Below are 115343 nucleotides of genomic sequence, written 5' to 3'. Positions count from 1 at the left end.
GGAATCCATCCGGCTTCTCGCGAACACGATGCGCGTGTTGGCGGACAAGACGATCGACGGCCTCGAGGCGAACCTCGACCGTGCCGCCGCGTTCGCCGGAATGTCGCCGTCGATTGTGACGCCCCTCAACAAGCTCATCGGATACGAGGCCGCGGCGAAGATCGCCAAGCACTCGGTCGCGAAGGGCATCACGGTTCGCGAGGCGGTCGTCGACCTCGGCTACGTGTCGCGCGGCGAGATCACGGAAGAGCAGCTGGACGAGAAGCTCGACCTGCTCTCCATGACCCACCCCGGATGAGAGCTTCCTTCCCTGCGCACACCGGAGTGCCGCGGGGCCGGATAATGAGCGCATGACACGCGAGCGGCGGCCGATTCCGGCGAGGGCGCTGATCGTCGGCGCCATCCTGGCCGTCGCGGCTCTGGGCCTCACCATCGTCGGTGGGGTGACATTCCTCGCGCAGAGAGATCGCACCCTCACCGACATCGATGAACGACTCATCTCGCAGATCGATGTGCTCGACCAGGTCGACGAGCTGCGCGTCGTGGTCGAAAGCGGTGCCGTCGCGAGCGCGCAGGACACCCCCGACAACTTCACCGACCTCGAGGCCTACCTGCGCGCCGCCGTCTCCCGATTGATCCCGGGCCGGAACGAAGCATCCATCGCCGTCATCGACGGCAGGATCGCGTTCCGGAGCGCCAACACCCTCAGCCAGCAGATCGCCGACGACCCGGACTTCGTCGCCGAGGCCGTGGTGACCGCGAAGCCTGCCGATCAGGCCGTCATCGCCAGTGCGAGCATCGGCTCGACCGATCTACGCTACGTCGCCGTCCCGGTCAGCCAGCCGGGCGACGAGCGGACCGGTGTCTACATCCGTGCCGTGGACGTCACGCGCGAACTCGAGCCCGTGACCCTGTCGCTCCTGACGTACACGGCCGCCGCGCTCGCCACGCTGGCCGCGATCGGCATCGTCGGATGGTTCGTCGCCGGACGCATCCTCTCCCCCATCCGCCGCATGCGCGAGACCGCCGATTCCATCACGCCGACCGACCTGCGAGCGCGCATCCCCGCCGACGGCAACGACGACATCTCCGACCTCAGCCGCACGGTCAACTCGATGCTGGACCGTCTCGAGGGGTCGATGGACAACCAGCGCCAGCTGCTCGATGACGTGCGCCACGAGCTCAAGACACCGATCACGATCGTGCGCGGACACCTCGAGATGATGGATGTCGCAAACCCGGCGGATGTCGCGAGCACCCGTGACATCGGCATTGCCGAGCTCGATCGCATGACACGCCTGGTCGAGGACATCGACCTGCTCTCGTCCGCCGAGGGCGACCAGTTCGAAATTTCGCTGGTCGATGTCCGCGAGCTGACGGAGCGGATGGGTGACCTCGTGGGAGGTTTCCCCGGACATAGCTGGAGCGTCGCGGGCATCGCCCGGGGCGTCATAGAGGGCGACTACGACCGCCTGCTGCAGGCCTGGCTCCAGCTCGCCGACAACGCCACGAAGTACACGCCGCAAGGCTCTCCGATCGAAATCGGCAGCACCCTCGACATCGACTCGGTGCATCTGTGGGTGCGGGATCACGGACCGGGAATCCCGCCGGCGGCCCGACGCAGGATCTTTCATCGCTTCGCGCGCGCAGATCACCGTACAGTGGGGGGATCGGGGTTGGGCCTGGCGATCGTCGATGCGATCGCGAAGGCACATCTGGGGACGTGCGCCGTTACTGACACCGATGGGGGCGGCGCGACTTTCACGATCACTCTGCCGATCACGCAGGGGCGCAGCGAGCTGCTGCCGTCTCCCGTTCGCGCCGGTGACGTGGTGTTGCAGAGGGAGGCAACGGGGTGACGCACATTCTGATCGCGGAGGACGAACCGCGCATTTCCGCATTCGTCAGTCGCGGGCTCGAGGCGGCCGGCTACACGACGACGATCGTCGAGAGCGGTGATTCGGCGCTCGAATTCGCCCTCGGCGGAGATGTCGACCTCGTCTTGCTCGACGTCGGACTCCCCGGCATGGACGGGTTCGAGGTCCTCCGTCACCTGCGCGGCCAGGGTGCGAACGTACCGGTCGTGATGCTGACGGCCCGCAGCAGCACCCGCGACACTGTCGATGGCCTGGATGCCGGGGCCAACGACTACGTCGCCAAGCCCTTCAAGTTCGACGAGCTCCTCGCCCGCGTACGCTCCCGGCTGCGCGAGAGCGTCAACACCGGTTCGATCGGCGTCGTTCACGGCGACATCAGCCTGGACCCCCTCACCCGCCGCGCGCGCGCCGGAGGGCGGGAGTTCGACCTGTCCGCTCGTGAGTTCGCCCTCGCCGAGCAGTTCCTGCGGCACCCGGGCCAGGTCCTCAGCCGCGAGCAGCTACTCAGCCGCGTGTGGGGGCTCGACTTCGATCCGGGCTCCAACGTCGTCGACGTGTACGTGCGGTATCTGCGCAGCAAGTTCGGCCCGGAGCACATCGCAACCGTGCGCGGCGCCGGCTACCGCTGGGAGTAGGGTTTCGGGCTCTCCACGATCGAAGCTGTAGCGGTTGTCGGGAATCGCGGGAGTCGAGCCAGGATCCCCGGAGGCGTTGAGCGAGCCACGGACGAGTCGGATCGACTACCCAGAACCGGTCGTTGAGCGAGCCGCAGGCGAGTCGAAACGACTACCCCAAGACGCCCCGAAACATGAGAACTATTTCATACCTGACCTGCCCAAAACCCCCTCTCAATGTCGGTGGCCCTCGGCAGAATTGAGGTATGGAAAACCTCGTCGACACGCTGCGCGAACTGGTCGCGCACGTCGGCGAGGTCGTCGATTCGGTGCATCGCGAGGGACTCGTGGCCGCGGCATCCGATGCCGATCAGGCCGTCGCGCTCGAGTTGTTGGGTCGGCTCGGCCGCCGCGTCGACGCCGTGACGATCGAGGCCGTTTCTGAGGTCACGGCGCGGTCCGAATCGGCGGTGCGGGAGGAGCGACTGACGTCGCGGCTCGGATGCCGGAGCGTGAGCGAGCTCGTGCAGCGGACGACACGCCTCGGTCCACACACCGCCGGTCGCCTGGAGCGCGCGGCGCGGGCCACGCGGCAGGGGCGCTCGTTGTTCTCGGGTGAGCTCGAGCCCGCGGCGCTTCCCGCGATGCGCGCGGCGCTCTTGGATGGCGAGGTCGGGCTCGATGGAGTTCTCGCCGTGGCCGAGCCGCTCTCGTCGCTGGTGTCAGGGGTGTCGCGAGAGGCGCTGTTGGTGGCCGATCAGGTGCTCGCCGCCGAAGCGCGCGGTAATGGCCCCGACGGTGCCCCGCCCCTCTGCGCCGACCTGCTCAAGGTGCAGGCCCGGGTCTGGGCTGTCGTGCTCGACCAGGACGGCGCCGAACCCCGCGAACGCCAGGCGCTCCTCAAGCGCGCGGTGATGCTGGGACCTGCGCGGGACGGGCTTGTCCCGATCCAGGGTCGCCTGCTGCCCGAGGTCGCGGCGCAACTGCAGCGCATCTTCGACGCCTCGTTGTCGCCGAAGGTCGCGGGCGACGGCGTGCGGTTCGTTGAAGCGGATGCGTCGAACACTTCGGCACCGTATGACGACCGCCGCCGCCCGCAGCAACAGCACGACGCCTTCGCCGGCGCGCTCGCGGCCGCAGCCGTGAGCGGAGAGCTGCCGACGATCGGCGGCGCGGCCCCCACCCTCGTAGTCTCGGTGCGTTCAGAAGACCTCGTCGAGGGTCGCGGCTGGGCACACACCGAGGCAACCGACGAGCCCCTCTCGCTCACCGCGGCACGGCACATCGGCTGCGCCGGCGTCGTGCAGCGCGTGACCCTCGGCGACAACGGTCGGATCCTGCGCCTCGGCACCGAGGAGCGTGTCTTCAACCGCTACCAGCGCCGCGCGATCGCACTGCGCGACGGCGGATGCATCATTCCCGGCTGCGGCGTCCCCGCCGGCTGGTGCGAAATCCATCACGTCACCGGCCACGCCGAGGGCGGCCCGACCCACACCGACAACGGAGTCCTCCTCTGTTGGTACCACCACAGATTCGTCGACCGAAACGGCTGGTCGATCCGCATGAACCGGGGCGTCCCCGAAGTCCGCGCACCCTCCTGGATCGATGCCCGGATGCTATGGCGCCCGGTCACCCGCTCCCCCACCCGCCTGCGCGATCGGGTCGTCCGGCAGACGTGAAGCGAGCCGACGCGGGCGCTCCCGACAAGCGCAGACAAGCTCCCGCGGTGGCGGACGCGATCACGTCCCCCGTCATCCCCACGTCTTGGGGTTCTCAGGCTCGCCGTGGAGCCCGAGCCGATGCACGAATAGGTCCCCTGAGCAGCGGCACAGAACAGCGCCGGGAAAAAGTGAAGCCCCCGGCGCTTGGGGGGATGCACCGGGGGCTGAGGCGCGTTATCTGGGGGACGTGCGCCTCGTTCGTCAGCCGCACCCGTCGGGATGGGTTTGGGCTGGCACTCCGATGATCAGCCACGAACTGGGGGGATCTTTTGGCCGATCATCGTCCCGCTCTCGCGGGCATATTCAGATTTCTCTTCCACAAATATGACAAGCGGGAATGAGAGGAGGCGAGGAAGGCGATGAGAGTTCTCTCATGACATTGAATACATCCGCCTTCCCCGCCCGTCACATCTGGCTCGTCCCGTTACGCCAATTCGCCCGCTTCCAGAAGGTCCGTCACCAGCGCTGCGATCTCTGAGCGCTCGGACCTCGACAGGGTGACGTGGCCGAACAGCCCGTGTCCCTTGAGCGTCTCGATGACCGAGGCGACCCCGTCGTGGCGGCCGACGCGGAGATTGTCGCGCTGCCCGACGTCGTGCGTCAGCACCACCCGCGAGTTCTGACCCATGCGGCTGAGCACCGTCAGCAGAACGTTGCGTTCGAGGGACTGCGCCTCATCCACGATCACGAACGCGTCGTGCAGCGACCGCCCGCGGATGTGGGTCAGCGGCATGACCTCGAGCAGGCCGCGCTCGACGACCTCTTCCAGGACATTGCCCGAAACGACCGAACCGAGGGTGTCGAACACCGCCTGACCCCAGGGGTTCATCTTCTCCGCCTGGTCGCCCGGTAGGTACCCGAGTTCCTGGCCACCGACGGCGAACAGCGGTCGAAAGACGATGATCTTCTTCTGCTGCTGTCGCTCGAGCACAGCTTCCAGGCCCGCGCAGAGCGCGAGCGCCGACTTTCCGGTGCCGGCCCGGCCACCGAGCGAGACGATGCCCACCTCGGGGTCCAGCAGCAGGTCGATCGCGATGCGCTGCTCGGCCGAGCGTCCGTGCAGACCGAAGACGTCACGGTCACCGCGCACGAGACGAAACTCGGACGGCCCGGTCATGCGCCCGAGTGCCGATCCCCGCTCGGAGTGGATGACCAGGCCGGTGTTGACCGGCAGCCCCGTGACCGTCTCGTGGCTACCGACCTCGCTCTCGTAGAGGTCGCTCAGTTCGTCGCCCGACAGGTCGATCGCGGCGATTCCGGTCCACCCCGAGTCGACGGCCTGCTCGGCGAGGTACTCCTCCGCCTGGATGCCGAGCGATGCGGCCTTGACGCGCATGGGCAGGTCCTTCGAGACGACCGTGACGTGCTGGCCGTCCTGCGCGAGATGCATCGCGATGGCGAGGATCCGGCTGTCGTTATCGGCGAGCCGCATGCCCGAGGGCAGGACGCTCGGGTCGGTGTTGTTGAGTTCGACACGCAACGTGCCGTCCGCTCCGACCGGCACCGGGAAGTCCAGGCGTCCGTGCTCGATACGGAGTTCGTCGAGGTGACGAAGCGCCTGACGAGCGAAGTATCCGATCTCGGGGTCGTGCCGCTTGCCCTCGAGCTCGGTGATGACGACGACGGGAATCACGACGTTGTGTTCGGCGAATCGGAAGTACGCCCGTGGATCGGACAGCAGGACGGATGTATCGAGCACATACGTACGGAGCGCGGAATCCGACCCGATCGAGTCGGCACGCTCGTAGCTCGTGTCGTGTGTGATTGCCGCGCTGCTGGAAAGCGTGTCCTGCTGGCGTGCTGCCCCTGTGGTCACAACCTGCTCCCGACCCGGGTTTGTACCCGGCATCCGCAAAGTCGACCACCGTGAGGTAGCGAGTCGCACTCTGGTGGCCGACTCGACCGGGCTACTTGCCCGATGAGATGAACGTACGACCGCGACTCTCCCGGCCGCGAATCGACACGCCCCGCCGGAGGTTACGCCTGCGTTAATTCCGCGCGGCTACCAGGTGCGCGCGTGCGCGAAATCGGCGAGCGCGTCGCCGAGCATGACCATGCTGTCGGCGGCGGTGCCGACGTGCGGGGCGATGCGCACGGCACCGCTGCGCGTCGTGCACGTGACGCCGTGGTTCGCGAGGGAGGCGGCCAGAGCTGCGACATCCTGCGCGGGCGGCGCCAGCGTGACGATTCCGGCGCGGTGCACCGCTTCGCGAGGAGTCAGGGTCGGGATGTCGTAGCGCTCCGCGAGGAACAGGACCTCACGCGTGCGGGCGGCGAGCGCCTCTTCGATCTGCTCGACGCCGGTGTCCAGCACCTCCCGCAGCGATGCGGAGAGGCGTGCGGCGGCGATGTGGTCGGGAACGCTGACGGTGAACGCGTTCGCCCCGGCCGATGCGGGCGGCACGTCGTCGATCGGGAGTGCGACATCCGTTCCCGTCGCACCCGAGAAGACGGGCGTGAGTTCGGCGAGCGCTCGATCGCTGAACCATGCGAAGCCCGTGCCGCGACCGGCACGCAGCCACTTGTAGCCGTTGCCACACACGACGTCGGCCGCCTGGTAGTCCGCGGCGACCATGCCGAAACCCTGCACCGCGTCGACGATCAGGAGTCGATCGCCGATGACGTCGCGGATCCCGGCGAGGTCGGCACGGTAACCCGTCCGGAAGTCGACGAGGCTCACCGCGACTGCGGCCGTGGATGAGGTGATCGTGTCGCGCACGACTTCGGGGGTGACATAGCCGGCCGGCGGATCGATCCACTGCGGCTCGACGACGTGCAGAGCCTCGTGGGCGCGGGTCGCGGCGACGGTGAGGCTGGGGTACTCGCCTCGCGAGACCAGCAGCCCTCCCGTGACGCCGAAGACCGCCTGCATGATCCCCTGTGTCGTGGACGGTTGCAGGGTGACGTTGGCTTCGTTACCACCCAGCAGCTCGGCGACCAGGGAGCGAGCGGATGCCGCGTGCTCTACGACATTGTCGATGCTCGAACGACGGCCCGTCGCAAGCAGCTCGAGGTCGGCGGTGTTCTCCTGGCGAACGGCGGGCGACAACGGGCCGAACGATGCCCAGTCCAGATAGCCGGGCTCGAGGTCAAACGACGCCGCGTAATCCTCGATGGTTGCCACCGGCCTATTCTGCCACGCCCACAGCGGCGCAGGTCAGCTACCGAATCGGCGCTCTCGCCGCGCGTAGTCGCGGATTGCGCGCAAGAAGTCCACCTCGCGCAGATCGGGCCCCAGCGCCTCGACGAAGTAAAACTCGCTGTGAGCGCTCTGCCAGAGCAGGAAATCGCTGAGGCGCTGCTCGCCCGAGGTGCGGATCACGAGATCAGGGTCGGGCTGACCGCCGGTGTACAGGTGCTCGCCGATCTGCTCGGGAGTGAGGCTGGCGGCCAGCTCCTCCAGCGATCCCCCGCCCTCGTCGTGTTTGGCGATGATGCTCCGCACGGCATCCACGATCTCACTGCGCCCGCCGTACCCGACGGCGAGGTTGACGTGCATCCCGGTGTTGTCACGGGTGCGCTCGCTCGCCTCGTGCAACACACGGGCAAGATCCGGCGGCAGGTTCTCGGAGCGCCCCACGTGTTGCACTCGCCAGTCACGCTCGCGCGAGAGCTCATCTGCCAGCTCGGCGATGATGTCGAGCAGGTCGGCGAGTTCACGCGACTCGCGCTTGGCGAGGTTGTCGTGCGAGAGCAGGTACAACGACACCACCCGCACCCCGACGTCGTCGCACCAGGTCAGGAATTCGCGCATCTTCGCCGCGCCGGCGCGATGTCCGTGAGCGGCCGAGTCGTAGCCCAGCTGACGCGCCCACCGACGGTTTCCATCGATCATCATCGCCACGTGGTGCGGCACCGGGTCGTCACGCAGGCTCCGGCGCAGACGGCCCGTGTAGAGACGGTAGAGCGGCCCTCGCCCCTGGTTCGACCCACCCGTGCTCACCCCCCTACGGTAACGCTTACGCTGGATGCGTGAGCCGTCGCCCGCGTTCCCACTCCCCCGAGGTCCCGTCGCTCCCCCTGATGGAGGCCGCCGCCGTCGACGCGCACGTCGACATCCGACCCACGTGGCGCGGCTGGATCCACGCGGCCACCTTCCCCATCGCGATCGTCGCGGGCATCGTCCTGATCGTCCTCGCCGATGGCACCGCCGCGAAGTGGTCGTCGGCGATCTTCCTCGCCACATCGATGCTGTTGTTCGGCACATCGGCGCTCTATCACCGCTTCGACTGGAGCACCCGCGCGAAGGCTGTGCTGAAGCGGATCGACCACGCCAACATCTTCCTGCTGATCGCCGGAACGTACACGCCGATCGCGGTGCTCGCACTTCCCCCCGAGAAAGCGACTCTGCTGCTGTCGTTGGTATGGGGTGGAGCGCTGCTCGGCATCCTGTTCCGGGTGTTCTGGGTCGGTGCGCCTCGCTGGCTCTACGTCGCCCTCTACATCGTGCTCGGCTGGGCCGCAGTGATGTACATCGGCGACCTCTTCGCGGCCAACGCCGTCATGATGACGCTCGTCGTCGTCGGAGGCCTGCTCTACACGTTCGGCGCGCTCGTTTACGCGTTGAAGCGTCCGAACCCGTGGCCCGGGCACTTCGGGTTCCACGAGATCTTCCACGTGTGCACGGTGCTCGCGTTCCTCTGTCACTGGACCGCGGCGCTGATCATCGCACTGAACCCCGTCTACGGCTGACGTCCGGCAGCAGCCGTCCCGTCACACGCGGGGCGGCGTGTCCCCGTCGGCGCGATTCTGCTCATCGTCTGCGCCATCGACGAACTGGTCGTCCGTGTCCGACGCCTCGACGGCCGCTGCGGCCTGCTGCTCGGCATCGAGTTCGGCGTCGATTTCGGCGCGGTAGCGGGCACGACGGATGCGGCGCTGCATGTCCCACACCAGCAACACCACGGCGACGACGAGGATCGCGACTATCGCGAAGCCCAGGAATCCGGGTGTGACGAGCTCAGGATCCGGCTCGACGACCGGTGTCGGTGACGGCGTAGCGATCGAGACGATCCACGAGAACGCGAGCATGGGGTCCTTCCGCACGGCGACCGATCCCGAGATGGCACGGGCGGCACCCGGCAACGCATAGCCTGGTATCACCAGCCTAACCAGTCCATGAGCCAGTCGCCGAGCCGGCACAGAAGGGGCCAGACGATGACCATCCAAGCCCGTCTCGACGAGCGGTACGGTCGCGGCCGGAGCGGTCGGCGTCGGTTGCTCGCCTGGATCACGGTCGGGGTGCTCGCCGTCGCTGCGACGGGCGCGCTCGCGTGGTCGACGGTGTCGACGGCGGCATCGGATGTCGACGCGGATGTCCTGGGATTCTCGCTCGTCGATCAGCACACCGCGACCGTGACCTTCCAGGTCACCGGTCACGCGGATCGCGAGGTCGCGTGTGCGATCGAAGCCCTCGACGAGGACTTCGGAATCGTCGGGTGGAAGGTCGTCGTGTACCCCCCGAGCGGCGAGGAGACGCGGGCTTACGAGGTATCCGTTCCGACCGTCAGCCTCGCCACGACCGGTTTGGTGAACTCCTGCTGGCTCCCCTAGGCTGACCGGATCACAGTGTGCGCCCCGGCTCGATGCCGGGGCGTTCGGCATATGGGCGACGAGTCGCCCTGACCCCTCACACCGCCGCATGAACACGAACCACAGAAGGAGAACGCCGTGTCTACTGACGCACCCGTGACCTTCCTCACGCAGGACGCCTACGACCGCCTCGCGGCAGAACTCGAGACGCTCGCGACGGACGGCCGCGAAGAGATCGCCAAGCGCATCGAGGTTGCCCGCGAAGAGGGCGACCTGAAAGAGAACGGCGGATACCATGCCGCCAAGGACGAGCAGGGACGCATCGAGGCGCGCATCCGCAACCTGCAGCAGCTGCTGAAGACCGCGGTCGTCGGCGATGCCCCGACCTCGACAGGCAAGGTCGTGCCGGGAACCGTCGTGACGGCAAAGGTCGCCGGGCGTGAACTGCGCTTCCTCCTCGCCAACCGCGAGCTTGCCTCGGACTCGTCGCTCGACGTCTACAGCGAGGCGAGCCCCATCGGCGCCGCGATCCTCGGCAAGAACGAGGGCGACACGACGAGCTACGCGACGCCGAACGGCCGCGAGATGGCCGTCGAGATCATCAAGGTCGAGACCTACACCGGCCAGTAGGGGTGATCAGTCGGGGACGACGACCGGGTGGAAACCCGCATCCTTCAATGTCTGCAAGGTCAGCGCCTTGTGCTCTTCGCCCCGCGTCTCGACGCTGATCTGCAGCACAACTTCGCTGATCTGAAGCCCCTGGCCGTGGCGCGTGTGCAGAACCTCGATGACGTTGGCGCCCGCCTGTGCGATCAGGTCCGACACGCGCGACAGCTGTCCCGGACGGTCGGGTAGAGGAATCCGCATGCTCATGTAGCGTCCGGATGCCGCGAGCCCGTGTGCGACGACCCGCTGGAGCAGCAGGGGGTCGATGTTGCCCCCCGACAAGACCGCGACGGTCGGTCCGTGCGCCTCGACCTTGCCCGCGAGGATCGCGGCGACACCGACGGCGCCGGCCGGCTCGACGACGACCTTGGCCCGCTCGAGCAGCACGAGCATCGCGCGGGCGATGTCGTCATCCGTCACCGTCACGACGTCATCGACGAGTTCCTGGATCATCGCGAACGGGATGTCGCCGGGGCGGCTGACCAGGATGCCATCGGCGATCGTCGGGCGCGTCACGACCTCGATCGGATAGCCGGCCCGCAGGGACTCCGGGTACGGGGCCGAGTTCTCGGCCTGCACCCCGATGATCCGCACGGTGCGGCCGGCAGCCGCTGCCATCGCTTTGACGGCGCCGGCGACACCGGCGATGAGGCCTCCCCCGCCGACGGCGAGCAGGATCGTGTCGACGTCGGGCATGTCCTGGACGATCTCGAGCCCGAGCGTGCCCTGGCCGACGATGATGTCCCGGTGATTGAACGGCGGGATGAGGACGGCGCCCGTGCGCTCGGCGAACTCCGCCGCAAGTCGCAACGACGTATCGACGGTCGGGCCGTCGAGGATCACGTCGGCTCCGTACCCGCGCGTCGCGAGCAGTTTGGGCACGGGGACGCCGAGCGGCATGAAGATCGTGGCCGGGATGCCGAGGGCCTGGGCGGCGAGCGCGACGCCCTGCGCGTGGTTGCCGGCAGACGCGGCGACGACACCGCGGGTACGCTCCTCGGGCGTGAGGCGGGACAGCCGGTAGACGGCACCGCGGATCTTGAAGGAGCCGGTGCGCTGCAGGTTCTCGAGCTTGAGGTGAACGGGAACCCCGAGGACCTCGCTGAGGTGCTGCGAGTACTCGAGCGGGGTGTGGCTGACGACGCCCCGTAGCCCCTCGGCGGCATCTTCGTATTCCGAGAGCAGCGGCATGGTCAGCTCGCGTGGTTCGACGGAGGTCATGCCTGGGTCCCCTCGGGTCGGGTAGTCGGACGAGTTCTGGGTCGCGTGTTCCTCGTTCGTGGCACGGTACTCCAAATCAGTTCGCCGGCCACCGCGCTATCCGGTCTCTCCCACCCTCGGGACCCGATGTACACGGCGAAGACATTGACGAACGCGGCGAGCGGCACGGCGAAAAGCGCCCCGGGAATGCCTCCGACGAGCGCGCCGCCGGCGACCACGAGCACAACGCCGAGCGGGTGCACCTTGACCGCCGCGCCCATGAGGATCGGCTGCAGGACGTGGCCCTCGAGTTGCTGCACGCCCAGCACGACGATCAACATCAGCACGGCGATGAACGGGCCGTTGTAGACCAGCGCCAGGAAGACGGCGACGGCTCCCGTGACGACGGCTCCCACAATGGGGATGAACGCGCCGAGGAACACCAGAACAGCAACGGGAATCGCGAGCGGAACGCCGAGGAGTGCTGCACCCAGCCCGATACCCACCGCATCGATCGAGGCGACGAGCAGCTGCGTGCGGGCGTAGTTGACGACCGTCACCCAGCCCGCGCGTGCGGCACCGTCGACGGGCTGACGCGCGGCACGCGGGAACAAACGCACGGTCCACCGCCAGATTCCGCCGCCGTCGGCGAGCGTGCAGAGCAGGATGAAGATCGCGAGAAGCGCCCCGACGGCGACGTGCCCGAGCGTGGAGCCGACCGCGAGCGCGCCCGAGAGCAGCAGCTGCGCCTGCTCCTGGGCGAACGTCCACGCCTGCGCGAGCGCGTCGTCGATCTGCCCGGATGTCAGGTGCAGGGGCCCATCGATGAGGTACTGGCGGAACTGCTCGATCGCCTCGACGGTGCGATCTTGCACGCTTCCCCACTGCAGGCCGACCTGCCAGACGACCAGCCAGATGAGCCCCGAAACGATCGCGAGTGTGCCCACCAGCGAGATCACGATGGCGAGCCAGCGGGGTACGCCGTGGCGCAGCAACCAGGTGAAGGCGGGCCAGAGCAGTGCGGTGACGAGGATCGCGATCAACAGCGGGATGACGATGACCTTGAGCTGTATGACCACCCACACGACAACCGCGACCGCGGCGGCGATGACGATCATGCGCCAGGCGTATGCCGCGGCCAGGCGCAGCCCACGCGGGACGGCGGGGCTGAGGTCGCTCGAAACGGTGCGCTCCCGAATCACGTCGACGAGTCGTCGGCGCGGAGATTCGGGGGTTTCGTTCACTCGGCAAGTCTAGGAGTCGTATCGGGCTCCGGCATCCGCATCGGTGAGCGTCGGAGATCCGCGGAAACTCGGTGGCTAAGCACTCGACCGGTCCGACGCTGCCCCGATCTCCGACGCCCGACGAGCGCCGAGAGGGATGTCGTAGGCCGGGGATAGGCTGGCGCCGATGAAACAGTCGCTGAGCGCGCTCGAGGCGCGGCGGATGGCGCTCGCCGCTCAGGCGTTCGGGCGCCGCGTCCCGGCGACCCCCGGCACGCGCCAACTCAACGCGACCCTGCGACGGATGCACACGCTGCAGATCGACTCGGTCAACGTCTATGCGCGCTCGCACTACATGCCCCTGTTTTCGCGCCTGGGTCCGTACGACACGGCCCTGCTCGACCGTCTGCTCTTCGCCCGGCGAGCCCCGTACGTGGAGTTCTGGGCGCATGTCGCGGCGTTCATTCCGGCAAGCGACTGGCAGCTCTTCCGGTTCCGGATGGATGACCACCGCGCGCGTTTCACGGCGCCGGGGACCTGGTTCGCAGAGAACCTGCCGATCGTGGAGTGGGTGCGCGCCGAGCTCGGTGCGCGCGGCCCCCTGCGGCCCGCCGAGATCGAGCACGATTCGCGGCGCGGCGGTCGCGGACCATGGTGGGACTGGGACGGGGTCAAACGGGCGCTCGAGTATCTGTGGCTCATCGGCGAGGTGGCGGTGGCGGGGCGCCGCGGCTTCGAGCGCCGTTACGCCCTGGCCGCGGGCGTCATTCCTGCGGCAGCGCTCGGGCGCGAGATCGCGCGTCCCGACGCGATCCGCGAGCTCGTCGTGCGCGCAGCGGCGGCGTACGGCGTTGCGACCGAGGCAGATCTGGACGACTACTGGCGGCTGCGCGACCGCAAGGCGGTCAAGCGCGCGACGGCTGAGCTGGTGGAGGAGGGTGAACTCGTGCCGGTCACCGTCGAGGGCTGGGACCGCGGCGGCAAGCCGCTGCCCGCGTGGGCCCATCGCGACGCCGCGCTTCCCCGTCGCGTCGACGCCGCGACCGTCCTGACGCCATTCGATCCCATGGTGTGGTTCCGTGATCGCGCGCAGCGGATGTTCGGCTTCGACTACCGGATCGAGATCTACACACCCGCTCCTCAACGCCGCTACGGCTACTACTCCCTGCCGATTCTGCTCGACGACGAGCTCGTGGGGCGCGTCGATCTGAAGGCCGACCGCGCGGGATCACGGTTGCTCGTGCAGTCGGCGTGGTGGGAGGACGGTCCGGTCCGTCCCGATGCCGCTCCCCGTGTCGCCGAGGTCCTGCGCGACGCGGCGAGATGGCAGGGTCTCGACGGGATCTCGGTGGCGAACTGGGGTGATGCGACGGGCGCATTGGCCGATGTGCTCGGAGCACCCCGGCACGAGGCGGGCCCGGAATCGATCGCACTCGCGCCGGACGAGCCTCAGACGGATGAGCCGGATGCCTCGTCGGCCCTCGAGCAGGGATCAGACTCGTGAGCCCCCAACAACGCCTGGGTCGCGGGTTGATCATTGCGATCACGGCGGCGGTGCTCGTCGTGATCGGCGCGGGGATCGCTCTCGTCGTGTGGTTGACTGCCCGCGCTGACTCCCCCGAGGCCGGCGCACAGCGGTACCTCGACGCGCTCGCCTCGGGGGACGCGGACGACGTCCGTGCGACTCTCACCTCGTCCACGGGTCTTGAGGACACGACGCTGGCGGCGTTCGAAGCGGCGACAGCGTACCCCTCTGACCCCGAGGTCGCCGGGGCCGAGACATCCGGGAACGACACGGCAACGGTCACGGCGGCCTACTTCCTCTCGGGTGGAATGCGCGAGGTGACGTTCACCATGCGGCTGGAGGACGGGCAGTGGTTGGCCGCTGCGGACGCACTCGGCACCATCTCGGCGACGACGACGATCGGCGACGCGGTGACGATCGGTGATGTCGTGCTCGAAGCATCCGCTCCCCTGCCCGCCCTCCCCGCGGCGTACGACGTCGCTGCGGCACCGGCGGGGATCGTGACGGGCACGGCCGAGGTCGTCGTGGATCCCGGGGCGACGGCGGACGTCGCCGTCGAGGCGGCGCTCGCACCGGACGCGAGTGTGACGGCGCAAGCCGCGGTGGATGCCTACCTCGAGGCGTGCACGGCATCGTCGGCGGAGTCACCAGCCGTGGCGAGCCCCCCGTCGTGCGGCATCAGCATCCCGTGGGGCGCCGATCTGGCGAGCGCCGACGGTTTCGTGTTTCGGATCGAGACGCTCCCCATCCTCGCCCTTGACGCCACCGGCGGGTTCATCGCGAGCGGCGGCTCGTACGTGGCGACGGTGTCGGGTCAGACCCGCGCGGGCACACCCGCTGCTTTCACGTACCGGGACGATGCATGGACGCTCCGAGGTGCCTTCACCTTCGAGGCCGGCGAGTTCGTCCTGCAGGCTTGGTGACGGTCAGAAGCTGCCGCCCATGGTGTGCAGGCGTTCGATCCGGTCCGGGATCGGCGGATGCGTCGAGAAGAGCCGCGTGAGGGCGTTCGGACGCAGCGGATCCGCCAGCCACAGGTGCGCCATCGAGGTGTTCGCCTTTTTCAACGGTTGAGCGTGTGCCTGAAGTTTCGCGAGCGCCGACGCCAGGCCGTCGGGGTTTCGCGTCGTGAGCGCGGCCGTCGCATCCGCCAGGTATTCGCGTTGGCGAGAGATTGCGGCCTGAACAGCACCGGCGAGGAGCGGCGCGATCACGGCGGCGACGATCCCGAAGATCAGGAAAACGATCTGGGCCTGTCCGTTGCCGCCTCGACGCGCGCCCCCGAACAGCGTCAGCCGCAGGAAGACATCGGCGAGCAGGCCGATCGCGACGACCAAACCGAAGACAATCAACGAGACCCGGATGTCGTAGTTGCGCACGTGGCCGAGCTCATGCGCGAGCACTCCCTCGAGCTCCTGATCGGTCATGATGTCGAGCAGGCCGGTCGTGACCGCGATCGCCGCCCGCTCGGGAGTCCGACCCGTCGCAAAAGCGTTCGGCGCAGCATCCTGCACGAGATGGACCTTCGGCATGGGCGTGCCCGTCGCGATGCACAGGTTCTCGACCATGTTCCAGAGGCGCGGGTTATCCGCCTTCTGAATCTCGACCGCGCCGGCCAGCGCGAGGGCCTCGCGGTCGGCGACGAAGTACTGCAGAGTGGCGTAGCCGACCGCACCGATCACGACGAACGCGGTGATCCACCAGTTGTTCGACGCCAACCATCCCGCGAGCACACCGAGCGCGCCGATGATCAGCACGAACGCGATCATGATGAACCATGTGTTGCGCTTGTTGCGCGCAATCGCGGAGTACACAGCTGCGCCGCCCGATCAGGCCGCGATGGCTGTCACGTCAGAACTGAACGCGCGGCGGCTCGGAGATCGCGGCGCCGTTCTCGACCTCGAAGAACTCGCGTTCCTGAAAACCGAGGTTCCGAGCGAACAGGTTGTTCGGGAAGATCTTGATCTTGGTGTTCAGCTCACGCACGCCGCCGTTGTAGAAGCGACGGGATGCCTGGATCTTGTCTTCTGTGTCGACGATCGACTGCTGCAGCTGCAGGAAGTTCTGACTCGCCTGCAGTTGCGGGTACGCCTCAGCGACGGCGAACAGGGACTTCAGGGCCTGCTGCATGTGCCCCTCGGCGACTCCCGCGTCCGCCGGGCCCTGCGCCTGCAGAGTCTCGGCTCGCGCCCGGGTGACGCTCTCGAATACGCCTCGCTCGTGCGCGGCGTACCCCTTGACCGTGTCGATCAGGTTGGGCAGCAGATCAGCACGCCTCTTGAGCTGCACGGTGATGTCGCTCCACGCCTCGTCGACGCGCACGTTCAGCTGCACCAGCGAGTTGTACGTGGCCCAGAGGTAGATGCCGACGATGGCGACCAGGGCGACGACGATCAGGACCGGAATGAGCCATTCCCACATGGGTGTCTCCAGAAAGCGAGGTAGTCAGACGCGAGTTGTCGTACGTTCGCCCATCCTACCGACGCATCCCGGCGAACCCCTGGGAACTATTCGCCTAAAACCCGTTCCAGGTAGACGTTCGTGAAGCGCCTGTTGGGGTCGAGTCGGTCCCGCAGCGCCACGAAATCCGTGAAGCGCGGGTAACGCTCGGCGAAGTCGGCGGCACCGAGAGTGTGCATCTTTCCCCAGTGCGGCCGCCCGCCGTGCGCGAGCATGATCGGTTCGATCGCCGCGAAGTACTCCGTCGGGTCTTCCCGCCAATAGCGGTGCACGGCGATGTATCCGCTCGCGCGTCCGTGGGCTGTGGACATCCAGAGGTCGTCCGCCGCCGCCGCGCGCACCTCGATCGGAAACGACACGCGCAGATCGGATGCATCGATCGCGGCCTGCACGTCCCGAAACGCCGCGGCGAGGTTCTCGAGGGGGACGGCGTACTCCATCTCGCGGAAGCGCACGGTCCGGTCTTGCGTGAACACGCGCGTCGATAGATCGGTGTACTCGCGATCACCCGTCAGGCGCGTCGCGAGCCGGTTGATCGGGGGTGCCATCGCGGGAACGAGAGACGCCGACCCGCACGTCATGCGGTAGAGACCGTTGGCCAGCAGTGTCTCATCCAGCCAACGCGAGGCGCGCGGGAGCGGCGCGCGGGGCGCACTCTCGGGCAGGCGTGTATTCGTCTTGGTGAGCGCGACGTCGGTGTGCGGAAACCAGTAGAACTCGAAGTGATCGGATGCCTCGAGCCGGGCGGGCAGCTCCGCCACCACATCCTCGACCGGTTCGGGACGTTCCACCGCGCGCAGCACGAACGCGGGCACGCATTGCAGCGTGACGTCGACCAGGATGCCCAGGGCCCCGAGCCCGAGCGCTACCGCGGGCAGCATCTCCGTGTTCTCGTCGTCGCTCACGGTGAGCAGCTCGCCCGTGCCGGTCACGAGGGTTGCCCCGACCACTTGCGTCGAGATGCCCCCGAAGCGCAGGCCCGTGCCGTGCGTCCCGGTCGAGATCGCCCCCGCGATGGACTGGCGATCGATGTCGCCGAGGTTCGCCATCGCGAGTCCGAAGGGGGCGAGCAGCCGTGGCATCTGATGCAGCCGAGTGCCCGCGAGGACGCGAACGCGCGCCCGCTCGCGATCGACCTCGACGATGCCGCTCAGCTCATCGAGATCGAGCAGAACGCCTGGCGCAACGGCGATCCCGGTGAAGCTGTGGCCGGCGCCGACCGCCTTGATGCGCAGTCCCCGCGCGATCGCAGCCTGCACCGAGCGGACGACGGCGGCGGTATCGGCGGGACGCTCGACCCGTTGCGGCCGCACCTGCGCGGTTCTGGCCCAGTTACGCCAGGTGCCGCCGATCCGGGTCACAGGAACGCTCGCCCTTCGCCGCGATAGGTCGGAAGCGCCCGCGCAATCGAGTCGCCGCCCACGAGCTGGACCTCATCGATCCGTTCCAACTGCTCGCCGCTCTTGGAGGGTCGAAACCACACCCGGTCGCCGACGGCGAGCGCTCGCGCATTCTCGCCCTGAAGCGGTGTCTGCACCTCACCCGCACCCTCACGATCGAGCGCGCGGAGGCCCGTCGGCCAGACAGGGAGCGGCTGGCGGGAGGCGAGCGGCGGCCCGGAGGCGATCCACCCGCCGCCGAGGATCGTTGCGATGTCGGGCGTCGGACGCCGCACCACGTCGTACGCAAAGGCGAGGGCCGGAGCCGGTGCGAACGCGCGGTAGCGGTCGAAGAGGTGGCCGGCGAAGAGCCCGCTGCCCGCGGTCACCTCTGTCACGGCGGCGTCGGCGGCCGTGAGTTCGAGCGATCCCGTGCCGCCCCCGTTCACGAACTCGAGGGGTGTGATGTCGCGGAGCGCGGCGACGATCGCGCCGCGTCGCTCCCGCAACTCCGCGATCGACCGACCCTGCATCCACCGGATGACCCCGTCGCCGCGGCCGTCGTGGTCGGGCTGCCCGGCGATCTGGGCTTCGTACATCATGAGCCCGACGAGGTCGAAGCCGGGCCGCATCGCGATCGTGCGAGCGAACTCCCGCACCTCGGCGACGGTGTGCAGGGGCGACCGGCGCACACCGATGTGCCCGAGCGCGGGTGCTCGCCACGAGGCATCCGCATCGATCGCAACCCGGATCCGCGGGCGCTTTCCGGCGGGGGCGACGGCATCGACCAGATCGAGCTGCGCGGGATCGTCGACCATGAGGGTCACACGGGACGTCAGCTGGTCATCGGACGCGAGTCGAGCAAGGCTCGCACGGTCGGCGCTCGGGTACCCCATCACGACGTCGTCGTGCGTCTCCGCGAGCCAGAGTGCTTCGGCGAGGGTGAACGCCAGGATGCCTCGGTAACCCGGCAGGCGTAGCACCGCGTCGATGACCTCGCGAACGCGCACAGACTTGCTCGCCACGCGGATCGGGGCGCCGCCTGCACGCACGAGCATGTCGAGGGCGTTGTAGCGCAACGCGCCAAGATCGAGGGCGGCGACCGGCGCCGGCAGGTGTGCGGTGGCTGTCGTGAGCCGGGGCCAATACGCCGCCGGCCTGGTCCAGGGCGTGGGATCGCCGACCGGGTCAGGGGGCGTGGGCGCCGTCAGATCGAGCACGCCCCCAGCCTAGGGCCGGGGTCGGCTCCCTTGATCATCGCGTCTGCTGAGCGGACTGTGGCGCCCACGCTCGCGACGACTCGCTTGTTTCGCGGGCCCGACGCAAGATGTGAGAAGTCTCATCTACTCGGCGCGATTTCGGCGTGATTCGGGGGCTTTTCGGGGTTCGGATGTCGGTGGTCATCCGTAGAGTTTCGAACATGCATTCGAATCATGGTGACGTCGAGACGACGGGGGTGGACGCGATCGCGCGCGAGCTCGCTGGGGAGGGCCTCGACGCTCGGCGTGCGAATGCGCGCACCGAAGCCGCGCTCGCGCGAGTGTTCGCGAAAGCGGCACACGTGGGTGCGCGCCGCGTCGCGGAGTTGGCCTCCCCCTCGTCGCGCGAAGCCGAGCTGCCGTATCGCGCTTTGGCGGCAGAGCTTGGCGCAGCGATGAACATGTCCGACCGGACCGTGCAGCGTCGCATGAACGATGCCGCGGTTTTGGAGGAGTCGTTCCCGGCCACGTTCGCGGCGTGGGACGAGGGGCGGATCACCGGTGCGCATGTTGCGGTGATCATGGAACACGGACTCCCCCTCACGGATGCTCAGGCGCGGGCGGAGTTCGAGCGTGAAGCGCTGATTCGGGCCGAGGAAACGACGCCCGGGAGGCTCGGGGCGTCGCTCGCGCGCCTCGCGGAGTCGTTGCAGCCGCGCCCGCTCGCGGAGCGCCACAAGGAGGCACGCGCGTCGCGGGGCGCGTGCGTGCGCGACATCGGGGACGGGATGGCCGAGTTCATCTCCACTCAACCCGCCGTGCTGGCCCACGCGATGCACGATCGCATCACGCAACAAGCCCAAGCGTTGAAGAACGCCGACCCCACCGACACCCGCACCCTGGATCAGATCCGCGCGGACCTGGTGGCCGACATGCTGCTCACCACGACGCCATCCGTCGAAACCGGGGCGGGGATGACGGACGGGGTCGGTGGCCTGGGGGCGATTCGCGGGATCGTGAACGTCACGGTGCCCGCTCTGGCGTTGGCTGGAGTGACGGACGAGCCCGCGGAACTGGTCGGCCGCTGCCCGATCGACCCGGCCACCGCTCGCGCTCTTGCGGGGCATGCGACCGGATGGGATCGCGTCTTGGCCGATCCGATCACGGGATGCGTTCTGGCCGTGGATCGGTACACCCCGTCGGCGGACATGAAGCGGTTCCTGCGGGCGAGGGATCAGCACTGCCGGTTCCCCGGGTGCCGGCAACCCGCACACCGGTGCGATCGCGATCACACTCTCGACTACGCCCTCGGCGGTGAAACGGCCGTGTGCAACCTCGCTTGTCTCTGCAAACGACACCACACCCTGAAAGGCGAAACAGCCTGGACGGTCCGGCAACTCGGCGGCGGCGTTCTCGAATGGACCTCGCCCGGCGGTCACGTCTACATCGACAAACCACCCTCGGCCATCCATTTCACCCCAAACACGGATCCGCCACCCTTCTGAGGGCCCCGGTCACTGAGCCTGCCGAAGTGACCCGTTGTGCCGTGCGTGCGCGGTTCCGGTGTGCTCCCTTCGACAGGCTCAGGGAGCGCGTTGTCCCCGGTCACTGAGCCTGCCGAAGTGACTCGTTGCCGCGCCAGTTCATCGCGCCCGGTTCCTGCGCTCCCTTCGACAGGCTCAGGGAGCGTAGGCCCCACGGCAGCTTCTCCGTCACCCAGAGCGGTACCCCCGGTGGGACTCGAACCCACACTGAAGCGATTTTAAGTCGCCTGCCTCTGCCGATTGGGCTACGGGGGCGTGACCGTGCGGTCGCTTTCGGCGCCACGTCTTTCGTGTGCGCCGTCCCCTCCAGTATCCCCGACCGCCGAGGCATCCATCCCCTGCGTCTCGCGTGCCGTCTTCGCCCACGATGTGCGTCCCGACAGCTGTCGGAACAGCCCGACGGCGAGCACGGGGAACACGATCCACGAATAGGCCGTGTAGGGAATCACGAGAACGAGGGCGACGAAGGGCGAATACCAGCGACCCCCGCGCAACGCGAGCGTGACGACGCCCGGCCCGAACGACAGGGTCATGAAGAAGATCAGGATCCACCAGTGCGAGGGCCGGTAGGGCACCCCGCTCGCAAAGGCGAGGACCACGGACACGACGAGGGCGAAACCCGTCAGGAGCTGAAGCGCCGGCGTGAGCAGGTAGTACACGCTGTCGACGCGGGCGAGGAACGGCACCCGCAGGCGCGGGATACCGCGCAGCAACTCGAGGGCCTGCCAGCTGCCCTGCGCCCAGCGCACCCGCTGGCGATACAGGCGTCGGAGCGAGTTGAGGCCCTGCTGGTCGATGGCGACCGAGTTGTCCTGCACCCCGGCCCACCCGGCCTGGATGAGGCGCACGCCGAGATCCTGATCCTCGGTCAGCCGATCGCGCCACGGGCCCGACCCGTCGTCGATACTCGCGAGCGCGGACAGTCGGTTGAACTGTCCGTTTCCGCCCATGTTCGCCGTTCCCCACCAGGCACGCCCCGCCTGGAAGACGAGGCCGAAGGACGAGAACTCCACGTCCTGCGCCCAGGTGAGCCATCCGCGCCGGTTGTAGATCCGGACGAGGGATTGCACTCCCCCGACGCCACCGTCGTGAAAGTGGCGCGCGGCCGATCGCGGGGCCTCGGGATCGAGCCGACCGTCGGCGTCCACCACCACGACGATCACGTGGTCTTCGTCCCACATCGAGAGGGCGGGGTCGGCGCGAAGCTCCGAGCGGACATGCGCGTACGCAGCGTTCAGGGCGGCGGCCTTTCCCTCCCGCGCGTGCGGCGCGGTGCGGTCAAGGACCCTCAGGCGCGGATCGTCCATCCCGGCCAGGATCTCGCCGGTGCGGTCATCGGAACCGTCGTTGATCACCAGGAACATCGCGTGCGTCGCCGCGACCTGTCGCAGGCGCGCGACGCTATCGGCGATCGTGACCTCTTCGTTGAGCGCGGGAACGAGGAACACCCAGAGAAATCGCTCCTCGCTCATCCCTCCGGGGTCGCGACGCACGTCACCGCGCACACGAGCCCGAAACCGTGCCGCGAACACGAGGAGCGTCGTGACCGACACGAAGGACGAAACCGTGATCGCCAGCACCGCCCAGAACAGCACTTGCACCCAGAGCGGCAGGCCCGTGAAGATGTCAAAAAACACGAGACGCCTCGCTCACCAGGAGTCGCCCCACGGATGCAGCCGGCCCTGTTCGACCGGATCCTCGCTGCCCGCCGCGCGCAGTACCGAGAGTCGATCGAAGCCCGGAGGCCCGAACGGCTGCGGCGGTCGCGTATTGAAGATGACGTGCTCGAGACCGCGCACGATACGCTCGGCGGCCTTCCCATCGCCGTACGGATTGCGGCGGGTCGTCGCCAGCGCATAGGCACGCTCGTCGTCGAGCAGGCGGGATGCCGCGGCCACGATCCGCGCCGTGTCGGTGCCGACCAGCTGCACCGTTCCCGCCTCGACGCCCTCGTGCCGCTCGGTACTCTCACGGACGCAGATGACCGGTGTGCCGAGCGACGGCGCTTCTTCCTGGATGCCACCGGAGTCGGTGATGGCTATCGTCGAGCGCTTCAGCAGCTTCGCGAACTGTTCGTAGCCCATCGGCCCCACGAGCGAAACGTTCTCTTCGTTCGAAAGTCGCGCGACCATGACGGCCGCGACATCCGGGTTCGGGTGTAGCGCGACGACAAAGCGGACATCGCGGTGCGTCATGGCCAGGATCCCCACGGCATCGGCGATGCGCTCGAGCGGGGCGCCCCAGTTCTCGCGCCGGTGAGCCGTGACGGCGACCACCCGCGGGCCATCGGGATCCTCGATGTCGGCGAGCTGCGGATAGTCGTAGGGCACATCGAGACCGGCCGCGATGTGCAACGCGTCGATCGCGGTGTTGCCGGTCACGAAGATGCGGGAGCCGGCGATGTGTTCGCGGATCAGGTTCTCTTTGTTCCGCTCCGTCGGGGCGAGGTGCCACGCGGCGATCCGGCTGATCAGCTGACGGTTCAGCTCTTCGGGGAACGGCGACAGGGTGTCGTTCGTGCGCAGACCCGCCTCGACGTGGACGACGGGAAGGTGCAGGTGGAACGCCGCCAGAGCGGATGCAGCGGCACTCGTCGTGTCGCCGTGCACAAAAGCGGCGGCCGGGTAGCCGGTTGCGTAGGGCGCCTCGGCGGGCGGAAGCGGCGGACCGAATCGATCGTGCAAGAACGCCTCGAGCCGCACCAGCACGGCCGAGAACAGGGTGTTCAGCGTGCGCGGGGCCGGTGGCAGATCGAACGTGACGTCCGGTGTGATGCCGCCGATCGCGAGCACGTGCGCAACGAGCTCCGCGTGCTGCCCCGTCGACACGACGATCGGCTCGAAACGCGTGCTGTCGCGCACCGCCACGATGAGCGGCAGCATCTTGATGGCCTCGGGGCGCGTGCCGACGACGAAGACGGCATGCAGCTTGTCGTGAGGCGTGGTCTCTTCCATGCGCACACGTTATCGACTCGCGAACCCGCGAGCCGGGAGGTCAACGGGAAGCCGCCGCCTTCGCAGGCGCCGTCTTGGCGTCCTTCGCGGGCTCGGCCGGCTTGTCCGAACCGGATGCCGCGGCATCCGTCTTCGGTGCTGCCTGAGCCGGCCGCGGACGCGCCGCGAACTCCTCGAACACGTAGCGCGGGTGCTGCACCGTCTCGAGGTTCACGAGGTCGCGACCCAACCAGAAGTTGTTCCACCAACCGCCGAAGACGCGGAGCTTGCGCTCCCACGACGGGATCGCCAGCATGTGGTAACCACGGTGCGCGAGCCACGCGAGAAAGCCCTTGATGGCGATCTTGTTGGACTGGAACACACCGTTGTAGAGGCCGAGACCCGCGACCGCGCCGAGGTTCTTGTGGATGTAGTTCTCGGGAAGCTCGCCCCGCAGCACGGCGGTGAGGTTCTTGGCGAGAAGCTTGGCCTGACGGACGGCGTGCTGAGCGTTGGGCACGCAATAGCCGCCCACGCCCCCACCTGTCAGGTCGGGAACGGCCGAGACGTCACCCGCGGCCCAGGCACCCTCGACGATCTCGTCGTCGGTACCCACGCGCAGGTCGGGACGGGTGCGGATGCGTCCGCGCTCTTCCACCGGCAGGTCGCCGCCGCGGACGACCTCGGGGTTCGCCATGACGCCCGCGGTCCAGATGATGATGTCGCTCGGGATGACCTCGCCCGTTGACAGCTCGACGTTGCCGTCGACGGCTCCGGTGACCTGCGTGTCGAGGTGCACGTATGCACCACGCTTGGCCAGGTCGGCGAGCACCCACTCGCTGGACTTGAGCGAGACCTCGGGCATGATGCGCCCCATCGCCTCGATCAGGTGGAAGTGGGTCTCGTCGAAGGTCAGCTCGGGGTAGTTCTTCAACAGGGCCGAAGCGAACGAGCGCAGCTCGGCGAACACCTCGATACCGGCGAAACCGCCACCGACCACGACGACCGTAAGCAGACGCTCACGCGCCGGGCCGGGGGGAAGCAGCGCCGCCTTGTCGAAGTTCGACATCAGCTTGTCGCGGATCGCGACCGCCTCTTCGATCGTCTTGAGCCCGATCGCGTTGTCGGCGATGCCCGGGATGGGGAAGGTGCGCGACACGGCGCCCGCGGTGACGACGATCTGGTCGTACTGCTCCTGCCACGGCTCGCCGACGGCCGGCGTGAGCGTGGCGGTCTTGTGCGCGTGGTCGATCCCGGTCACCTTCGCCGTGACGACCTTCGTGCGCTTCAGGTGACGGCGCAGGGCGACGACGGAGTGGCGCGCCTCGATGGAGCCCGCCGCGACCTCGGGAAGGAACGGCTGGTAGGTCATGTACGGCAGGGGGTCGACGATCGTGACGGCGGCCTCACCCTTGCGCAGGTGCTTTTCGAGCTTCCACGCCGTATAGAAGCCTGCATAGCCGCCGCCGACCACGAGAATCTTGGGCACGGTGTTCGTTGGCCCTGGGTTGGTGGGGTCCGTGTTCGTGGGCTCGGCGTTCGTCACGGGCACGGTGTTACTCACGTGAAAGGGACTCCTTGACAGTTCAACTGCTCGGCGTGCGTAAATCGCGCGCCGTTCTGACTCGCCGGGCAGCTGCAGTGACGCCGAGCGCCACCAGGATACCAGCCAGGGTGATCGCGAAAAGCGGTAGAGAGCCGTAGACGAGGGATTCGCGTGACGGCAGCAGCGGCGAACGGGCCGGTGTCGCCGTATCCGCGGGGGGCAAAGCGTCCACCTCGACCGGAACCGCGGTCTGATCGGGCGCCGGGCCCGAGTCAGCACGGCGGTAGAGCCGAATCCACTCCTCCAGGCTCCCCATCGGGTTCTCGGTCACCGAAGCGACGCTGGCCGAAACGGCGCCCGCCGCATCCACGATGCCGGCACCGTAGAGCCGGGGGTCCGTGCCGGCGGCCGGTCTGGCCGTCTCGATGATCCGGTTGATGACGTTGGCGACGTCGAGCTCAGGATGCGCCGAGCGCACCAGCGCGGCGATGCCGGCGACGAGGGGCGCCGCGCCGCTCGTGCCGCTCCACTCGACGATTCGGCCGTCCGCCGATACGCCCAGCAGCTTTTCGCTCGGTGCCGAGATCCCGATCGTGATCCCCTGCGTCGACGCTTCGACACTCGCGTTGCCCTGGGGGTCGACACCGCCGACCGTCAGCACGCCGGGAATGGTCGCCGGAGCGCCGACGCGGGTCGTACCCGTGCCGCGGTTGCCGGCCGCGACGACCACGACGACGTCGTTGTCGAAGGCGTACTCGAACGCGCTGTCCCAGAGCGGGTCCCAGCCCAGGGTGTTCGTCGTGAAAGAGAGGTTGATGACGGTCGCGCCGTTATCGACCGCCCAACGGATCGCCTCGGAGACCTGATCCACGAACGGGACAGGGGCGGATGACCCGAACCCGAGCGACACCGAGAGGAGTTTCGCGTCGGGCGCGACCCCCACCATTCCTTTACCGTCGGCCGTTCCCCGCGCGGCGGCGAGGGACGCAACCCACGACCCGTGGTTGGAGTCCACGACCCCGACGGGCGTGCGGCCATCCGAGCTGCCGAGACCCGAGACATCCGTTCCTCCCGCTACGGCGCCCTGGAACTCGGGCGGCCCCGAGCCGATGCCCGTGTCGATGATCGCGATCGTCTGCCCCGCGCCTCGGGTCGTCTGCCAGGCGGTACGCACCCCCAGCGAATCGAGCCAATACTCCGCGGCGCGGACCGGGTCTGCCGTGTCATCGGGGACCGGCGATGCGGCGGCGGGAGGGCCGAAGAAGACGGGCGTCGCAGCGATCACGGCCGCGAGCAGCAGCGCGAGGGCGCGCGAGGTCTTCACGAGGCCGAACCCGGCGTCTCGCACTCGCACACGCCCGGCGACCAGCGCGAGCGCTCGAGGGCTCGGTCTCCGATCGGGTTGACGCCCGGTCCGGCGGCGAGCGCATGACCGGCCAGGGCGTGCAGGCACTTCACCCGGACCGGCATACCGCCGGCGGAGATGCCCGCGATCTCGTCGACATCGCCATAGTTCGAGCGGTCGGCGAGGTACGCGGCGTGGGCGCGGGCGTACTCGGCCGAGATGTCGTCGTCGACCAGCAGATCCTGCAGCTCGGCCATGACGTGCGTCGCCTCGAGCTCGCTCATCGCCGCGGTGGCGGCCGGATGCGTCAGGTAGTAGAACGTCGGGAAGGGGCTGCCATCGGGCAACCGTGGCGATGTCGCGACAACCGTCGGATTTCCGCACACGCAGCGTGCGGCGATGCCGAGGACTCCGCGAGCGGGCCGCCCCAATTGCGCGCTGACGACCGCGAGTTCGGCCTCGGTGGGCGCGGCGAAGGGCGGTGTCGTCACCTGACCAGGGTAACCGCCGAAGCTGCCGAGGACGGCCCGTCTGCTACGGGGCGGGACTCTCGGTCGACGGTTCGGGGTCGGGCACGCCGATCGTCGGTTCGGTCACGGTCTGGGCGAGCCCGGCGGTCGTCACCGATGCCAATAGCTGCGTCATCCAGTCCGTCGGCGTCTCGACGACATCCGCGCTCACGGGCTTCTCCGCCGTCGGCTGCAGATCGGCAGGCAGGTCGTTCACGACCAGGTAGACGACCTCGCCGGGACGCATGTAATACAGCCGCTCGCGCGCCTGTGTCGTGATGTAGGCGGGGTCGCCCCAGCGTTCCTGCTGCTGCGTGAGCTGCTCGACCTCTTCTTGGCCCGCGACGACGGATGCCTCGAGCGCTGCGATCGTCTGACGCTGCTGCACGAAGTTGCCGAAGGTGGGCACGAGGACGAACGCGGCGAGTACCACCAGACTCATCATCACGACCATGAACCCGGAGAGCCGCACCCCGCCGAGCCAGCCCCGCACATCGACCCGGCGCGCACCGGATTCGCGGTCGGCCGGACGCGACCGTGCCTGCCGTGACGAAGCCTGCCGTGAAGATGGCTGCTGTGAGCCGGATGGACGGCGGGCCGAGCTCCGAGAAGCAGCCGGGCGGGAAACGGAAGAGGGGGGAACCGGTCGTTTCGCCACGGTTCCCCCCTCCTTCAATCCTGCTTCGGTGCGTTACCCCTGGTAGCGGGGGAAGGCCGAGCGGCCCGCGAAGACCGCGGCGTCGCCGAGCTCTTCTTCGATACGCAGAAGCTGATTGTATTTCGCGACGCGCTCGCTGCGGGCGGGCGCGCCGCTCTTGATCTGACCCGACCCGGTCGCGACGGCGAGGTCGGCGATCGTGGTGTCTTCGGTCTCACCCGAGCGGTGCGAGAACATCGTCGTGTAGCCGGCGCGGTGCGCCATGTCGACGGCGTCGAGCGTCTCGGAAAGCGTGCCGATCTGGTTGACCTTGACCAGCAGCGAGTTGGCGACACCGCGGTTGATGCCATCCGCCAGGCGGGTGGGGTTGGTCACGAACAGGTCGTCGCCGACGAGCTGGATCTTCGATCCGAGCTTCTCGGTGAGGTGCTTCCAGGCGTCCCAGTCGTCCTCGGCGAGGGCGTCCTCGATCGTGATGATCGGGTAGGCGTTCGCGAGCTCGATGTAGTAGTCGGTGAGCTCTTCGGCCGTCCAGTTCTTACCCTCGAAGACGTACGCGCCGTCGCGGAAGAACTCGGTCGCGGCGACATCCATGCCGAGCGCGATGTCGGTGCCGGGCGTGAATCCGGCCTTCTCGATGGCCGTGATGAGAAAGTCCAGGCCCTCGCGGTTGCTCGGGAGGTCGGGGGCGAATCCGCCCTCGTCGCCGAGGCCCGTGGCGTAGCCCGCCTTCAACAGCTCGCCCTTGAGGACGTGGTAGGTCTCGGTGCCCCAGCGGAGGGCCTCGGAGAACGTCTCGGCGCCGATCGGCGCGAGGAAGAACTCCTGCATGTCGATGCCGTTGTCGGCGTGCGATCCGCCGTTGATGACATTGAACAGGGGAACGGGCAGGACGTGCGCGTTCGGACCGCCGAGGTAGCGGAAGAGGGGCAGATCGGCCGAGTCGGCCGCAGCCTTCGCAACCGCGAGGCTGACGCCGAGAATGGCGTTGGCGCCGACGCGGCTCTTGTTCTCGGTGCCGTCGGTCTCGATCATGATCTCGTCGACGATGCGCTGCTCGCTGGCTTCGATGCCTTCGAGCGCCGGGCCGAGCTCGTCGATGACGGCGTCGACGGCCTTCAGCACGCCCTTGCCGCCGTAACGGCTCTTGTCGCCGTCACGCAGTTCGTACGCTTCGAATGCTCCGGTGGATGCGCCGGAGGGAACAGCGGCCCGCTGAACGATTCCGTCGTCGAGCAGCACCTCCACTTCGACTGTCGGGTTGCCTCGCGAATCGAGGATTTCGCGGGCGCCTACTGCCTCGATGAGTGCCACGTGTTTGACTCCTTGCTCGTGCACTGCGGGTGGTTTTCGGAGCGTCGTCGGTCCGCGGTCAGTCTAGCGAGGTGGTCGCGTGCGCACAGGGCGCGAGCGCGTCGTTCACCGCGCGTTACGGTGCCGATGCCCCCGTGACGAGCGCCAGGGCGAATCCGTCCCACCCTTTCAGCCCGACCGTCTGCAGGGCCGTTGCGTCGAAACGCGCATCGGCACCCAGCATCTCGAGGGCAGCGCGCGTGCCGGCGACACGGGGGTCGGTCGTGTGCGGATCGACGATCTCACCCTCGCGGCCGATGTTGTCGAGTACGACCACGGTGCCGGGCCGTCCGAGGCGTGCCGCCCAGTCGAGGTAGATCGTGTTCGATTCCTTGTCGGCGTCGATGAAGACCAGATCGAAGGGTTCCGTACCCTCGAGGGTCGGCAGAACCTCCGCGGCTCGCCCGACGAGGATCTCCACCCGCTCCCCTACCCCGGCCGCGTCGATGTTGGCACGCGCCACCTCCGCATTGCGTGGCTCCGCCTCGATCGTGATCACACGACCGTTCTCGTCGAGCGCACGAGCGAGCCAGATGGTCGAGTATCCGCCGAGTGTCCCGATCTCGAGCACGCGTCGAGCTCCCGCTATCCGAGCGAGCAGGTGAAGCAGCTTTCCGGCGACCGGCGCCACCTCGATCGCGGGAAGACCGGCCGCGCTCTGCGCCGCCACCGCTGATTCGAGCGCCGCGTCGTGTCCGACGAGCGAGTCGATGAGGTACTCGTCCGCGCTTCGCCAGTTCGCGGGGGTCGATTCGGCCATCAGGTGTCGTGCTCGATGATGCCGGCGGCCTCGCGCTCATCGTCCACCGCGCCGGGCGGGTATTGGGCGAGTTCCGGCCGATGGCGCAGAAACAGGATGCTCGTCAGCATCCCGCCCCAGACGATCAGGATCGACAGGATCAAGAACGCGATTGCGATCGGGGTCATGACCGTGCTCCCTTCGCGCCGCGTGATGTAGCGCCCGGCGCCGCACGCTCAGCAGAAAGGGGCGGATACTCCGGCCACGCGGTGAAGTCATCCGGCGAGCGCTTCCACCGCAGAACCGAGAGCACGACCGCGCCGACGACGAGCACGAGCACCGTGCCCCAGCCGAACACGAGCAGGTACCACGGAGGCATCCCCCCGTAGCCCTCGGTGATGAGGACGACGATGCGGGAGACCAGCATGTAGCCGAGCACGAGCGGCGCCAGAACGCTGACGAGCAGCACCCAGACACGGCCGACGCGGAAGGTCGACAGGGAGTCGAGATGGTAGCGCAGCTCGGGGCCCTTGCGTGCGACCCACAGCACCAGGACCGTCGTCAGGATCGCGGATGCCACGATGCCGATGTTGTTGGCCCACTGGTCGACGACATCGAGAGCGAGAAGCCCGGTCGTCGTCGAGAAGATCAGCATCGACAGGATGGCCGAGACGATACCGACCGAGAGGGCGGCGCGGCGGGTCGAGAGCCCGAACTTCTCCTGCACCGCGGCCGAGACGACCTGCAGAACCGATACGAGCGACGTGAACCCGGCGAGGGCCAAAGACCCGAAGAACAGGCACCCGAAGATCGGCCCGCCCGGCATCTGCGACACGATCGCGGGGAACGTGATGAACGACAGCCCCACCCCCGTCAGCCCCTCGAGTTCGTCGATCGCCACGCCCTGGCTGAAGGCGAAGAATCCGAGGGTGGCGAACACGCCGATCCCCGCGAGGATCTCGAACGAGGAGTTCGAGAACGCCACCACGAGGCCGGGCGTCGTGAGGTTCGAGCGGCGCTTGCGATACGACGCGTAGGTGATCATGATGCCGAACGCGATCGACAGGGAGAAGAAGATCTGGCTGTACGCCGCGATCCAGACGTTCGGGTCGGCGAGCGCCGTCCAGTCGGGGGTGAACAGCGCGTTGAGGCCTTCTGCCGCGCCGTCGAGGAACAGGGCACGAACGACCAGGATCAGGAACGCGATCACGAGCACCGGGAGCGCGATGACGTTCACGCGCTGCAGTCCCTTCGCGACACCGGCGGCGAGCACGGCGATCGCGAGCACCCAGACGATCGCGAGCGGGATCAGGACGCCCGGCACGAACTCGAGACTGAAGCCCGGGTCGCCTGTCTGCAGGTACTCCCCCGTGAGGAACGCCGCGGGATCGTCGCCCCACCGCAGGTCGAAGGAGAAGACGAAGAAGCTCAGCGACCAGGCGATGACGACCGTGTAGTACAGCCCGATCACGAACGCGATGGTCACCTGGAACCATCCGAGCGATTCCATCCACCGGCCGGTCCTTCCACCGAGGCGCCGGAAGGCGGTCGGTGCGGCGCCGCGGAAGCGGTGGCCGATCGCGTAGTCGAGGAACAGGATCGGGATGCCCGCGGTCAGCAGCGCGATCAGATAGGGAACGAGGAACGCACCGCCACCGTTCTCGTACGCCACGCCGGGAAAGCGCCAGATGTTGCCGAGCCCGACGGCCGACCCGATCGCCGACAGGATGAACCCGACCTGGCCCGTCCACTGCTCCCGCGGTCTGCCCTCGGGGGCCGGGGATGCGGCCGTCTGCTGGTCTTTCTCGAACCGCGCCATGTTGCTCCCGCGTCGTCAGTGTCCGTGTTCCCGCATTCGTGGTGAGCACGCTATCAGCCGCGTCGGCGCTGCCGCGAGGGCTTGCGTCACACCGTGTCGGTTCCCGCTCTCCGGCCCTCCACGGTCGCGACGACGACCGGCAGCAGCGCCTCGGCGGTCCGCCGATACCCCAGGGCGCTCGGGTGGAAGCGGTCGACGCCGAACATCTCATCGGGCTGATCGAAGAACACCGCGCCCACCGCGCTGCGCAGCGACACGGCGGTGGCGCCCGAGCTTTCGGCCACGGCCGCCTGGGCCGCGGCGAGCTGCCGGGACATCTGCGATCCCAGTATTCGCAAGGGTTGGGGCACCGGACGGAGCGCCCCGAGGTCGGGGCAGGTGCCCACGACGACAGGTATGCCACGAGCGCGCAGCCGCGTGATCGCGGCGCGCAGGTGTTCGGCCGACACCGACGCGGGGATGCGATGGGTCACGTCGTTGCCGCCGACCACGATCACCGCGACATCGGCGACGTAGTCCCCGGGCAGGCTGTCGATCTGTTCGGCGAGCGCGGATGACTCGGAGCCGACGATCGCCGCGGTGCGAAGGCGCACCGGGCGGCCGAGGCGGGTCGCGAGTCCCTTCGCCAGGCGCGCCCCGAGGGTGTCCTTGCGGCGATCGGCACCGAGGCCGGCCGCGATCGAATCCCCGAGTACCAGCAGCTCGACGACCTCGCCCGTCAGGCTCTTCTTCCAGACCCGATCCGAGCGCGGCGCGAGTTCACCGAGCGGCTTGCCGATCCGCCGCCGGGCCACAGCCGCCTGACGCGTCAGAAGCATCCGCGCGCCCACCGCGACGCTGAAGCTCACCGCCGCCGTGAGAGCGAGGGTCCCACCGACCGTGAGGGCGATGCGGGAGCGGCTCATACCCGCGATCACACCCCGCCGAGGTGAACGCCGTCTGTCGCGCGTGCGACGCGTGCGTTCCGCGGCGCTGTTCGTCAGGCCGTTCGCTACGCCAGCGGCTTCAGCGTGAGCGACGAGCGCTCGGCTCCGGAAGCAACCGTCGCGAACTCCGTGTATCCGTCGGACACGGCGCGCTCGAGGGTCGGCTTGAGGTTCTTCGTCCGGCGCTCGAGCCGTACGCGTGCGCCCTCGGCGAGGAAGGACGCCTTGAGCGCGAGGAGCTCGGCGACAGGCACATCGGCGTCGTGCACCAGGACGACCGCGGTGGCCGCGGCATCCTCGCCCGCCTCGACCAGATCGACGATGCGCTCGAACCCGATCGAGAACCCGACGGCCGGGACATCCGAGCCGAGGAACCGACCGATCATGCCGTCGTAACGTCCCCCGCCGCCGAGCGAATAACTGACGCTCGGGTGGGCGAGTTCGAAGATCGTGCCGGTGTAGTACCCCATACCCCGAACGAGGAACGGGTCGAAGACGAGGGGAATCTCGGATGCGTCCGACGCCGGTCGTGCCGCGGCGACCGCCTCGCCGAGACCGACGAGGTGCGCGATGACCTCGTCCGGGATTCCCTCGGGCAGCGACTTGCGGATCTGCCGCTCGCCGTACGGGTTGTATTCGCGGGTCTGAGGGCGGCGCAGGAACGCCTCGAAGGCGTCCACGGCCGCGGGCGTTGCGCCCCGCTCGCGGAGTTCGCCCGCCACGCCGTCCGGCCCGATCTTGTCGAGCTTGTCGATCGTGATCAGCACGCCCGCACGCTCGGCATCCGCAAAACCGAAGGTCGCGAGCATCCCGTCGAGCGCACGTCGGTCGTTGATGCGCACGGTCGCACCCGCGAGCCCCAGAGCATCGAGCGTGTCGAGCGTCGCGGCGATCAGCTCGGCCTCGGCGCGGGGAGTCGCATCGCCCAGAACATCGATGTCGCACTGCACGAACTGGCGGTAGCGGCCCTTCTGCGGACGCTCCGCGCGCCACACGGGCGCGATCTGCACGGCACGGAACACGGAGGGAAGCTCGGCGCGGTGCGACGCGTAGAAGCGGGCGAGCGGCACCGTCAGGTCGTAGCGGAGGCCCAGGTCGGCGAGCGCCGCGGGATCGTCCGCTGCGGCACGGATGCCGTCGGCGTCGAGACCTCGGCGCAGGATGCTGAACGACAGCTTCTCGTTGTCACCGCCGAGCCCTGAGTGCAGGCGGTCGTAGTCCTCGACGACGGGCGTCTCGATCTCGTCGAATCCGTGCGCGCGGTAGCGGTCGCGGATGACGGCGAGCACACGCTCGCGGCGAGCCTTTTCGGCGGGGAGGAAGTCGCGCATGCCGCGCGGCGGGTTCACGGATGCCACGGCCCTATCCTTTCATCCGCCGCCCGGCACCTCAGTCGCCCGCATTTGCTCGCGGTCGGAGATCCGGCCAGCGTCGGAGTCCGCTGCGCCGGATGCTCCGACGCTCACCGGATCCCCGATGCTCAACGAGCGGCTCAGCCCGCCTCGGCGGCGCGGATGTCGGACTCGAGCGTGCGCAGGCGCTCCCGCAGAGCCCGCTCGGCATCCCAGCCCCGGGACCGGGCCTGTGCCACCAGCGCGAGCAGCGCGTCACCGAGCTCGGCCTCGCTGCCCGGAGCGGTCGCGACGGGCTCCGGCGCGGGCACAAGACCCGACCCCTTCCCGAGCAGCTTCTGCGCCAGCGCCAGCGAGGGCATGCCTCGAGCTACGCCATCCAACACGCTCCGCCGCTCGCTCTTCTCGGCCGCCTTCGCCGCATTCCAGAGCACCAGCACCTGCTCGGGCGTCTCGGCGACATCATCACCGAAGACGTGCGGATGCCTGCGCACCATCTTCTCCGTCAGCCCGTCGGCGACATCCGCAATGTCGAAGGGTTCAGCGTCGTCGCGCGACGCGATTTCGGCGTGGAACAGCACCTGCCACAGCAGATCGCCGAGCTCCTCACGCAGTTCCGCACGCGAACCATCCTCGACAGCGTCGACCAGCTCGGCACTCTCCTCGATCAGATACGGCACGAGGTCGCGGTGCGTGATCCGCTGGGTCCAGACGCACCGATCGCGAACCAGCCGCATCGTCTCAGCGGCCGCGGCCAGGGCCTCGGCGCGGCGCGCGATCGGGTCTTCGGCGTGCTGCGCGGACATGGCATCCTGTCGCTCCTGCATCGCCCCATCCTGCCCCACGCACCGGGGCGAGTGTCTCGCGCCGCGGGCGGGTCAGGCCAGCTGGCCACCCGTCGGCGTCGACGTCGGTGGCACTTCGACGTCGTCGGACTCGACGTGCGCGAGACGACGGAAGTGCCGGGCCCGCAGCGACACCAGCACCGCCGCGATGACCAGCGAGACACCGGAACCCGCGAGCACACCGAGGGTCGCCTCGTCGCGGACGAGCGGGTCACCCGCGAACGCCAGCTCGGACAGCAGGAGCGAAACGGTGAAGCCGATGCCACCGAGCGCTCCGGCCGCCAGAAGGTCCGCAAAGGACAGGTGGGGCGTCGCTCCGCGATTCGCGAGGCGCAGCGAGATCCAGCTGAACAGCGAGATGCCGATCATCTTTCCGACGGGGAGCGCGACGAGGATGCCCCAGAAGGCGGGCGAGAGCTGCGCGGGCGACACCATCGGGATGACGACGAGTGCGGCCGAGAACGCGAACAGGGGCAGCACGAGGCCGTTGACCCAGGGCTCGAGTGCGTGGCGCGTGCGGAGGGCAGGGCTCTGCGCGAATGCCAGCCCGAGCGCAACGCCGGCGATCGTGGCGTGCACACCGGAGAGGTAGACCAAAACCCACGTCGCGATGCCGAGCACCACCAGGATCACGGCGATCGGCACGCGCGCACGGGTGTCGAGGCGGCGGCTCAGCAGACCGAAGATCACGACGAGCACGGCGGAGATGCCCAGCAGAGCGAAGTTGACATCGGTCGTGAAGAGCACGGCGATGAACAGGATGCCGACGATGTCATCCAGAATCGCGAGGGCGAGCAGGAAGATCCGGATGCCGGAGGGCAAACCCTTGCCGAAGACCGCGAGCACCCCGAGGGCGAAGGCGATGTCGGTCGCGGTCGGGATGGGCCATCCGCGCGACGCATCCGATCCCGCGGCAAAAGCGACGTAGATCGCGATCGGGATGAGAACGCCACCCGCTGCCGCGATAGCCGGCTGGAGCGCCTTGCGCGCGGAGTTGAGCTCGCCGGCGGTGAGTTCGAACTGCAGCTCGATCGCGACGACGAAGAAGAAGATCGCGAGCAGGCCGTCCTGGATCCAGTGCCCGACCGACATCTCGAACACGCCCGGGATACCAAGGTAGGTGTCCTTGATGGCGTCGGCGCTCGCGCCGAGCGGCGAGTTGGCGACGATCAGCGCCGCGACGGCGGCTGCCAGAAGGATGATTGCGGGGAATCGGGCAGAACGAAGGAGGGCCACGGGGTCCTTTCGGTTGGGGGCCACGCGGTTACCCGCGATGGTCGGTGGGCGCGCTCGCGCGGCCGCCGACCAGACTTCCCGGCACACCAGTGGCCCAGTCTACCGGGCGCCCCGGCACCTTCCCCGAGCACTGTCGGTGCGCCCATGCCGAGCGTGACGAACCGGTAACACTCCCGCACTACCCTGAAACCCATGCCCGAACCCACACCCACCGAAGCGATCGATCTCGTCGGGCGCTTCGACGCCGGTCAGGAACTGCCCCAGTCGATGCGCGCGGACGTGCGGATGCTGGGCGCTCTGCTCGGCCAGGTGCTCCGCGAGAGCGGCGCGCCCGGCCTGTTCGATGACGTCGAGCGCTTGCGCACCGCCACGATTCAGGCCTACACCGATCCCAGCCCCGAAGCATTCGAGCGGGCCGAGGCGATCGTGGAGTCCTTCTCGGTCGAGCGGGCCGACGAGGTCGCACGCGCCTTCACCTGCTACTTCCACCTGGTCAACCTCGCCGAAGAGCATCAGCGCGTTCGTGTCCTGCGCGAGCGCGACGGGCGTCCCGAGAAGGAGAACGCGACGGACTCGATCGCCGCGGCCTTCGCGCGTCTCGCGGAAGAGGTCGGCGACGAGACCGCCCTCGACCGACTGCAGGGCCTGCGGTTCCACCCCGTCTTCACGGCGCACCCCACCGAGGCCCGCCGGCGCGCGATCTCGTCGACCGTGCGCCGGATCGCGACGCTGCTCGAGACCCTCGACTCTTCGCGGGACGGCGGTGCCGACGAGCGCCGGGCGCGCCGCCGCATCCTCGAAGAAATCGACACACTCTGGCGCACGGCGCCGCTCCGCGCTGAAAAGCCCTCGCCCACCGACGAGGTCCGCGCGATCATGGCCGTCTTCGACGAGACCCTCTACACCGCCGTGCCGCACGTGTACCGCCGCGTCGACGACGCGCTGCAGGGAGCCGAAGCCGGTCGTCGCGCGCCGATCGTCCGCCCGTTCGTGCGGATCGGCTCGTGGGTCGGCGGCGACCGCGACGGCAACCCGTTCGTCACCGCCAAGGTGACCCGCAAGGCCGCCGCGATCGCCTCCGAGCACGTGCTGCTGGGCCTCGAGCGCACCGCCTCGCGCGTCGGTCGGTCACTGACCCTCGACGCCGAGACCACTCCCCCGAGTCCCGCGCTCGTCGCCCTCTGGAACCGGCTGCGCGCCGCGGACGAAGACGCGGCCGCCGATATCGCCAAGCGCTCGCCCAACGAGCCGCACCGGCGCATCCTTCTGCTGCTCGCCCGTCGCATCGCCGCGACCCGCACCCGTGACGCCGACCTCGCCTTCCGCGACCCCGACGAACTTCTCGCCGACCTGCGGGTGGTGCAGGACTCGCTCGTCGCCGCCTCCGCCGAGCGCCACGCTTTCGGCGGGCTGCAGCAGCTGATCTGGCAGGTCGAGACGTACGGGTTCCACCTGGCCGAGCTCGAGGTGCGCCAGCACTCGCAGGTGCACCGCAAGGCCCTCGAAGAGCTCGAGGCCGGGGGCGCGCTGAGCGACACGACGGAAGAGGTCCTCGAGGTCTTCCGTGCCGTCGCCTTCGTGCAAGAACGCTTCGGCCCGCGCGCGGCCGGGCGCTACATCGTCTCGTTCACGCAGTCGGCGGAAGACCTCGCGAACGTGCGTCGCCTCGCTCGCTTTGCGGTGGGGCCGGATGCCTCCGGCCCTGTGCTCGACGTCATCCCCCTGTTCGAGACCTTCGCCGATCTGCAGGCCGCGCCGAAGATCCTGGCCGAGATCGTCACGCACCCCGACTTCGCCGCGCGACTGGACGAGACGGGTCGGCGCCTCGAGGTCATGCTCGGCTACTCCGACTCGTCGAAGGACGTCGGGCCCGTCGCCGCGAACCTCGCCCTGTACGAGGCGCAGGCCGCGATCGCCGCGTGGGCACGCGAAGAGCGCATCGAACTGACCCTGTTCCACGGTCGCGGTGGCGCCCTCGGGCGCGGTGGTGGGCCCGCGAACAGCGCGATCCTGGCCCAGCCGCCGCACTCCGTCGAGGGGCGCTTCAAGCTCACCGAGCAGGGCGAGGTCATCTTCGCCCGGTACGGCGACCCGGCGATCGCCATGCGGCACATCGACCAGGTCGCGGCGGCCACGCTGCTGGCATCGTCCCCGTCGATCGAGCGGCGGAACGAGGCCGCGGCCTCGCGGTACGCGGGCGTCGCGGCGACGATGGACTCTGCATCCCGTGAGCGTTTCTTCTCGCTGGTGCGCGCGCCCGGATTCGCGCCCTGGTTCGCGACCGTCACGCCGCTCGAAGAGGTCGGCCTGCTGGCGCTCGGTTCACGCCCGGCTCGCCGGGGACTGTCGGTCGAATCGCTCGAAGACCTGCGGGCCATCCCGTGGGTGTTCGCGTGGACGCAGGCGCGCATCAACCTCGCCGGCTGGTTCGGCCTCGGCACCGCGCTCGACGCCGTCGGCGACGAGGCTCTGTTGCGCGAGGCATACGACGAGTGGCCGCTCCTGCGCACCATGATCGACAACGTCGCGATGAGCCTCGCGAAGGCCGACCCCCGTATCGCCCGCCGCTATCTCGCGCTGGGTGACCGGGACGAGCTCGCCGAGCTGGTGCTCACGGAGATGGAATCGACGCGCGACTGGGTGATCCGCATCACCGGCGGCGGCGAGCTGCTCTCGAACAAGCCCGTACTTCAGCGCGCCGTCAAGATGCGCAGCCCCTACGTGGACGCGCTGTCGATGCTGCAGCTGCGCGCCCTGCGTGCCCTGCGCGCCTCGGCCGCGGCCGGCTCCGGGGCCGATCCCGAACAGCAGCGTCTGCTTCTGCTCTCGGTGAGCGGTGTTGCGGCGGGCCTGCAGAACACCGGCTGAGCCTCGCCCGCGTTCGGGCGACGCCGTCGCTTACATCGAGAGGACTCAACATGCCGTGCGGGTTCACTCGCACACGGCATGTTGCGTCCTCTCGGCGTCGTTCGGACGCGGCCACGCGTGGCGGTCGGACGGATGTCGGAGGCCCGGCTTAGCGTGTTCGCATGATCAAGACACGAGAAGACGAGACACGACAAGACGTCAGCGATCTCGCCGCCGAGATCTGCCCCGTCTGCGACGACACTCGCGTGCGGGTCGTGGAATTCGGATGGTTCGTCCTCGAACTCGACCGGCACGAAGAGCTGCGCGACGAGCTGTACGCGGACGAACCCGCGCTCGAGTTCCGGTGCCTGTCGTGCGGCGCCAACTGGGCGTAAGGCACGCACCCGCCAAGCCTCAATCGATGCGACGATCCTGCCGGTGGCGCGACAGGCTGCGGCCGTAGCGCTCGGTGAGCTGCACCATCAGGTCGGGTGTGTCGCGGTCGAGGCCGAAGACGTAGCCCGGGAAATCGAGTTCCTTCTGCGCGGCCCAGATCTCGTCGTGCCGGTCTGGTGAATACAGTCCGAGCGGATGCCCCACCGCGATCCAGGCGATCGGCACAACCGTCTCGGGTGGAAGTGTCGTGCGCAGGTGCACGATCGCACCGATCCGAACCTCGCAGCGGTCGCCGATCCGCGCGCCGTTGAACACACGCGTGCCCGTCGCGAGGAAGACCTCCGAGCCGATGACCGCGCCGCTCACCGTAGCGCCCGGGCCGATCAGCGTGTGATCGCCGATGTGCACGGCGTCGGCCGACGTGGCCCGGATGACCGCGTTCTCCATCACGATGACGCACGCCGCCAGCGTGATCGGGCCGCCCTCGGCCGTGATCACGGCGCCATGAAGCACCTGGCAATCGGGGCCGATCTCGACGTCACCCGAGATGACCGCGGTTTCGGCGATGACCGCCGTGGGATCGATGCGGGGCCGCGCCCCGAGGTGCTCGAACAACATGCGCTCAACCTACTCCGACGCGCGGAACGGGCACCCTCGCGCGCGGAACGGCACCCTCGACGGCCGGAACGGGCACCCTCGCGCGTCAGGGGCCGTCAGGCGGATGCCGCGGGTGCCGCCTCCTGCGGCGCACCCGTAGCCGCGGCCTCAGGAACGGGCTCGGGGAACAGAGCCGTCAGCAGCTGCCCGGTCCAGGCGATCAGCTCGTCGTCCGGCAGCGCATCGTTGCCCGACCGCGGCATCGGCACGACGAGCGCCTCGCCGCCCGACATGAGCTTCGCGCCGGGATACAGCCGCTGCATCCGTACGCGCAATGAGTCCGGCAGGTGTGCCGGGGCAACGCGGAGGTTCGGACCCATCGCGACGACGTCCGTCAGCCCCGAACGGGCGGCACGACGACGCAGGCGGGCGACCGCAACGATTCCCGTGACCTCGGCGGGCGGCTCGCCGTAGCGGTCGCGCAGCTCTTCGACCACGAGGTCGATCGCATCGGATGCCGCGGTCGCCGTCGCCGCGGACGAGAGCTTCTGATAGGCCTCGAGCCGGAGACGCTCGCTGTCGATGTACGACTCGGGGATGCGGGCGCGCACCGGCAACTCGAGCCGCAACTCGGTCGGCCCCTCGATGTCATCGCCGCGGAACGTTGCCACGGCCTCGCCGATCATGCGCAGGTACAGGTCGAACCCCACGCCCGCGATGTGTCCCGCCTGCTCGGCACCGAGCAGGTTGCCGGCCCCGCGCAACTCGAGGTCCTTCAGCGCGACCTGCATACCCGAGCCGAGATCGTTATTGACCGCGATGGTCTCGAGCCGGTCGGCTGCGGTCTCGGACAGCGGCTTCATGTCGTCGTAGAGGAAGTACGCGTACGCCCGCTCGCGGGCACGACCGACGCGCCCACGCAGCTGGTGCAACTGCGACAGGCCGTACTTGTCAGCGCGGTCGATGACGATCGTGTTGGCGTTGGAGATGTCCAGGCCCGTCTCGATGATGGTCGTGCAGACCAGCACATCGAATTTGCGTTCCCAGAAGTCGTCGACGACCTGCTCGAGCGCGTGCTCGCCCAGCTGTCCGTGCGCGACCGCGATGCGCGCCTCGGGCACGAGTTCTGCCAAGTGCGCCGCGACCCGCTGGATCGACGAGACCCGGTTGTGCACGTAGAAGATCTGCCCCTCGCGCAGCAGTTCCCGCCGGATCGCGGCGGCGATCTGCTTGTCGTTGCGCGGCCCGACGTAGGAGAGGATCGGATGCCTGTCCTCGGGCGGCGTCGCGAGCGTCGACATCTCACGGATGCCCGTCACCGCCATCTCGAGCGTGCGCGGGATGGGTGTCGCACTCATCGCCAGGATGTCGACGTTGGTCTTGAGTTTCTTCAGAGCGTCCTTGTGCTCGACCCCGAAGCGCTGCTCCTCGTCGATGATGACGAGCCCGACATCCTTGAACGACACCTTTTCGGTCAGGATGCGGTGGGTGCCGATCACCATGTCGACCGAGCCGTCCTCGAGCCCTGTGACGATCTCGCGCGCCTCTTTATCGGTCTGGAACCGTGAGAGCGCCCGGACGCGCACGGGGAACCCGGCGAACCGCTCGGTGAAGGTCTCGAGGTGCTGCTTGACCAGCAGCGTGGTCGGGACGAGCATCGCGACCTGCTTGCCGTCCTGAATCGCCTTGAACGCGGCCCGCACGGCGACCTCGGTCTTACCGAAGCCGACATCGCCCGAGAGCAGGCGGTCCATCGGGATGGGCCGCTCCATGTCGGCCTTGACCTCGTCGATCGTCTGCAACTGGTCGGGCGTCTCGGCGAAGGGGAACGCCTCTTCGAGCTCACGCTGCCACGGGGTGTCGGGACTGAAGGCGAACCCCTTGGCCGACATACGCGCCGAGTAGAGCTTGACGAGCTCGACGGCGATGTCGCGGACAGCCTTTCGGGCCTTACCCTTCGCCGCCGCCCAGTCGCTCCCGCCCATCTTTGACAGCGTCGGGGCCTCTCCTCCGACGTACTTCGACAGCAGATCGAGCTGATCCGTCGGCACGAAGAGCTTGTCGCCCGGGAAGCCGCGCTTGCTCGGGGCGTACTCGACCACGAGGTATTCGCGCTTGGTCTTGACGGGGTTGCGCCCACCCGACGAGACCTCACGCTGAACCAACTCGACGAACCGGCCAATGCCGTGAGTGGAATGAACCACGAAGTCACCGGCCTTGAGCTGCAGCGGGTCGACGACGTTCCGCCGACGCGACGCCAGCTTTTTGACCACCCGCGAGTCCGCGCTAATCGTGCGCCCGTAGAAATCGGATTCGGTGAGCACCGCGATCTTCGCGTCGGCGAATGAGAACCCCGCCTCGATCGGCGCCTTCACGAGCATGGCGACGCCCGCCTCGGGAGCATCGACGAGATCGTCCACGACCCGCGCCGCGAAGCCGCGCTCGGAGAGCACATCGCGCGCGCGATCGACCAGGCCCGAACCGGCAGCCGCGACGACGACGCTCCACCCGTCCGCGAGCAGGTCGCCGACGTGCGCCGTGGCGCCGTCGATATTGCCGTGGAACGAGGGGATGCCGGCTCCCGGGAAGCGGACGGCGGATGATTCGCCCTGCTCGAGCACTCCGTCCGCAGCCGCGTCAACGGCCCCGGAGTCGAAGGCACTCAGGGTCCACCAGACTCCCCCGCGCTCGGCCGATGCCGCGCGCAGGTTCGGCAGGGTCAAGAAGTCGCCCTTGCCGAGGTCGATCGGCGTGTCGGCGCCCGCCGTCGCGGCACTCCAGGCCGCCTCGAGGAACTCGCGGTTCGTGTCCTGCAGCGTGATCGCGCGCGCGACAGCGCGTTCCGGGTCGACGAGGGCCACGGCGGTCCCCGCCGGGAGGTAGTCGACGAGCGGCACGATGCCGTCCGCGAGGACCGGCGTGAGGGACTCCATGCCCTCGACGGCGATGCCCTCGGACATCCGCTCGAGCATTCCCGCAAGTCCCGGCAGCTCGCCCTGCAGCGCACGGGCCCGCTCGCGCACCTCGGCGGTGAGCAGCAGCTCTCGACTGGGCGGCAGGGCGATCGAATCGATGGCGCCCGGCAGTGAGCGCTGATCGGCGACGGCGAACGCGCGGATCTGATCGACCTCGTCGCCGAAGAACTCGACGCGGCACGGGTGATCGGCGATCGCAGGGAAGACATCCAGGATGCCTCCGCGCAGCGCGAACTCCCCGCGACGCGAAACCATGTCGACGCGCGTATAGGCGAGCTCGACGAGTCGTTCGGCCAATGACGTCAGGTCATGGCCGCGGGTGCCGACCGCGAGCTCGACGGGCCGGACGTTCTCGAGGCCCGAGGCAATCGGCTGGAGCGCCGCCCGCACCGAAGCCGTCACGATGAGCGGCCGTGAGCCGTCCCACTCTGCGACCCGACGCAGCACCTCGAGTCGGGCACCCACGATTTCAGGGCTCGGGCTCAGGCGCTCGTGCGGCAGGGTCTCCCACGCGGGGAACGACAGCACCAGGGCGTCGGGCAGGTAGGCCGCGAGCGAGGGGCCGAGCTGGTCGGCTCGACGTCCGGTCGGCGTGATCGCGAGCAACGCGGGCGGACGCCCCGCCGCTGCGCGCCGCTCGACGAGGGCGGAGAGGACGGGGGCGACGAGGCCTTCGATGAGAGAGAGGTCGGCGTCGCGGGAGGCCTCGTCGAGGCCCTCACGGAACGCTTCTGAGCGCGCCAGGGCGCGCGTGATTCCGTGAATTGACACGTGACCAGTCTACGAGCCCCCACCGACACCGCGCCGTTCCCGACCCTAGGATGAGGGCATGAGCGACCAGACGCCGCCCACGGATGAGCCCCCCGCGGGCGACTATCCATCCCCGCCGACCACGCCGCCCGCCGCGCCGCCGTTTGCGCAGCCCGGCGCGGCTCCGGTAGCGCCGCCGGTCGCCCCACCCGTCGCTCCTCCGGTTCCCCCGTACCCGAACCCGCCCTACGCGGGCGGACCGTATCCGGGCCCCCAGCATCCGTCTCTCCCCGGTCCGAACGCCGGCTACCCACCGACCGGCATGTACCCGGGCACCTATCCGGCGGCGGGAGCACCCGCCGCCGGACCCACCGCGAAGAAGCCGGGTGGGCTCGGACTGGTTGCGCTGCTGCTCGCGCTCGGTGCCGCCGTGGTCACGCCGATCATCGGTGCCGTCGCCGCATTCCAGGTCGGCACGGGCCTCTCTTCCCGTTTCGAGACCATGCCCAGCACGGCGTGGGAGGACCTCTCGTTCCTCTCCCCCGTTCGCGAGTGGGTGCTGCTCGGCGAGATCGCCTTCTGGGCCGGCACGGTGCTGGGCATCTGGGCGATCGTGCAGGGCATCGTCGCGATCGCGAAGCGCCGCGGGCTCGGCACCGGCATCGCGGCCGTCGTGGTCGCGGTCGTCGGGCTCTTCATCTTCGTCACCACCGTCTACGGTGCCGGCCTCGCCGGGATCGCGACGGGCGCCAGCTCCGGCATCGGCGTCTGACGCCCCGGGGGTAGGAAGAGGGCTACTCGCGGGGCGCGTGGTACCGCTGCTGGGCCGCGAGCAAACCCTCGCCGACGACCAGTTCGACAGCATCCGCGGCATCCCCGATCAGGAGTGGCAGCTGCGCTCTCTCGGCCGCACCGAACGGGTCGAGAACCCAGTCCGCCGCATCCTGGCGGCCGGGAGGCCGCCCGATCCCCACGCGAACGCGGGTGAACTCGGGCGTGTCCAGGGCCTTCGCGACATCGCGCACGCCGTTGTGACCGCCGTGCCCGCCGCCGACCTTGAGCTTGATGGTGTCGAACGGGATGTCGAGCTCATCGTGGACGACGATGACCCGATCAGCCTCGATTCCAAAGAATGCCGCAAGGCCCGCAACCGGTCCACCCGAGACGTTCATGAACGAGTTCGGCTTCGCCAGCACGAGCTTCGCTGAACCCGGCGCGAGCCATGTCTCTGCCACCCGCGCATTCGCCCTGTGGGATTTGAACGTTGCGCCGCGGCGTCGGGCGAGTTCATCGACGACCATCTGCCCGACGTTGTGACGCGTGCTCTCATAACGCGGACCCGGGTTGCCGAGCCCCACCACCAACCACGCGTCAGCCACGCCCACTCCCTCTGTCGATGCCCTCATGCACGGAGCCCGCCCCCACCGTATCGGCGAGAGCGGGCTCCGGTTGCGCGGTTGCGCGGTTGCTTATTCGGCGGACTCGTCCTTGGCTTCCTCGGCCTCGATGGCCTGAGCCGCGGACACGGCCGCGTCGAGCTCGGCGATCTCGTCCTCGGCCGCAAGTGTCGCGGACGGAACGGAGATCGCGACGATGAGCGTCTCGGGGTCGACGATGAGCGATGCCCCCCGGGGCAGCTTCAGGTCGGCAGCGGTGATGTGCGTGCCATCCTCGAGTCCCTCGACGTCGACCTCGATGCGCTGCGGGATGTGCGTGGCTTCGACCTCGAGCAGAACCGTGTTGGCGTCCTGAGCGGCGAGGGTTCCGGGCGCGGGCTCACCGATGATCGAGATCGGCACGTCGACCTGGATCTTCTCGCCCTTCTTCACCACGAGTAGGTCGATGTGCTCGATGATCTGGTGCACGGGGTCCTTCTGGACGTCCTTGACCAGCGTCAGCTGCTGGGTGCCCTCGACATCGAGCTCGAGCACCGCGTTGGCGCGACGCAGCAGCAGCGCGACCTGGTGACCCGGGAGGGCGACGTGCACGGGCTCTTCGCCGTGGCCGTAGATGACGGCCGGGATCTTGCCTGCGGCGCGGAGGCGACGGGCGAAGCCCTTGCCGAAGCTGGTGCGAAGCTCGGCGTGGACCTTGGTGTCGTCCTTGGTATCTGCCTGGGTGTCTTTCGACATGATGAATCTCCTTGTGGGCACGCGACGGGATCCGTCACGTAGGTCTGGGGTTCTCGACTCAAACGCCAACGCGGGAGGAGTGCCACCAGGGCCCACATCGCCACGTCGATCACGGATGCCTCGCGCAGACGGACGACCGCGCAACGACATCCCTCGCCGAGGGTGCACACCATCCTACCGGAGATGCCTGTAGCGTGAATACACCCGGCCTCACCCTCCCCGGCCCGACCCACCTCCGGAGCAGATCATGATCGACGGCGTATTTCTCTCTCACGTTCTCGTGTGGTCCATCGGCGCGTTGACCGCGGTCGGTGCGGTCCTCACGGCTGGCGCGTTCTGGTCGATGGGCCGATCGGGTTACCGCAAGGACTGACCCGACGCGGCGCGGGATCACTTCCGCCGCACGGCGCGAAGGACAGCGCGATAGCCTGGATGCGTCCCCTCTAGGAACGCAAGGAGCGCGCGTGTCGCAGAACGATCCGTCCCCGCAGGTCAACACTTCGACGGACCGGGAGGACTCCCCCGGCTCCGCACCGGAGCACGAGGGTGCGCCCCGCCCGGAGGATGTCGACCGCGATACGGCAACCCCCTCCGGCCCCGGTGAGGATGGCGCAGCCGTCGCCAACATCGGCGTTGTCGGGCTCGCCGTCATGGGCTCGAACCTCGCCCGCAACCTCGCTCGCCGCGAGGGTAACACGGTCGCCATCTACAACCGCAGCCGCGACAAGACCGAGCACCTCGCCGAGCAGCACCCCGAGGCGGGCTTCGTACCCGCCTTCGACTACGCCGAGTTCGCCGCCTCGCTGCAGAAGCCGCGCGCCGCGCTGGTCATGGTGAAGGCCGGCCGGCCGACGGATGCCGTGATCGACGAGCTCGTCAACGTTTTCGAGCCGGGCGACATCATCATCGACGGTGGCAACTCGCTGTTCACCGACACCATCCGCCGCGAGCGCGCCGTCCGCGAAACCGGCATCAACTTCGTCGGAATGGGTGTCTCGGGCGGAGAAGAGGGCGCGCTCGAGGGCCCCTCGCTGATGCCCGGTGGTTCGGACGAGTCGTGGGTCAAGCTCGGTCCCATCCTGCGCTCGATCGCCGCGGTTGCCGAGGGCGAGCCGTGCGTCACGCACATCGGCCACGACGGCGCGGGGCACTTCGTCAAGATGGTGCACAACGGCATCGAGTACGCCGACATGCAGCTGATCGCCGAGGCGTACGACCTGATCCGTCGTGGCACGGGCAAGTCCCCCGCCGAGATCGCGGATGTCTTCGCCGAGTGGAACATGGGCGAGCTCGAGTCGTACCTGATCGAGATCACCTCCGAGGTGCTGCGCCAGGTCGATCTCGACACGGGCAAGCCGCTCGTCGACGTGATTCTCGACCAGGCCGGCGCCAAGGGTACCGGCGCGTGGACGGTGCAGACGGCACTCGACCTTGGCGTTCCCGTTTCGGGTATCGCCGAGGCGACGTTCGCGCGTTCGCTCTCGTCGCACCCCGAGCAGCGCTCCGTGGCCCGCGACATGCCGGGCGCCGAAGAAGAGCTCGAGCTCGAGGACGAAGACGCCTTCATCGAGGACGTGCGCCTCGCACTGTTCGCCTCGAAGATCGTCGCGTACTCGCAGGGGTTCGATGAGATCCGCGCCGGAGCCGCCGAGTACGACTGGAACATCGACTTGGGTGCCGTCTCGAAGATCTGGCGCGCCGGCTGCATCATCCGCGCGCAGTTCCTCAACAGGATCGCGGATGCCTACGCCGAAACCCCGGACCTGCCCGTGCTGCTCACGGCGCCGTACTTCGTCGACGCTTTGACCCGCGCGCAGGGCGCGTGGCGCCGGATCGTCTCGGCGGCGGCGACCGCGGGCATCCCGGCTCCGGCTTTCTCGTCGTCCCTGGCCTACTACGACGGGCTGCGCGCAGAGCGCCTCCCGGCCGCGCTCATCCAGGGTCAGCGCGACTTCTTCGGCGCGCACACCTACAAGCGCATCGACAAGCCCGGCACGTTCCACACGCTGTGGTCGGGCGACCGCACCGAGATCGAGGCGACCGACACGCACTGACCCGCGGGTCTCGCACGACGCATCCGTGTCCCCCTTTCGCTCGTTATCAGCTGTGCTGAGCGAGTGAAAGGGGGACACGTTTCGTGGGGGCCGGGACTAGGGTCGGGCACATGCGAGTGCTCTTCATCGGCGGGACCGGAACCATCAGCGCGGCCTGTGTGCGGGCGGCGGTCGGGGCAGGACACGAGGTCAGCGTGCTCAACCGCGGTTCGGGTCGACAACCTCTTCCCGCGGGGGTGCGCGAGATCGTCGCCGACATTCGCGACGAGGATGCTTCGCGCCGGGCGATCGGTGGGCAGGACTTCGACGTCGTCGCCGACTTCCTGTCGTTCACGCCCGATCACGTCGAGACCGTCCTGCGGCTCGTGGAGGGGCGCTGCGCCCAGTACATCTTCATCAGCTCCGCCTCCGCGTACGACAAGCCACCCCGGCGCCTGCCCGTGACCGAGTCCACTCCGCTGCGAAACCCGTACTGGCAGTACTCACGCGAGAAGATCGCCTGCGAGGACATGCTCGTCGGCGCCTACCGCGACCGCGGGCTGCCGGTCACGATCGTCCGACCCTCGCACACCTACGACCACAAGCTGTTGCCGACGATGGGCGGCTGGACTGACATCGCGCGGATACGGGCGGGCAAGCCTGTCGTGGTGCACGGCGACGGCACGAGCCTGTGGACCCTGACCCACAGCGATGACTTCGCCGTCGCATTCACCGGACTGCTCGGCGCACCCCAGGCGATCGGCGAGGCCTACACGATCACGGGCGATCACGCCCCGACGTGGAATCAGATCTACGGATGGCTCGCCCAGGCGGCGGAGGTAACCGAGCCGCGGCTGGTGCACATCGCATCCGAGACGATCGCCGTGTTCCGTCCCGATCTCGGCCCGGGACTTGTGGGCGATAAGGCGCACTCGATGGTGTTCGACACCGCGAAGATCCGAGCCCTGGTCCCCGAGTTCCGCACGACCGTGCGGTTCGACGAGGGGGCGCGCCGCATCCTGGCCCACTTCGACGCGAATCCGGAACTGCAGCGGGTAAACCCCGAGCTCGATGCCGCGTTCGACCGCATGGTCGCGCACGCGGACTCTGCCGGCTAGGAGCACCTGTACCGCCCGTCCCGCCGCCGAAGTGGGACACACATCCCGAAAAGCGGGACATGAAGGATGGGTCAGCGCGTGATGTCGCGCACCGAGCCCTTCTCGAGCCGCAGGCGACGCTTGGCCCGCCGCGCTACCGCCGAGTCGTGGGTGACCATGATGAGAGTGAGCCCGGACTGGTGCAGCCCCTCGAGCAGGCGCAGGATCTCGTCGCGCATGCTCTCGTCGAGGTTTCCCGTGGGTTCATCGGCCAGCAGCACGCGCGGGCGCTTAACGATGGCTCGGGCTATCGCGACCCGCTGCTGCTGACCACCCGACAGCTCACCCGGGCGGTGATCGCCGCGGTCAGCGAGACCCACGTGACCGAGCGCCTCGGTCACCCGCTCCACCCGCTCGGCCTTCGACAGGCCCAGCGGCTCGAGCCCCATGTCGACGTTCTCGTGCGCCGTCAGGGTCGGGATGAGGTTGAACCCCTGGAACACGAAGCCGATCTCGCGCGCCCGCAGCGCACCGAGCGCCGCGTTCGAGGCGGACGCCATATCGGTCTCACCGAGCATGACCGACCCCACGGAGGGACGGTCCAGCGCGCCGAGCAACTGCAGCAGCGTCGACTTTCCGCCACCGGTCGGACCCTGGATCGTGATGAAGTCGCCCTGATCGATCTCGAGGTCGACCTTGTGCAGTGCGCGCACCTGGCGACCCTTCTGCTGGTACGTCTTCCCCACGCCGGTGAGGCGATACAGGACGGATGCCGGGGCACCCGGGTTTGCGTGGGCCTCGGTGTCGATCATTGTCATCGTCTTTTCTCCTGTCGTGTCAGTCATGGATCAGCCCACCGAACGGAGAGCTTCGGCCGGGCTGAGCCGGGCCGCGCGCCAGCCGCCGAACGCTCCGGCGATGAGGCCACCGGCAACGGCGAGCCCGATGGCCGCAGCGATCACCGTGGGGGTCAGTGGCGCACTGAGCACCACTTCCGTTGCGGTCTGTGCGGTCGCCGCTCCGCCGAAGCCGCCCATGCCGCCCCCGCCCATGCCACCCGGGCCGGTCTGCGTGGTCGTCTCGGCCGCCGTCGAGATGGTCGGCGAGATGATGTTGATCGTCAGCACTCCCGCAAGTCCGATCGCGAGTCCGACGACACCGCCGATGAGGCCCTGGACCAGCGACTCACCCGCGACCTGGCCGACGACGCGGCCGTTCGACCAGCCGATGGCCTTCAGCGTCCCGAATTCGCGGGTACGGCGGGAGACACCCGAGATCGTGAAGAGCACCGCGAGCATGATCGCGACGGCCAGAACGATGATCGAGAGCCACGTGCCGAGGTTGCTGATGAGAGAACTCGCGCTCGACAGCGATCCCGAGACGGACGAGGCCAGATCGGACTGCGAGCTCACCGTCGCCTCCGGGAGCGCTTCGGCGAGTTCGGCCTGCACGGTGGTGATCGCGTCGGATGAATCGGCCTGCACGTACACGGTCGAGATGACGTCCCCCACCCCGGAGAGGGTCTGCGCCACATCCAGCGGCAGGTAGACGTTGGCGGCGGTGTCCGCCTCGTTCGAGGTGGACGCGATGACACCGACGATCTTCATCTCGGTACCGCCGACATCGATCATGTCGCCGACCGCGAGTTCGTTCGTCGCGGCATATGTCGAGTCGACGATGGCGACGTTCTGTCCCACGTCGTCGGCGTCGAGGGCCCGGCCGTCCTCGAGGGTCACGGCCGAGAGGGGCCCGACCGACACGGCCGAGGGGTCGATGCCGAGCACCGTGAAGGACTCCACGTCGAAGGCGCTTCCGCCCGCGCCATCCGCTCCCCCTGCCGGCGGGGCGCCGCCCTCGCCGGGCTGTCCCATCTGCGACATGTCGGGCATCTCGCCCGAGAAGGTCGTGTTGGTCAGGCTGAGCGCACCCGATGCTCCCGAGACGCCGTCGAGCGACTCGACCGTCGTGAGGGTCGAGGCGTCGAGGGTTCCGCGCATCCGATCGGCCATGAGGCGCGACTGGCTGAGCGAGGTGGTGCCGTCGGATGTCTCCCCCGCACCATCCTCGAATTCGAACTGCGACCCGCCCCCCTCCCCAGGTTCGGTTGTCGCGCCCGTGACCGTGAGGTCGGTGCCGACGCCGTAGATCGACTCGAGCGCCTGTGCCTGCGCGTCGCGCACCCCGGCGGATAGCGAATTGACGATGATGACGAGCGCGATCGCAACGCCGAGCCCGGCAGCCACGATGATGGTCTGCTTTCGGCGGCCCGCGAGCTCGCGACGTAGATAAGTCCCGTACATGTCTCTCCTCCTGTCCGGCCCCGCGACCGGATCGGGATCGACGCTAGGGAGAGCACTGATGTAAGGGTGAGGACCTACTTATGGGTTCCTTATGTGCGCACATCGCTCTGGTGAAAAACGACCTACGGTGTGCTGGGGATGTGAGGTGGGCACTATCCGCCCGATTCACAGCAAACGCATATCCGCACCCATAGGAAGCACATAGACTTCGGTCCCAGAATCAACACATGACTTCCGCCGCTCCCGCCCTGCACCGCCCCGATGGCACCGCCCTGCGCATCGCCGTCGTCGATGACGAGCAGATGCTCACCGACCTGCTTTCGATGGCCCTGCGCATGGAGGGATGGGAGGTCAAGACCGCGGCGAGCGGCTACGAGGCACTGCAGCTCGTGCGCGACTTCGAACCCGACGCTCTCGTGCTCGACATCATGATGCCCGACCTCGACGGCATGGCCGTGCTCCAGCGCCTGCGCCAATCGGGCGACGACGTGCCCGTCCTCTTCCTCACCGCCAAGGACGCCGTAGCCGACCGCGTCGCCGGGCTCACGGCGGGGGGCGACGACTATGTCACCAAGCCCTTCAGTCTCGAAGAGGTCGTGGCGCGCCTGCGCGGACTGATGCGTCGCGCCGGTTCGGCATTCGCCGACGAGGCCGAGCCGATCCTGCGTGTGGCCGACCTGTCGCTCAACGAGGACAGCCACGAGGTCGAGCGGGCCGGCGCGCAGATTGAGCTGACCGCGACCGAATTCGAACTGCTGCGCTTCCTGATGCGCAATCCCCGCCGCGTGGTCTCGAAGGCGCAGATCCTCGACCGCGTCTGGAACTATGACTTCGGCGGACGCTCGAGCGTCGTCGAGCTGTACATCTCGTACCTGCGGAAGAAGATCGACGCGGGTCATCCGCCGCTCATCCACACGGTCCGCGGCGTCGGATACATGATCAAGGCGCCCCAGTGACGAGCCCCACTCCGGTGAAGGCGGAGGTGTCCGAGACGGATGCCTCCGCTTCGCCGTCCTCGGCGTCCTCGGCGCCCTCTCGGGCCACCCCGGGAGCCAAGCGCCCGCGCGCACCCTGGACCCTGCAGCGGCGCCTGATCCTGACCGTCGTCGGGATTGTGTCGATCATCCTCGTCCTGGTGTCGATCGTCACGAGCGCCGTGCTGGGGCGGGTGCTCGAGGGCAACGTCGACGCCCGGCTCGGGAGCCTCGGCTCGGAGGCGCTCTCACTTCCGCCCGGGTTTCCCGGTAGTGACGCAACGGCCTACCAGATCCTCGAAGCGGGTCGACAGGAGTCCGGATTCCTTCTCGTGCTGAGCGACTCGAGCGGTAACCAGACGGGTGCCGTGGTCGACGAGACGCGTGAGGTAGCCGCGCTGTCCGCCACGCAGATCGAACGCGTACTCGACGCGGTATCCGCCGATGGCCCGACGACCGTGAACGTGGGCAACGACCTCGGCGATTATCGCGTCATCGCGGTCGTGAACCGCGACAGCCGCGAGGTGGTCGGGGCCGTCGGCCTGTCGCTGGAAGAGGTCCAGAGCACGATCGCCAGCCTGCTCACCGCGACCGCTCTCCTCACCGCCGGGGGGCTTGTGCTTCTCGGCGTCGCGACGGCCTGGACCATCCGACGCGGCCTGAAACCGCTGCGTGCGGTCGCCGATACGGCGTCGCGCGTCGCTCGGCAACCCCTCGACCAGGGTGAGGTGTCGATCTCGGAACGCGTGCCCGCCGCCCAGGCCGACGACCGCACCGAGATCGGCCGTGTGGGAGCGGCACTGAACACGCTGCTCCATCACGTCGACGCATCCCTCGACGCCCGCCAACGCAACGAAGAGCGGATGCGCCGGTTCGTCGCCGACGCGAGCCACGAGCTCCGCACTCCCCTGGCCTCGATCCGCGGGTACTCAGAGCTGTCCCTGCGCGACCGCTCGCTGAGCGAAACCAGCGAGCAATCACTGCAGCGCATCCAGGCGCAGTCGCTACGGATGACGGGGATCGTCGAGGACCTGCTGCTGCTCGCGCGCCTCGATGAGGGGCAAGAGCTCGTCTACGGCACGTCCGACCTGTCTCGCCTCGTCGTTGAGGCCGTCGGCGACGCCCAGGTCGCGGCACCCGATCATGAGTGGAGCATCGAGGTCGGCGACGAGCCCGTGCAGATCGCGGGCGACACCGCACGCCTGCACCAGGTCGTGGCCAATCTGCTCGCGAACGCCCGCACACACACCCCGGCCGGGACACACGTGACGACGAGCGTTGCGCGCGAAGGATCCGACGCCGTCATTCGCGTGCAGGACGACGGCCCGGGAATCGACCCGGCGCTTCAGGCCGAGCTGTTCGAACGCTTCTCGCGCGGCGACACCTCACGCGCCCGCCAAACCGGCGGCTCGGGCCTCGGGCTGTCGATCGTGCGAGCGATCGTCGAGGCGCACGAGGGCACGATCTTGATGCGGAGCGTTCCGGGCGACACCGAGTTCGAGGTGCGCCTGCCGGCGAAGCCGCTCGACCCCGAGGTCTGAGGCCGGTCGCCGGGGCGCGGCGGAGGAGGGTGAGAGAACTCTCATCCTGAAGTCCCGTTTTGAGCCGGAGATACGTGTTTTTCGGGCTTTGAATGTCGGAGGCCATCCGTAGAGTATCGAACATGAGTTCGAATCAGACCATGAACGTGGAGGCGCTCGACAACGCCCCCGTGCTCGGTCTGGTTGAGGGAATCGTGGCGCTGCGTCAGCAGGCCGCCCAGGTGCACGCGGCGGAGGTTCGGTTGCTCGCCGGGGCGGGCCAGCTTGCGGCGTCGCGTTCGGCGGTGTTGCGGTCGGACTCGCGGGAGAGGGAGATGCACCTCCGCTCCATCGCCGCAGAACTCGCCCTCGCGGTGCGCGCATCCGACCGCACAGTGCAACGCCAGATCAACGACGCCGTCGTGCTCGCCGAGGATTTCACGCCAGTGCTCGAAGCCCTCGAAGCCGGGCGGATCTTCGTCGGCCACGCCCGCGTGATCGTCGACGCGGGCACCCCGATTCAGTGCCCCGAGGCGCGGCTCGCTTTTGCTTCCGAAGCGGTCTCCCGGGCGGAGAACCTTTCGCCGTCTCGCTTGCGCCCCGCAGTGGAAGCTCTCGCCGAGCGGCTCCAGCCCCGCACCGTCACCGAACGACACCGCGACGCCCGCGCCGACCGCGCCGTCACCGTCACCGACCGCGCGGACGGAATGGGCGAACTCACCTACGTCGGCCCCGCCACCCTCGTCCACGGCATCTACGACAGGCTGACGCAACAAGCCCGAGCCGTCCGCAACGCCGCCGCCCAGCCCGGTGCGTCCTTCGGGCCCGCAGCCGTCGCCGCGAGCACGGACACCGCCCCGACGGGTGGTGCGGGTGCCGAGACCTCTGACTGCACGCCCGAGCTCACCCCTGACCCGCGCACGATTGACCAACTCCGCGCCGACATCTTCGCGGACATGCTGCTCACCAGCGCACCCCAAGACGACCCCACCATCGCGGCGGACCCGTCGCTCGGGTTCGGTGGACTCGGCGCGATCAGGGCGATCGTGCACGTCACCGTCCCCGCCCTCTCCCTCGCCGGCCTGAGCGACGACCCGGCCGAACTCGTCGGCCGCGCCCCGATCGACATCGACACCGCCCGTTCCCTGGCCGGACGCGCCTCAGGATGGGATCGGGTTTTGAGCGACCCGGTGACGGGCGGCATCCTCGCCGTCGACCGCTACACCCCCAGCGCCGACCTGAAGAGATTCCTCCGCGCCCGCGACGAACACTGCCGATTCCCCGGCTGCCGCCAACCCGTCCACCGCTGCGACATCGACCACGGCCAAGACTGGGCACTCGGCGGAACCACCTGCGCCCACAACCTCCACCACCTCTGCCGCCGACACCACACCCTCAAACACGCCACCCCCTGGCAGGTCCGAAACCTCGGCGGCGGGGTCCTCGAATGGACCAGCCCCACCGGCCAGATCTACATCGACCACCCACCCTCCCGCATCCGCTTCACCCCAACAGGACCGCCGCCACCCTTCTAGGCACCACCATGCCTGGCGCACGGGACGCCCCGGTCGTTGAGCGAGCACAGCGAGACGAAACGACAACCCGCGCCCGCACACACGTTTCGACCCGTCACTGCGCTCCTCACTCAACGACGAGCCAAACCCGCCGAACTGTCACAAACTGCTGCATCCGAGTCGGCGGTTTCAGGTGGCTAGTGCAACACCGTTGATCAGTTCGTTGATCATGTCAGCTGGTTTCCGGTAGCCCAAGGTGCGGCGTGGTCGGATGTTCAGCAGCCGCTGTGTCTCGGCAAGGTCGTCGTCGGTGACCTCGTTGAAGTTCGTGCCCTTGGGGTAGAAGTCACGGATCAGGCCGTTCGTGTTCTCGTTCGTGCCTCGCTGCCAGGGCGAGTGGGGGTCGCAGAAGAACACCTTGCAGTCGCTGGCGATCGTGAACGCGGCGTGCTCGGCCATCTCTGCGCCTTGGTCCCACGTGATCGTGCGAGTCAGCGTCGCGGGGAGTTCCGCGATCATGCTGGCAAGCACGTCGGTGACGGTCTTGCTGTCGCGCTGCCCCGGCAGCCGGCCCAAGAGCGTGAACCTGTGCTTGCGTTCGACAAGTGTCACGATCCCGGAGTTGCCGGGCCCAACGACGAGATCGCCTTCCCAATGCCCTGGCACCGCCCGGTCCTCGACTTCAGCGGGACGATCGGTCAGTCGTGCCCCGTCCAGCCAGGGGCGACTGGACCGGCGCGGCAGCTTCGACTGCGGGACCCGTGTTGTTCGTCCGGACCGCAACGCCTTCTCAACCGTCAGCTCGTGTCGTAACGCGCCCTTGCCTTGCACGTAGAGCGCCTGGTAGATCGTCTCGTGCGACACGTGCATCTCCGGGTTATCGGGAAACAGCAGCTTCAACTCGCCCGCGACCTGTTGCGGCGAGTACTTGTCGTTCAAGCGTGACACGACCGCCGCTCGCACCGCGGGCTGTTCCAGCTTTCCCGGCCGAGACCGCGGCCGCGCCGCTAACGCCCGATAATGCGCGATACGCGCGTCATAATGACGCGTCTCCCAGTGCTGCACCTGGTGCGCGCGGATCTCGCGAGAGACCGTCGAGGCCGACACCCCGAGCTCCGCCGCGATCCGTCGAACCGACAGCGGCGGACGCATCGCCAGACCCGCCTGGATAAGCGATCGGTCCGCCAGCGTGAGGCGCCGATACTCGCGATCACCACCCTCACCGATCACGGCATCCATCGGCATCGGCCGCGCACCACCGCCTCGACCCATCATCAGTTCCACGCCCGCGAGCCTGGCCCACAACTTCACCACGCTCATGCTGACACCCAGCGTCGGCGCGAACTCGAGCGCCGAGCGACCAGCAATCAGGCCGCGAACCGCCTCCGCGCGCATCGCCCACGGAACCTTCCTCGACACAACACCCTCCTCCATGAAGGCGTTGCGCTAAGAACCTGAAACCGCCCACTTGGATACAGCGTTCTGTGACAGCTCGATGACTCCGCGCCCGCACAAACGTTTCGACTCGTCGCTGCGCTCCTCGCTCAACGACCGATAACCCACCATGTCGACGAAACGACGAAGCGCGCGAGAAGGGTCAGTACCCGGCGAAGGCGTCCGTCGTGAGGGTTCGCGCCTGAGCCAGCGCCGGCGCGAGCTCGGCGATCAGCTTCGGCGGGCCCGAAACATAAGCGTGACGGGAGGAGAGGTCCGGCACAACCCTCGGCAGACCCTCGGCGTCGAGGCGAACACCCCGCGCCCACACCCAATTCGCCGGAAGATCACGCGGCTGATCGCGGGTGAAGACGATGACCTCGATACCGGATGCCTCGAGCTCATCACGAAACGCCAGTTCGGATGCCTCGGACGCGACGTAGATCAAGACCACATTGCGCTCGACTCCGCGCGCCCGGTCCTCACGCACCTGCGAGATGAAGGGCGTGATGCCGATCCCGGCCGCCACGAGCAGCACAGGCGCGTTCGGGTTGCTCGGCATCAAGAAGTCGCCCCAGACACCCGTCGCCGAGTAATCGACACCCGGCGAGGCGACCGCGAGCGCCTTCTTGAACGTGCTCTCCCCCGACCCGGACCCCGACCCCGCACCCGCACCCGGCTTGACCCGGTACGCGACGCGCACGGTCGGGGCGTCACTCGGGGCCGACACGATGCTGAATTCCCGCCGCGTGCCGCGGGCATCGGCCTTGGCGTGCGGAACATCGAGTTCCAGGTACTGACCGGCCACGAACCGCACCGGACGCCGCGCCTCGAACGTCAGCTCCCGCACGGACGGCGTGATCATGCGCGCATCGGCCAGGCGCAGCCGCACAGCGCGGTGGGCCACCCACACGAACGCGAGCAGATTGCCGATGAGCAGCGCGCGCTCCTGGCCGAGCGTGAAGTATCCGACCGAAATCGGCCAGCCCGCGAGCACACCGACGACGGCCGCAACGGTCATCTGCTGCCAGCGCCGGGGCGGCAAGGTCAGGGGTTCCGACAGCATGAAGGCACCCAGGAAGAGGAAGGGCGACGACCACAGCGCGAACGACAGCGTCTGTCCTGCGTCGAACTCGAAACCCGCGGCCTGGGACTGCACGGCAACACGCAGCACGTACACCCCGACGGCGATCACGAAGAACGTCGCGACGATGCGCAGCCGCTCGGTGCGCACCAGCACGAACAATCCGAGAATCAGCACGGGCGCGGCGAGAACGGGCGAACCCACCCACCAGGCCGATGCGCCGAGTCCCGAGATCGTGAGCACGGCGGCACCCACGGCGGCCGGATTGAGGATGTGCCGACCCCGCCACGCGATCACGTACTTGGAGACGACCGCCGCGACACCGGCGAAGGCTATCCCGAGAAGCTCCAGCGGAACGACGGTCGGGCGCAGGATGAAGACCATGATCGCGGCGGTGATGAGCGACGACTCGTGCCGGATCGGCATCTTGAGCAGCCGCTGCACGAGCGCGTTCGCGCCGACGCACACGGCGAAGATCACCACGATCGTCACCACGAGTTCGAGCGGTCCCGGCACCACGAGCCCGAAGAACGACAGCACGAGGGCCACCAGCGTCAGGATGCCGAGCGCCATTAACACGAGACGGTACATCGACAGGCGTCCGAGGTACCCGCGGATGCGCGCCCAGCCACCCACCAGCATTGCGATCACGAGCTTCTCCTCAGTCCGTCAGTCCGTCGACGCTGCCAAGCCACCCGGCACGCGACCTCACGCCACGCTAGCGGTCCGCGTGAAGAGCTCCGCGGAGCATCCGCGCGACCACTCCACCCGCCCATTGGTCAGCATCCGTACCCATTCAGCACCCCACCGGTGAGCGAGTTCGTCACCGCCGTCGAAGAAGAGCGCTGTCGCCAGGGCATCCGCGCGCATCGCCGTGTCGGCCACGACCCAGGTCGCCGCGACGGTGCGCACCGGCACACCGGTGCGCGCATCGAGCACGTGATGCAGCCCATCGCCCCACGCCCGCCGGTTCGCGGCTGAGGCGCAGAGAGCAGCATCCGTGACCTCCCACACGCCGATCGCGCGCTTCGCATCGAACGGATGCTCCAGCCCGATGCGTTGCGTCGTGCCGGTGACGAGCAGGTCTCCGCTCGCGTCGACCACCGCCCGGCCGTCGGTCCAGGGCTCGAGCGCGCGCGCCACGACATCGACCAGACGGCCCTTGCCGAGCGCGCCCACGTCGATCATCGCGGGCTCGGCGAGCGCGAGGCGTTCGTCGCGCCACCGCACTCGCGTCGGCCAGTTCGAGGGTGCCGCAAGCGGGTCCCCTGCCCGAAGCGAATAGGCGGCGTCGTAACCCAAGCGATCAAGCGAGGCGCCCACGAGCGGATTCACCGCCCCGGATGTCGCGAGCGACACCTCTTCGAACGCGTCGAGCATCGCCGCAGCATCCGGCGGCACCGGAACGGGCCCACCCCCGCGCGCGAGCAGCGAGACGAGCGAGTCCGGGCGAAAGCGCGACCATGCGGAATCGAATGCTCCGATGACACGATCCGCCGCCGCACGCGCGTCGCCCGGCAGTTCGTCGACCGTGTCGATGCGCCAATGCGTGCCGATCGCATCGAACTCCCACGTCTCCGCGAGCGGCACCGCGGCGCCGGGCGGCATGCTCGACGACGGGGCCACGGTCAGGCCGCCGCTTCGTCCTTGATCGCGTCGATCGCGTCGTTGAAGCCGCCGCTCGTGAGCGATGACCCGGCGACCCGATCGACCGAGATGTCGTCGATGTTCTGACCCACGACCTCGTCGTCGATTCCGCCGATGAACTCGGACTGGTACCGCTCGGATTCGGATGCCTGCGGGTCGCCCGAGACCTCGACCGCGGTGATGATGTCGTCCGCGAGCGTGATCGTGACCTCGATCTTCTCGACCGATTCGGGGGTCTGATATGAGCCCGTCGCCGTGTAGGTGCCGTCGACGTATGCGGCGCCCGAGGCGTCGGTCCCCGTCGAGGTGTCGGTCGACGACTCGGTGGACGATGAGGCCTCGGTGCTCGCGGCATCCGTCGTGTCGGCTGCGGCAGTGCTGCATCCGGCGAGCGTCAACGTTCCGGCGACACCGATCAGTGCGGCGCTGATACGAAGCGGGCGAGGGGCGAAGGTGTCGCGGATCATCAGGGGCTCCTTCGGGGATGGGCCGGCGTTCTGTGCCGGTGATCCCGAGCGTAGAGCGCCGTTTCTCCGATCCTCCTTGAGGATCCTATGAAGAATCTTTGAGCGTGAATCAGTCCCGAGCGAGTAGCTCAGGCCGCGCCGTCGAACATGCTCGTGACAGAGCCGTCCTCGAAGACCTCGTGGATGGCGCGGGCCAGCATCGGCGCGATCGGGAGGATCGTCAGGCCCGGGAAGCGACGGCTCTCGGACAGCGGGATCGTGTCGGTGACGACGACCTCGTCGATCGAGACGTCCTGCAGGCGCTCGGATGCCGGATCGCTGAAGACCGCGTGGGTCGCGGCGACGATGACGCGCTCGGCGCCCGCGGCCTTGAGCGCCTGGGCGGCCTTCACGATCGTGCCACCGGTGTCGATCATGTCGTCGACGATCAGGCAGACGCGTCCCTCGACATCACCGACGATCTCGTGCACCGTGACCTTGTTGGCGACCTTCGGGTCGCGACGCTTGTGGATGATCGCCAGCGGCGCACCCAGGCTGTCCGACCAGGTGTCGGCAACGCGGACGCGGCCCATGTCGGGAGAGACGACCGTCAGCTTGGAGCGGTCGGCCTGCGAGAGCGTCCGCTGGAAGTACTCCAGCAGGACGGGCTTGGCGAAGAGGTGGTCGACGGGTCCGTCGAAGAAGCCCTGGATCTGCGCGGCGTGCAGGTCGACGCTCATGACGCGGTCGGCTCCGGCGGTGCGCAACAGGTCGGCGACGAGGCGCGCACTGATGGGCTCGCGTCCCCGGCCCTTCTTGTCCTGACGGGAGTAGGGGTAGTACGGAGCGACGACGGTGATGCGCTTCGCGGATGCACGCTTCAGGGCATCGAGCATGATGAGCAGCTCCATGAGCCACTCGTTGACCGGGTGACCGAACGACTGGATGACGAAGACATCGCACCCGCGGATCGAGACCTCGAAGCGGGTGTAGATCTCGCCACTCGCGAAGGTACGGTGCTCGGTCGGTGCCAGCTGGATGCCCAGCGCTTCGGCTACCTCGTCGGCGAGAGCGGGAGCGGAGCGTCCCGAGACGACGACCAGCCGCTTCTTCGTCTTGGCGACGAGTCCGGGCGCGATGTCCAGGTCTCGATCGAGGTCAACCGTCTTCTTCTTGCGAGCCATTGGGGGCCTTCTCTGCGGCCTGAGCCGCTGCAGTGCCAGGTCGGTTGCGTGCGACCCAGCCCTCGACGTTGCGTTGCGAGGCCACGGTGAGTGCGAGCGCGCCCGGCGGAACATCCTTCCGCACGACCGTACCGGCACCGGTATAGGCCCCATCACCGATCCTAACCGGCGCGACGAACACGTTGTGCGCCCCGGTGCGGACGTGGTCGCCCACCTCGGTGCGGTGCTTCTCGACCCCGTCGTAGTTCGCGATGATCGTGCCGGCGCCGACGTTCGCGCCCACCCCGACCTCGGCATCACCGAGGTACGACAGGTGCGGAACCTTGCTGCCGTTCCCGATACGCGCGTTCTTCGTCTCCACGAAGGTGCCGATCTTGCCACGCGAGCCGAGGTACGTCCCGGGACGCAGGTACGCGAACGGTCCGACCGTCGCGCGGGCGCCGATCACCGCGAGCGTCGCATCGGTGCGCGTGACCGTGGCGTCCTCGCCCACCTCGCAGTCGACGAGGCTCGTGTCGGGGCCGACGATGGCGCCCTCCGCGATGCTCGTGGCACGCAGGATGTGGGTGTTCGGCAGCACCGTCACGTCGGGCGCGAGCGACGCGGTCACATCGATCCACGTCGTCGCGGGGTCCTGCACGGTGACGCCCTCGAGCTGCCAGCGGCGAACCGTGCGGGCATTGAGCTCGGCCGCCGCCGCCGCCAGCTGTACGCGGTCGTTGATGCCGAGCGCGGCGGTCGGGTCGGGCGCGAGCGTCGCGCCGATCGTCATGCCTGCGGTGTGGAACAGTGCGACAACATCCGTCAGGTACCGCTCGCCCTGCGCATTGTCGTCACCGAGGGCACCGATCTCGCGCCGGAGCGGCGCCGACTGGAAGATGTAGACCCCGGCGTTGATCTCCGCGATCGCACGCTCCTCGGGCGAGGCATCCCGCTGCTCGACGATGCCGACGACACCGCCGTCGCCCGAGCGAATGACGCGCCCATACCCGGTCGGGTCATCGACGCGCGCACTCAGCAGGGTGACCGCAGCCTCCGCCGCGCGGTGCCCGGCGACCAGTTCCGCAAGGGTCTCCCCGTCGAGCAAGGGCACGTCCGCGCTCAGGATCAGGATGTCTCCGCCGAACTCCGTCAGCTGCTCGAGCGCGACCTGCACGGCGCGACCGGTGCCCGGGATCTCGTCCTGATCGACGACGACCGCCTCGGGTGCGACATCCTGCACCGCGTCCGCGATCAGATCACGTTCGTGACGCACGACCACGAGCAGCCGATCGGGGTCGAGCGTCCCTGCCGTGTCGAGCACGTGTTGCAGGAGAGACCTGCCGCCGATCCGGTGCAGAACCTTCGGCGTTCGCGACCTCATCCGTGTGCCCTGACCCGCGGCGAGGACGACGATGGCGAGATTCTGATCAGTCATGCTCCGCCGCCAGGATTCGAACCTAGACCTAACAGCTCCAAAGGCTGTCGTGCTGCCGTTACACCACGGCGGACCGCGGCCACCACGGGCCGCCCCTCAAGTCTGCCAGAGCGGGGCGTGACGCACTCCCGCTCGCGGCCCCTCTCCTCGATGTCCCGACTTTTCACCCCATGGCGCCGCTTGGGGTGAAAAGTCGGGACATCCGCGATGATGGGGGGATGCCACGCGAGAGCGACGAAGTCGACCGGATCGTCGCCGCGTGGACCGCGCAGCGTCCGGACCTCGATTTCTCGCCGCTCGAGGTGCTCTCCCGCGTCGATCGACTTTCGCGACACCTCGACCGCGCACGCCGTGCCGCGTTCGGGCGCAGCGAGCTCGTCTCGTGGGAGTGGGATGTGTTGTCCGCGCTGCGCCGCGCGGGCGAGCCGTTCCAGCTCAGCCCGAAGCAGCTCCTGCAGCAGACACTCGTTTCGAGCGGCACCATGACCAACCGCATCGACCGGCTCGTCGGGCGCCGACTCGTGCGGCGCGAGGCAGACCCGGGCGATGGGCGAAGCATCCTGGTGACCCTCACCGACGAGGGCCGGACGCGCGTCGACGCCGCAATCACGCGCCTGGTCGATGCCGAATCGCACCTGCTCTCTGAACTTTCGCGCTCCGACCGCGAGAGACTCGCGGGGTTGCTGCGCAAGCTCAGCCTGGGTTTCGACGCCGAATGAACGACTCCGGCGTTGCCAACGAACATCGCCAACGAACACTGCCCACGAACAGCACCGACGAGAGGGTGACATGACGAACGCGACCGATTCGAGCCCGGCCGGCTTTCGCGGCTGGCTGCGCCGGGTCTTCGGCGGCCCCTCGGCCGTCTACGGCCTGATCCTTTACTCGGCACTCATCGCCGGTGTCTCCGACGAATCAACCGACAGCCTCGAGGTGCTGATCGTTTCGTTCATCTCGCTGATCATCTTCTTCATCGCGCACGTGTTCGCCCACACCTTGAGCGACCACGGCGACCACGGCTTCTGGAACGCGCTCGAGGGCGGGGTGCGGGAATCCGCGGGGATGCTGTACGCCGCGATCCCGTCGACGCTGGTCTTGATCGCCGGGGCGACGACGCATATGGATGCGGATGACTCGGTGAGCCTCGCTCTGCTCGTCGCCACCCTCGTGCTCGGCGTGCTCGGCTACTCGGCCTATGCGCGCCGCGGCGCCGGGCGCTTCGTACGGATCGTCGGCGCCATCGGCACGGCCGTCCTCGGCTTCGCGATCATGATCCTGAACTACGCCGTCCACTGACGCGCCACACCGTACGCGGCGCAGGTGCGGGAGCTGGCGACCCGACTACTCGAGCTGTTCCGACAGCTCGAGCCAACGCTCCTCGAGACTGACGTTCTCGCTCTCGAGCTGCCCGATCGCCGCCATCTTCGCGCCGAGGCCGACGAAGTCCGCCTGATCGTGGTCGGCGAGGGCCGTGCGTTTCGCCGTGATCTCGGCATCGACCTTCGCGATCCGACGCTCGATCGAGGCCAGTTCCTTTTGCGCCGTGCGCAAGTCGCCCCCGCTGAGTCCCGCGGCCTTGGCACCGACGGCGGCGGACGTCTGGCTTCCGCCGGCCTTCTGCTGCTCGCGGCGACGACGCAGGTACTCCTCGACACCGCCCGGCAGGTGGCGCAGACGCGTGTCGAGGATCGCGTACTGCTGATCCGTGACGCGCTCGAGGAAGTACCGGTCGTGGCTCACGACGATGAGCGTGCCGGCCCACGAGTCGAGCAGGTCTTCGATCGCCGCGAGCATGTCGGTGTCGAGGTCGTTCGTGGGTTCGTCGAGGATCAACACGTTCGGCTGGTCGAGCAGGATGAGCAGCAGCTGCAGGCGGCGCTTCTGTCCACCCGAGAGGTCCTTCACCGGCGTCGAGAGCTGCTCGGATGCGAAGCCCATGCGCTCGAGCAGTTGACCCGGTGTGAGGTCCTGCGCCTTGGACCCCGTGCCGATCGTGTAGCTGGTGCGCAGGCCCGAGATCACGACCCGGACGGGATCACCGAGGTGGGGCTCGAGCGAGTCCATCTGCTGGGTGAGGGTCGCGACCTTCACGGTCTTCCCGCGCTTCACCCGACCGGTGGTCGGCTCGAGAGTCCCGGCGACGAGGCCGAGCAGCGTCGACTTGCCGGCGCCGTTCACCCCGAGGATTCCGGTGCGCTCGCCAGGCGCGATGCGCCATTCGACGTCGTTCAGCACCGGCACGCCGTCGTAAGAGACGGATACATCGAGCAGGTCGACGACGTCCTTGCCGAGCCGCGTCACCGCGAGCGACTGCAACGAGACCCGGTCGCGGATCTCAGGCACGTCGGCGATGAGTTCGTTGGCGGCGTCGATGCGGAACTTGGGCTTGGTGGAGCGCGCGGGCGCCCCACGGCGCAGCCACGCGAGCTCTTTGCGCGCGAGGTTCTGCCGGCGCGCCTCGATCGTCGCCGCCTGCCTGTCTCGCTCGACCCGCTGCAGGATGTATGCGGCGTAACCGCCCTCGAAGGGGTCGACGATGCGGTCGTGGACCTCCCAGGTGGTGTTGCAGACCTCGTCCAGGAACCACCGGTCGTGTGTCACGACGAGCAGCCCGCCGGAGTTCGCGGACCACCGGCGCTTCAGGTGCTCGGCGAGCCAGGCGATGGCCTCGACATCCAAATGGTTCGTGGGTTCGTCCAGGGCCAGGATGTCCCAGTCCCCCGCCAGCAGGCGCGCGAGCGCAACCCGGCGGCGCTGACCACCCGAGAGAGTGCCGAGCTTCGCCGCCCAGGGCAGGTCGCCGAGCAACCCCGTGACCACATCGCGGACAAGCGGATCGCCCGCCCACTCGTGCTCGGGGGTGTCGCCGATGACGGCGCCCCCGATGGTGTCGCCGTCGTCGAGGGTCTCGCCCTGGTCGAGCACACCGATCCGCACACCACCGCGCACGGTCACGCGTCCGCCGTCGGGCTCGAGGCGGCCGGCGAGCATTGCGAGCAGGCTCGACTTGCCGTCGCCGTTCCGGCCGACGATGCCGATGCGGTCGCCCTCGTTGACGCCGAGCGAGACGGAGTCGAAGACGACTTTGGTGGGAAATTCGAGGTGCAGGGCCTCAGCCCCGAGAAGATGAGCCATATCGGATCTAGGCTACGCGGGTCTGTGGGGCCGTCGTTTCGTCTCGCTGCGCTCGCTCAACGACCGGGGCCACCGGGCGCTTCGCGAGGAGACGTCAGGACTCAGACGAGACCGTTCTCCTCGAGGAAGGCGGCCGCGATGTCGTCCGGGGACATCTCGTCTTCCGTGCTCTGGACGTTCAGCGCGACCAGGGCGTCGGCGGTGAGCGCGGCGCTCACGGCGTTGATGACGTCGGCGATCTCGTCGGCGACGTCGGCGTTCACGACCGGGATGACGTTCGACGCGAGGAACAGACCCTCGGGGTCTTCGAGAACGACGAGGTCCTGCGTCTGGATGCGCGGGTCGGCGGTGAAGACGTTCGCGACGTTGACGGTGCCGGCGACCAGGTTCTCGACCGTGGTGTCACCCGTGGGTGAGAACGTCACCTCGACGCCATAGGTGTCGGCGAGGCCGGTCGGACCGTACGGACGCTCGGCGAGCTCCGGCGGGCCGCCCAACGTCAGAGGCACGGTCACGTTCGCCAGGTCGGCGATCGTGGTCAGTCCGTTCTCGTCGGCGAACGCCGCGGTCACGGTGTACGAGTCCTGGTCGCTCGCCTCGGCCTGGTCGAGCACCGCGAGGTTCTCGGGCAGCGCGTCCTGGAGGGCGGCGTAGACGTCCTCCGGGGTGCGGGCCTCTGTGTCTTCGTCGAAGTACTGCAGCAGGTTGCCGCTGTACTCGGGGAAGAGGGTGATGGCCCCCGACTCGATCTCCGGCATGTAGGCGTCACGCTGACCGATGTTGAACTGGCGCTCGACATCGAACCCGGCGCCTTCGAGAGCCTGGGCATAGATCTCGGCGATGATCTCGTTCGAGTAGTACGCCTGCGAGCCGATGACGATCGTGTCGCTCGACACCTCGCCAGCGGCGGATTCCTCTTCGAGCGGGTTGCTGGAGGAGCAACCCGCGAGCACGAGCGCCGCTATCGCCGCGAGCGCGCCGATGGCAAACCTCTTTTTCGCTGTGTTCATGGTGCTGTTCTTCTCTCTGTGGGTGGGACGGTGATGGAACGGTGCGGGTCTGGGGGCCGGGTATTCAGGCGGGACGTTCAGGCGGGTGACGCTTGGACGGATGGCCGACGTGCTGCACGATCGCGGCGCTTGCCGCGCGCCGGGCCCGCGCCGCCGCTGCGTCCGGCGAGCACGCCGCGCGGGACCACCATCCGCTCGGCGATCGCGAACAACGCGTCGAGCACCAACGCGAGGGCGGCGACGAGGATCGCCCCGGCGAGCACCTGGTCGAAGCGATTCAGGTTGATGCCCTGGATGATGTACAGTCCGAGCCCGCCCAGGCCGACGTAGGCGGCGATCGTCACCGTTGCGACGATCTGCAGGGTTGCGGCGCGCAGGCCCGACACGAGCAGTGGCAGACCCAGCGGGACCTCGATGCGCCAGAGGATCTGCCACTCGGTCATGCCCATCGCCCGGCCGGCGTCGATCACACGACGATCGATCGCCTCGAAGCCGGCGTAGGCGCCCGCAAGGATCGAGGGGATGCCGAGCAGTACGAACGTGATCACGGCGGCGGCCTGCGTCTGCAGGACACCCATGAGCAGCACCAGCAGTACGAGCAGGCCGAAGGACGGGATCGCGCGCGCCGCACCCGAGATCGCGACGGCGATTTCGCGGCCCTTACCCGTGTGGCCGATCGCCCAGCCGACGGGGATGGCGATGACCGCCGCGACCAGGACCGCCAAGAACGTGAAGCCCAGGTGCTGGGCGATGGCGACCGGAATGCCGAGCGGCCCCGACCACCGTTCGGGGTTCATGAGCCACGCCAGGGTCTCGGCGAAGAGGTTCATGCGGCGGCCCCCACCGGTGCGGTCGCCCTCTGGGCACGCCGGGCGCTGCGCGTGTCGCGGCGGCTGGGTTTGCGCGCCCACGGCATGAGTGCCCGGCCCGCGAGAACCAAGAGGTAGTCGAGGATCAGGGCGATGACGACGACCGCGACGACGCCCGCGAGCACCTCGGGGATGATGCGCCGCTGCAGCCCGTTGGTGAAGAGGTAGCCGAGATTGTCGACGCCGATCAGGATGCCGACGGTGGCGAGCGAGATCGTGCTGACCACCGTCACGCGAAGCCCCGCCAGAATGACGGGCCCGGCGAGCGGGAACTCGACGGCCCAGAATCGGCGGAACGACCCGTATCCCAGCGCCGTGGACGCCTGGCGGATGGCCGGGTCGACCGACTGCAGACCGTCCGACACGGAACGGACCATGATCGCGACGGCATAGATCGTCAGGGCGATGATCAGGTTCGTCGGGCTGATCGCGCTGTAGCCGAACAGTGCGGGCAACAGCATGAGCAGCGCAAGCGAGGGGATCGTGTACAGCAGGCCCGTCACCGTGATGAGGCCGCTCCGCAGCAGGCGGTAGCGGAAGGCGACCCACCCGAGCGGCACCGACAGCACGAATCCGATCACGATCGCGATGACACTCTGCTGCAGGTGCAACAGGGTCTTCTCGCCGATCAGGTCGAGATTGTCGAGCACCCAGTTCACGTGGGCACCTGATTCACGAGCGCGCCCTGCGCGCGGCCCTCGGCGTCGATCACCACCGTGCCGTGCGGGGTTTCGCGCAGGCTCAGCGCGCGCTTGCCCTTGTCGGCGCCGATGAAGCTCGCGACGAAGTCGTTCGCGGGGTTCTCGATGATCTCGTCGGGGCTGCCGACCTGGGCGACGCTCGCGCCCTTCTGCAGCAGCACGACCTGATCGCCGAGCAGAAAGGCCTCATCGATGTCGTGCGTGACGAAGATGATCGTCTTGCCGAGTCCCTCTTGCAGGCGGATGAGCTCGTTCTGCAGCTCGGCACGCACGATGGGATCGACGGCGCCGAAGGGCTCGTCCATCAGCAAGACGTTCGGGTCGGCAGCGAGTCCACGTGCGACACCGACCCGCTGCTGCTGACCCCCCGAGAGCTGTGCCGGGTAGCGGCTTGCGAGCGAGGCATCCAGTCCCACCGTGTCCATCAGTTCACGCGCTCGCTCGCGGGCATCGCGGCGCGGCGTGCCCTGCAGCACGGGCACGGTGGCGATGTTGTCGATGACCGTGATGTGCGGGAGAAGGCCCGAATTCTGCATGACGTAGCCGATGCTGCGGCGCAGTTCAACGGCGTTGCGCGACCGGATGTCTTCGCCGTCGATCTCGATCGTTCCGGCCGTGGGGTCGACCATGCGGTTGACCATCCGCAGCAGCGTCGTCTTGCCGCAGCCGGACGACCCGACCAGAACGGTCGTCTTGTGCGCGGGAATGATGAGTGAGAAATCATCGACGGCAGCGGTGCCGTCCGGATACTCCTTGGAGACCGAGCGGAACTCGATCATCGCCGGGGCTCAGCCGTCACGGGACGACCGAGACATCCTTCCCGAAGGCGACGTGGCCGGCGAAGTCGCGGCCGACGCGCTCGACGGCGCCGTCGTACAGATCGGGGTAGCTCCACGCCACGTCCTCGATGAGTCCGTCGTCCGTCTGCAGGTGCCAGTACTGTGCCGCACCCTTCCACGGGCACGTGTAGGGAGTGGGGCTCTGGACGAGCAGCCCTTCGGTCAGGCTCGACTGGGGGAAGTACCAGTTGCCTTCGATCCGGACCAGGTCCTCTTCGGGTGCTTCTGCGACCACCAGGTCGCCTACGACTGCGCGCATCGTTCCTCCTCGGAGAGCGGTGCGTCCGAGCCTAGCGGCCCTCGCCGACACGGGGGCCAGGCTTGCGAAACCCCTCCTGAACCGGCTACGGGAGGAGAGGGGCGAGCGTCAGGCGACGTCACGCTCCGCCTCCCACCGCCGAGATCGCTCGTAGCTCGCGAGCCCGCCGGGTGGCCACCGCAACCATCCGGGGGACTCGACGAAAAGCGGCGATCTCGGCGACCGACGCGATGCGCCACGGGCTGGGCGAGCGGCGCTGGTGTCAGGGCATGACGCGGGCGCCGGGCACGGGCCCGTGCGCGCTGAACGCGACGTGGCCAGACGCCGACATGGCAACGCGCACGTCGAGGGCCGCCTCGGCGTCGGCGCAGAGGAACGCCGTGGTCGGGCCCGAGCCCGAGACGATGCCGGCGAGCGCTCCCGCGCGCTCCCCCTCCTCGATGCGCGCCACGAGATCCGGGCGCAGGTTCTGCGCGGCGACCTGTAGATCGTTTCGCAGTGAAGCCGCGAGCCGGATGGGATCCCCCGCGCGCAGCGCGTGCAGGACATCCGGATCGACGACCGGTTGACGGGCCGCCGGCGCGATGTCGGTCTGGGCTCGCTCGCGATGCGCATCGAGTTCGGCGTAGACCTGCGGGGTCGACAGGCCCCCATCATCCGTCACGAAAACCCACTCGAACCGACCGCGAGCCAGAGCGGGGCTCAGCTCGTCGCCGCGCCCCGTACCGACGGCCGTGCCACCTTGCAGCGCGAAGGGAACGTCGGCCCCCAGCCGCGCGGCCAGGCCCTGCAACTGCGTGGTCGTCAGGCGTGTGTCCCAGAGCGCGTCGCACGCGACGAGGGCCGCGGCCGCGTCCGCCGAGCCACCACCCATGCCACCCGCCACGGGCACACCCTTGCGGATCTCGAGGTGCACACCACCCTCGTAGCCCGTCTTGCCCGCGAGCAACCGCGCGGCGCGAACCGCGAGATTCCGATCGTCGAGCGGGACGCCGGAGGTGTCGACGGGGCCGTGCACCGAGACGGAGAAATCATCGGATGCGGTGGCCCACACATCCTCGTACAGCGACACCGCTTGGAAGGCCGTCGCCAACTCGTGGTACCCGTCGTCCATGACCCGGCCGACCTCGAGAAAGACGTTCACCTTGCCCGGCGCGCGCACGTGCACGCGCGCCGCGTCGGGCAGCAGGGGGCCGGCGGTGCTCACAGGTCAGACGACTCCGCCCAGAGGTTGACGTCCAGAGAGTCCGACAGCGCGTCGATCTGCTCGAGTTCTTCGGTGTCGAACGCGGGTCCCGACAGCGCCGCGATGTTCTCGTCGAGCTGCTCCGTGCGGGATGCCCCGATGAGCGCCGACGAAACTACTCCGTCGCGCAGCACCCACTGCAGCGCGAGCTGCGCGAGGGTCTGACCGCGTTCCTTGGCGATGACGTCGAGGCCCCGCAGCTTCGCGACGGCGCTATCCGAGAGCCGTCCGCTCGGGAGCGACCCACGCTTTTGCGCACGCTCGGCCGATCCGTCGCCGAGGTACTTCGAGGTGAGCAGGCCCTGGGCCAGCGGCGTGAACGCGATGGCACCCATGCCCTCCTGCCGGAGCACTCCCGTCAGGCCGTCCTCGATCCAGCGGTTCAGGATCGAGTACGAGGGCTGGTGGATGACGAGCGGTGTCCCGAGCGAGCGGGCCACAGCGGCGGCTTCCGCCGTGCGTTCCGCGCTGTATGACGAGATCCCGACGTAGAGGGCCTTGCCCTGGCGCACGAGGGTGTCGAGCGCGCCCACGGTTTCCTCGATGGGCGTGACGGCATCCGCGCGGTGCGAATAGAAGATGTCGACGTAGTCGAGACCCATCCGTGTGAGCGACTCCTCGGCGGACGCGATCAGATACTTGCGCGAACCGTGATTACCGTACGGGCCGGGCCACATGTCGTAGCCCGCCTTCGACGAGATGATGAGCTCGTTGCGGTACGGCGCGAGGTCTTCCCGCATCATCCGTCCGAAGTTCGTCTCGGCGGTGCCGTATGGGGGACCGTAGTTGTTGGCCAGGTCGAAGTGCGTGATGCCGCGGTCGAACGCTCCGCGCAGCAGCGAGCGCTGGTTGTCGAACGGGATGTTGTCGCCGAAGTTCCACCACAGGCCGAGAGAGATCGGCGGAAGGTAGAGGCCCGAGGTGCCGACCTGGCGGTAGTCGGTGCCGCTGTAGCGGTCTTCCGCTGCCGCGTAGGGGCGGTGGAGTTCGTATGCGGGGGGAAACCTGACGCTGTCGCTCATCCGTCCAGGCTAGCGATGCCGACGGATCCCGGCGCCCCCTTGCGCAAAGCCGCGGCGATGCGCTCGAACTCGTCGATGCCGAGCTCTTCGCCTCGTGCTGTGGGTGCGACGCCCGCCGCCGTGAGGATCGCCGAGGCATCCGCGGCGCTTCCCCCGAGAACCGCGGCGAGCGCCTGACGGAGCATCTTGCGTCGCTGTTGGAAGGCGGCATCGACAATGGCGAACACGGCGCGTCGGTCGTCGCCGCTCCCCCGCGGCTGCGCATCGCGCTCGAAGGCGACCAGCACCGAGTCGACGTTCGGCACGGGCCAGAACACCTGCCGCGAGACCATTCCGGCGAGCCGCCATCTTCCGTACCAGGCTGCCTTGACGCTCGGCGCACCGTAGATCTTCGACCCGGGGGGCGCCGCGAGCCGCTCCCCCACTTCCGACTGCACCATCACGACGCCACGCTCGAGATCCGGAAAGTGCTCGAGCAGGTGCAGCAGCACGGGCACCGAGACGTTGTACGGCAGATTCGCGATCAGTACGCGCGGGTCGCCCGGGAGCTCGGTCACCCGAAGCGCGTCTGCATCGACGACCGTGAGCGCGCCATCGGCGACCCCGTGTGCCGTCGCCGTTTCGGGCAGGCGGGCCGCGAGCCGATGATCGATCTCGACGGCGGTGACGGATGCTCCGGCCTCCAGGATCGCAAGAGTCAGGGACCCGAGCCCGGGCCCGACCTCGACGACCCGGTCGCGCTCGGTGACGCGGGCAATCTGCACGATCCGGCGCACGGTGTTGGCGTCGACGACGAAGTTCTGACCGAGCTTCTTGGTGGGCGTCACGTCGAGCTCGGCCGCGAGTCGGCGAATCTCGGATGCGCCGAGGAGTGTCACCGACATGCGCCCAGCCTAGGCCGTGGCCCCCCGCGGATCGTCACATGATGTTCACATCGGGGCGGTCCGTGCTCGCCCGGGAGGTGATGCGTCCCGCCCTCCACCGTCCGGGGTAATGTGTCCGTCGTGAGCACCGGAGCCATCCCCACGCAAGCGTTCTCGATGAAGAGCCCCTTCGGGAGACGGGCGGTGGGGCTCTCCATAGCGGCGGCGGTCGGCGGATTCCTCTTCGGCTTCGATTCGTCGGTCATCAACGGCGCTGTCGCGTCCATCGAGAATCAGTTCGGCCTCAACGCGGTCGTCACGGGATTCGTCGTCGCGATCGCGCTCCTCGGCTGCGCCTTGGGCGCGGTGCTCGCCGGAGTCCTCAGCGACCGGTGGGGTCGCCTGCGGGTCATGATGATCGGCGCCGTGCTGTTCTTCGTCAGCGCCATCGGTTCCGGACTCGCCTTCAGCGCGGTCGACCTCACGATCTGGCGCTTCATCGGGGGCCTCGGCATCGGAATCGCCTCCGTCGTTGCGCCGGCCTACATCGCCGAGGTCGCGCCACGACAGATCCGCGGCACGCTCGGCTCGCTCCAGCAGTTGGCGATCACCCTCGGAATCTTCGGCGCCCTGCTCTCCAACGCCGTTCTCGCGGGCGTTGCCGGTGGCGCCTCGTCACAACTGTGGTTCGGTCTTGAGGCGTGGCGGTGGATGCTGCTCGTCGAGGCCGTTCCCGCGCTCGTTTATGGCGTGCTGGCGTTCACGATGCCCGAATCGCCCCGCTTCCTCATCGCGAAGGGACGCTACGACGAGGCCCGCGCGGTTTACGCACGTCTCGTCCCCGAGGCCGACCTCGAGCAGACGATGCGCGAGCTCGACCAGAAGATCCAACAAGACAAGAAGTCTCGGGGCGTCTCGCTCCGAGGCAAGGCGCTGGGGCTTCAGCCGATCGTCTGGACCGGCATCATCCTGTCGGTGTTCCAGCAGTTCGTCGGCATCAACGTGATCTTCTACTACTCGACGACACTGTGGTTGGCCGTGGGCTTCACCGAGCAGAATTCGCTGCTGATCGGCGTGATCACCTCTGTCACCAACGTGGCGGTGACGATCGTGGCGATCGTGCTGGTCGACCGCGTCGGTCGCAAGCCGATCCTGCTGACCGGGTCGGTGATGATGGCGGTCTCGCTCGGCACCATGGCCCTCGCGTTCGCCTTCGCCGAGACGGTCGATGGAGAGGTATCGCTTCCCGGCGCGTGGGGGCCGATTGCTCTGGTCGCCGCGAACCTCTTCGTGATCGGGTTCGGTGCTTCGTGGGGCCCGCTCGTGTGGGTGCTGCTCGGTGAGATTTTCCCGAGCCGCATTCGCGGCAAGGCGCTCGGAGTCGCGGCGGGTGCGCAGTGGATCGCGAACTTCCTCATCACGGTGAGCTTCCCGGCGATGTCCGGATGGTCGCTGCCGATCACGTACCTGATGTACGCGGTGTTTGCGGCCCTGTCGTTCTTCTACGTGCTGCTGCGCATCCCCGAAACCAAGGGCATGGAGCTCGAACAGACCGAGACCCTCTTCACCGCGGCGGCCGACGACCGCGCGGCCGCGAAGGCCGCCCGCGCCCGCTGAGGGGAGTACCGCCCCGCTCCGCTGTCACACATCGACCCTCCGCCGGGTCGGATAGGTCGATCTGCGACAGCGGAGCCCCGGTCGGCTACGCGTCGAAGGGGCCATAGACGGCGAGGGTGTTCGCGGCGAGCTGGGCGCACAGTTCGTCGAGGTCGATCCCTAGCTCGGCAGCCATGAACCGAACGGTGACCGGGATCAGGTACGGCGCGTTCGGGCGGCCCCGATGCGGCACGGGGGTCAGGAACGGGGCATCCGTTTCGACTAGGATCCGCTCGCGCGGGGTGACCGCGAGCGCGTCACGCAGGTTCTGCGCGTTCTTGAACGTGACGTTGCCCGCGAACGAGAGATAGTACCCGCGGTCCGCGGCGATGCGCGCCATGGCGTCGTCGCCCGAGAAGCAGTGGAACACCGTGCGGTCGGGCGCGCCGACCCGCTCGAGCGTCTCGAGGACGGCGTCGTGGGCGTCGCGATCGTGGATCTGCATCGCGATGTCGTGCTTCTTCGCGAGCGCGATGTGCGCCTCGAAGCTCTCGAACTGCGCGGGCAGGCCCGCCTCTTCGGTGCGGAAGAAGTCCAGGCCCGTCTCACCGATGGCGCGCACGCGCGGCTGGGCCGCGAGCTCGTCGATGACGGCGATCGCTTCGTCGAGCCGACCGGCGACCGCGTAGGCCGGCGCCTCGTTCGGGTGGATCGCGACGGCTGCGAGCACGCGCGGGTGTGACTCCGCGGCCCACGCCGACCACCGGCTCGACTCGATGTCGCCCCCGGCCTGCACGACACCGATCACGCCGACCTCGCCGGCGCGCTCGAGCTGTTCGTCGAGGGTCAGCCCCGTCTCGCCGTCCGCGATCTCGAGATGACAGTGGTTGTCGTACACCGCGACGGCGAGAGGTTCGGGAGCATCCGGATAGCGGATGTCTTTCCGCCCCTCCTGCGTGCGCTCACGCACGTACTGTGACGGGTCGCTCACACGCTCTGCTCGACGCGCGGGAACAGCGGGGCCAGGCCGTTGACACTCGTGCCCGGACGGAGGATGCCCCAGGCTCCGGCCTCGCGGATCGGCTGATCGCGCAGACGCCCGAGGCTCTCGGCCGCGCCGAGCGCGATCCAGAGCTTCTCGGTGGATTCGGGAGTGACCGGCGAGAGCAACACGGCAAGCGCGCGCAGCCCCTCGACGGCCGTGTACAGCACGGTGCCGAGGCGTCCGCGCTGGGCGTCATCCTTGGCCAGGGCCCAGGGCTGGTTCTCCGTGATGTAAAGGTTCAGAGCGTCAACGATCGTCCAGATCGCGGCGATCGCCTCGTCGATGCGGAACCGGTCGATCGCGGCGTCGGCTGTGGCCGCGGCATCCGCGACGATCTTCTGCACCGCCACGTCAGCCTCGGTGTACTCCCCCGGCGGCGGCACGATGCCCTCGTAGTACTTCTCGATCATCGCGATCGAGCGCGAAGCGAGGTTGCCGAACCCATTGGCGAGTTCGGCCTGATAGCGGGCCGACAGGTCCTCCCACGAGAACGAGCCGTCCTGCCCGAACGCGATCGCCGAGAGAAAGTAGAAGCGATAGGCATCGGAACCGAAGACATCCGTGATCTCGGTCGGCGCGATGCCCGTCAGCTTCGACTTCGACATCTTCTCGCCGCCGACGAGCAGCCAACCGTGCGCGAACACGCCGCGCGGCACGTCGAGCCCGGCCGCCATCAACATGGCGGGCCAGATCACCGCGTGGAACCGCAGGATGTCTTTCCCGACCACGTGGTACGCCGGCCAGCGGCGCTCGAACGTCTCGGGATCGGCGCCGTAGCCGACCGCGGTGGCGTAGTTGAGGAGGGCGTCGACCCACACGTAGATCACGTGGGAGGCATCCCACGGCACCTCGATGCCCCAGTCGAACGTCGACCGCGAGATCGAGAGATCCTTCAGGCCGCTGCGCACGAACGAGATGACCTCGTTGCGCGCGGACTCGGGGCGCACGAAGTCGGGCTCATCGCGGTACAGCTCGAGCAGCCGATCGGCGAACTCGCTGAGCTTGAAGAAGTAGTTCTTCTCCTGCAGCAGTTCGAGCGGCTTCGAGTGGATGACGCAGACCTTGAGCCCCTCGAACGGGCCGGTGCCGTCGACGATCTCGGACTCGGGCTTGAACTCTTCGCAGCCCACGCAATACAGCGCCTCGTACTCGCCCGCGTAGATGTAGCCACGGTCGTAGATCGCCTGCAAGAAAGTCTGCACGCGGGTCTCGTGGCGCTCCTGCGTCGTGCGGATGAAGTCGTCGTTCTCGATGTCGAGGGTCTTCAGCACGGGGAACCACGACTCGGTGACGAGCTTGTCCACCCACTCCTGCGGGGTGGCGTTGTTCGCCGACGCCGCGCGGATCATTTTCTGACCGTGCTCGTCGGTTCCCGTGAGCATCCAGGTGTCATCGCCGGCCTGACGGTGCCAGCGCGCGAGGGCGTCGACCGCCACCGTCGTGTACCCGTGCCCGATGTGGGGCACGTCGCTGGGGTAGTAGATGGGGGTGGTGATGTAGAACGAACGGCCGGAAGTCACCCGTCGATTCTAGGCGGGACGGATGCGCCGGCTCCGCGGTGTGACGAATGCCCGGGGCGGCGGACCCCGCCGCGGCGCTCAGCCCGTGAGAGCCGTGAGCGCACGCTCGGCGATCGCGACCGCCCTCGCGGGTTCGACCGCCGCGACCACTGCGATCCACACGTCATCGACGAAGACGTAGACGACCTCGTGAATGGCTATCTCGTCGGTGTACGTCGAGGTGAAGGCAAGCTCTCCCCCGATCGTGGTCTCGGTGTAGAGGGTCGATGTCCGCAGGCCGTCGGTGAGGGCCGTCTGAGCCTCCGCGCTCGTGCGCGAGACGAACAGCGGCAGCGACCCCTCCCAGACATCGACGATCCACCACATGCAGTCGCGGCGTTCGTCGGCGCCCTGGGCCGTCTCGCGAGCGAGCGGACCGGGCAGCGCCTCCAGCGAGGGCGGGGTCGGGGCGAGGTATTGTTCCTGGCCCGTCAGCTCGCTGAGCTCGGTATCGCTCAGCACGTCGCCGCAGTCGTCGGGCACCGCGATCGCCGCCTCGGGCGGGGTTGGCGACACGGAAGCGGATGCCTCGGCGGACGACCGTCCCCGGTCTGTCTCGTCGGGCTCCGGGACGCATCCGGCCAGGAGCAGTCCGACGATCAGAAGGAGGGCGACCCCACCGCGGCGGCTCATGCCCGCAACGCTACTTCGGCTGTGCGCCGGACCCCGGCTTTGCGTCGGGCTCCGACTTCGCGTCGGACTTGGGCTGTGCGTCGGACTTTGCCGCGAGCGCCGCCTGATACAGCTCGCGCGAGGCGTGTCCGGTCGCCGCGGCGACCTCGGTGCAGGCATCCTTCATCCGTCCGCCCGCGGCGACGAGCTCGAGCACCTGGGCGACGGCTTCCGCAAGTGGCGGCCGGGCGTTCGATGCCCCGCCGACCACGATGACGCATTCGCCGCGCACGCCGCCCTCGGCCCACGCGGCGAGTTCGGCGAGTCCGCCGCGCTTGATCTCTTCGTACATCTTCGTCAGTTCGCGGCACACGGCCGCGGGGCGGTCGGCGCCGAAGACACCGGCCATATCGGCGAGGGTCGCGGCGATCCGGGACGGGGCCTCGAAGAACACCATCGTGCGCGGTTCCCGCGCCAGCGCGGTGAAGGCCGAGCGGCGCTCACCCTGCTTGCGCCCCGGGAACCCCTCGAAGGTGAAGCGGTCGGTCGGCAGTCCCGCCACGGCGAGCGCCGTGAGTACCGCGCTCGGACCGGGAAGCGCGGTGACGATCACGCCGCGGGCCGCCGCCTCGGCGACCAGGCCGAAGCCCGGGTCGCTGACCGTCGGCATCCCCGCGTCGCTCAGCACGAGCACGTCCTGCTCGGCCGCGAGGTCGATGATCTCGGCGGCGCGCTGCTTCTCGTTGTGGTCGTGCAACGCGATCAGCCTCGGGCGGTTCGTGATTCCGAGACCCGCGAGCAGGCGCTGGGTGGTGCGGGTGTCTTCGGCCGCGATGACGGTGGAGGCCTCGAGCGTTTCGACCAGACGACGTGAGGCATCCCCGAGGTTGCCGATCGGGGTCGCGGCGAGGATCAGCATGCGGTCAGTTTCGCACCCTTACTCGGCACACCCGTAAATCTGAAAGGAACCACGACCCCAGAAGGGCCCGACACGCCGCGTTCGCGGGCCGTCGACCCCCTTCGTTCCTTTCAGATGTACGCAGCCCCGTCGCGCCAGAGCTCACAGCCGGCGCCCATAGGCTTGTCGCGTGCAGCCGGCCAGCGACCTCGACCCCGAACGCACCGGCCCCATCCCGACCGACCCCCTGCTGCCCCTCGCGCGCCCCACGGTTTTCGAGCGTCTGAGGCTCTGGCTCCAGACCCGACCCGTAGTAGGTGGGCTCTGGCATTGGCTCGCACCCACCCTCGTCACCCTGCTCGCGGCGGTGCTGCGCCTGTTCAACCTGGGACATCCGCACGCTCTCGTCTTCGACGAGACGTATTACGCGAAGGATGCCTGGACCCTCTCGCAACTCGGCTACGAGTCGAAGTGGCCCGACGGAGCCGACGAAGCGTTCCTCTCCGGCGACACGATGGGCTTTCTCACCGACGGTAGTTTCGTCGTGCATCCCCCGCTCGGCAAGTGGCTGATCGCACTCGGCTACGGAATCTTCGGCGCGGACACCGCGTGGGGCTGGCGCTTTGCGGCCGCGCTCGCGGGCACCGCGGCCGTGCTGGTGCTGATCCTCATCGCCCGCCGGCTGACCGGTTCGACCGTCTGGGCATGCATCGCCGGACTCCTGCTCGCCGTGGATGGGCTCGGGATCGTCCTCGGCCGCGTCGCCCTGCTCGATGGCTTCCTGATGCTCTTCGTGCTGCTGGCGTTCTGGTTCGTCCTGATCGACCACGACAGGATGCAGGCCCGCATCGCCCTCGCAGCATCCGGCGACGACCCACCGACGTGGGGCCCCGTGATGTGGGCGCGTCCGTGGATCCTCGCCGCGGGCGCCGCTCTCGGTGCCGCGACCGCGGTGAAATGGTCGGGCCTTTACGTCCTGGCGGCCCTCGGCATCTACCTTGTTGTGACCGATTCCCTGGCACGACGGCGTGCGGGGATCCGGCGCTGGCTTCCGGATGCCGCACTCCGGCAGGGACCCGCGACGTTCCTCCTCTTCGTGCCGGTGGCGGCCCTCGTCTACCTGACGACGTGGACCGGTTGGCTCGTCACCCCGGGCGGCTACGACCGCGGTTCGGACGCGAATCCCTTCCTCGCACTCTGGAACTATCACCAGGCGATCTACAACTTCCACGTCGGATTGACCAGCGGTCACTCGTACGCCTCGCCCGCGTGGCAGTGGCCGCTCCTGCTGCGCCCGACATCGATGTACTGGCAGAAGACCGACGCGGGCGTCGACGAATGCGACATGGCCGGCGGGTGCGTGCAGGCGATTTCGAGCATCCCGAACCCCCTGATCTGGTACGCGGGAGTCGCGGCGATCGTGTTCCTGGCCGTGCGTTTGATCTGGCCGGGGGCCGGGCGTTCACGGGACTGGCGGGTGGCGTTCGTGCTCACGGGCGTTGCGGCTACCTATGTGCCGTGGCTGCTCTACCCCGAGCGGACGATTTTCCAGTTCTACACGATCGTGATCGTGCCGTTCCTGATCCTCGCCCTCGTGCTGTCGTTGCGCCGGATCGCCGGGCCATCGGATGCGCCGACCGACCGTCGCACGAGCGGTCAGGGCGCCGTCGCGGCATTCCTGCTCGTGGCCGTTGCGGTCTCGGTGTTCTGGTATCCGCTCTGGACAGCAATCGAAGTGCCGTACGAGTTCTGGCGTTTGCACAACTGGATGTTCAGCTGGATCTGACCCGCGTGTCGGATCCAGCCTCTCGCGCGGATTTAGGTAACTTGCCTAGTAACTATCCGTTCTATGCACTCCGTTAGATGCACCGTGCATGTGCGCTCCGGGAGGGTCGATGGCACTCGTCGAACCGCCCATCGCGCCGTCACGGATGCGAACGGTCTGGGTATCGGTCGGGCCGGGTCTGATCGCCGGCAACCGTGGCGGCAACTTTCTGGGCTGCATCGACGAGGTGCTCGGGGGCTTTGTCGCGACGGATGCGCGGGGTGAGCCCGTGGGTCGCTATCTCGAACTCAGCGATGCGAAGGCGGCACTCGGACGCCGCTCGAGCGACGCGCTTCTGCGCCGCAAGCCGCGAATGGCACGTCTGGGTTTGACAGCCGCGACCGGCATGGGCGTCGTCGCGCTGGGGGTCGCGCTCGCGGCCGTCGCCCTGACGACTTTCCGCTAGTCCATCTAGTCTCTCGTTTATTTAGCTAAATCTAAAAGCTAATCTGTCGTAGGCTGTGGGGCTCACGCGCTCGTCAATCACCGAGAGGGGCCCCGACGTGTCCGCCGACACCCGCATCGACCCGCTCGACGCGCTCCTCGCCCTCGAGGCGGCATTGGCGACCGAGGAACGCGATTTGCGTGGTGTCCTGAACCTGGGCGCCAATGACATCGTCGTCCTCCGCTTGCTACTCGCTGCCGAGCAGGCCGACGCGCTCGTGCGTCCGAGCGAGATCAGCCGCACGCTCGCGATCTCCACCGCAGCGACGACGGCGCTCATCGATCGACTCGAGACCCGCGGATACCTGGCACGCCGACCCCACGAATCCGACCGTCGCAGCATCCGTGTCACGGCCACCATCCCGGATGACTCCCCGATTCGCGCCGCGTTCGCCACCTCACGCGCGCACCGCGCCGACGCTCTCGACGGCCTGCTGCCCGAGCAAAGCGATGCCGTCGCTTCGGCATTCCGCCGGCTCAGCAGCGCGATCGCGCCGGGCGAATAGGGCTTCTCAGCCCGAGATGTCCCGAGGGTCCGTCGTGGGAAGTCGACAGACGAATGCCCGACAGTCGTACGCGGTCGGTCGTCCGTCGCGTGGCGCCTTACCCTCGAACAACGAGAACCCCGCGCCCGCGAACTGCGCGGCTCGATGCGTCGGCACGATCGCCACGACGTCGGCAGAGGCGGCGCGTGCCGCACGAGCGAGCGGGTCGTCCGCATCATCCGAAACAACGACGATCTGTCGCGGGGCCGCCGCCAGGCCCACCGCGATGGCGAGCAGTGCACCGTAACCCAGCGGCCGACCGAGCGCCTCGGCACCCCGTGAGGCGACGATCCCGGATGCGCGGGCGCGATACTCCTCGCCCGCCCCGAGCAGCCAGAGGTCCAGGCATGCTCCCGCGATGGCCGCGTCGCCCGAGGGCTCGTCGCCGTCCGAACCTTCGCCCGCCGCGGTGATCCCCTGAGCCGCGAGCACCGGGTCACCGCCGCCGGGCGCACGCACCGCGCGCGTTTCGGGCTCGACGCACAGATCGACGAGGGTTCGCGCCGCCACGGCGTACGCCGGCTCGGCCGCCGCGATCGAGAGCGCCAGCAGTCCCGATGCGAACTGGCCGTAGTCGGCCAGCACGGCCGGAGCACGCGACGGGATCTCGTCGAGCGAAGCACGCACGAGCGAGCCGTCGGGGCGCAGGTTGTTCTGAATCACGTCCTCGGCCGCGCGCGCCGCCGCCTCGATCCAGCTCGGCTTATCGAGCCGGGCTCCGGAACGGGCGAGCGCACCGATGGCCAGGCCGTTCCAGCCCGTGACAACCTTCCCGTCGACGGCGGGTGGCGACAGGTGTTCCCTGCCCACGGCATCCTGTGCGTAGTAACCGCCCTCGCTCCGCTGTCCCTCGATCACGGACTCGGAGTCCTGGGCCGCACCAAAGCCACCGGATTCCTGTTGCAGCACATCGATCAGAAACGCGGCGATTCCCGCGGCCACGTCCTCCTCGCCCGCTCGGACGGACGCATCGAGCAGCTGCGCGTTGTCTGTCAGCATGCGCTCGTAGTGCGGTACGGACCAGTCCCGGCGGGTCGCATACCGGAAGAATCCACCCTCAACCGCATCACGCAGGGGCGATGCCGCCATCGTCTGGACGGTGCGCGCGGCGAGCGCTGCCGCCTCGGGCGCGACCTGCCCCAGGCCCGGCGCCTGCAGGAATCGAAGCACCGTCGCGATCGGAAACTTCGGGGCGTCGACCGCGCCGCCGGAAATGAAGCCCCCGTACGCCGGATCCTCCGCCCCGGCGACCGCGCGCGCAGCACCGGCGAGATCCTCGAGCGTCGGGAGCGACCCGGCGCCACTCTGCGCCGCGGCGCGCAGGGCCTCGGCGATCGCCTCCGCGGTCCCGTCGACCTCGTCCCGCCGCTCGGTCCACGCCTCACGGACCGCCGTCAGCACATCGCGGAACGCCGGAACCGGCGGCCGCGCCTCGGGCGGATAGTACGTGCCCGCGTAGAAGGGGACGCCGGTCGGGGTCGCGAAGACGGTCATCGGCCAGCCCAGGTGCGGCGTGAATGCCGCGGCCGCGGAGAGATAGGTGGCGTCGACATCCGGATGCTCTTCACGATCCACCTTGATGGCGACGAAACCGTCGTTCAGTTGCGCCGCGATCGCCTCGTCCGAGAACGACTCCCGAGCCATGACGTGGCACCAGTGGCACGTGGAGTAGCCGATGGACACGAGAACGGGCACATCCCGCCGCGCCGCCTCGGCGAAAGCCTCGGGCCCCCAGGGGTACCACGCGACCGGATTGCCCGCGTGCGCGCGCAGGTAGGGGCTGCGTGCGTCGTCGAGGCGAGAGGTCATCGGCGTTAGTTGACGTCGTTCGGGTGCGCGCTGACGCGACCCGAACCATCGCCTGCGTCCAGCGCGTCGATCGCGGCCATCTCGGCATCCGAGAGCGCGAAGTCGAAGATGTCGGCGTTCTCGCGCAGCCGTTCGGAACGCACCGACTTCGGGAAGACGATGAATCCCTTCTGAATGTGCCAGCGCAGCACGACCTGGGCGGGCGTCTTCTCGTGAGCGACGGATGCCTCGTGCACCGGCTCGAGTCCGAACAGGTCGTACTTGCCCTGTCCGAGCGGGCCCCAGGCCTCGATGTGCATGTCGTTCTGCTGGCCCCACGCGACGATCTCGCGCTGTTGGTGTGCCGGGTGCAACTCGATCTGGTTGACGGCGGGAACCTCACCGGTCTCGGCGACGATGCGGTCGAGGTGCGCGATCTCGAAGTTCGAAACCCCGATCGAGCGCGACAGCCCGGCATCGCGCAGCTCGATGAGCTTCGCCCACGCGTGGACGTAGTTGTCGGCGGCGGGTGTGGGCCAGTGCACGAGGTACAGGTCGACGTGCTCGAGACCGAGCTTGTCGAGGCTCTCGCGGATCGCGGCGTTCGGCTCGTCACCGTCGTGGCGGTCGTTCCAGAGCTTCGTCGTGATGAAGAGCTCATCGCGCGGGATACCGCTGGCCGCGATCGCGGTACCGACGCCCTCTTCGTTGCCGTAGATCGCTGCGGTGTCGATGTGACGGTATCCGATCGACAGCGCCTCGGAGACCGCTCGCTGGGTGTCGCCCGCGGGAACCTTGAAGACCCCATAACCGAGCTGCGGGATGTCGTGGCCGGAACGGAGAGTGAGGGTGGGAATCGTCATCGCCCCAGCCTAGGGAGCACGCCGTGCCGGCGGGCCGGGCTTGACAGATCATGTCGGGGCCGAGGCATCCGCTCGCGCGGGCCCGAGCGGCAACGGAGCTCTCAGCCCATAGATGTGGACGGCACCCGGGCCACCCGAGAAGAACGTGTCCAGCGTCGGTGGGGCGACGACCGGCACCACCGTCACGAGGTCATCCGCAAAGCGGGCGAGCTCGGCATCCGTCGCGCTCGGCGAACGTCCGTCATCCCCGACCGCCGCACTCACGACGCCCGCGAGCTGGGTATGCGCCCGGTACCGCGGGTTCGCGGGATCGATGTAGTTGCCGTACGCGCTTCGCACTCCGAAGACCGAGCCCGAACCGGTCGGCAAGATGCTGTCGCCGACCGCGAGCTGACCGTCGACGTTGAACGCGTACCCGCCCGCGACCGCGGCGACCGCTCCGGGCGAAAGCGCAGCGCCGCACGAGGGGACGATCTGCAGGTCGATGCCGCCATCACCGCGGGGCCAGCGTGTGCGCGACATCGCGCCCCGCAGGCGAGCGTCGGCGTGATCGAGGCAGATCTCGACCGCGATGTCGGTGGCGATGTCCGGGGCAGAGCCATCCGTCGCCCCGAGCCGCAGAATCGCGTGTGCATCGAACGGGTCGCGCTTGAGATCGCCCGCCGAGAGGTCGACGTACGGGTGTGCGGACATCTGCTCGGTCACAACGTCTTCACGCCCCGTGACGTCCCACAGCACGAGATCCTCGGCCGAGTCGAAGACCTTGTCGGTTGTAGCGGCGTGAGCCGCGAAGGCGGACCCCGCCGAGCCGAGCGGGGTGGCGCTCAAGATCAGCGCGCGATTGCGTACCTGGACGACCGCATGCGCGTGGCCCCACTGGAGGTAGTCGTCGATCATGTCGAAGACCTTCGCGGCGTCGTCGGCCGCCGCCTGACGGTACCGGTGCGCGAGGTCGGCGACGACGCCGTTGCGAACTCGCGTCGTCGGGCGCGAGAACACCTCGTGGGGGTCGTCGGCCGCGGCGGTCACCGCGGTGCCGAAGACGAAGACCCAGTTCGGATACTCCTCGGCCGGGAACTCCGCCGCCAGGCGTTCGAGAATGTGGGCGACGGGGTCCGACGCACCTGACGCGTGCAGATATGGGCCCTGCGGGCCGTGCCAGAAGAACTCCGGCGCGACGAAGACGTTCAACACGTCGGTCTCACCCGTCGGCAGCGCATCGCGGGCCGCGTGCACGGCCGCGCGCATGACGGAGAGTCTGCCCCCGACATCCGCCGCCACGTCGCCGAGACCGAGGTACGTGCCGCCCATCGCGGAGCCGCGGTCGGGGTTGCCGAGGGGCACGATCATCGCCGGGGCGGTCGGAATCGCATAGCCGATGAAGCGCACGTGTGCGAAACCCTCCGAGCCCATGCGGTCATCCTAGGGTCGCGCCGCTCTCGTGCCCATGACCGCGCCCGTGACGCTCGGCAGGGCAACGCCCGCGCGTCATACGATGGAGGGCTATGCCCGCGCCCATTCCCGTGATCTCGTTCCCGCCGGAGCTGCCCGTCAGCGCCGCCCGGGAAGAGATCGCGCGCGCCATCGAGGGCAACCAGGTCGTGATCGTCGCCGGGGCCACCGGTTCGGGAAAGACGACGCAGCTTCCGAAGATCTGCCTCGAGCTCGGCCGCTCCCGCATTGCCCACACGCAGCCGCGCCGCCTCGCGGCCCGCACGATCGCCGAGCGCATCGCCGAAGAACTCGAGGTGCCCCTCGGCACCCTCGTCGGCTACAAGGTGCGCTTCACCGACAACGTGTCCGACCAGACGCTCGTCGCACTCATGACCGACGGCATTCTGCTGAACGAAATCCACCGCGACCGGCTGCTGCGCCGCTACGACACGATCATCATCGACGAGGCTCACGAGCGCAGCCTCAACATCGACTTCCTGCTGGGGTACCTGACGCGGATCCTGCCCGAGCGACCCGATCTGAAGGTCATCGTCACGTCGGCGACGATCGACCCGCAGAGCTTCGCCGCGCACTTCGCGGATGCCTCGGGCACGCCCGCGCCCATCGTCGAGGTGTCGGGGCGGACGTTCCCGGTCGACATCCGCTACCGGCCTCTCGTCGGCGAGGCGAAGATCTCGAAGGAAAATCGGGCTCCTGAAGGCTCGTCGAGCCCAGATGAGGCCTCTTCCGACCCGATATTCCTTTCAGATTTACACACGGACCAGGAGCGACCGCCCCCCATCGACGAGCATGCCTACGACGTCGAGGGTGACGAGGTGGCCGGGATCGTCGCGGCGCTCCGCGAACTCGACCGCGAGGCCCCGGGCGACGTCCTGGTGTTCCTGCCGGGCGAGGCCGAGATTCGCGACGCGGCGGACGCCGTCCGGGGTGCCTACGCGCAGGGCGCAGCCCCGACCGAGGTGCTCCCCCTCTTCGGGCGCCTGTCGTCGGCCGATCAGCACCGCGTGTTCGAGCCCTCGCGGGTCGCGGGCGTGCGCCGCCGGGTCATCCTCGCGACGAACGTCGCCGAGACGAGCCTGACGGTGCCCGGCATCCGCTACGTCATCGACGTCGGCACGGCCCGGATGTCCCGCTACAGCAACCGCGCGAAGGTGCAGCGCCTGCCGATCGAAGCCGTCTCGCAGGCATCCGCGCAGCAGCGTTCCGGGCGCGCCGGACGCACGAGCGCCGGCATCGCGATCCGCCTCTACGCCGCCGACGACTTCGCCAAACGGCCCGAGTACACCGAGCCCGAGATCCTGCGGACGAGCCTCGCCTCGGTCATTCTGCAGATGCTCTCCCTCGGGTTCGGCGACATCGAGGCCTTCCCCTTCCTCACCCCGCCCGATTCGCGGGGCGTCAAGGCCGCACTGGACCTACTGGGCGAGCTCGGCGCCGTCGAACATGCTTCTGGAGGACACAGCCGGGGCGCCCCGCGCCTGACCCGCATCGGGCGCGACATCGCCCGCATGCCCATCGACCCTCGCTTCGCGCGCATGCTCATCGAGGCGCAGCGTACGGGCGCGATCGCCGAGGTGCTGCCGATCGTGGCGGGCATGTCGATTCAGGACGTGCGCGAGCGCCCCGAAGAGCGCCGCGAGGAGGCCGACCGGCTGCACGCGCGCTTCGCCGACCCGACGAGCGACTTCCTCGCGCTGCTGAATCTCTGGAATCACCTGCAGCAGGCGCAGCGCGAGAACGGGTCGAGCGCGTTCCGGCGCCTGTGCCGCGCCGAGCACCTCAACTATGTCCGCGTGCGGGAGTGGTTCGACGTGCACCGGCAGATCCGCAGCCTCGTCCCTGCGCAGAAGCCCTCGCCCGAGAGTGCCCGTTCCCTCCGCGAGGGTGCCCGTTCCGGGCGCGAAGGTGCCCGTTCCACCCCCGAGGGTGCCGGTTCTGCAGACCCCGACGAGCAGGCCCTCGACCCCGCGGCGATCCACCGCGCGATCCTTGCGGGCCTGCTCTCGCACATCGGACTAATCGACGAGCGTGCGGCACAGAAGGGCGCGGCACCGAGTGCTCGGCGCGCCCCGGCCTCGGAATATCTCGGCGCCCGAGGCATCCGATTCGCCATCTTCCCCGGCTCGGGCCTGCGCAAGGCCCGCCCCAAGGCGGTCATGGCCGCCGAGTTGGTCGAGACCTCGCGCCTCTATGCCCGCACGGTCGCCGCGATCGACCCCGCCTGGGCCGAGCCCCTCGCCGGCGACCTGGCGAAGCGTCAGGTGAGCGAGCCGCACTGGTCGAAGGATGCCGGGGCCGCCGTCGCCTACGAGAAGGTGACGCTGTTCGGGGTCGAGATCATCCCCCGCCGTCGCGTGCAGTTCGCTCGCATCGACCGCGCCGGGGCGCGCGAATTGTTCGTCCGGCACGCGCTGGTCGAAAACGAATGGGATCCGTCGAAGATCGACAAGCGTCTGACGAGTTTCGCGCGCGCGAACGACGAGCTGCGCCGCCGGCTCGAGCGGGTCGAAGAGCGCGAACGTCGGCGAGACATCCTCGCCGGAGACGAGGCGGTCTTCGCGTTCTACGACACGCATATTCCGCCCGAGGTATTCGACGTCCGCTCGTTCGAGAACTGGTGGCGTGAAGCATCCGCTCGCACGCCCAAACTCCTGACGATGCGCGAGCAGGACCTGCTCGAGGGCGAGGCGAGATCGGATGCCTCGGACTTCCCGACCCGCTGGACCCAGGGCGATCAAACCCTTACTCTCGCCTACCGGTTCGAGCCGGGGGCACCCGACGACGGGGTCGCCGTCGTCGTGCCGTTGGCGCTTCTCGCGAGTGTCCGCCCGGATGGCTTCGACTGGCAGGTTCCGGGGCTACGTCCGGATCTGGTGACCGCGCTGCTGCGGGCGCTGCCGAAGTCCATCCGCCGGCACGTCGTGCCCGCGGCGGACTGGGCCGCGAAATTCGCCGACGACCTGGCGGGCGCCGGCCCCGAGAGCCACGCGGGACTGCCCCCGACGTCCCTTGCCGCGGCGCTGGCGAAGCTCATCCAGCGCGTCGCCAACCAGCCCGTGACGGCCGACGACTTCGAGATGGACCGCGTTCCCGCGCACCTTCGCCCGACCTTCCGTGTCGTGGACGATCGCGGACGCACGGTCGGTTCGGGGCGAGACCTGCGGGAGCTGCAAGAGAGTCTGTCGAGCCGTGCGCGCGAGAGCGTCGCGACCCGGCTCGCCGCGCCGCCGTCGACAGGGAAGCCTCGGCGTGGCGCGGGTCCGGCCGCGCTCGTCGACCCGTCCCCGAGCACCGGGGCATCCGTCCGCGAGCGCGAGGGGATCACCACGTGGGACCTCGGTGACCTTCCGCCCGTCGTCGACACGCGCGTGGCGGGCGGCGTTGTCCGCGGGTACCCGACACTCGTCGACGATGGCACGAGCGTGTCGCTGCGCATCGAGACGACACCGGATGCCGCCGAGCGAACCCTCCGGGTCGGCATCCGCAGACTCGTGCTGCTCGCCGTGCCCTCACCCGTTTCGTACGTGCAAGAGCACCTGACCGCGAATGAGAAACTCGCCCTCGCCGCTTCTCCCTATGCCTCCGCGAAGGCGCTGATCGAGGACTGCCGCGCGGCGGCGGCCGACACGCTGATCCGCACTATTGCGCCGACCGGCGTGGTCCGCAGCGCCGGGGACTTCGCGCGTGTGCGCGACGCGGTCTCGGCCGGAATCGTCGAGGCGATGTTCGCCGCCGTGTCGCTGACCGCCCGAATCCTGCTGGCCGCACGCAACGTCGACAAAGCTTTGCGCGGGCAGAACGCCATGACCCTGCTGGGTGCGCTCGGCGATGTGCGGGCGCAGGTCGCGGGCTTGATCTATCCGGGTTTCGTGCTTCAGACCGGTACCGCCCGGCTGCCTCATGTGCTCCGGTACCTCGAGGGTGCTCGTCTGCGGCTCGAGGAGCTCGCCGACACCCCGGGCCGTGACCGCCAGAGGATGACCGAGTTCGAACGGGCAGCCGCCCTATACGCCGAGGCCGGTGGCACGATCCCCCTGAGTCCGGATGCTTCGCCGGCCCTCGCCCACACCCGCTGGTTGCTCGAGGAGTATCGCGTCAGCCTGTTCGCCCAGCGCCTGGGCACCGCGGAGCCCGTCTCGCTTCCGCGCATCACGAAGGCCCTGCGCGAGGGTTCATGACGCGGACCGTTCGGTCCACCTCCCGGCCCCGCCCCCACACCCCACGCCCGCGCGACCCCGCGCGACCCCACGCCAGAAGTGGGGCACCTCGCGTGCTGTGGGGCACGAGCAAACCTGCCCCACAGCATCAAACCTGCCCCGGTTCGGCAGGGGCGAGTCCCGCGGCGCGAGGTCTACGCTCGAGACAGATCGCAGTCCCCGACGAGGAAGAACGCATCACCATGACTCGCGCAATCGTCTATACCGAGTTCGGCGGGCCCGAGGTCCTCACCGTTACCGAGACCCCGACCCCCGAGCTGCGCCCGGCGCACCTGATCGTCCGGGTCGAAGCCGCGGGAATCAACCCGATCGACGCCAAGCTGCGCGCGGGTAGGCGTACGTCCGCCCCGCTCACGGCCCCGCGGCATATCGGGCGCGACGGCGCCGGTGTGGTCGTTGCCGTTGGCGATGACGTGCAGGGGTTTCGGGTCGGCGACCCCGTCGCTTTCCGCGAGACATCCGGCACCTACGCGAGCGAGGTGCGGGTCGCCGCACACAATGCCATCCCCCGCCCGCCGTCGGTTTCGGCCGCAGCGGGTGCCGGCATCGGCATCCCGGTGGGAACGGCGTACCAAGTGCTCCGCTCGCTGGATGTCGGGGCGGGTGACACCCTTCTCCTCCACGCGGGATCCGGATCCGTCGGCCAGGCCGCCATCCAGTACGCCCGGCTCTGGGGCGCCACCGTTATCGCTACCGCGAGCGAGCGCCGCTTCGACCGCGTGCGCGAGCTGGGGGCCACGCCGGTCGCGTACGGCCCGGGTCTGCTCGAGCGCGTTCGCGAGGCGGCACCGCAGGGCATCACGGTCGCGTTCGATGCGGCGGGGACCGACGAGGCGCTCGACGTGTCGTGCGAACTCGTGGCCGACCGTCATCACATCGGAACGATCGTGCGCGGACAGGATGCCGGCAACTACGGCGTGCGCGCCTTCGGCGGCGGCAGCTCCACACCCCTCACCGAGACCGAGCTCGCCTGGCGTGCCGAGGCGTTCCCCGTGACGATGGCTCTGATCGCGGCGGGTGTGTTCTCGATCGAGGCGGGCCCTTCGTTCTCGCTGGAAGACGCCGCCGAGGCGCACCGCGCGATCGAGCGCGGTGTCGACGGCAAGATCGTCCTCGTCCCCTAGCGCGACCCCGGATTCGGGCCCGTCGCGACGGGACGGTCCGGATGATTGGCCCACTGACTCCACGAACCGGGGTACAGAGTGGGCGCGAAACCCGCGAGCCGCAGGGCGACGAACGCGTGCGACGCCGTCACCCCCGAACCACACGACACGGCGACGGGCGATGCGGCGTCGACTCCCGCTGCCGTGAACCGCGCGAGCAGGGCCTCGGGCCCCAGAAACCGCCCATCCTCGTCGACATTTCCTGTCGTGGGCACGTTGATCGAGCCCGGAATGTGGCCGGCGCGCGGGTCGATCGGCTCGACATCGCCGCGATAGCGTTCGGGTGCCCGTACGTCGAGCAGAGCACCGGATGCCGCGAGCTCCGCGGCCTCGTCGATCGAGACCTGAGCGAGCCGGCCCGCCGACAAGGTGGCTGACCCGGGCACCGGCACAACATCGCCCTCGTTGAGGGGCAGCCCCGCTGCCGTCCATGCTCGGAGCGCCCCGTCAAGGATCCGCACGTCGGCAAGACCCGCGTCCGTCAGCACCCACCAGGCGCGGGCCGCGGAGAGCGATTTCAGGTCGTCGTAGACGACGACCGTGTCGCCGTCGTTGATCCCCCACCGGCGCACGGCGGCCTGGAGCGTCGCAGCATCGGGGAGCGGATGACGCCCGTCGGCCGGTTCGCCGTGCGCGGCCAGCTCGTCGTCAAGACTGACGTACACGGCTCCGGGGATGTGGCCGGCGAGGTAGTCCGGTCGCCCATCCGGACGATCGAGCCGCCATCGGACGTCGAGCACGCGGACCGGCGCTCCCTCGGCGATCAGCACGGCAAGCGCCTCGGGCGTGATGAGGATGTTGGACATGGCTCTCCCGGGACGGTGACGGACGAATACGTGTCCAGGCTAGACGGGCGGAAACGACAAACGCGGCGATCGGATGACCCGACCGCCGCGTTGCCGTGTTGCATTTTCTCGTCAAGCTAGTTCGCCGAGCGACGCTTGTTGTAAACGTCGAATGCGACCGCGAGGAGCAGCACGAGACCCTTGACGGCCTGCTGCCACTCGATGCCGATGCCGAGGATCGACATACCGTTGTTCAGCACACCGATGATCAGACCACCGATGATGGCGCCACCGATCGTGCCGACACCACCCTGCACGGCCGCGCCACCGATGAACGCCGCAGAGATCGCCTCGAGCTCAAAACCGTCACCGGCCTTGGGTCCGGCGAGGTTCAGGCGAGCCGTGAAGATCAGGCCGGCCAGGGCGGCGAGGAAGCCCATGTTGACGAACAACCAGAAGTCGACGCGGCGGGTCTTGATGCCCGAGAGCTCGGCCGCGTGGCGGTTGCCACCGATCGCGTAGATGTGGCGGCCGAAAACGGTGCGGTTCATCACGATGCCGTACATCTCGCGGCTCGGCGCCGTCGGTGGCGACGATCTCGCGGCGGTTGCCGATGCGATCGCCGCGGGCGGCAAGCGGCGCATCCGCGATCTCTCGCGCACAGTCACGGCAGCGCTCGCCCTGAGCCGGGACACCGGCATGCCCATCGCTCTCGCGCCCCGCACTTCCGGCGCGGTCGCGCTGTATCTCGCGACGTCAGGGAGCTTCGATGTCCGCGCCGTCGTCCGGGGACACACCCTCCGCTCCACCGACGACGGCTGGGAGTTCGGAAAAGGACCCGCCATGGAAGACACCTCGACCCGGTTGGTCGCCTTCCTCTGCGGTGTCTCGCAGGAACCTCCGCGGCTCACACCGCCCCGGAGGTAGGCTCGGGGCATGACCGGGCTGCGTTGGGGAATTCTTGCGACGGGCAGCATCGCCCGCACTTTCACGAAAGACCTGCACGTCGCCGGACGTGAGATCGTGGCGGTCGGCTCTCGATCGGATGTGTCGGCCCGGGCGTTCGCCGAAGAATTCGGCATTCCGCACGCCCACGGGTCCTACGAGGCGTTGCTCGCCGACCCCGATGTCGACATCATCTACGTCGCGACACCCCACCCCGCCCACGCCGAGAACGCCCTCGCGATCATCGCCGCCGGCAAGCATGTTCTGGTCGAGAAGCCGTTCACCCTCAACGCGACGGAGGCCGCCGCCGTTCGCGATGCCGCCGCCGCGCGCGGTGTGCTCGTGCTCGAGGCGATGTGGACGCGCTACCTGCCCCACATGGTGCGGATTCGCGAGCTGATCGCCGACGGTGCGATCGGTGAGGTGCGGGCGGTCTTCGCCGATCACACGCAGCAGATCTCCGATGACCCCGGTCACCGCCTGAACGCGCTGGAGCTCGGCGGTGGCGCACTGCTCGACCTCGGCATCTATCCCGTGTCGTTCGCCTGGGACATCCTGGGACGCCCCGAAACGATCCTCGCATCGGCTCGAAAGAGCGATACGGGGGCCGACACCGAGATCGCGACGATCTTCACGCACGCGTCCGGAGCGATCTCGACCACGATCTCGTCGTCGCGCGCGGCCGGTCCGAACACCGCGCACATCATCGGAACCGCGGGGCGGATCGATATCGACCGCACCTGGTACAACGCGACGTCGTTCCGCCTCAGCGCTCCGGACGGCACGGTACGCGAACACTATGTGTCGCACGTCCAGGGCCGCGGGATGCAGTACCAGGCACTCGCGGCAGAACGGCTCGTCGCAGAAGGCAACCTGAGCGGCGACATCCTCCCCATCGACGAGACGGTGGAGATCATGGCGACCCTCGATCAGATCCGGGGCCACATCGGCCTCGTCTACCCGAGCGAGGCCTGAGATGGGCGGCGCCTGATATGGCCGAGGGTGGACGCGTTGCCGTCTATCTCGACTTCGACAACATCGTCATCTCCTGGTACGACCGCGTGCACGGTCGGAACGCGTACGGGCGTGACCGGCAGCGCATCGCCGAGAATCCGGCCGAGCCCGAGATCGCGGAGCGCCTGAGCCAGGCTGTCATCGACGTCGGCGCGATCATCGACTACGCCGCCTCGTTCGGGACCCTCGTGCTGACGCGCGCGTATGCGGACTGGTCGTCGCCCGTCAACGCTGTGTACCGCAGCCAGCTCGTAGCCCGCGCGGTCGACCTAGTACAGCTTTTCCCCGCCGCGGCGTACGCGAAGAATGGCGCCGATATCCGCCTCGCGGTCGACGCGGTGGAAGACATGTTCCGCCTTCCCGACCTCACGCACGTCGTGATCGTCGCGGGTGACTCGGACTACGTGCCGCTCGCGCAACGCTGCAAGCGCCTCGGTCGGTTCGTCGTCGGCGTCGGCGTCGCTGGGTCCACGGCGAAGTCCCTGGCGGCGGCCTGCGACCAATTCGACGCTTACGACGCCCTCCCGGGAGTCACGGTTCCGACCGACAAGCCGCAGCAGAAACCGGATGCATCGGCATCCGACGCTCCCGTGCGTCAGCGTCGCCGAAGCGCGAAGGATCCGGCCGCCGACCTGCTCGAGCGTGCCCTGCGGCTCGAGCACGAGCGCACCGACGCCGACTGGATGCACAGCTCGGTCATCAAGAACCTGATCAAGCGGATGGATCCGTCGTTCAGCGAGAAGGGGCTCGGTTACAAGTCGTTCTCGGACTTCATCAAGGCGCATCCGACGATCGTCGAGATGAACGAGACTGACAACATCCGGCTCGTACGCCTGGTTCCCGACAAGCGCTGAGTCAGCGGACGCTGAGCCGCCAGCTCGGTCACTGAGCCTGTCGAAGTGACCTACCGGTCCCGGGTCGACCAGTACGCCCAGGCCACGAGAACGGGCTGGAAGAACAGCCGTACCAAACGCTTGCGGTCGGTGTCGAGACCGAAGCCGTCGCGCTTCTTCGTGTACTGCTCGATGTTGCCCGGGAACACCGCGACGAAGAAGGCCGCGAGCAGCAGGCCGATCCGCGACCGCTCCTTCGGTAGGGCGATCAGCGCCGCTCCGAGCATGATCTCGACGGCGCCGGACGCGACGACCACGGCATCTTTGTCGAGGGGGGTGTATTCGGTCGTCCAGTCGGGTACCTGCGCCTGAAACTCTTTTCGCGCCCAGAACAGGTGCGAGATACCGGCGAAGGCGAGCGCACCACCGAGGGCCCAGCGCGCGATCGTGCGGGCGGGAGAGGTGGATCGACCGGGGTTCGTCATGAACCCCAGTCAACACCCCGTTCGACGCATACGCGACCCGGAATATTCGCCGACGCTGGATCCTGAGGTCAGTGGTAGCGGCCACTGTAGGCGTTCAGCGCCGGCTGTCCGCCCAGGTGCGCGTACAGGACGTTCGAGTCGCGCGGAATCTCGCCGGATGACACGAGGTCGATGAGCCCCGCCATCGACTTGCCCTCGTAGACGGGGTCGATGATGACGCCCTCGAGGCTCCCGGTGAGGCGCATCGCTTCATCGGTCGAGGCGACCGGAATCCCGTAATAGTCCCCCGCCCAGCCCTCGAGGACCGTGATCTCGTCATCGCGCAGCTCGCGCCCGACGCCGATCCTGTCGGCCGTGCGCCGCGCGATTCGGGCGACCTGATCGCGCGTCTCGTCGATCTTCGCGGACGCGTCGATGCCGATGACGCGGCGCTCGCGCCCGCCGAAGTTCTGCTGCAGATCCGCAAACCCGGCGATCATGCCGGCGTGGGTCGAGCCCGTGACGCTGCACACCACGATCGTGTCGAAGAAAACGCCGAGCTCGGCCTCTTGGGCGGCGACCTCGTGTGCCCAGTTGGCGAATCCGAGTCCGCCGAGCGGGTGGTCCGAGGCCCCCGCGGGGATCGGGTAGGGCGTGCCACCGGATGCCTCGACATCCGCGATCGCCTGCTTCCACGAGTCCTTGAACCCGATGCCGAAGCCCGAAGCGTCCAGCCGAACGTCGGCGCCCATGAGGCGCGAAAGCATGATGTTGCCGACGCGATCGTTCACCGAGTCGGGCCAGTCCACCCAGTTCTCCTGCACGAGCACGGCCTTTATGCCCAGATGCGCGGCGACGGCGGCGACCTGGCGCGTGTGATTGGACTGCACTCCGCCGATCGAGACCAGCGTGTCGGCGCCCTGTGCGATGGCGTCGGGGACGAGGTACTCGAGCTTGCGCACCTTGTTGCCGCCGTAGGCGAGTCCGCTCGAGACATCCTCCCGTTTGGCCCACACGCGCGCGCCGCCGAGGTGATCGCTCAGCCGGTTGAGCGGGTGCACGGGACTCGGCCCGAACGTGAGCGAGTGGCGCGGAAAATCGCTGAGCGGCATGTCTCTCCAAAGACTCGGGAATGCAACATATTACACATTGCCGACGAGAGCCCCGAACCGTGTGCGTCGAGGCTCAAACGGGGTCGGTCGGGTTGATCCGCTCCACCAGCAGCGGATCAACGGGGGTGAAGGGGAACTCCGGCAGGTCGTCGATCGCCACGCCGAGGGTCGCGGCCAGCACGGGGCGAGAGAACGCGGACACCGATTCGCGATACCCGACGTCGCCCGGCGTCGGCTGATCGAAGAAGATCAAGAAATGGATGTCGTCATCGCCGATGACCTCGATCTGATGCGGATAGGCGGGCGGCACGAAGTAGCAGTCGCCTGGCTGCAACAGATAGCTGTCGACCGTGCCGTCGGGGTCGAGGATCGACATCCGGGCGCGACCCCGGTGCACGTAGCCCATCTCCGCGGTGCCGGGGTGCCAGTGCGGTTCGCGCATCCCGTCGTCGCGGATCGTGAGCGAGTACATCGACATGCTCGTGAGCGCGGGCCAGTACTGGCTGCGGGCGAGCTTCACGGCACCGAACGGATGCTTGAGGGGCGCTTCTTGCGCCGCCAGATCGAGCTTGTGCGGGTTGCCATAGCCGGCTGTGTCGGGAATGACCGGCGGTCCCTCGCGCCGCACGATGTCGCGCGAGGTGGTGTCCCGCGACACCGGCGCGAATTCGCTCGATGCCAGGCCGAAGGTGTTGCCCAGAACCGCATCGGACATCTGGCCGAAGGCTGCGTGCAAGGAGAAATCCTCGGGCGACTCGTTCGAGAAGGCGACGATGACCTCGGCCTCGGAGCCGCCGATGTTCTCGATGTGGTGCAGCGCACCGGACGGAATCGTGAACATCTGGCCCGCATCGATCACGAACGACGAGAAGACGCTGCCGTTCTCGACGATCGACACCAGAACGGACCCCGACAGGCAGTAGCCGAGCTCGTCTGCGTTGGCGTGCCAGTGCGGTTCACGGATGTTGCCGGGCGCGAGCACCAACCGCTTGATCGAGAGGCGGCGCAGGATCGGGAAGTTGTCGACGGTGAGGCGACGGATGCTGCCGAGCTGGCTGGCGTGCTGGGCGTCGGCGGTGAGAAGCGAACGGACGTGCCGGGAAGACGGGGTCATGCTCAACGGCGACCTTTCGGGAATCGGGATGGCGACGACGAAGACGGATGGGCCGTGCTCCACAGTGCCCACACGACCAGCACGGGCTGCAGAAGCAGTCGCACGAAACGGGCGCGATCCGTGCGCATGAGCGGCGCGGGGCGGCCCGTCCGCCACTGGTGGACGTTGCCCGGGAACACGGCGACGAAGAAGGCCGCGACGGCCGCTCCGATGCGACGACGCTCACGCGGCAGAACGACGAGAGCGGCACCGAGCATGAGTTCGACAACCCCCGAGGCGATGATGATCGCATCCGTGTCGAGTCGCAGCATCCGCGTCGCCCACTCGGGCACGACGATCCGATACCCACGACGACCGCGCGAGAGATGCGACAGCCCGGCGCCAACCAGCACGGCGGCGAGCGACACGCGTCCGATCGTGCGTGCGATCTCGGCCGGGTTCTTCGATGCGCGTTCCATCACGTGCTCAGTTTTCCACGCCGGCGCGAGCGCCGACGTTCGACTCAACACGCTCGACGGGCTGGCGGAGGATCGTTCGAAGCTTCTCGGGCGCCGCGCGACGCGGATCGCTGAGGTAGATCTCGTGGTGGCGTCCGGTCATCCGCAGTCCCTGCTCCGGAATGAACTCGGCGTGCAGCGCCTCGAGTAGCGGCCCTTCTGCGTCGTAGGGCCCGATGTGGAGCGTCTGGACGCTGAGGCCCTCGTCGAGCACGTCTACCCGCAATGCCGCGAGCGCCGGCGCGATGCCTTTCGCGCGCACCGTCTGCATCGCGAGGTCCATGTGAGCGTCGTCGATCCACTCCGGCACCATGATCATCGCGGTCCACCGCCAGCGGCTCTTGTCCCGCGCGGCGGTGAAGGCGGCCATGTCGTCGGCCCACCACAGCGCCTCGAGGGGCATCACGACGTAGTCGCGGTCGAGTTCGCGTTTGCTGAGGAACTTGAGCGCGTACGCCACGGGATAGAGGGTCGCCAGGGCGTCCACGTACGTCTGCGAGGTGTTGGGGTCCCCGGCGCCGTCGATCGCCAGGTATCGCACCGGCGGCACCGTCACGATCTCGAAGCGACCGTAGGGCGCCGCGTATGTCGGGATCTGCTTCTTCAGGTCGACCTTCATCTCGCGAGAAGCGTAGCGAGGGGAAACGCTGACCGAGAAGAGGGCCGTTGCCGAGCGGAGGGAGAATTCGGTGGGACTCCCCCTCCGCCCGGCAAATCTCCTCCCCCAAGCAGAGGGAGGACGCCGTTACGCCGCCTGAGCTTGAGCGAGTGCGAGGCTTGTCACCAAAAGCTCGCCACCCGAGGCATCCACGCGGACCGCTCCCCCGTCGCTCAGCTCTCCCGAGACGAACAGGTCGGCGATGCGGTCGTCAACCTCGCGCTGGATCAGCCGGCGCAGCGGCCGTGCTCCGTACTCGGGCTCGTAGCCGTGCTCGGCGAGCCAGTCGATCGCGGCGTCCGACACCTCGAACGAGACCTCGCGCGCGCTGAGGCGGCGCTCGGTCGCACCCAGCATCAGGCTCACGATCTCGCGCAGCTGAGCTTTCTCAAGCTTGCGGAACAGCACGATCTCGTCGATCCGGTTCAAGAACTCGGGACGCATCGCCTCGCGAAGCTTTCCCATCACCCGCACGCGCAGCTCGTCCTCGCTCCCGAAACCGGTCGACCCACCGCCGTCGGCGATGAAGCCGATGGCGCCCGACCGCGACGCGAGAAACTCTGACCCGATGTTCGAGGTCATCACGATCACCGTGTTGCGGAAGTCGATCGTGCGTCCCTGGCCGTCGGTCAGGCGTCCGTCATCGAGCACCTGCAGCAGCAGATTGAAGACATCCGGATGCGCCTTCTCGATCTCATCGAACAGCACCACCGCGTAGGGGTTCCGGCGCACGCGCTCAGTCAACTGGCCCGCCTCGTCGTAGCCGACGTATCCCGGAGGGGCACCGACCAGGCGCGATACGGTGTGACGCTCGCCGAACTCGCTCATGTCGAACCGGATCACGGCCGACTCGTCGTCGAAGATCGACGACGCGAGCGCCTTGGCCAGCTCGGTCTTTCCGACACCCGTCGGGCCGAGGAAGAGGAACGATCCGATCGGTCGGTGCGCGTCGCCCATGCCCGTGCGGTTGCGCCGCACGGCCTTCGCGACGGCCTCGACCGCGCCATCCTGTCCGATCACTCGGCCGTGCAGCTCACCCTCCAGCTCGGCGAGGCGTTCGCGCTCGGTTTCGGTCAGGCGGTTCACGGGGATGCCGGTGGCCCGGCTGATCACGGCGGCGATCTGGGCCTCGTCCACGACGGCGTCGGTGCTGGCACCCGCCCTCGTGCGCGATGTGGCCTCGTCGATGCGCTGCTGCACCTCGGCGATCGCGTCGCGGATTCGGGAGGCCTCCTCGTAGTGCTCGGCGGAGACAGCGGCGTTCTTGTCTGCCTCCAGCTCCGCGAGCCGCGCGATCAGGGCGCTCACGTCGACCTTCGCGCCGAGCCGCAGGCGCAGCCGCGCCCCGGCCTGGTCGATCAGGTCGATCGCCTTGTCGGGCAGCACGCGCTCGGTCAGGTACCGGTCGCTCAGCTCGACCGCCGCCCGCAGCGCGTCGTCGGTGTACTCGACGGCGTGGTGCTCGGCATAGGCCGGGCGCAGGCCGCGCAGGATCAGCACGGAGTCCTCGATCGAGGGCTCGCCGACACGCACGGGCTGGAATCGGCGCTCCAGCGCGGGATCCTTCTCGATAGTCCGGTACTCCTTGAGCGTGGTGGCGCCGACCAGGTGCAGGTCGCCGCGCGCGAGACGGGGCTTCAGGATGTTTCCCGCGTCCATCGCGCCGTCGCCGCCGCCTCCGGCACCGACGAGCGTGTGCACCTCGTCGATGAAGACGATCACCTCGCCCTTGCGGGCCGAGATCTCGTCCATCGTCTGGGTCAGCCGCTCCTCGAAGTCGCCGCGGTAGCGGGTGCCCGAGAGCATGGCGGGCAGGTCCAGCGAGATGACGCGCTTGTCGCGCAACTGCTCGGGCACGCCGCCGTCGACGATCGCCTGGGCCAGTCCCTCGACGATCGCGGTCTTGCCGACACCAGCCTCGCCGACCAGCACCGGGTTGTTCTTGGTGCGGCGGCTAAGGATCTCGATGGTCTGCTCGATCTCGTCGGCACGACCGATCACGGGGTCGAGCTGGCCCGCGCGGGCGCGCTCGGTGAGGTCGGTTCCGAACTTCTCGAGCATCGGGGACTGTGTCTCGGATTCGGTCTGCTCGGGGCGCGTCTCGCCCATCGCGCCGACGGTCTCACGAGCGCCCTGGGTGAGGGCCTCGGCGGTGACGCCGGCTTCGGCGAGGACCTGCCCGGCCGGGGCATCTTGAGCCAGAACGAGCGCGAAGAAGAGGTGCTCGGGATCGACGTAGGTGGACCCGGATGACCGCGCCACCTGGAACGCGTGGAAGAGCGAGCGCTGAACGGACGACGTGATGACGGCGCTGTCGACCGACGCGGGGCTACCCGCGGCGGGTAGGCGCCCCTCGGCCGCGCGCACGATCGCCGACGCACTCGCACCGACGCGCTCGACGGCCTCGCGGGCCGGGGACTCGTCCACGATCACGCGAAGAATGTGCAGGGCGTCGAGCTCGCGCTGGCCGCGCTCGAGCGCGTAGCGTCCCGCGCGCTGCAGGATGTCCTGCGTGCGGGCGCTGAGGAACCGCGCGAGGTCGATCGACCGCTCGGCGCGAGCGCGCTCACCCGCCATGTAGCGGGAGAGGAATTCGTCGAATGCACCGGCACCACTGTCGAAGCCGTCGCCATTCGGGGGTGTGACATCGTTGGGCACGAGGCCTCCTGATCAACATGAGTCTTGAGCACTCAACTTTAGGAGTTGAGTGCGTTCGTATCAAGTTGAACGCGGAGGGGCGGCGGGTATTCCCGCTTGTGCCTGATCGGCCGCCTCGAGTGCTCGGATGAGGCTTTCGGAGTCGTAGGGCCCGATGTGACGCTTCTCGCCGACGAAGAACGTGGGTGTGGAGTGCAGGTCCATCATCTCCGCGTCGAGCCGGTCGTCGTCAACGCGTCGAATGACCTCCGCCGAGCGGAAGTCATCGACGAAACGGTCCATGTCGAGCCCCAAGGTGGTGGCGTAGCCGCGGATGTCGTCCTTCGCGAGCGCCTTCTGATTCGCGAACAGGGTCCGCGCCATCTCGAAGAAGTGTCCCTGCAACCCGGCGGCTTCGGCGGCCTTGGCCGCATCCTCGGCATGCGGGTGCACCGCATCGAGGGGAAGGTGACGGAAGACCCAACGCACCTGCCCGGGAAGACGATCGAAGACGGCGTCGATCGATCCGGTCGCCCGACTGCAGAACGGGCACTCGAAATCGCCGTACTCGACGATCGTGTAGCGAGCATCGACCGGGCCACGAATGTGGTCACGCTCGGGGTCGACGGGGCGGACGAGGTGTGCGCCGATCGCTCGGGGCGGCTGCAGGCGATCCGCGACGGTGAAGATGACCCACCCCAGCAGGAACGCGAGAACGGATGCCGCGAGCACACCGACGCGCGCCAGATCCTGCGCCTCGGCGTCGTCGATCGCGATGGTCACGATGAAGAGCGAGATCGTGAAGCCGATGCCCGAGAGCGCCGCTCCCCCGGCGATCCGGGGCATCCCGAGCCCCGGCGCGAGCTTGCCACCCCCGAACGCGCGAACGAGCGCTGTGCCACCCACGATGCCGACGAACTTGCCGACCACAAGGGCCGTGATGATGCCCCAGGTGAGGGGCGAGGTGAAGGCCGCCGCCAGCACCTGACCGTCCAGGTGCACACCCGCGTTCGCGAGGGCGAAGATCGGCAGAACGAGGAACGAGATGTACGGCGACCAGGACGTCTGCAGGCGCTCGTTGATCGACAGGGATTCGCGCAGGCTCCGAGTCACCGCCGCGGCGTAGAGAGTGTTCGGCGACTCACGGAACGCCTGCGTGAGCTGGGCGGTTCGTTCCACATCGCCCCGGCGGGGCGCGAAGACCGGGATGAGGAGCGCCACGGCGACGCCCGCGAGGGTCGGATGGATGCCGGCGTACGCCAACGCGACCCAGAGCCCCACACCCAGGACCGCGTAGCTCAGCCCCTGTGCGGCGCGCAGGAACCGCACGCAGGCGAGCGCCGCGACGAGCGCGATCGCGACCGCGAGCGGAACCCAGCGGATGCCCTCGTTGTAGAACAGCCCGATCACGAGCAGCGCGCCGACGTCGTCCACGACCGCGAGCGTGAGCAGGAAGGTGCGCAGGCGCGCCGGGAACTTCGGGCCGATGATGGCGAGCGCACCCAGCAGGAACGCCGTGTCGGTCGAGATCACGACACCCCACGCGTGGGCGTAGTCGGTCGACGCGGCGAACGCGAGAAAGATCAGGGCCGGCAGGATGAGGCCCGCCACGGCCGCCGCGATGGGCACTCGTGCTCGCGCCGGGTCGGTCAGCTCACCGATCGCGAACTCGCGTTTGACCTCGAGCCCGACGAGGAAGAAGAAGAAGGCCATCAGGGCGTCGTTGACGACACCGTGCAGCGTCGCTGAGACCTGCAGATCGCCGAGCGAGACATCCAGATGCATGTCCCAGAACTGCTCGTACGTGTAGCCCCAGGGCGAGTTCGCCCACAGAATCGCCAGCGCCGTGAAGATCAGGAGCAGTGCCGCCGCTTTACGATCCGAGGAGTCGCGTTTGTGCTTCATCCGCACCGATACCGGCGGCTCGAGCGTGATGGATCCGGACGGAGAGGCAGACCCGGGAGCGCTCATGCCGCCCAGCATAGGGGTCGCACCCGACGCGGGCGGCCGTAGCCTGGTGAGATGCGAGAGTTCGTGACGGGTGTGCGGATGCTCGGACGCGGCCTCTCGCTCTGGCGACGCATCCCGGGCACCATGGCGCTCGGGCTGGTTCCCGTAGCAATCGTCGGCATCGTTCTGTTCGCGGGCCTCGTGGCGCTGTCTTTCCAGCTGCCCTCGCTCGCCGAATTCGTCACCCCGTTCGCGGACGGATGGCCGGGACTCTGGGCGGGCGTCCTGCGTGTCGCCGTCGGCACGGCGATACTGGGCGCCGCGCTCGTGCTGATCGCCATTTCGTTCACCGCCCTGACGTTGCTGATCGGCGAGCCGTTCTACGACCGCATCTGGCGTGCGGCCGAACGCGAGCTCGGCGACGCTCCTGCCGATGCACCCTACGGGTTCTGGCGTTCTGTCGGTGACGGTGTCTCTTTCGTCGTGCGCGGCATCCTGATCGCCATCGCGGCCGGCCTGCTGGGGGTCATTCCCGTGGTCGGCGGGTTCGCCGGCGCCGTCGGCGGCATCCTGCTGACCGGATGGCTGCTCGCCGATGAGCTCTCATCGCGGGCGCTGTCGGCTCGCGGGATCGACCGTGCAACGCGCCGCGCGCTGCTCGGCGGCAACCGCGCGCGGACTCTCGGCTTCGGCGTCGCGACACAACTGTGCTTCTTCGTTCCGCTCGGCGCGGTGCTCATCATGCCGGCGGCGGTCGCGGGGTCCACCGTGCTGGCACGGTCGCTGGTCGCGCCGGAACCGATCGCCGCGGCCGAGCGGCAGCCCGAGCTGGGTTCCGCGCAGGGTCCCGAACAGGCCTCCTAGTCGCGGCCGCCCGGCGGGCCGACGATCAGCAGCACGACGAAGACCACGATCACGGCCGCCGCGACCAGCACGGCGAGGATCCACGGGCGACGCAGCAGTGCGCGCATCAGGCGATCGTGCCAGGCGCCATCGCGCGGGTCGGTGCCCGCTTCCAGGCGCCAGGCCCCGGCGAGACGACCGCTGCGGTGCAGCCAGATCTCGGTCGGGATCGTGGCGTAGGGCACGATCGCGCTGACGATCGCGACGATCGCGGGCACGACATGCCACCGCTGATTCTTGGCAACCAGCACGGCCGTCGCACCGTATGACAAGAACACGAATCCGTGGATGCCGCCACCGATCGAGACGGCAATGTCCAGGTCGATGGTGGCCCGCAAGATCAGCCCGGTGATCAGCAGCGTCCACGAGATCGCCTCCGCGATCGCGAGGGTGCGGAACAGGGTGAGCGGGGTGCGGAACACGGGTGAACTCCTCAGGGGTCGGGACTCCATCTCATCACGGCGGCGAGCGCTGCGCCGATGGATGCGGACGGCCCGTGTCCGCGGCTCTTCGTAGTGTGGCCGCGAGGCATCCCACGTGCGATGCAGAAGGAGGACGCAATGGACTGGAAGATCGAACTCATCTTCGTGCCGGTGACGGAGGTCGACCGCGCGAAAGAATTCTACGAGCGGGTCGGATTCCACACCGACCACGATCAGGTGCCGTACGAGGGGCTCCGCTTCGTGCAGATGACGCCACCGGGGTCTGCGTGCTCGATCGCCTTCGGCGACGGTCTCGAGATCGACCTCGAACCGGGTCGACAGAACACGATTCAGGTGGTGGTGCCGGATGCCGACGCGGCGCTGGCTCACCTGCGATCGGTGGGGGTCGAGGCATCCGATGTCGACGATCTGTCGTGGGGGCGGTTCGTCACGTTCGACGACCCCGACGGAAACTCGTGGACCCTGCAACAACTGCCCGCCGCCGGCTGAGCTTCACCAGCCGGCGGGCTTACGACGCATCAGCCGCGCAGCATCCCCCGAAGCGTCTGGATCGTGTCGGCGTCGCGCGGTTCTTTGTCGCTGCGATACCCCTTGACCCGGGCGAAACGCAGCGCGATGCCGCCCGGGTAGCGGGACGAACGCTGAACGCCGTCGATCGCGATCTCAACGACGGTCACGGGTTCAACCCACAGCACGTAGGGGTCGCGGCGCACCTCGATCGTCGGAAAGTGCGCGGTCTGCCACGCGAGCGTCTCATCGGTCATGCCCTTGAACGTCTTGCCCACCATGACAAATCCACCCGGGGGCCCGAATTCTCCTGTCGAGTCGAGCGCGCCCAGATGGATGTTCGAAAGCATGCCCGACCGGCGTCCCGAACCGGGCTCGACGGCGAGCACGACGAGGTCGAGCGTGTGGACCGGCTTGACCTTGATCCAGCTCGCACCGCGGCGCCCGGCGGCGTAGAGCGAGTCGATGCCCTTGACCATCACGCCCTCGTGACCTGCCGCGAGCGCCTCGCGCCCGATGCGCTCGGCCGTTTCGGCATCCGCCGTGATCTCACCGGGAACGCGGTGGTCCGGCGCGATCGTTGCGAGCGCGTCCAGCCGCGCGGCGAGGGGCTCGTCGATCAGGTCGCGACCGTCCAGGTGCAGCACGTCGAAGAACCAGGGCCGCAGCGCGATCTTTCGCGCGGTTTCGGCCCCGAAGCGCGCCATCGTGTCCTGGAACGCGCGCGGTGCATCGTTCTCGTCGAGCGCGAGCGTTTCGCCATCGAGCACGACATCGTGCACGGGCATCCGTCTGACGACATCCACGATCTCGGGCAGCCGGTGCGTGATGTCCGCCAGGTTGCGGGTGAAGATCCGCACGTCGTCGCCGCTCCGGTGGACCTGGATGCGAGCCCCGTCGAGCTTGTACTCCACGGATGCCTCACCCACCGTCCCGATGGCTTCGGCGATCGAGGGGGCCGTGCTCGCGAGCATCGGCTGGATGGCGCGCCCCACCACGAGTCCGGTGTTCGCGAGATCTTCCGGCGTGCCGGTCAGGGCAACTCGCGCCGTGCTCGCAAGGTCCCCGGACAGCATTGCCGCTCGGCGCACGTCCGCGACAGGACGCTCGGCGGCGCGGGCGATCGCGTCGGTCAGTACACCTTCGAGCGCGCCCGTCCGCACCTCGCCGAGCAGCGCACCCCGCAGCGCATCACGTTCCCGTTCGGTGGCGGCATCCATCAGCTCGCGCAGGATCGTCGAGCGTCGCGCCGCGGAGCCTGAACCGGACGCCTCGACCAACCGCGTGAACGCGGCGTCGACATCCGCGATCGTGAGCGTCGGTGCGGGGGCGGCCGCCTCGAGCGTCGCCGCCAGGCTCCGCCACCCGACGCCGACCTTTCCCTGTCTCGGCCTGCCGAGCATAAGGCCGGTGGCCGGAATGATCTCGTCGGGCTCGAGCGCGCGCAGGAAGGCGGCGAGCACCTCGACCTTGGCGAGCCGGGAGCGCGTCGCGCCGACCGCGGCGGCCGTTGCCGCGAGTTCGTCGAACAGCATGCGGTCAGTTTGCCACTGCCCTCGGACATGGGCCTCCGACACTGGCCTCCGAAAGGAGCCGGCAGCGCGCCACCCGGCCGGCGCTGGCGTGGTCTGGGGCGCGACGTCCCCGGGATAGCGTGGGTGCGGTGACCCTCGACCTCGACGCGCTACGCCCGTTCCCCGATTCCGACGACCCCGATCTGCGCGCGCACGACGCCGCGGATCGCCTTCTGCTCGACGAGTCCGCCGCCGCGCGAGCGGGCCTCGAGCGGCAGGACGTCGTCGTCATCGGCGACATGTACGGCGCGCTCGCGCTCACGGTCGCGAGCGAGACGGATGACTCGCCCGGTGTGGTGCGCGTGCACCAGGACCCCCTGTCGGCCGAGCGGGGGCTCGACGCGAACGCGCGGTCGTTGGACCTCGAAGCATCCGTCGCCTCGCTGCCTCTCGACGCGGAACTCGTGCGCGACGCTCGCGTGGTGTTGCTGCGGCTGCCGCGCTCGCTCGAGTCGCTGAGGGACATCGCGGGCCTCATCGCCGCGCATGCATCGCCCGACGTCGTCGTATTCGCGGGCGGACGCCTGAAGCACATGAGCCTCGGCATGAACGATGTGCTGCGCGAGTATTTCGCCACGCTCGATGTCTCGCACGCTCGGCAGAAGTCGCGGGTTCTCATCGCACGCGATCCGCAGAACGGACGCGACCCGCTCGCCTCGCGCGCGCAGCACGACGGCGTGGTCGTCTGCGCGTTCGGAGGCGTCTTCGCGGGCTCCTCGCTCGACATCGGCACACGGCTCCTGATCGACAACCTGCCCGAGACGATCCTGGGTGAAGACGACGATGCGGCTATCGATCTGGCGTGCGGTAACGGGATCGTGGGCGCAACGCTGGCCCTCCGGTATCCGAGCCTGCGCGTCTACGCGTCGGACGAATCATCCGCCGCCGTCGCTTCGGCTCGCGCGACCGCTGTCGCGAACGGGATCGAGGATCGGATGTCTGTGGTCCGCGACGACGCCCTGTCGACGTTGCCTGACGCGAGCGCGTCGTTCATCGCCCTGAATCCGCCGTTCCATCGGGGCGGAGCGATCGACGAGACGATCGCGCGGCACCTGTTCGCCGACGCGGCCCGCGTGCTGCGACCGGGCGGCGAGCTGTGGACCGTCTGGAACTCCGCACTGCAGTACCGCCAGCCGCTGGAGAGTCTGGTCGGCCCGACGCGTCAGGTCGCCCGCACGTCGAAGTTCACGGTGACATTCTCGACCCGGCGCTGAGCTCGTCGCCCTTAAACGCCGAAACACCCCTTCTGCGTCGAGACACCCCCTGTCGAGGGGTGTTTGGAAGCAGAAGGGGTGTTTCGCTGCAATTGCGGGACCGGAGGGACCGAGTCAGCAGACGGGGCTCAGAAGTCCCAGTCGTCGTCCTCGGTCGCGACGGCCTTGCCGATGACGTACGACGAACCCGACCCGCTGAAGAAGTCGTGGTTCTCGTCCGCGTTCGGCGAGAGGGCCGACAGGATCGCCGGGTTCACGTTCGTGACGCTCGAGGGGAACATCGCCTCGTAGCCCAGGTTCATCAGGGCCTTGTTGGCGTTGTAATGCAGGAACTTCTTGACGTCCTCGGTCAGCCCGACCTCGTCGTAAAGGTCCTGCGAGTACTGCACCTCGTTGTCGTAGAGCTCGTACATGAGCGAGAACGTGTAGTCCTTGATCTCGTCACGCTCGGCCTGCGAGACCCTCTCGAGCCCCTTCTGGAACTTGTAGCCGATGTAGTACCCGTGCACGGCCTCGTCGCGAATGATGAGGCGGATCAGGTCGGCTGTGTTCGTCAGCTTGGCGCGCGACGACCAGTGCATCGGCAAATAGAAACCCGAGTAGAAGAGGAAGCTCTCGAGCAGGGTCGAGGCGACCTTGCGCTTGAGCGGGCTGTCGCCACGGTAGTACTCCATGACGATCTGAGCCTTCTTCTGAAGGTTCGGATTCTCGACCGACCAGCGGAACGCCTCGTCGATCTCTTTGGTCGAGCACAGCGTCGAGAAGATCGACGAGTAGCTCTTCGCGTGCACCGACTCCATGAACGCGATGTTGGTGTACACCGCCTCTTCGTGGGGCGTGATCGCGTCGGGGATGAGCGAAACGGCGCCGACCGTGCCCTGGATGGTGTCGAGCAGCGTCAGACCCGTGAAAACACGCATCGTCAGCAGTTGCTCGTCGGGAGTGAGCGTGTTCCACGACTGGATGTCGTTCGAGAGCGGGATCTTCTCGGGCAGCCAGAAGTTGTTGACCAGGCGGTTCCACACCTCGACGTCTTTATCGTCCTGGATGCGGTTCCAGTTGATGGCCTGGACGGAGTCCAGGAGCTGGAGCTTTTCGCTCATCGGTGTTCTTCTCTCAGATCCAATAGGAGGATTACAGCGTGCAGCTGACGCATTCCGACATGTCGGTGCCCTCGAGGGCCATCTGGCGCAGGCGGATGTAGTAGATCGTCTTGATCCCCTTCTTCCATGCGTAGATCTGCGCCTTGTTGATGTCGCGCGTCGTGGCGGTGTCCTTGAAGAACAGCGTCAGCGACAGGCCCTGGTCGACGTGCTGCGTCGCCGCGGCGTACGTGTCGATGACCTTCTCGTAGCCGATCTCGTAGGCGTCCTGGTAGTACTCCAGGTTGTCGTTCGTCATGAACGCGGCCGGGTAGTAGACGCGGCCGAGCTTGCCTTCCTTGCGGATCTCGACCTTCGCCGCGATCGGGTGGATCGACGACGTCGAGTTGTTGATGTACGAGATCGACCCGGTCGGCGGCACGGCCTGCAGGTTCTGGTTGTAGATGCCGTGCTGCTGGATCTTCGCCTTCAGGGCGGTCCAGTCATCCTGCGTCGGAATGTGCACGCCGGCGAACATTTCCTTGACCTTGTCGGTCTCGGGAACCCACGCGCGCTCGGTGTACTTGTCGAAGAACTCACCCGACGCGTACGTCGAGTCTTCGAAACCCTCGAAGGCCTGTCCGCGCTCGATCGCGATCTCGTTCGAGGCGCGCAGGGCGTGGAAGAGCACCGTGTAGAAGTAGATGTTCGTGAAGTCGATGCCCTCTTCCGAACCGTAGAAGACGCGCTCGCGAGCGAGGTAGCCGTGCAGGTTCATCTGCCCGAGGCCGATCGCGTGGGTGCGGTCGTTGCCCTCTTCGATCGAGCGGACGGAGCGGATGTGGCTCTGGTTGCTGACCGCGGTCAGACCCCGGATGGCCGTCTCGACCGTCTTGCCGAGGTCGGGCGAGTCCATCGCCAGCGCGATGTTCAGCGACCCGAGGTTGCAGGAGATGTCCTTACCGATCTTCGAGTACGAGAGGTCCTCGTTGTACGTCGTCGGCGTGTTGACCTGCAGGATCTCGCTGCAGAGGTTGGACATGTTGATGCGGCCCTTGATCGGGTTGGCCGCGTTCACCGTGTCCTCGAACATGATGTACGGGTAGCCCGACTCGAACTGGATCTCGGCGAGGGTCTGGAAGAACTCCCGCGCGTTGATCTTGGTCTTCTTGATGCGCGGGTCATCGACCATCTCGCGGTACTTCTCGGTGACCGAGATGTCGCCGAACGGAACGCCGTAGACCTTCTCGACGTCGTACGGCGAGAAGAGGTACATGTCTTCGTCGTTGCGAGCGAGCTCGAACGTGATGTCGGGCACGACGACACCGAGCGACAGCGTCTTGATGCGGATCTTCTCGTCCGCGTTCTCGCGCTTGGTGTCGAGGAAGCGCAGGATGTCGGGGTGGTGCGCCTGCAGGTACACCGCGCCCGCGCCCTGACGTGCGCCGAGCTGGTTGGCGTAGCTGAAGCTGTCTTCGAGAAGCTTCATGACGGGGATGATGCCCGAGGACTGGTTCTCGATCTGCTTGATCGGGGCGCCGGCCTCACGGATGTTCGAGAGCAGCAGGGCGACGCCGCCGCCGCGCTTGGAGAGCTGCAGCGAGGAGTTGATTCCGCGCGAGATCGACTCCATATTGTCTTCGATGCGGAGCAGGAAGCACGATACGAGCTCGCCGCGCTGCGCCTTGCCCGTGTTGAGGAACGTCGGGGTAGCGGGCTGGAAACGACCAGAGAGGATCTCTTCGACGAGCTCCATCGCGAGCTTCTGGTCGCCGTCGGCAAGTCCCAGCGCCGTCATCACGACGCGGTCTTCGAACCGCTCGAGGTAACGCTTGCCGTCGAACGTCTTGAGTGTGTAGCTCGTGTAGTACTTGAACGCCCCGAGGAACGTCTCGAAGCGGAACTTCTTGCCGTAGGCGAAGTCATTGAGCTGCTGGATGAACCCGAACGGATACTTCGCCAGCACGGCCGGCTCGTAGTACTCCTTTTCGACCAGGTAGTCGAGACGCTCCTTGAGCGAGTGGAAGAAGACGGTGTTCTGGTTGACGTGCTGCAGGAAGTACTCCCGCGCGGCGCGCTTGTCGGCGTCGAACTGGATCTTTCCGTCCGCGCCGTACAGGTTCAGCATCGCGTTCAGGGAGTGGTAGTCCATCCCGTCGAACGCCGCGTTCTGCTTGAAGGGAGTCTCGCTCAGTGCTGTGTCCACCATCGTTCCAATCCGTCGCTCACGCGATCGATGTCTTCTGGCGTGCCGAACAGTTCGAGCCGGTACAAGTGCGGCACGTTGCACTTGCGGCTGATGATGTCGCCGGCGAGTCCGAATGACTCACCGAAGTTGGTGTTGCCTGCGGAGATGACTCCCCGGATCAGCTGGCGGTTGCGCTCCTCGTTGAGGAAGCGGACCACCTGCTTGGGCACGGCGCCTTTTTCTTCGCCCCGCCCCTGTCCCCCGCCGTACGTCGGGGTGACGAGCACGAACGGCTCATCGATGACGGGCGTGGACTCCCCCTGCAGAGGGATTCTGACCGCCGGCATCCCGAGCTTCTCAATGAACCGGGCCGTGTTGCCCGAGACGCTCGAAAAGAAGACGAGCAGGGGTGCCTTCGTAGCCAGCTTGCTCACGTCGCACCTCCCGTGCGCCGGGCCTCAGGCCAGGCGCGTTGCGAGTTCGTCGATCTTGTCGGGACGGAAGCCCGACCAGTGGTCGCCGTCGGTGATGACGACGGGCGCCTGGAGGTAACCCAGGGCCTTGACCTGCTCGAGTGCGGACGGGTCCTGCGACAGGTCGAGTACCTCGTATTCGAGGCCCTTCGAGTCGAGGGCGCGGTAGGTCGCGGTGCACTGGACGCAGGACGGCTTCGTGTAAACGGTGATTGCCATTTCGGCCTTCATCCCCTTATTCATCGGTCTTCTTGGTTGCTTGAGCCGGCGTCCCCCCACCGGGAGTCCAATACTACATATGGGTACCGACACCGGAAGGCACCACAAGGGGTAGTAGTTACATTCGTGTAGTTCTCCACCGCCTCTCCCCTTAACAACACAGGTTGTCCACCGATTCATCCACAGGCGGCGGTCCGATTTCGAACCTGAAAAATCGCTGAATAACGCCGCATTCGGATGCCTCGGCCCGAGCTATCCACAGGCACGACGTTATGGGGGGCCTCCGACATCCGGATTCCTGTGGAGAACGTCGACACGGCGTGTCGCACCTTCGCACCGGCGTGTCGTGAACAGTGTCGGCGTGTCGCACACCGGGACTACCATTGACCTCTCGTGGGCGCATATCGGGAACTACTGAAGACGCCCGGCGTCGGCCGGATCATCGCCGCGCAACTGACGGCGCGATTCCCGAACGGGATGATCTCGCTCGCGCTGCTGCTCCACATCGAGCAGTTGACGGGATCGTACGGCGCCGCGGGCCTCGTGCTGGCCGCCACCTCGGTGGGTCAGGCGACAGCCGGACCGGTCACGAGTCGCTGGATGGGTATCTGGGGCATGCGCCGCGTCCTCACGCTCACCACCCTCGTCTGCGCCGCCGCACTGCTGGTGCTCGGGCTCTTCCCCATGGCACTCCCACTGACCATGGCGTTCGGTCTCGTCGCGGGCCTTGCCACCCCGCCGGTGCAGTCGGCGGTGCGGACGGTCTATCCGAAGATGGTCAACTCCCGTCAGCTGACACCGCTCTTCTCCCTGGATGCCTCCCTGCAAGAGCTCATCTGGGTCTTTGCACCCGTCGTCATCACGTTCGTCGCCCTCCAGGCGGGCACGACCACGGCCATGCTCCTGATCGTCGTGATCCTGCTGGGCGGATGCGCGTGGTTCATCATGTCGCCCGAGATCGGGCGCGTCCGCATCCCGCGCAGCCGCCGCACGATCGGCAAGGTGCTGGCCAAACCGCCCGTGCTGCTGGCGACCGTCATCGGGTTCCTCTTGATCGGCGCGTGCGCGGCGGTCGAGGCGGGTGTCGTCGCGACGTTCGGTCACGGCGGGTTCGAGGCCGGCATCGTGCTCGCCCTCTTCGCCATCGGCAGCCTGGCGGGGGGCTTGAGCTTCGGGCACATCCCGATCGGGTCGTGGGCGATGGCACGTCGCCTGACGGTTGTCGCGATCGGCCTCGCACTGACGACGATTTCGCTCAATGTCTTCTGGATCGGCGGCACGCTGATGCTCGCGGGGATCGGCATCGCCCCGGCCCTTGCCGTGGTGTTCGCGATCACGAGCGCGAGTGTGAAATTCAGCGACACGGCCGAGGCTTACGGATGGATCGGCACCGGGCAGCTCATCGGTGCCGCCGCGGGATCGGCCATCGCGGGATTCGTGATCGATGGCGCAGGCCCGACGGCCGCCTATTGGGCCGCGGCGATCTTCGCGGTGTTCGGCGTGATCGTCTCGGTCGTCTGGGTGCGCTCGTTCCCCGACCTGCGCGGCCGCGACGCGAGCCCCCTCCCCGACACAGAGCCCGTGCACACCATCACGTGATGCCCCGCAGGTCACGCGATGCGGCGCAGCACGTGCAGGAGGGCCAGGGCGTACGCATCCGACGGTTCCGGATGCGTGAACACGGCCGCCTCCCCCGCTATCTCGATCTCGATCTCGTGCGTGTCGGCCAGGCGCCGCAGCACGCGGAAGGTGCCCCGCAGCAGTTCGCGTAGCTGATCTTCGCGCGGTAGCCACAGAGCATCCTCGAGCGCGACGGAATCCAGAGCCCACTCGGTCGTGCCGTTGAAGGCCAGGATGATTCCGGTCGGATATTCGCGCGGCTCGATCGTCATCTCGCTGACGGTGAAGATGTCGGCCTCGAACTCGGGTTCGTCGAGCTGGAATCGGTCACCCGACGCGGGGTGCCAGACGAGTCCCGTCTCGCGCAGCGCGCTCGCCAGCTCGGTCGAGATCATGCATCCATCTTGCCGTCGCCGAAGGCCGGCGGGGCCGGAACGGAGCGCGGCAGCGCGCCCTCCCCACGGCTGCGTGTTCGTAGGCTGGATGCATGACCGCACCCCTCGCGCTGCCCTCCCTCACATGGGGCCCCACCGACGCGCCCCGCCGAGCGCTGCTCATTCACGGTCTCGGCTCGAGCGGCGCGCTGATGTGGCGCCTCGGAGCGGCCCTCGGCGAGGCGGGCTGGGCGGCGAGCGCCGTGGATCTGCGGGGACACGGCTCGGCGCCCCGCGCGCTCGACTACACGATCGATGCGTTCGCAGCGGATGTCTCGGCCACCACTCCCCCGCACGGCGGCCCGTGGGACCTCGTGATCGGACACTCGCTCGGCGGCGCCGCGGCCGTCGTCGCCTCGGCGGGCCAACCAGGCTGGGCACGGCGACTCGTGCTGATCGATCCGGGCATCGTCGTGCTCGGGGCCGACGCCGAGGCAGTCCGCGTGAGCCAGGAACAGGCGTTCGCCGACAATCGCGCTGAGCTCGTGCGTGCGGAGCACCCGGAGTGGCACCCGCAAGACATCGAACTGAAGGTCGACGCGGTCGCGCGGGCGAGCCGCTGGGCGGTCGACCAGGTCGCCGTGCAGAACCCCGACTGGGACGTTCGCGACGCGTGCGCGCGCGTCACCGTGCCGACGCACGTCATCGGCGCCGACCCCGAGGTCTACAGCCTCTTTACGGGCGACGTGGCCGCGGGGGTGCTCGCGGCGAACCCTCGGTTCACGATGTCCATCGTGGCGGGGGCCGGGCACTCACCGCACCGCGACAAGCCCGACGAGACAGTACGGCAGTTGCTCGGCGTGCTCGGCGTGCTCGGCGGCTGACTTTGCCCGGTCGGGTCGTCGCGAAAGCTCGGCCCGCTCGGTCCCCGGCGGCGGGACAATAGAGGCGTGCCCGACTTCGACCCCACCGCCTACCTGCCCGACAACCTGATCGAGCGCATCCGCTCGCGGGCGGGAGCGCACGACCGCGAGAACACCTTCCCCGAGGACGACCTCGCCGATCTGCGCGCGGCGGGCTACCTCGCGATCCTCGTGCCCGAATACCGCGGCGGCGCCGGACTCGGCCTCGCCGAGGCATCCGTTCTGCAGCAGCGTCTCGCGGGCGCGGCACCCGCGACCGCCCTCGCGATCAACATGCACCTGGTGTGGACAGGGGTCGCGAAGGTACTGCAAGACCGCGGCATCGACGACCTCGCCTTCGTCCAGACGGGCGCCGCCGCGGGCGAGGTCTTCGCCTTCGGCATCAGCGAGGCCGGCAACGACCTCGTGCTATTCGGAAGCGACACGGATGCCTCACCGCTCACCGACGGCGGGTACAGCTTCACGGGCACGAAGATCTTCACCTCGCTCGCACCCGTCTGGTCGCATCTGGGCCTGCACGGCCTCGACACGACATCCGCCGACGGCCCGAAGATGGTCTACGCCTTCGTCTCGCGCGACGAAGAGACCGCGGGCCGCATCACGACGCGGGACGACTGGGACACCCTCGGCATGCGCGGCACCCAGAGCCGCACGACCGAGTTGCACGCGGCCGTTGCGCCTGCGGACCGCGTTGTGCGCCGCATCGACCCGGGCCCCCAGCCCGACCCGTTGGTGTTCGGCATCTTCAGCGTCTTCGAGATCCTGCTCGCCTCGGTCTACACCGGCATCGCGCGCCGGGCACTCGACGTCGCGGTCGCGACAGCCCAGACCCGCACGTCGAAGAAGACCGGCACGACGTACAGCCAGGATCCCGACATCCGCTGGCGCATCGCCGACATGGCGCTCGCCTACGACGCCCTGCCGCCGCAGATCGCCGCGCTGGCCGCCGACATCGACGGACTCGCCGACCATGGCGCGAAGTGGTTTTCGTTGCTCGCCGGGCTGAAGCACCGCGCGGTCGTGGCCGCCAAGGCCGTGGTCGACGACGCGATCCTCGTCGCCGGCGGCTCGTCGTACTTCGCGGGGTCCGAGCTCGCGCGGCTGTACCGCGACGTGCTCGCGGGCCAGTTCCACCCCTCCGACCCCGAATCGGCGCACTCGACCGTCGCGACCGCCTGGCTCGGCCCGATCGCGCGCTGACCCCTCGTCCGCCTGGCAGGATCGGAGGCATGCCTGCCGACTCCCTGCCCCCTGTCGCCCTGCCCTCGGTCGCCCTGCCCCCTGTGGAACTCGGCGACGGACTAACTGTCAC

104 protein-coding genes, 2 tRNA genes and 1 pseudogene (2 of these 107 only partly in view) are annotated in these 115343 nt (G+C 68.4%); 37 read left to right on the top strand and 70 right to left on the bottom strand.

Annotated elements, in window-relative coordinates; translation table 11 throughout:
• The 4 genes from CGU34_RS07115 to CGU34_RS07100 all read left to right on the top strand — a co-directional run.
• Positions 1-298, top strand: partial view of a class II fumarate hydratase gene (locus CGU34_RS07115; RefSeq protein ID WP_081766099.1) — the 3' end only. Its footprint begins 1121 nt before the window's first position; 298 of the gene's 1419 nt are visible here — the last part of the coding sequence; the start codon falls outside the window, past its left edge; it ends in the stop codon at positions 296-298.
• Between the two features lie 52 nt (positions 299-350).
• A complete protein-coding gene (locus CGU34_RS07110) occupies positions 351-1859 on the top strand; it encodes a sensor histidine kinase (protein WP_100813703.1) in 1509 nt (502 codons plus the stop codon).
• Positions 1856-2512 (top strand): response regulator transcription factor, encoded by a 657-nt coding sequence (locus tag CGU34_RS07105; protein WP_036294715.1) that lies wholly within the window; start codon positions 1856-1858, stop codon positions 2510-2512. The genes CGU34_RS07110 and CGU34_RS07105 overlap by 4 nt, the downstream gene beginning before the upstream one ends.
• Positions 2513-2757: 245 nt before the next feature.
• A complete protein-coding gene (locus CGU34_RS07100; RefSeq protein ID WP_100813702.1) occupies positions 2758-4170 on the top strand; it encodes an HNH endonuclease signature motif containing protein in 1413 nt (470 codons plus the stop codon).
• 466 nt (positions 4171-4636) lie between these two features.
• On the opposite strand, the gene CGU34_RS07095 is transcribed toward CGU34_RS07100, so the two are convergent.
• The 3 genes from CGU34_RS07095 to CGU34_RS07085 form a co-directional block, all read right to left on the bottom strand.
• Positions 4637-6061 carry a PhoH family protein gene (locus CGU34_RS07095; RefSeq protein ID WP_232711577.1) on the bottom strand — a complete coding sequence of 475 codons (1425 nt, stop codon included), beginning with the start codon at positions 6059-6061 and terminating at the stop codon, positions 4637-4639.
• 153 nt (positions 6062-6214) lie between these two features.
• Positions 6215-7336, bottom strand: a complete 1122-nt coding sequence (locus CGU34_RS07090; protein ID WP_036301342.1) for an aminotransferase class V-fold PLP-dependent enzyme — start codon at positions 7334-7336, stop codon at positions 6215-6217.
• Positions 7337-7369: 33 nt separating this feature from the next.
• Entirely contained in the window at positions 7370-8155 is a 786-nt protein-coding gene (locus CGU34_RS07085) for an isoprenyl transferase (RefSeq protein WP_036301340.1), read from the bottom strand.
• A gap of 80 nt (positions 8156-8235) precedes the next feature.
• Here CGU34_RS07085 and trhA point away from each other — a divergent pair, with 80 nt between their 5' ends.
• A complete protein-coding gene (gene trhA, locus CGU34_RS07080; protein WP_036301337.1) occupies positions 8236-8904 on the top strand; it encodes a PAQR family membrane homeostasis protein TrhA in 669 nt (222 codons plus the stop codon).
• 21 nt (positions 8905-8925) lie between these two features.
• Here the strand turns inward: trhA and CGU34_RS07075 are convergent, their stop codons facing one another.
• The gene (locus CGU34_RS07075; protein ID WP_232711576.1) at positions 8926-9315 is read right to left on the bottom strand and encodes a hypothetical protein; all 390 of its coding nucleotides are present in this window, start codon (positions 9313-9315) and stop codon (positions 8926-8928) included.
• Between the two features lie 54 nt (positions 9316-9369).
• On the opposite strand from CGU34_RS07075, the gene CGU34_RS07070 reads away from it, so the two are divergent.
• Positions 9370-9765, top strand: a complete 396-nt coding sequence (locus CGU34_RS07070) for a DUF4307 domain-containing protein (protein WP_036301334.1) — start codon at positions 9370-9372, stop codon at positions 9763-9765.
• Positions 9766-9882: 117 nt separating this feature from the next.
• Positions 9883-10374 (top strand): transcription elongation factor GreA, encoded by a 492-nt coding sequence (gene greA, locus CGU34_RS07065; RefSeq protein WP_036301331.1) that lies wholly within the window; start codon positions 9883-9885, stop codon positions 10372-10374.
• 6 nt (positions 10375-10380) lie between these two features.
• Here greA and ilvA read toward each other — a convergent pair whose 3' ends face one another.
• Both ilvA and CGU34_RS07055 read right to left on the bottom strand, forming a co-directional pair.
• Positions 10381-11631, bottom strand: coding sequence for a threonine ammonia-lyase (gene ilvA / locus CGU34_RS07060; RefSeq protein WP_100813701.1), 1251 nt, complete (start codon positions 11629-11631; stop codon positions 10381-10383).
• Positions 11628-12854 (bottom strand): AI-2E family transporter, encoded by a 1227-nt coding sequence (locus CGU34_RS07055; RefSeq protein ID WP_100813700.1) that lies wholly within the window; start codon positions 12852-12854, stop codon positions 11628-11630. Before CGU34_RS07055 ends, ilvA begins: the two co-directional genes overlap by 4 nt.
• Positions 12855-13020: 166 nt before the next feature.
• Between CGU34_RS07055 and CGU34_RS07050 the strand changes: the two genes are divergently transcribed.
• Both CGU34_RS07050 and CGU34_RS07045 read left to right on the top strand, forming a co-directional pair.
• The gene (locus tag CGU34_RS07050; RefSeq protein WP_100813699.1) at positions 13021-14337 is read left to right on the top strand and encodes a winged helix-turn-helix domain-containing protein; all 1317 of its coding nucleotides are present in this window, start codon (positions 13021-13023) and stop codon (positions 14335-14337) included.
• Positions 14334-15281, top strand: coding sequence for an Rv0361 family membrane protein (locus tag CGU34_RS07045; RefSeq protein ID WP_157811253.1), 948 nt, complete (start codon positions 14334-14336; stop codon positions 15279-15281). The genes CGU34_RS07050 and CGU34_RS07045 overlap by 4 nt, the downstream gene beginning before the upstream one ends.
• A 3-nt stretch (positions 15282-15284) precedes the next feature.
• On the opposite strand, the gene CGU34_RS07040 is transcribed toward CGU34_RS07045, so the two are convergent.
• From CGU34_RS07040 to CGU34_RS07025, 4 genes are all read right to left on the bottom strand, one after another.
• A complete protein-coding gene (locus CGU34_RS07040; protein WP_100813697.1) occupies positions 15285-16172 on the bottom strand; it encodes a M48 family metalloprotease in 888 nt (295 codons plus the stop codon).
• Between the two features lie 37 nt (positions 16173-16209).
• Entirely contained in the window at positions 16210-16779 is a 570-nt protein-coding gene (locus CGU34_RS07035; protein WP_036301308.1) for a LemA family protein, read from the bottom strand.
• 86 nt (positions 16780-16865) lie between these two features.
• On the bottom strand, positions 16866-18179 hold the full coding sequence (locus CGU34_RS07030) for a D-arabinono-1,4-lactone oxidase (RefSeq protein WP_100813696.1): 1314 nt from the start codon (positions 18177-18179) through the stop codon (positions 16866-16868).
• The gene (locus tag CGU34_RS07025; protein WP_440344731.1) at positions 18176-19417 is read right to left on the bottom strand and encodes an alanine racemase; all 1242 of its coding nucleotides are present in this window, start codon (positions 19415-19417) and stop codon (positions 18176-18178) included. Before CGU34_RS07025 ends, CGU34_RS07030 begins: the two co-directional genes overlap by 4 nt.
• 200 nt (positions 19418-19617) lie before the next feature.
• On the opposite strand from CGU34_RS07025, the gene CGU34_RS07020 reads away from it, so the two are divergent.
• Positions 19618-20901 carry an HNH endonuclease signature motif containing protein gene (locus tag CGU34_RS07020; RefSeq protein ID WP_157811252.1) on the top strand — a complete coding sequence of 428 codons (1284 nt, stop codon included), beginning with the start codon at positions 19618-19620 and terminating at the stop codon, positions 20899-20901.
• A 220-nt stretch (positions 20902-21121) separates the two neighbouring features.
• On the opposite strand, the gene CGU34_RS07015 is transcribed toward CGU34_RS07020, so the two are convergent.
• From CGU34_RS07015 to nhaA (CGU34_RS06950), 15 genes are all read right to left on the bottom strand, one after another.
• Positions 21122-21195, bottom strand: a tRNA-Leu gene (locus tag CGU34_RS07015).
• Positions 21186-22577 (bottom strand): glycosyltransferase family 2 protein, encoded by a 1392-nt coding sequence (locus CGU34_RS07010; RefSeq protein WP_100813694.1) that lies wholly within the window; start codon positions 22575-22577, stop codon positions 21186-21188. The genes CGU34_RS07015 and CGU34_RS07010 overlap by 10 nt, the downstream gene beginning before the upstream one ends.
• 12 nt (positions 22578-22589) lie before the next feature.
• Complete coding sequence (gene wecB / locus CGU34_RS07005; RefSeq protein WP_100813693.1) at positions 22590-23894, bottom strand: non-hydrolyzing UDP-N-acetylglucosamine 2-epimerase; 1305 nt, start codon at positions 23892-23894, stop codon at positions 22590-22592.
• A gap of 40 nt (positions 23895-23934) precedes the next feature.
• Positions 23935-25362 (bottom strand): NAD(P)/FAD-dependent oxidoreductase, encoded by a 1428-nt coding sequence (locus tag CGU34_RS07000; RefSeq protein WP_036297458.1) that lies wholly within the window; start codon positions 25360-25362, stop codon positions 23935-23937.
• A gap of 97 nt (positions 25363-25459) precedes the next feature.
• Positions 25460-26743 (bottom strand): S8 family peptidase, encoded by a 1284-nt coding sequence (locus tag CGU34_RS06995; RefSeq protein WP_232711575.1) that lies wholly within the window; start codon positions 26741-26743, stop codon positions 25460-25462.
• Positions 26740-27255 (bottom strand): DUF501 domain-containing protein, encoded by a 516-nt coding sequence (locus CGU34_RS06990; RefSeq protein ID WP_100813692.1) that lies wholly within the window; start codon positions 27253-27255, stop codon positions 26740-26742. Before CGU34_RS06990 ends, CGU34_RS06995 begins: the two co-directional genes overlap by 4 nt.
• Positions 27256-27298: 43 nt before the next feature.
• Positions 27299-27715: a septum formation initiator family protein gene (locus tag CGU34_RS06985; RefSeq protein ID WP_232711574.1), complete on the bottom strand. Its 417-nt coding sequence runs from the start codon at positions 27713-27715 to the stop codon at positions 27299-27301.
• 249 nt (positions 27716-27964) lie between these two features.
• Positions 27965-29245 (bottom strand): phosphopyruvate hydratase, encoded by a 1281-nt coding sequence (eno, locus tag CGU34_RS06980; protein ID WP_100813691.1) that lies wholly within the window; start codon positions 29243-29245, stop codon positions 27965-27967.
• Positions 29246-29360: 115 nt separating this feature from the next.
• Positions 29361-30044 (bottom strand): O-methyltransferase, encoded by a 684-nt coding sequence (locus CGU34_RS06975; RefSeq protein ID WP_100813690.1) that lies wholly within the window; start codon positions 30042-30044, stop codon positions 29361-29363.
• On the bottom strand, positions 30044-30211 hold the full coding sequence (locus tag CGU34_RS16935; protein ID WP_157811251.1) for a MetS family NSS transporter small subunit: 168 nt from the start codon (positions 30209-30211) through the stop codon (positions 30044-30046). The genes CGU34_RS06975 and CGU34_RS16935 overlap by 1 nt, the downstream gene beginning before the upstream one ends.
• On the bottom strand, positions 30208-31842 hold the full coding sequence (locus CGU34_RS06970; RefSeq protein WP_100813689.1) for a sodium-dependent transporter: 1635 nt from the start codon (positions 31840-31842) through the stop codon (positions 30208-30210). The genes CGU34_RS16935 and CGU34_RS06970 overlap by 4 nt, the downstream gene beginning before the upstream one ends.
• Positions 31843-31928: 86 nt before the next feature.
• A complete protein-coding gene (locus tag CGU34_RS06965) occupies positions 31929-32747 on the bottom strand; it encodes an SGNH/GDSL hydrolase family protein (RefSeq protein ID WP_100813769.1) in 819 nt (272 codons plus the stop codon).
• 86 nt (positions 32748-32833) lie between these two features.
• A complete protein-coding gene (hisS, locus tag CGU34_RS06960; RefSeq protein WP_232711593.1) occupies positions 32834-34099 on the bottom strand; it encodes a histidine--tRNA ligase in 1266 nt (421 codons plus the stop codon).
• Between the two features lie 161 nt (positions 34100-34260).
• Positions 34261-34926 (bottom strand): MazG family protein, encoded by a 666-nt coding sequence (locus CGU34_RS06955; protein ID WP_198517715.1) that lies wholly within the window; start codon positions 34924-34926, stop codon positions 34261-34263.
• Between the two features lie 72 nt (positions 34927-34998).
• The gene (nhaA, locus tag CGU34_RS06950) at positions 34999-36201 is read right to left on the bottom strand and encodes a Na+/H+ antiporter NhaA (protein WP_100813686.1); all 1203 of its coding nucleotides are present in this window, start codon (positions 36199-36201) and stop codon (positions 34999-35001) included.
• A 192-nt stretch (positions 36202-36393) separates the two neighbouring features.
• Between nhaA (CGU34_RS06950) and CGU34_RS06945 the strand changes: the two genes are divergently transcribed.
• Together CGU34_RS06945 and CGU34_RS06940 are read left to right on the top strand one after the other, a co-directional pair.
• Positions 36394-39069, top strand: a complete 2676-nt coding sequence (locus CGU34_RS06945; RefSeq protein WP_100813685.1) for a phosphoenolpyruvate carboxylase — start codon at positions 36394-36396, stop codon at positions 39067-39069.
• 161 nt (positions 39070-39230) lie between these two features.
• Positions 39231-39443: a hypothetical protein gene (locus CGU34_RS06940; RefSeq protein ID WP_036297475.1), complete on the top strand. Its 213-nt coding sequence runs from the start codon at positions 39231-39233 to the stop codon at positions 39441-39443.
• Between the two features lie 19 nt (positions 39444-39462).
• Here the strand turns inward: CGU34_RS06940 and CGU34_RS06935 are convergent, their stop codons facing one another.
• Positions 39463-40062, bottom strand: a complete 600-nt coding sequence (locus CGU34_RS06935) for a gamma carbonic anhydrase family protein (RefSeq protein WP_100813684.1) — start codon at positions 40060-40062, stop codon at positions 39463-39465.
• Between the two features lie 95 nt (positions 40063-40157).
• Complete coding sequence (gene mfd / locus CGU34_RS06930) at positions 40158-43787, bottom strand: transcription-repair coupling factor (protein ID WP_100813683.1); 3630 nt, start codon at positions 43785-43787, stop codon at positions 40158-40160.
• A gap of 58 nt (positions 43788-43845) precedes the next feature.
• Between mfd and CGU34_RS06925 the strand changes: the two genes are divergently transcribed.
• Positions 43846-44538, top strand: a complete 693-nt coding sequence (locus tag CGU34_RS06925; protein ID WP_100813682.1) for a hypothetical protein — start codon at positions 43846-43848, stop codon at positions 44536-44538.
• 22 nt (positions 44539-44560) lie between these two features.
• Here the strand turns inward: CGU34_RS06925 and pth are convergent, their stop codons facing one another.
• The gene (gene pth / locus CGU34_RS06920; protein ID WP_100813768.1) at positions 44561-45145 is read right to left on the bottom strand and encodes an aminoacyl-tRNA hydrolase; all 585 of its coding nucleotides are present in this window, start codon (positions 45143-45145) and stop codon (positions 44561-44563) included.
• 90 nt (positions 45146-45235) lie between these two features.
• Positions 45236-45898, bottom strand: a complete 663-nt coding sequence (locus CGU34_RS06915) for a 50S ribosomal protein L25/general stress protein Ctc (protein WP_100813681.1) — start codon at positions 45896-45898, stop codon at positions 45236-45238.
• Positions 45899-46145: 247 nt separating this feature from the next.
• Between CGU34_RS06915 and CGU34_RS17505 the strand changes: the two genes are divergently transcribed.
• The 3 genes from CGU34_RS17505 to CGU34_RS06905 all read left to right on the top strand — a co-directional run bounded on the left by CGU34_RS17505 (position 46146) and on the right by CGU34_RS06905 (position 49049).
• Positions 46146-46271, top strand: coding sequence for a hypothetical protein (locus tag CGU34_RS17505; protein WP_269800292.1), 126 nt, complete (start codon positions 46146-46148; stop codon positions 46269-46271).
• A 253-nt stretch (positions 46272-46524) separates the two neighbouring features.
• Positions 46525-47952, top strand: coding sequence for an NADP-dependent phosphogluconate dehydrogenase (gene gndA / locus CGU34_RS06910; protein WP_269800295.1), 1428 nt, complete (start codon positions 46525-46527; stop codon positions 47950-47952).
• 110 nt (positions 47953-48062) lie between these two features.
• Positions 48063-49049 (top strand): SDR family oxidoreductase, encoded by a 987-nt coding sequence (locus CGU34_RS06905; protein WP_100813679.1) that lies wholly within the window; start codon positions 48063-48065, stop codon positions 49047-49049.
• Between the two features lie 71 nt (positions 49050-49120).
• Here the strand turns inward: CGU34_RS06905 and CGU34_RS06900 are convergent, their stop codons facing one another.
• Positions 49121-49846, bottom strand: a complete 726-nt coding sequence (locus CGU34_RS06900) for an ABC transporter ATP-binding protein (protein ID WP_198517706.1) — start codon at positions 49844-49846, stop codon at positions 49121-49123.
• Positions 49847-49876: 30 nt separating this feature from the next.
• Entirely contained in the window at positions 49877-51328 is a 1452-nt protein-coding gene (locus CGU34_RS06895; protein WP_100813678.1) for an ABC transporter permease, read from the bottom strand.
• 227 nt (positions 51329-51555) lie between these two features.
• On the opposite strand from CGU34_RS06895, the gene CGU34_RS06890 reads away from it, so the two are divergent.
• The 3 genes from CGU34_RS06890 (at position 51556) to CGU34_RS06880 (ending at position 55357) form a co-directional block, all read left to right on the top strand.
• Positions 51556-52284, top strand: coding sequence for a response regulator transcription factor (locus tag CGU34_RS06890; protein WP_036297488.1), 729 nt, complete (start codon positions 51556-51558; stop codon positions 52282-52284).
• Positions 52281-53843 carry a sensor histidine kinase gene (locus CGU34_RS06885; RefSeq protein ID WP_232711573.1) on the top strand — a complete coding sequence of 521 codons (1563 nt, stop codon included), beginning with the start codon at positions 52281-52283 and terminating at the stop codon, positions 53841-53843. The genes CGU34_RS06890 and CGU34_RS06885 overlap by 4 nt, the downstream gene beginning before the upstream one ends.
• Before the next feature lie 122 nt (positions 53844-53965).
• Positions 53966-55357: an HNH endonuclease signature motif containing protein gene (locus CGU34_RS06880; protein ID WP_232711572.1), complete on the top strand. Its 1392-nt coding sequence runs from the start codon at positions 53966-53968 to the stop codon at positions 55355-55357.
• A gap of 168 nt (positions 55358-55525) precedes the next feature.
• Here CGU34_RS06880 and CGU34_RS06875 read toward each other — a convergent pair whose 3' ends face one another.
• The 7 genes from CGU34_RS06875 to CGU34_RS06845 form a co-directional block, all read right to left on the bottom strand.
• Positions 55526-56770: an IS30 family transposase gene (locus CGU34_RS06875; protein ID WP_306342117.1), complete on the bottom strand. Its 1245-nt coding sequence runs from the start codon at positions 56768-56770 to the stop codon at positions 55526-55528.
• 163 nt (positions 56771-56933) lie between these two features.
• Positions 56934-58496 carry an FAD-dependent oxidoreductase gene (locus CGU34_RS06870; RefSeq protein WP_198517714.1) on the bottom strand — a complete coding sequence of 521 codons (1563 nt, stop codon included), beginning with the start codon at positions 58494-58496 and terminating at the stop codon, positions 56934-56936.
• A 66-nt stretch (positions 58497-58562) separates the two neighbouring features.
• Complete coding sequence (locus tag CGU34_RS06865; RefSeq protein WP_100813765.1) at positions 58563-59462, bottom strand: FAD:protein FMN transferase; 900 nt, start codon at positions 59460-59462, stop codon at positions 58563-58565.
• Between the two features lie 20 nt (positions 59463-59482).
• On the bottom strand, positions 59483-59968 hold the full coding sequence (locus tag CGU34_RS06860; protein ID WP_100813675.1) for an FMN-binding protein: 486 nt from the start codon (positions 59966-59968) through the stop codon (positions 59483-59485).
• A gap of 128 nt (positions 59969-60096) precedes the next feature.
• A complete protein-coding gene (locus CGU34_RS06855; RefSeq protein WP_036296519.1) occupies positions 60097-61131 on the bottom strand; it encodes a ribose-phosphate diphosphokinase in 1035 nt (344 codons plus the stop codon).
• Positions 61106-62548 (bottom strand): bifunctional UDP-N-acetylglucosamine diphosphorylase/glucosamine-1-phosphate N-acetyltransferase GlmU, encoded by a 1443-nt coding sequence (gene glmU / locus CGU34_RS06850; protein WP_100813674.1) that lies wholly within the window; start codon positions 62546-62548, stop codon positions 61106-61108. The genes CGU34_RS06855 and glmU overlap by 26 nt, the downstream gene beginning before the upstream one ends.
• A 1-nt stretch (position 62549) precedes the next feature.
• Positions 62550-62621: transfer RNA gene (locus CGU34_RS06845), tRNA-Gln, on the bottom strand.
• A 145-nt stretch (positions 62622-62766) separates the two neighbouring features.
• On the opposite strand from CGU34_RS06845, the gene CGU34_RS06840 reads away from it, so the two are divergent.
• Both CGU34_RS06840 and CGU34_RS06835 read left to right on the top strand, forming a co-directional pair.
• A complete protein-coding gene (locus tag CGU34_RS06840; RefSeq protein ID WP_036296521.1) occupies positions 62767-63267 on the top strand; it encodes a MarR family winged helix-turn-helix transcriptional regulator in 501 nt (166 codons plus the stop codon).
• A 70-nt stretch (positions 63268-63337) separates the two neighbouring features.
• The gene (locus tag CGU34_RS06835) at positions 63338-63844 is read left to right on the top strand and encodes a hypothetical protein (protein WP_100813673.1); all 507 of its coding nucleotides are present in this window, start codon (positions 63338-63340) and stop codon (positions 63842-63844) included.
• A 45-nt stretch (positions 63845-63889) separates the two neighbouring features.
• On the opposite strand, the gene CGU34_RS06830 is transcribed toward CGU34_RS06835, so the two are convergent.
• The 9 genes from CGU34_RS06830 to rsmA form a co-directional block, all read right to left on the bottom strand.
• Positions 63890-65683: an ABC-F family ATP-binding cassette domain-containing protein gene (locus tag CGU34_RS06830; protein WP_100813672.1), complete on the bottom strand. Its 1794-nt coding sequence runs from the start codon at positions 65681-65683 to the stop codon at positions 63890-63892.
• A 101-nt stretch (positions 65684-65784) separates the two neighbouring features.
• A complete protein-coding gene (locus tag CGU34_RS06825; protein ID WP_100813671.1) occupies positions 65785-66693 on the bottom strand; it encodes an ABC transporter substrate-binding protein in 909 nt (302 codons plus the stop codon).
• Positions 66694-66770: 77 nt separating this feature from the next.
• A complete protein-coding gene (locus CGU34_RS06820) occupies positions 66771-67523 on the bottom strand; it encodes an ABC transporter permease (RefSeq protein ID WP_100813670.1) in 753 nt (250 codons plus the stop codon).
• Positions 67520-68221, bottom strand: a complete 702-nt coding sequence (locus CGU34_RS06815; protein WP_100813669.1) for an ABC transporter permease — start codon at positions 68219-68221, stop codon at positions 67520-67522. The genes CGU34_RS06820 and CGU34_RS06815 overlap by 4 nt, the downstream gene beginning before the upstream one ends.
• The gene (locus CGU34_RS06810; protein WP_100813668.1) at positions 68218-69042 is read right to left on the bottom strand and encodes an ABC transporter ATP-binding protein; all 825 of its coding nucleotides are present in this window, start codon (positions 69040-69042) and stop codon (positions 68218-68220) included. Before CGU34_RS06810 ends, CGU34_RS06815 begins: the two co-directional genes overlap by 4 nt.
• A gap of 16 nt (positions 69043-69058) precedes the next feature.
• Positions 69059-69361 (bottom strand): DUF427 domain-containing protein, encoded by a 303-nt coding sequence (locus tag CGU34_RS06805; protein WP_100813667.1) that lies wholly within the window; start codon positions 69359-69361, stop codon positions 69059-69061.
• Positions 69362-69623: 262 nt separating this feature from the next.
• Positions 69624-70568 (bottom strand): 4-(cytidine 5'-diphospho)-2-C-methyl-D-erythritol kinase, encoded by a 945-nt coding sequence (locus tag CGU34_RS06800; protein ID WP_269800291.1) that lies wholly within the window; start codon positions 70566-70568, stop codon positions 69624-69626.
• Entirely contained in the window at positions 70565-71629 is a 1065-nt protein-coding gene (locus CGU34_RS06795) for an aldo/keto reductase (protein WP_036296532.1), read from the bottom strand. Before CGU34_RS06795 ends, CGU34_RS06800 begins: the two co-directional genes overlap by 4 nt.
• Entirely contained in the window at positions 71626-72513 is an 888-nt protein-coding gene (rsmA, locus tag CGU34_RS06790) for a 16S rRNA (adenine(1518)-N(6)/adenine(1519)-N(6))-dimethyltransferase RsmA (protein WP_051513125.1), read from the bottom strand. Before rsmA ends, CGU34_RS06795 begins: the two co-directional genes overlap by 4 nt.
• A gap of 156 nt (positions 72514-72669) precedes the next feature.
• Between rsmA and CGU34_RS06785 the strand changes: the two genes are divergently transcribed.
• Positions 72670-74109: a sugar porter family MFS transporter gene (locus CGU34_RS06785; RefSeq protein WP_100813763.1), complete on the top strand. Its 1440-nt coding sequence runs from the start codon at positions 72670-72672 to the stop codon at positions 74107-74109.
• Between the two features lie 85 nt (positions 74110-74194).
• Here the strand turns inward: CGU34_RS06785 and CGU34_RS06780 are convergent, their stop codons facing one another.
• The 4 genes from CGU34_RS06780 to rsmI form a co-directional block, all read right to left on the bottom strand.
• A complete protein-coding gene (locus CGU34_RS06780) occupies positions 74195-75079 on the bottom strand; it encodes a TatD family hydrolase (protein ID WP_100813666.1) in 885 nt (294 codons plus the stop codon).
• Complete coding sequence (metG, locus tag CGU34_RS06775; protein ID WP_100813665.1) at positions 75076-76653, bottom strand: methionine--tRNA ligase; 1578 nt, start codon at positions 76651-76653, stop codon at positions 75076-75078. The genes CGU34_RS06780 and metG overlap by 4 nt, the downstream gene beginning before the upstream one ends.
• Positions 76654-76731: 78 nt before the next feature.
• Positions 76732-77325: a hypothetical protein gene (locus CGU34_RS06770; protein WP_036295673.1), complete on the bottom strand. Its 594-nt coding sequence runs from the start codon at positions 77323-77325 to the stop codon at positions 76732-76734.
• A 10-nt stretch (positions 77326-77335) separates the two neighbouring features.
• Positions 77336-78223, bottom strand: a complete 888-nt coding sequence (gene rsmI / locus CGU34_RS06765) for a 16S rRNA (cytidine(1402)-2'-O)-methyltransferase (protein ID WP_081766145.1) — start codon at positions 78221-78223, stop codon at positions 77336-77338.
• Between the two features lie 169 nt (positions 78224-78392).
• Here rsmI and CGU34_RS06760 point away from each other — a divergent pair, with 169 nt between their 5' ends.
• From CGU34_RS06760 to CGU34_RS06750, 3 genes are all read left to right on the top strand, one after another.
• Positions 78393-79988 carry a dolichyl-phosphate-mannose--protein mannosyltransferase gene (locus CGU34_RS06760; RefSeq protein ID WP_232711571.1) on the top strand — a complete coding sequence of 532 codons (1596 nt, stop codon included), beginning with the start codon at positions 78393-78395 and terminating at the stop codon, positions 79986-79988.
• A 109-nt stretch (positions 79989-80097) separates the two neighbouring features.
• Positions 80098-80433 carry a hypothetical protein gene (locus tag CGU34_RS06755; protein WP_036295670.1) on the top strand — a complete coding sequence of 112 codons (336 nt, stop codon included), beginning with the start codon at positions 80098-80100 and terminating at the stop codon, positions 80431-80433.
• A gap of 97 nt (positions 80434-80530) precedes the next feature.
• Positions 80531-80977 (top strand): MarR family transcriptional regulator, encoded by a 447-nt coding sequence (locus tag CGU34_RS06750; protein ID WP_051513009.1) that lies wholly within the window; start codon positions 80531-80533, stop codon positions 80975-80977.
• 6 nt (positions 80978-80983) lie between these two features.
• On the opposite strand, the gene CGU34_RS06745 is transcribed toward CGU34_RS06750, so the two are convergent.
• From CGU34_RS06745 to CGU34_RS06735, 3 genes are read right to left on the bottom strand one after another with little or no spacing between them, the layout of a single operon-like run.
• A complete protein-coding gene (locus CGU34_RS06745; RefSeq protein ID WP_036295667.1) occupies positions 80984-82825 on the bottom strand; it encodes a thioredoxin domain-containing protein in 1842 nt (613 codons plus the stop codon).
• A 5-nt stretch (positions 82826-82830) separates the two neighbouring features.
• Positions 82831-83667, bottom strand: coding sequence for an aldo/keto reductase (locus CGU34_RS06740; protein WP_036295664.1), 837 nt, complete (start codon positions 83665-83667; stop codon positions 82831-82833).
• A 48-nt stretch (positions 83668-83715) separates the two neighbouring features.
• A complete protein-coding gene (locus tag CGU34_RS06735) occupies positions 83716-85080 on the bottom strand; it encodes a hypothetical protein (protein ID WP_100813664.1) in 1365 nt (454 codons plus the stop codon).
• Positions 85081-85172: 92 nt separating this feature from the next.
• On the opposite strand from CGU34_RS06735, the gene CGU34_RS06730 reads away from it, so the two are divergent.
• Positions 85173-89300: a DUF3418 domain-containing protein gene (locus CGU34_RS06730; protein WP_036295649.1), complete on the top strand. Its 4128-nt coding sequence runs from the start codon at positions 85173-85175 to the stop codon at positions 89298-89300.
• Positions 89301-89521: 221 nt separating this feature from the next.
• The gene (locus CGU34_RS06725; RefSeq protein WP_100813663.1) at positions 89522-90463 is read left to right on the top strand and encodes an NADP-dependent oxidoreductase; all 942 of its coding nucleotides are present in this window, start codon (positions 89522-89524) and stop codon (positions 90461-90463) included.
• Here CGU34_RS06725 and CGU34_RS06720 read toward each other — a convergent pair.
• The gene (locus CGU34_RS06720) at positions 90460-91308 is read right to left on the bottom strand and encodes a sulfurtransferase (RefSeq protein ID WP_100813662.1); all 849 of its coding nucleotides are present in this window, start codon (positions 91306-91308) and stop codon (positions 90460-90462) included. The two genes, CGU34_RS06725 and CGU34_RS06720, sit on opposite strands and share 4 nt — an antisense overlap.
• A 116-nt stretch (positions 91309-91424) precedes the next feature.
• Positions 91425-91853: pseudogene (locus CGU34_RS06715) on the bottom strand (ABC transporter permease subunit); the annotation flags it as partial.
• Between CGU34_RS06715 and CGU34_RS06710 the strand changes: the two are divergent.
• The 3 genes from CGU34_RS06710 to CGU34_RS06700 are packed head-to-tail and all read left to right on the top strand — an operon-like array spanning position 91843 to position 94100.
• On the top strand, positions 91843-92214 hold the full coding sequence (locus CGU34_RS06710; RefSeq protein WP_100813661.1) for a hypothetical protein: 372 nt from the start codon (positions 91843-91845) through the stop codon (positions 92212-92214). The pseudogene CGU34_RS06715 and the gene CGU34_RS06710 overlap by 11 nt on opposite strands.
• Positions 92215-92223: 9 nt before the next feature.
• Positions 92224-93207 (top strand): Gfo/Idh/MocA family protein, encoded by a 984-nt coding sequence (locus tag CGU34_RS06705; protein ID WP_100813660.1) that lies wholly within the window; start codon positions 92224-92226, stop codon positions 93205-93207.
• A gap of 17 nt (positions 93208-93224) precedes the next feature.
• Positions 93225-94100, top strand: a complete 876-nt coding sequence (locus CGU34_RS06700) for an NYN domain-containing protein (RefSeq protein WP_036294741.1) — start codon at positions 93225-93227, stop codon at positions 94098-94100.
• 50 nt (positions 94101-94150) lie between these two features.
• Here CGU34_RS06700 and CGU34_RS06695 read toward each other — a convergent pair whose 3' ends face one another.
• The 7 genes from CGU34_RS06695 to nhaA (CGU34_RS06665) form a co-directional block, all read right to left on the bottom strand.
• Entirely contained in the window at positions 94151-94564 is a 414-nt protein-coding gene (locus CGU34_RS06695; RefSeq protein ID WP_100813659.1) for a DoxX family protein, read from the bottom strand.
• 68 nt (positions 94565-94632) lie between these two features.
• Positions 94633-95655 (bottom strand): 1-aminocyclopropane-1-carboxylate deaminase, encoded by a 1023-nt coding sequence (locus tag CGU34_RS06690; protein ID WP_100813658.1) that lies wholly within the window; start codon positions 95653-95655, stop codon positions 94633-94635.
• Positions 95656-95728: 73 nt separating this feature from the next.
• Complete coding sequence (locus tag CGU34_RS06685; RefSeq protein WP_100813657.1) at positions 95729-96769, bottom strand: cupin domain-containing protein; 1041 nt, start codon at positions 96767-96769, stop codon at positions 95729-95731.
• A 2-nt stretch (positions 96770-96771) separates the two neighbouring features.
• Positions 96772-97227 (bottom strand): DoxX family protein, encoded by a 456-nt coding sequence (locus CGU34_RS06680; RefSeq protein WP_100813656.1) that lies wholly within the window; start codon positions 97225-97227, stop codon positions 96772-96774.
• 7 nt (positions 97228-97234) lie between these two features.
• A complete protein-coding gene (locus CGU34_RS06675) occupies positions 97235-97885 on the bottom strand; it encodes a GyrI-like domain-containing protein (protein ID WP_100813655.1) in 651 nt (216 codons plus the stop codon).
• 126 nt (positions 97886-98011) lie between these two features.
• Complete coding sequence (locus CGU34_RS06670; RefSeq protein WP_100813654.1) at positions 98012-100582, bottom strand: ATP-dependent Clp protease ATP-binding subunit; 2571 nt, start codon at positions 100580-100582, stop codon at positions 98012-98014.
• Between the two features lie 60 nt (positions 100583-100642).
• Entirely contained in the window at positions 100643-102532 is a 1890-nt protein-coding gene (nhaA, locus tag CGU34_RS06665) for a Na+/H+ antiporter NhaA (RefSeq protein ID WP_232711570.1), read from the bottom strand.
• A gap of 51 nt (positions 102533-102583) precedes the next feature.
• On the opposite strand from nhaA (CGU34_RS06665), the gene CGU34_RS06660 reads away from it, so the two are divergent.
• Positions 102584-103375 carry an EI24 domain-containing protein gene (locus tag CGU34_RS06660; RefSeq protein ID WP_100813653.1) on the top strand — a complete coding sequence of 264 codons (792 nt, stop codon included), beginning with the start codon at positions 102584-102586 and terminating at the stop codon, positions 103373-103375.
• Here CGU34_RS06660 and CGU34_RS06655 read toward each other — a convergent pair.
• Complete coding sequence (locus CGU34_RS06655) at positions 103372-103836, bottom strand: DUF3817 domain-containing protein (RefSeq protein WP_100813652.1); 465 nt, start codon at positions 103834-103836, stop codon at positions 103372-103374. The two genes, CGU34_RS06660 and CGU34_RS06655, sit on opposite strands and share 4 nt — an antisense overlap.
• Positions 103837-103974: 138 nt before the next feature.
• Between CGU34_RS06655 and CGU34_RS06650 the strand changes: the two genes are divergently transcribed.
• Positions 103975-104346, top strand: a complete 372-nt coding sequence (locus CGU34_RS06650; protein ID WP_100813651.1) for a VOC family protein — start codon at positions 103975-103977, stop codon at positions 104344-104346.
• A gap of 29 nt (positions 104347-104375) precedes the next feature.
• On the opposite strand, the gene CGU34_RS06645 is transcribed toward CGU34_RS06650, so the two are convergent.
• Positions 104376-105899 (bottom strand): ATP-dependent DNA ligase, encoded by a 1524-nt coding sequence (locus tag CGU34_RS06645; RefSeq protein ID WP_036294761.1) that lies wholly within the window; start codon positions 105897-105899, stop codon positions 104376-104378.
• A 128-nt stretch (positions 105900-106027) separates the two neighbouring features.
• On the opposite strand from CGU34_RS06645, the gene CGU34_RS06640 reads away from it, so the two are divergent.
• Positions 106028-107152 carry a class I SAM-dependent methyltransferase gene (locus CGU34_RS06640; RefSeq protein WP_100813761.1) on the top strand — a complete coding sequence of 375 codons (1125 nt, stop codon included), beginning with the start codon at positions 106028-106030 and terminating at the stop codon, positions 107150-107152.
• A gap of 128 nt (positions 107153-107280) precedes the next feature.
• On the opposite strand, the gene nrdF is transcribed toward CGU34_RS06640, so the two are convergent.
• From nrdF to nrdH, 4 genes are read right to left on the bottom strand one after another with little or no spacing between them, the layout of a single operon-like run.
• Entirely contained in the window at positions 107281-108255 is a 975-nt protein-coding gene (nrdF, locus tag CGU34_RS06635; protein ID WP_036294765.1) for a class 1b ribonucleoside-diphosphate reductase subunit beta, read from the bottom strand.
• Between the two features lie 31 nt (positions 108256-108286).
• On the bottom strand, positions 108287-110443 hold the full coding sequence (gene nrdE / locus CGU34_RS06630; protein WP_036294768.1) for a class 1b ribonucleoside-diphosphate reductase subunit alpha: 2157 nt from the start codon (positions 110441-110443) through the stop codon (positions 108287-108289).
• Complete coding sequence (nrdI, locus tag CGU34_RS06625) at positions 110425-110856, bottom strand: class Ib ribonucleoside-diphosphate reductase assembly flavoprotein NrdI (RefSeq protein ID WP_036294771.1); 432 nt, start codon at positions 110854-110856, stop codon at positions 110425-110427. The genes nrdE and nrdI overlap by 19 nt, the downstream gene beginning before the upstream one ends.
• 24 nt (positions 110857-110880) lie before the next feature.
• The gene (gene nrdH, locus CGU34_RS06620; protein ID WP_036294795.1) at positions 110881-111114 is read right to left on the bottom strand and encodes a glutaredoxin-like protein NrdH; all 234 of its coding nucleotides are present in this window, start codon (positions 111112-111114) and stop codon (positions 110881-110883) included.
• A 393-nt stretch (positions 111115-111507) separates the two neighbouring features.
• On the opposite strand from nrdH, the gene CGU34_RS06615 reads away from it, so the two are divergent.
• On the top strand, positions 111508-112713 hold the full coding sequence (locus CGU34_RS06615; protein ID WP_036294774.1) for an MFS transporter: 1206 nt from the start codon (positions 111508-111510) through the stop codon (positions 112711-112713).
• Between the two features lie 11 nt (positions 112714-112724).
• On the opposite strand, the gene CGU34_RS06610 is transcribed toward CGU34_RS06615, so the two are convergent.
• A complete protein-coding gene (locus CGU34_RS06610; protein WP_100813650.1) occupies positions 112725-113129 on the bottom strand; it encodes a pilus assembly protein CpaE in 405 nt (134 codons plus the stop codon).
• A 92-nt stretch (positions 113130-113221) separates the two neighbouring features.
• Between CGU34_RS06610 and CGU34_RS06605 the strand changes: the two genes are divergently transcribed.
• The 3 genes from CGU34_RS06605 to CGU34_RS06595 form a co-directional block, all read left to right on the top strand.
• Positions 113222-113992 carry an alpha/beta fold hydrolase gene (locus tag CGU34_RS06605; protein WP_100813649.1) on the top strand — a complete coding sequence of 257 codons (771 nt, stop codon included), beginning with the start codon at positions 113222-113224 and terminating at the stop codon, positions 113990-113992.
• A 66-nt stretch (positions 113993-114058) separates the two neighbouring features.
• Positions 114059-115231, top strand: a complete 1173-nt coding sequence (locus CGU34_RS06600) for an acyl-CoA dehydrogenase family protein (RefSeq protein ID WP_100813648.1) — start codon at positions 114059-114061, stop codon at positions 115229-115231.
• 29 nt (positions 115232-115260) lie between these two features.
• On the top strand, positions 115261-115343 hold the start of the coding sequence (locus CGU34_RS06595; protein WP_100813647.1) for an aldo/keto reductase. It continues 955 nt past the right edge of the window; 83 of the gene's 1038 nt are visible here — the first part of the coding sequence; its start codon is at positions 115261-115263; its stop codon lies beyond the right edge, outside the window.

It is taken from the genome of Microbacterium lacus (genome assembly GCF_002812805.1).
In the GTDB taxonomy this organism is placed as follows: domain Bacteria; phylum Actinomycetota; class Actinomycetes; order Actinomycetales; family Microbacteriaceae; genus Microbacterium; species Microbacterium lacus_A.
The sequence above is the reverse complement of the archived record's forward strand: the minus strand, read 5'-3'. Positions and strand labels throughout refer to the sequence as shown.

Excerpts from the sequence above, each read along its gene's own strand:
- nhaA (WP_232711570.1), bottom strand. The coding sequence starts at position 102,532 with ATGAGCGCTCCCGGGTCTGCCTCTCCGTCCGGATCCATCACGCTCGAG.
- CGU34_RS06745 (WP_036295667.1), bottom strand. The coding sequence starts at position 82,825 with ATGACCTCTCGCCTCGACGACGCACGCAGCCCCTACCTGCGCGCGCAC.
- CGU34_RS06890 (WP_036297488.1), top strand. The coding sequence starts at position 51,556 with ATGACTTCCGCCGCTCCCGCCCTGCACCGCCCCGATGGCACCGCCCTG.
- CGU34_RS06860 (WP_100813675.1), bottom strand. The coding sequence starts at position 59,968 with ATGATCCGCGACACCTTCGCCCCTCGCCCGCTTCGTATCAGCGCCGCA.
- ilvA (WP_100813701.1), bottom strand. The coding sequence starts at position 11,631 with ATGACCTCCGTCGAACCACGCGAGCTGACCATGCCGCTGCTCTCGGAA.
- CGU34_RS06720 (WP_100813662.1), bottom strand. The coding sequence starts at position 91,308 with ATGTCCAACATCCTCATCACGCCCGAGGCGCTTGCCGTGCTGATCGCC.
- hisS (WP_232711593.1), bottom strand. The coding sequence starts at position 34,099 with ATGCGCGACTTCCTCCCCGCCGAAAAGGCTCGCCGCGAGCGTGTGCTC.
- CGU34_RS06865 (WP_100813765.1), bottom strand. The coding sequence starts at position 59,462 with ATGCCGCCCGGCGCCGCGGTGCCGCTCGCGGAGACGTGGGAGTTCGAT.
- CGU34_RS06975 (WP_100813690.1), bottom strand. The coding sequence starts at position 30,044 with ATGGCCGAATCGACCCCCGCGAACTGGCGAAGCGCGGACGAGTACCTC.
- CGU34_RS17505 (WP_269800292.1), top strand. The coding sequence starts at position 46,146 with ATGATCGACGGCGTATTTCTCTCTCACGTTCTCGTGTGGTCCATCGGC.
- CGU34_RS06870 (WP_198517714.1), bottom strand. The coding sequence starts at position 58,496 with ATGCTGGTGGGTGGCTGGGCGCGCATCCGCGGGTACCTCGGACGCCTG.
- CGU34_RS07035 (WP_036301308.1), bottom strand. The coding sequence starts at position 16,779 with ATGTGGGAATGGCTCATTCCGGTCCTGATCGTCGTCGCCCTGGTCGCC.
- CGU34_RS06985 (WP_232711574.1), bottom strand. The coding sequence starts at position 27,715 with ATGAGTCTGGTGGTACTCGCCGCGTTCGTCCTCGTGCCCACCTTCGGC.
- CGU34_RS06875 (WP_306342117.1), bottom strand. The coding sequence starts at position 56,770 with ATGGAGGAGGGTGTTGTGTCGAGGAAGGTTCCGTGGGCGATGCGCGCG.
- CGU34_RS06925 (WP_100813682.1), top strand. The coding sequence starts at position 43,846 with ATGAGCGACCAGACGCCGCCCACGGATGAGCCCCCCGCGGGCGACTAT.
- CGU34_RS06735 (WP_100813664.1), bottom strand. The coding sequence starts at position 85,080 with ATGGGCTCGGAGGGTTTCGCACACGTGCGCTTCATCGGCTATGCGATT.
- nrdF (WP_036294765.1), bottom strand. The coding sequence starts at position 108,255 with ATGAGCGAAAAGCTCCAGCTCCTGGACTCCGTCCAGGCCATCAACTGG.
- nrdE (WP_036294768.1), bottom strand. The coding sequence starts at position 110,443 with ATGGTGGACACAGCACTGAGCGAGACTCCCTTCAAGCAGAACGCGGCG.
- CGU34_RS06650 (WP_100813651.1), top strand. The coding sequence starts at position 103,975 with ATGGACTGGAAGATCGAACTCATCTTCGTGCCGGTGACGGAGGTCGAC.
- CGU34_RS06810 (WP_100813668.1), bottom strand. The coding sequence starts at position 69,042 with ATGATCGAGTTCCGCTCGGTCTCCAAGGAGTATCCGGACGGCACCGCT.
- CGU34_RS06820 (WP_100813670.1), bottom strand. The coding sequence starts at position 67,523 with ATGAACCTCTTCGCCGAGACCCTGGCGTGGCTCATGAACCCCGAACGG.
- rsmA (WP_051513125.1), bottom strand. The coding sequence starts at position 72,513 with ATGTCGGTGACACTCCTCGGCGCATCCGAGATTCGCCGACTCGCGGCC.
- CGU34_RS06805 (WP_100813667.1), bottom strand. The coding sequence starts at position 69,361 with ATGCGCGCAGTCGTAGGCGACCTGGTGGTCGCAGAAGCACCCGAAGAG.
- wecB (WP_100813693.1), bottom strand. The coding sequence starts at position 23,894 with ATGGAAGAGACCACGCCTCACGACAAGCTGCATGCCGTCTTCGTCGTC.
- CGU34_RS06965 (WP_100813769.1), bottom strand. The coding sequence starts at position 32,747 with ATGAGCCGCTCCCGCATCGCCCTCACGGTCGGTGGGACCCTCGCTCTC.
- CGU34_RS06685 (WP_100813657.1), bottom strand. The coding sequence starts at position 96,769 with ATGACCCCGTCTTCCCGGCACGTCCGTTCGCTTCTCACCGCCGACGCC.
- CGU34_RS06955 (WP_198517715.1), bottom strand. The coding sequence starts at position 34,926 with ATGTCCGCGCAGCACGCCGAAGACCCGATCGCGCGCCGCGCCGAGGCC.
- CGU34_RS07070 (WP_036301334.1), top strand. The coding sequence starts at position 9,370 with ATGACCATCCAAGCCCGTCTCGACGAGCGGTACGGTCGCGGCCGGAGC.
- glmU (WP_100813674.1), bottom strand. The coding sequence starts at position 62,548 with ATGACTGATCAGAATCTCGCCATCGTCGTCCTCGCCGCGGGTCAGGGC.
- CGU34_RS06835 (WP_100813673.1), top strand. The coding sequence starts at position 63,338 with ATGACGAACGCGACCGATTCGAGCCCGGCCGGCTTTCGCGGCTGGCTG.
- CGU34_RS07110 (WP_100813703.1), top strand. The coding sequence starts at position 351 with ATGACACGCGAGCGGCGGCCGATTCCGGCGAGGGCGCTGATCGTCGGC.
- CGU34_RS06710 (WP_100813661.1), top strand. The coding sequence starts at position 91,843 with ATGCCGTACATCTCGCGGCTCGGCGCCGTCGGTGGCGACGATCTCGCG.
- CGU34_RS06905 (WP_100813679.1), top strand. The coding sequence starts at position 48,063 with ATGCGAGTGCTCTTCATCGGCGGGACCGGAACCATCAGCGCGGCCTGT.
- CGU34_RS06785 (WP_100813763.1), top strand. The coding sequence starts at position 72,670 with ATGAAGAGCCCCTTCGGGAGACGGGCGGTGGGGCTCTCCATAGCGGCG.
- trhA (WP_036301337.1), top strand. The coding sequence starts at position 8,236 with ATGGAGGCCGCCGCCGTCGACGCGCACGTCGACATCCGACCCACGTGG.
- CGU34_RS06690 (WP_100813658.1), bottom strand. The coding sequence starts at position 95,655 with ATGCCGCTCAGCGATTTTCCGCGCCACTCGCTCACGTTCGGGCCGAGT.
- CGU34_RS06825 (WP_100813671.1), bottom strand. The coding sequence starts at position 66,693 with ATGAACACAGCGAAAAAGAGGTTTGCCATCGGCGCGCTCGCGGCGATA.
- CGU34_RS16935 (WP_157811251.1), bottom strand. The coding sequence starts at position 30,211 with ATGACCCCGATCGCAATCGCGTTCTTGATCCTGTCGATCCTGATCGTC.
- CGU34_RS06940 (WP_036297475.1), top strand. The coding sequence starts at position 39,231 with ATGATCAAGACACGAGAAGACGAGACACGACAAGACGTCAGCGATCTC.
- CGU34_RS06610 (WP_100813650.1), bottom strand. The coding sequence starts at position 113,129 with ATGATCTCGACCGAGCTGGCGAGCGCGCTGCGCGAGACGGGACTCGTC.
- CGU34_RS06900 (WP_198517706.1), bottom strand. The coding sequence starts at position 49,846 with ATGACAATGATCGACACCGAGGCCCACGCAAACCCGGGTGCCCCGGCA.
- CGU34_RS06945 (WP_100813685.1), top strand. The coding sequence starts at position 36,394 with ATGCCCGAACCCACACCCACCGAAGCGATCGATCTCGTCGGGCGCTTC.
- CGU34_RS07050 (WP_100813699.1), top strand. The coding sequence starts at position 13,021 with ATGAAACAGTCGCTGAGCGCGCTCGAGGCGCGGCGGATGGCGCTCGCC.
- CGU34_RS06770 (WP_036295673.1), bottom strand. The coding sequence starts at position 77,325 with ATGAGCCGCCGCGGTGGGGTCGCCCTCCTTCTGATCGTCGGACTGCTC.
- CGU34_RS06830 (WP_100813672.1), bottom strand. The coding sequence starts at position 65,683 with ATGGCTCATCTTCTCGGGGCTGAGGCCCTGCACCTCGAATTTCCCACC.
- CGU34_RS06695 (WP_100813659.1), bottom strand. The coding sequence starts at position 94,564 with ATGACGAACCCCGGTCGATCCACCTCTCCCGCCCGCACGATCGCGCGC.
- nrdH (WP_036294795.1), bottom strand. The coding sequence starts at position 111,114 with ATGGCAATCACCGTTTACACGAAGCCGTCCTGCGTCCAGTGCACCGCG.
- CGU34_RS06915 (WP_100813681.1), bottom strand. The coding sequence starts at position 45,898 with ATGTCGAAAGACACCCAGGCAGATACCAAGGACGACACCAAGGTCCAC.
- CGU34_RS06675 (WP_100813655.1), bottom strand. The coding sequence starts at position 97,885 with ATGAAGGTCGACCTGAAGAAGCAGATCCCGACATACGCGGCGCCCTAC.
- CGU34_RS07100 (WP_100813702.1), top strand. The coding sequence starts at position 2,758 with ATGGAAAACCTCGTCGACACGCTGCGCGAACTGGTCGCGCACGTCGGC.
- CGU34_RS06755 (WP_036295670.1), top strand. The coding sequence starts at position 80,098 with ATGGCACTCGTCGAACCGCCCATCGCGCCGTCACGGATGCGAACGGTC.
- CGU34_RS06680 (WP_100813656.1), bottom strand. The coding sequence starts at position 97,227 with ATGGAACGCGCATCGAAGAACCCGGCCGAGATCGCACGCACGATCGGA.
- rsmI (WP_081766145.1), bottom strand. The coding sequence starts at position 78,223 with ATGCTGATCCTCGCCGCGACCCCGATCGGCAACCTCGGGGATGCCTCA.
- CGU34_RS07095 (WP_232711577.1), bottom strand. The coding sequence starts at position 6,061 with ATGCCGGGTACAAACCCGGGTCGGGAGCAGGTTGTGACCACAGGGGCA.
- CGU34_RS06970 (WP_100813689.1), bottom strand. The coding sequence starts at position 31,842 with ATGGCGCGGTTCGAGAAAGACCAGCAGACGGCCGCATCCCCGGCCCCC.
- CGU34_RS06840 (WP_036296521.1), top strand. The coding sequence starts at position 62,767 with ATGCCACGCGAGAGCGACGAAGTCGACCGGATCGTCGCCGCGTGGACC.
- CGU34_RS06880 (WP_232711572.1), top strand. The coding sequence starts at position 53,966 with ATGAGTTCGAATCAGACCATGAACGTGGAGGCGCTCGACAACGCCCCC.
- CGU34_RS06605 (WP_100813649.1), top strand. The coding sequence starts at position 113,222 with ATGACCGCACCCCTCGCGCTGCCCTCCCTCACATGGGGCCCCACCGAC.
- CGU34_RS06935 (WP_100813684.1), bottom strand. The coding sequence starts at position 40,062 with ATGTTGTTCGAGCACCTCGGGGCGCGGCCCCGCATCGATCCCACGGCG.
- CGU34_RS06740 (WP_036295664.1), bottom strand. The coding sequence starts at position 83,667 with ATGACGATTCCCACCCTCACTCTCCGTTCCGGCCACGACATCCCGCAG.
- CGU34_RS06855 (WP_036296519.1), bottom strand. The coding sequence starts at position 61,131 with ATGGCTCGCAAGAAGAAGACGGTTGACCTCGATCGAGACCTGGACATC.
- CGU34_RS06895 (WP_100813678.1), bottom strand. The coding sequence starts at position 51,328 with ATGTACGGGACTTATCTACGTCGCGAGCTCGCGGGCCGCCGAAAGCAG.
- CGU34_RS06795 (WP_036296532.1), bottom strand. The coding sequence starts at position 71,629 with ATGAGCGACAGCGTCAGGTTTCCCCCCGCATACGAACTCCACCGCCCC.
- CGU34_RS06730 (WP_036295649.1), top strand. The coding sequence starts at position 85,173 with ATGCCCGCGCCCATTCCCGTGATCTCGTTCCCGCCGGAGCTGCCCGTC.
- CGU34_RS06700 (WP_036294741.1), top strand. The coding sequence starts at position 93,225 with ATGGCCGAGGGTGGACGCGTTGCCGTCTATCTCGACTTCGACAACATC.
- CGU34_RS06660 (WP_100813653.1), top strand. The coding sequence starts at position 102,584 with ATGCGAGAGTTCGTGACGGGTGTGCGGATGCTCGGACGCGGCCTCTCG.
- CGU34_RS07020 (WP_157811252.1), top strand. The coding sequence starts at position 19,618 with ATGCATTCGAATCATGGTGACGTCGAGACGACGGGGGTGGACGCGATC.
- CGU34_RS06705 (WP_100813660.1), top strand. The coding sequence starts at position 92,224 with ATGACCGGGCTGCGTTGGGGAATTCTTGCGACGGGCAGCATCGCCCGC.
- CGU34_RS06645 (WP_036294761.1), bottom strand. The coding sequence starts at position 105,899 with ATGCTGTTCGACGAACTCGCGGCAACGGCCGCCGCGGTCGGCGCGACG.
- CGU34_RS06725 (WP_100813663.1), top strand. The coding sequence starts at position 89,522 with ATGACTCGCGCAATCGTCTATACCGAGTTCGGCGGGCCCGAGGTCCTC.